Below are 115,343 nucleotides of genomic sequence, written 5' to 3' on the forward strand. Positions count from 1 at the left end.
GCTTCTTCATAATTGAGGTTTAAATTAATACAAATTTATTAACTAACCCTCTGGTCTGAATTTCGGGGAGTATTATATTTCATATCGAACATAACAAAAAACGTTCGGTCTTGTTTCCTAGCACCATATTTTTTTAAACTGGTCTCAATAGGAGTATAATTTCCCCCGATCATAGACGTAATATCAAAAACCTGGACCCTGAACTTGTTGTCCTTCACATTGATTTTTAATGTAAATTTCGAATTCGGCGAGTAAGTCATAATGGACTGCTTAAAGATAATATCAACATTACCTTTTGAAATAATTAGTCCCGCATCCTTATCACTTAACTCTATTGCATACTTCGCGTTTTCGAAGGTTTTAGATAGCCATTCCATCGATTTAACAAACAGAACATCTTTTTTAAATTCACTTGATGAATCGGTTTTTTCATAAACAACCAAACCATCTTTAAGGGGAATGTTGAAATCTTGTCCGAAGGAAAAAGTGATAATTAATGTGCTAAATGCCAGTAATATGAGTTTCATCGTCTGTTATTTAAATGTTACTATAATCATTGCTTCCAGTTAATTGACTGTTGAAAACCTAGTGTTTCGTCGGGTTATGTTAAGATCTCTTCTCGAAACTTCAAAAGTCGAAAATCACCTCTACGACTTTGTAAGGGAAAGAAGATAAATTTACGTTATCAAAAACGCCAGCGTCACATGTTAATTTCATTATACCTGATTTATGCCCGGGATGAATCTCCTTATCCCTTAAGGAAGTGAAAATTCTTTACAATGTTGTTTTACCTGAATAGTTCCACCCATAGAGGATATTCTTTTCTTTAAATTCTTCAATATTAGGAATAGCCCCCCAGTTGAAGTTTTTAAGATGCCAAAATTTTTTAAGTGGTCAATGCGTTTAATCATTAGCGCAGAATTGATAGGAGTTAATCGTACAAATACTTTACATATCTATTAATATAACTATTCAGGCCACTACCACTTTTAGCTAATCGCTTCATATTGTCAACATGTGAGCTTCCTGCTTTTCGGTGGCTATAAGTATATGTTCTGGGATTTCCTGCAAATTTTACCTTAATGTAATCGGTGCCGATTTCATAGGCAGACACTCCTGAATCGCCGCCTCTATTTCTATATCCTTCCATCGTTAAATAATTTAAAGTTCTGAATAAATATGTATCATACCTTTATCTCCACGTTTATATCCTTCCTTGGGGCCGTCAAAAGTTTGATCAGTAATAGTAATATTATCAGCTTTTCGCAAGTCATACATTTTCCATCCGAATTTACCAGTTGAACTGTAGCCGCCAATCTGATATGCGCGCAAGCCTTCATTGCCCGCAGTAGTTTCACCATAGCAATGTGGTTCGACCACTCTTAACTCTCCTTTATAGGAGAATTCAACTATACTTAAATTCTGAATCGCTTTAATAATGCCTGTGTTCATTTATCGTTATTTTAAAAGTTAAAAATTTTGTTTCATTAACTATCTACCAATACCCATGAACAAGGATTATGATTGGCATGGCCTTTTCGTTTTTCAAATTTCTCGGCCTGGCGTTTCCCATTGCGAACAGCATCATCCACACCCCATGCCTTTTCATTAGTGTATACATTTTATCGTTATTCTTTTCACACCGGAATACCTCCCAGCAGGGACTTTAAATACTTCTCAGAAAATCACCGTTAAGTGCATTTCTTTACAAACGTGTCTTGAATAACAGAAACGTTTAAAATTGTGACTACTGTCTGCTCGGTTTTCATGTCAGATGGCACTGCCTCATTGTATCGAATATGCCGAAACTCGACCTTAAAAAAGTCCCAATACGACTCATTGATCATGGAAAACAATCTAATTCTACCACGTATTCCCACCCTCAAATTTATAAAACAAATAAACAATAACAAGCTTCAGCCACGTGTTTTTTGTGGATACGGGAAAATTCCCGTGAGGCGACCGTGAAAAATACCCCTCACCTCTCATTCGGAAACGACCAAGACTCTGGCTTAGGTGTTGGCTAGCCCCTGCGTCTCGTAAACAAGCAATTGGTGACGGCAAGCATCAATCTCACGCTCAAAAAGCTTTATAATTGAGATCGACGAATGAGAATTTCCATTTGCGAACCATAAAATCAAGCGAAGAAATCAGGCAAGTTTACCGTAAGGATAAAAGGTATCATTCCAAGTACATTTGGAAAAGTTCAGTAAAACTAACAGTAAGGGTTAATATGCCTAACTGAAAGCCCACATCAAATTCGGGTCGCATGATCAGGGATTGTATATTTTGATGGCCACGACTAATACGACTCTTCGAGCCATCTCTCTAATACCAGCGTCGGCATGGACTTGCAAAACCTGGTTTATTTTTTTCATCGAGGTGAGCTTTTCTGCCGTACTCCAAAACTTTAAAGAGCAAATGACCTACAAAAAGCACTCACAGGTGCAGTTACAGGTGGATCAAAATGCCAGAATGGCATCATCAGCCGTCTTTCGAAGAAATAGATCAAGGTGGATCAACAAACCTGCTGGCGGTCAAGCTCGCCAAATCGACGCCTGGAAAAAACTGCAATCGATCATTGTATACCGGCTAATTGCTTATCAGTGCCGGTGGGTCAACATGAATCAACTCTGTTTCATAAATTCATATATCTGAGACCAATTAACGGTCAAATAGGCAACCATAGGCCCAAATAAAGTTGACTTATTTAAAATAATATTGCCTTCTCCGGCCGACTGTTCTGTACATCAACTTAGGCTTTCCTGGTGCCCTTCGAACCAATTGGAGACGCGCAATTGTAACCGAAACCGAGGGTGAATGCGTTTCGATTTTATATTTCTTGTCCAGGTATTTGACGATATCGCCAACGAACCTTGGTGTTTCGAAAAAATCAGTTTCTATTAGCTCGCTAATCCGCTGAGTGAGCCGGCTTTTTTCCTTTCTCCTGGCGGATAAAGCATACCTGGGTTTTATGTCAAGGTCTATATCAAGAACGTCCTTTGGATGAACACCAATCGCAAATGCAATTTCGATAAAATAACTGATACTACACTCTCTGCCATCTTCAATTTTCCGAATTGTATTTGCAGTAAACCCGGTCATTTCAGCAACATCTTCTGCTTCCAGTTTCCGTTCTTCCCGCAACTTGGCAAGTCGTGCTCCTAATTGTTTAGTGATCTTTATGTTATGATAAGCACCCACCTAACAAAAGGAGCTTATTTTTAAACAACAAAATATACCTTACAAAATTATTTTGTTGTTTAGATTGTATTCTATATATTTGACAATTGATTCTTCGAAAGCTGAAGTGTTAGAGATTTTGCCATTGAAAACAACGCTTGTTAAATATAGAAATTCTAAACACGCATTTCTGATTATTTATCAGAAAAGGTCTTCATACTCCTTCAGACCAGGACAATCTTTTGCGTGCCCTATCTGCTTTTCCTTTACAGTAAGTTATAATCTACTGTACGCTCGTAAACCCCGCCAGCCGGAGTGACCCTCGGCCGGGGTAACGGATTTGTTTCGCTAACCTACATACCCGCTATTCCGGCACCTTCCAGGGCAAAGTGTAACCCTCTAAACCAAATGGGATACCTCTGCCCTATTCTTAGCTAAATCACATTACAAAACGAATCAATTCTTTAAGTATGAAAAAATTCACGCTGTTGGGCGTAATGGCAATCTTATGCCTATATCTCAACACGGTTGTCGCACAAAACAATACTCCAATAAGCGGCACTGTCCATAATGCAGCGGGGGAGCCACTTTCCGGTGCGACAGTAACAAACACTCGCACCGGGAAAGGAACGGTAACAAGAGCATCAGGCGCCTTTATACTGCATGGCGTTCAAGAGAAAGACAAACTGCGCATAAGCTACATTGGTTATGCAACTCAGGTTAAAGCATTATTATTAAATGCGCCGATGAATATCGCGCTAAGCGAAGCTACAAACGAGCTTGACAAGGTGGTGGTACAAGCTTATGGCATCACTAGCGACCGGCTTCGGACTGGTAATATTGGTAAATTGACAGCCACAGACATTCAAAAACAACCCGTAATGAACGTATTGGATGCATTGCAAGGACAAATTCCCGGGGTTGCCGTTGCTCGAAATAATGGATATGCCAGTGGTGCTATCAAAGTAGAGATACGGGGTAGGAACACAATTAATCCGAGTATTCCATCAGACCCCCTTTACATAGTGGATGGTGTTCCTCTAACAATACAAGATCTCAAAGGTGCTGATAATTATGCAACTGGTTCCAGAGGGGTTATACAAACTGGTATTAATAGTCCGGCTCTCGGTCAAAGTCCGTTGTTTAGCCTCAACCCTAATGATATTGAAAGCATTGAAATATTAAAGGATGCTGATGCCACTTCAATCTACGGTTCGCGTGCTGCCAATGGTGTGATACTAATCACTACGAAAAGAGGTGAAACCGGGAAAATCAAGACAGAAGGCACTTTCAGCTCAGGTATTACTCAGGTTAGCCGCTTTTATCCAGTGCTAAACACCCCGCAATATGTAGAAATGCGGCTTGAAGCCTTGTCTAATGATAATTTACCCGTAAACGCACAAAACGCACCCGACTTGGTGATATGGGACAGCACGAGTTTTAGGGACTGGCAGAGACTTCTGTGGGACAGATTGGGCCATACAAATGACGCCAACGTTGGAGTTTCTGCTGGTAACTCCTCTGGGAATTACCGAATTAGTGCCGGGTATCATGCACAATCGGATATATTGGCAGTAAAAGGCTTCAATAGACGAGGGGGTGTTTCCTTTAACATTAATCACCACACTCCGGAAAACAAATTCTCTATCGGGTTGTCAGGTATGTACAATACTACCGACGTTAATACAACAGTCAATCCGCAGGCCGTTTCGCTTCCACCAACAGCCCCTCCAATTTACGATATCAATGGCAACCTCAACTATGCGGGCTGGACTCCCAGGAGTTATATGTTTGTTTTTGGTTATTTATTGCAGTCATACAACGCTAAAACGAATTTTCTGAACAGCAACCTTTCCCTCAGTTACACCCTGTTAAAAGGACTAAAGGCAAAGGCGAATTTTGGCTATGGTAATATTCAAACAGTTCAAAATAGTAGGATACCCATTGCCAGTCTGGATCCGAGTTTTAATCCGATGGGGTCTGCAGTGTTGGGTTATACTGTGGTTAAAAACATGATCGTCGAACCTCAAATTGATTATACTACATTCATTTCAAAAGGCAAATTAAGTTTGTTGTTGGGCAGCTCTTATCAGGATAATTACACTGGTGGGGCCTCCCTGACGGGAAATAACATTGCGAACGACGCATTGCTCAGCAATTTGTCTAGCGCTCAGCGGCAAAGTATTTCAAATATTAGTGCCGATTATAAGTATTTCGCAACGTTTGGCAGGATCAACTACTTATGGGACGGCAGGTATATTCTCAATTTGAATATGAGACACGATGGCTCTAGTAAATTCGGCCCGGGACGACAATTTGGGACCTTTGCTTCTGCTGGTGGGGCATGGATCTTTTCAGAAACTCGCCTTATAAAAGAACTTTTTCCCTTTGTTGATTTTGGGAAGTTAAGAGGCAGTTACGGAAGTACAGGCGGCGACCAGATTCCCAACTACCAATATCAGTCTTCCTGGTCATTTGGCGCCTTTTCCTATGATGGATCCCAAATTCTTTTTCCTGAAAGGCATTATGATTCCACCATTCACTGGCAGTCAAACAAGAAACTAGAATTAGCTCTGGCAATAAGTCTTCTGAAAGAGCGTATTTCACTAGAAGCAAGCTGGTATAGGAATCAGTGCAACAATCAACTCGTGGCCTTTCCAACGCCCACTATAACAGGATTTGCTAGCGTTTATTCCAATAGCCCAGCTAATGTTCAAAACACCGGCTTCGAGTTCAATTTAAAAGGTTTCCCTATAAAAAGCCTGAGTTTTACTTGGGCCTCTAATTTGACGCTATTTTTCAACAGGAGTAAATTACTTAGTTACCCAAACCTTTCCCAATCGCCATATGCCGGAATATTTGTAGTCGGGCGTCCCTTACTGATTACAAAAGTCCTGCATAATACAGGAGTAGATCCAGAAACAGGAAAGTACACTTTTGCCGACTTGAACGAGAACGGCAAGACTGACATTGATTTTTCTAACAAGAACCCGGACGACCGATATGTTTACGACAGAACACCAAGGTATGAGGGTGGCGTTTCGAATACGATAAGTGTCGGAAATTGGACGCTGGATTTTCTCTTTTATTTCAAAAAACAAACAGGAAATAAACCGTTTGCCAATATTGGAGGTATTCCCGGAGATATTGTTAATCAACCTGCTGAAGTAATGAACAGATGGCAAAAGCCCGGCGACATAGCTAGCATTGCTAAGTTTACTACAAGGCCTGATAATTCCTATTTCTATTTTAAAAATTATTCAGATGGAGTTTTTACAGATGCATCATTTGTACGTCTACAAAACGCAGCAGTAACATATACAATTCGAAAGTCAGCACTAAAACGTGCTGGCTTTGGAAGCTGCGGTATATATTTTAAAGGGCAGAACCTAATATTGCTAACCCGGTATAAAGGTGCCGATCCGGAGACTCAAAATGCTACCACTATTAGTATCCCCAGGATTTTGACAGCCGGAGTATCACTTAATTTTTAAGTTTTTATAATAAATAGCAATTGTAATATCCTCTTTACAAAAATTTTCTGAATCATGAAAATAGTTTATATAATAATAGTTTCGCTACTCATAGTAATCCAGAGTGGTTGCCGTAAACTAATTAAAATAGAACCGCCTAGTAATTTACTTACTACCAAAGCCGTATTTGAGACGCCTGAGCAGGCTAAATCTGCCTTAGCTGCAATTTATTACAGGATGGTGAACGGTTCTTCGGCCTTTTCATCCGGCCAACTCACTTTATATGCGGGATTGAGTGCCGATGAATTCCTGTTATTTGATCCCAATAATCAAGTTTACGGGGAATTTTATAGAAATGACATTTTACCGAATAACAATTCATTGAGAAACATATTTTGGGCTTACACTTACCAGTTAATTTTCCAAACTAATGCAGTGCTGGAAAATGTTCCCAAAGCAAATTTCTCAGACTCGATCAAAAATGAAATGCTGGGAGAGTCTTCTTTTCTTCGAGCTTTCTGCTATTTCTATTTAGTTAATATGTTTGGACCAGTACCAATCATCTCAACTACTAATTGGCAAAAGACGAATCTGCTGAGCCGAAACAGCGAAATGGAAGTGTATAATTTTATAGAAGCCGATCTTGCAAATGCTCGGGAACGGCTGTCTAAGCGCTTTTCAGCATTGGGAGGAGAACGGACTATACCGAATTACTATGCGGCTGCGGCGCTGCTAGCTAGGGTTTATATGTTCCAGAAGAAATGGGAAGAGGCAGGGAGACTTTCAAGTGAGGTCATTTCTGCAACCAACTCGTTTTCTCTTGTTACAGTTGATAAAATATACAGCCCAAATAACAATGAGGCTATCTGGCAACTAAAACAACAAAACACACAATCAAATTTGTTTTCTTCGCCAGAAGGCAGAATTTTTATACCAAGATTAAAAAACTCAGCTATTATTCCAGTTGTCTATCTCTATTCAGAGTTTCTCGATTCTTTCGAAATGGGGGATCGACGTAAAGTGGCCTGGGTCGATTCGACTAGACTTACGACAAACAAATTGACCTACTATTATCCCTATAAGTATAAAATTGGGAATGGACAGACCGGAAGTAACTATGCTGAATATCACACGGTACTGAGGCTTTCTGAACAGTTTTTAATTCGGGCAGAATCAAGAATGAACCAGGGGAAACTTCGTGAAGCCATTGATGATCTAAATGTAGTTAGATTGAGAGCAGGCCTGACAAATTTGGATTATTCATCGGATATGGAGAACGTCAAAGCCAAACTAATAAAAGAAAGATCAATAGAAATGTTTGCAGAATGGGGGTGTCGTTGGTTTGATCTAAAGCGTTGGGGGCTGACAGATAAGGCGTTGTCAAGGATACAAAATAAAAACTGGAAGGAAACCGATGGCCTATATCCAATTCCCGTAAGTGAAATAGCAACAAATCCAAATCTAACTCAAAATCCTGGTTACGAGTGAAGAGAGGAAAATTAAGTAGGGGCGACATGTCGCCCCCTTGTCCTCGTTTACCACGTACCGTCCGAAATAACGCTCTGGTTGGTGGAACCATTGTTGAAATATACGTTTCGAGGGGAACCGCCAGGGGTTGTTAGTTGCATAGTACTACCTGTCGTCGTTTGCAGATTAAGCCCGCTGATGGAAGAAGTGTTTGAGATTTGTTTAAAACCTCCTGCTCCATCTTCGACTACCAACCCCTGGTTTATGAACTTTTGGCTAGTAGCAAAAACCACAGCGGTTATTAATGAAAGGCAAACCAGTAATAGAAACAATGGGAACTTTTTCATAATTGTAAATTTTTATTTTGATGCCTACTTTTTAAAGGGTTTCGGCAATGCCCTGGTGTTGACTCATATGTTGCATTTATTTCGAAATAGTCTCTTATGTTTTTAATTATGTGGCACATATGTGATTATTTGAGTTATTAGTCTTTCGATCCAAGATCAATAACAGCATCGCTATCCAACTTACCCCAAGCGCCTCTAAAAGCTTCAGAAACCAGTTGGACTGGGACCAAAATGCCCGCCACGGCCAGAACAAATACGGCGTGGTATAAAAGACATAAATTACCCAGACAATAAAAGTTAATTGTGAGAGTATAATAACTGAAAGTATCAATGGCCTCATTTTTTTGAAAATTATTAAAACTGCAAGCAGTAACTGAAGCGCTGGTACAGCATAAGCCAATGTATTCGCCCAGGGCTTAATGATTGGTGTATGTTGCAACCAGACATGGTAACTGCTAAAGGCAAGGACCTTTTGCAGGCCCAAAAAATAATAGTATAGCAATAATAGTCCAATAAGGACCATTCGCAGACTGTCTGTTCTGTGATTGGTCAAGTTATATTTCACTGTGGCGTTCATTAGCTCTTATTTAAAATCGACTTTTAACTCTGTTCGAGCTGTTTTTCCCCGAAGAAAGAAAAGCGCACTGCGTATGCCGGTGCAATGCGCTTTATGCCTCTAATTGCACCCAATCTCGTTTGGGTTATACGTCCTTTTTCCCGCCGATACCGCAACGATTCGTTACCAGCACCCCACAGTGTTCGGATATTCCGGCAGTAAAATATTCCCAAGTAGGAACAGGGGGCGGCCGGATATCCCATCGGCGGGCCTTAAACATCCCGAATAGGATGTCGTCATTTCGGGGTGCTCCCCTTTCAATAAATTAAAAGCCTCATTAGCCGGACAAATTCACTTATCGAGCCACTACATTCAATCGTAGGTCCAGGCGGCCCGGTTACTTTACGTTCGAGGCCTTGTCGACAATAAGCTTTATAAAATTTCATATTATAATTTTTATTTTTGTGTTTAGTTAATGTGATACAAAAAGGCACTTCTCTCCCCCATCGCTTCCAGTGATTATTTTTTTCACCTGTGCGCGTCTGTGATTTAATGGAATAAAGGCGCCGGCTGCCTTTACTTTTGGGGTCTGTAAATTCCGGTTCTTTGAGTGATTAAAGGGCCCCTCACCCTGCTCTTCTTAATCGCTAATAACTTTTCCGGTCGTGGCTTATTTTCTTTTTTCGTTTTGCTAATGATGAAGTAAAGATACGTTGCCAAAAAGCCAAAGTCAATCAAAAAAAGGTCGATTTTGAGTCATTTTTACCAAAACCATTCCTTTTTTTTAACAAAACGGCCTACGCGAGACTGGGTTCAGCCTTTTTGAGCCCCAAGAAATTTGTTATAAGCATACCAAAATGTATGTCGGTTCTTATACCCAACGGCGAAAAATACCCGCTTCACTGGTAGCTTCTCCTGGGAGATTAGTCGGTGTGCATGCTTCATCCTTAGCCCGGTGGCAAATTCAGAAGGCGTACACCCAAATGCGGCTTTAAATCTTTGGAACAAAGTTTTCTTACTTATAAAAAGCTGACTGGTTAACAAAACGTGTGAAAGATCCTGTGAGGTATACTGTTCCTGTATGCTTTCAAGGGCTTTAAACGCGAGGGCATGTTGCCGGGCGAGAGCGTTTTCATAAACGTGGAGGAGATGGGCTAAGAACTGCCGGATGAATACTTCTAAAGTCGCTGAATTTGGCGGCTGGAGCTTTCTGTGTTTGTCAAGCCAGCGATACAGGTCCCTGTTAATATATATCTGCGGAACCTGGTGGCGAGCCAGGTGATCGTTGTTCAGACTCACGACTAGTTTTTCCAATAGTGGGAAGTCTTCACGATGCTGAACCATCCAGTTGTCGGGAACCACGATAAAGAAACAAAGATGTCGTCCTTTTGGATAGAAAGCTGTGTAACCACCGGGCGTGCACCGCGCCAGGTAATGAAAACGTTCTTTGGTCTGCATAAAGGACGCAACTCCTCCTGCGTCCTTTATTTCCACTTGGCCCTGAAGCATATAAAAAAGGACGGTGGCATTTTCCAGAATTTCATAATTTATGATAACAGGTTTGGCTGAATCCAGCCAGAACAGTTCCAAGTATAGGGTTTCATGGGAAAGTTGCTGCTGCACAAGTATTCCGTTTTCGAGATTGTAAAGCTTTGTTTCTTGCGCGGAATCCAGCTTGGGACATCCGCTGGGTAGAATCGCCTGCCGGTAGGCGTGGCCTGCCTGACGGTAGTCAGGGCCCGTCTGAAGATCCTCACGACCTGCTTGCTTTCCGGCAGGCCCTCCGGCGGAAAAGACCTTTTTTTCCCCGGGATGGGTAAGTTTTAGTGTATAAAAAGACTTCATACGCAAGGTAATTTGGCAGAGGCATATATATATTACACAAATCCAGAAGATTTGTTGAGGCTTTCTACGAATTATGCGTTTTTTGCATAAGAAAAGGCGGGTTTCATTGAATAAACTACATGGGGATGTTTAATGAAAGGCCGGAGCCAGGAATGTATCATTCAGGGTCCCCCCACTACACAGAACGGTACGGTTAGCAATTCACTACCCAAAAAGGCTACTTTCCCGAAATTGCCGAATAGTTGGTAAAGTACATTGGCCCATGAAAGGATCCCTATTGAATTCAATTTTCAACTGGAATAAAATTCAAGTTACCATTTATGTCCATCATCCAAGTCCAAACCTTTCCCTTTTTCGGTTGGCATATTTCTAAAGGAACACCGGTAAAATGAGAAAGTATGGATGCATATTCGTCATTATCCCAATCGTCGAAAATTGGTTTGTCACTTATGCCCTGAAGGGGTATCAACCAAGATTCGGCCATCTCGCCATTGTCTTTAATTATAAATTTCGGCGTCCGGTTCATTAATAACCTTTTATACAAAATTCTAGTGGTCATTTCTTTAAACTGAAGCGGATGCAGTTCAATATCTATGTGATGGTCAAATAAATCAACATACTGTTTTGTTGCTTCACAATCTTGTAGTGTGCTTATAATTCCAATCTCTCCCATCCTAACAGAAATAAACGGCGTATTCTGACTGTCCATAAGGTCCCATTGCTCTTCAATTCGCTTTGGCTTTTGGGTCTTGTAAAAATAAATTGATGCGGGAAAAAAATTGTTGAAGGTGTGCCGCTTTCTAATTCCCTGCAAGAATAGGAAATGAGAATAAAACGATCCTAAATAGTCAGGACCCGTAATTGTTCCTCTGTCAGGGTCCGCCCTATCTGCACTTAGAAATAACTCCCGGTACATAATTCCAAAATAAATTTTCCCTAGCCATAGAAAAAGAGTTTCTTTATCTATCTTAAGAAACTCTTCATAACCGCCTTCAAAGGCAGCTCGAATTTTATTTTCAAAAGGACTAAGGTGAAGATTATTGTACTCAAAACAACAAGGAATAGTAAGAAATCTGTAGGGCAAAAACGTCCCATTCAAAAGAGTGATTTGTTCGTCCCAAAGATTAAATTGATGCAGTACCCATTTGGGAATAACATGTTCCACCGTTTTGTTCTCTTCTGTCAGTTTACAATCACATAAAAAGCAATTGTCGGAGGTATACTTATGATGTGTAATTTGTTCGAAAATGCCTTTTTGTTCGGTCATAGTTTTGTTACGTCTAACGTTCATGTTTATTGCGCGTAGCCGATTTTGGAGCGCTCACATCACCAAGCCAAATTCCTACTCCTGGCTTTCACCACCAAATTTATGTACTAACCCATACAAATCTAGTTTTAAAGATGCTTTTTTGAAATAGGGGAAAACTCCCGTACCGCTACCGGGGAAAACACCCGGATAATTAGCAATAATGTTATGATAACTTTCGTCGGTCTATTTTGATTGTCTGTATTTGGGAATCTATTTTGATGTTTGTCCATGTCATTAAAAAATCACAGCTAGATGAGCATGGGTAAACTCTATTCGGGTTATCATTCGATAGGCCAAAAACTGAAGCTGTAGCGATGCCGCCTGATTGTAAACTACCCCGAAATATTCAAAACACATTAACTCAAAAATGTTCATATTGTCATTTCTAAACTCTTGTCACTGACTCTCTAAAAGCTTATTGCAATGAAATACTCCTTGGTTATCACATTATCCATTTTTTTGTTATCATGTACCGACAAGAAATATACCTACCGTGAAGACGGAAAAGAGCAAATAATTACGGCTCCAAATAATTCGGCGGCCTATACTGAGGCCGTGAAATTGTTTGAAATAAGCAAAATTGCTCACGAAAGTGTAGAAGCGGCGTTTGGCAACTACCATTCAACTGGACCGATTGATTTCGAATTAGTTGACCAAAATGGTAAAGAAGTGATAGAAGTGGTTAATCGCGATTCAATAAGGAAAAGAGTCGCCGAATTGGGCCAGGGGCAAAAAGAACGACTCAAAGAAGTTGTTAATGCAACCATGTTTAAGGACACGATTGGATCCAATAGTTTTCCCGTGAAGATTTTGAAGGCTGTTTTTTCCCATGAAGAATATTCCAATTATAAAAATGTCTCCCTTTCGTACAAAAATAGGTCCGGAAAGAAAATCAATGCCATTAGGTTTAAATGGTACGGGGAAAATTCGTTTGGAGAACCTGCTGATATGACTGGGCTTATTGAAGGCTGGGGAGGTGGTTTTGATGATTCAGGCTTAGGTGTCGGTAAAACGGGCTATGGAACCTGGAATGTTTATAGCAAAGATGGAAAAAAAATAATTGTTGCCTACCCAACCGAAGTCGCATTTGGCGATGGAACAAAGTGGCAGAATCCAAATTAAGTTACCGACTTTACGAAACTGTGTCGAAAAACTTAAAACCAATTCTAAATGAATAGTGTCATTAAAAGCACAGTGATATCGGCGTTTCTATTTCTATTCTTAAATGGCAACGCCCAAATAGTCTACAGAACTCCTACTGGAGAAAAGTATCATTTAGCAAGTTGTAGATATGCTAAAACCGCTTCTCAGGCGATGACCGTTTCCGAAGCTGTCGAAGCTGGATTAACCCCCTGCAAGATCTGTAAACCTCAGCACGGCTCAAATTCTTATTCCTTAGGTATTAATAATAGTGTTAATAAGAAAAATCCACCAGGTCAAAGTCAGCAATGTCACGGTATCACAAAAAAGGGGGCCAGGTGTAGAAATCTTACGAGGTATACAAACGGATATTGTTACCTTCATCAGCCATAGCCTGTAATAGGCGCAAACCATAGATGGGCACGTTTGCGCATGAGATTCGGACAACCTTGATGCGGCTTGGCCAGGTTAAGAAAAAGAACGGTGAACTGTAACGTGCCGAGTAATTATCAGATGATTTTTTGCAGATTGAATCTCGATTACTCAAAGTGCTATGAATATCTTCAGAATGATTACGATTTTATTTTACAAAGTGATGATTCCGATCGAAATTAGAAACGATCCTATTATTTACATAGGATAGACTTACAGATAGCAATAAAAAGCAGGCTCAAAACCTGGTCAACAAAACGCACAAGATGATCCGGTTTCGGTGACTGTTTATTTTTAGGTACGCCTAATTGAAAAAGATGAAATAACAGTGCTCACCTTAAATAGTCATAACTTTTGATAGATCGGCTCCCATACCTTCGAGTTCAGCAAAAGTTAGTTTATCCATTGTAGCACCATCAAAGCGGATAGTTTTAATAGCCCTATAGTATTTATTGGTTAGGGCGTATGAGGGTCGAAATGATACATTTCTGAGGATTGAGCCGTTGAAGGTAGCTTCGTTCAACGCGGCTTTATCGAACTTAACATCAATAAAGGTCTGCCCGTCAAGGTTTACCTCTCTCAGGTCAGCAAACGTAAAATCTACGCCATTGAAAGTACAGTTCTCAAAAACAGTCTTTTTAAGATCGGTTTTTGTCAGCTTTGCACTTATCAATTCTGCATTAATAAATCTTGCTCCTGCAAGTCCTGATGCGTCAAACACAGTACGCAAAAGAATGGTTTTTTTGAAACTTGCATCTGTAAGGTCATTTGCTGAGAAAGTACAATCTGTCAGGTTCGCACCGTCGAAATTGACTTCTCGCATATCACTGCCCGTAAATGAACTCCCGGATAAGTCGGCATCGGCAAAGTTGGCACCGCGTAATGCACTTCCGTTAAAATTCAGCTTATGAGCGTTAACACCTGCAAAATCAACTTTCGAGAGGTTACTTCCGCTAAAATTCGTCAATAATTGTCGCTCCTCTGTATCGTTGGCGTTCTGCATCGTTCGTTCAGCATCGTCGTCATTATTGTCGGCTTTTACGATCGCTGACTGTGCGTTACTAATTGATTGGTAGTTTTCTGAAAAGTAATTAAGATCGTGACCCAGTATTTCCGCAAGGCGGTTAATGGTAACGATATCCGGAATCGATTCGCCACGCTCCCATTTTCCAACTGCCTGAGGGCTGATAAACAGACATTGGGCAAGTTGCGCCTGAGACATCTTTTTATCTTTTCGTGCTTTGGCAATTTTGCTGCCGATTGATTTTGAATTAGTCATATAAGTATATTTTAAATCCAATTCTACAATTTTGTTCTTCTACCCTACTGCATCAATCTTTTGGTGATAGATATTAGTTAGTTCCCGAATCGCTTTTGCTACCTCAAAGAAATCCCTTTTTAGAATGGAGCCGTGGGTACTGGGTACTTTGGCACTAATCTTAATGTTGGGATTTCGTTCGACTACCGCGTTGACACCCGTTCGGATTAATTCTTGTTCATTCCCCCTACTCCCAAAGGATGTGCCAGATGCAAGTACATATCTTGTCGGCTTGGTAATTTTATCCAGCACCGGCCCCAATTCACTTTCGCTCCCCAGCCAGCCCAATTCGATATTGCTTTCAGCCATCTGTGAGGGACTCAATCGCGGTGTTAATCCTGTTGGGCGCAACACCCACAGCAATGGATTTAAACGTTTAAAAAGCTTCCTTATCCGCTTTGCCATAGTTTCTGTCATCCAGTCGTAAGGCATTGCTCCGTCAACCAAAACTGCCCCTATACACCTGTCAGGATTACGAGTTGCCCAGTGAGCCGCTAAATACGCCCCGTACGACCAACCTACCACTAAAGCTCTTTTTACGTTTCTTGCACCAAGAACTGCATCTACATCACGGAGACAAGCTTCAAAAGAATAGTCAGATGATTTTAGTGAATTTCTGCCTCTTGCCCTTTCGTCATAGGTAATATGTCTGAAGTCAGCGCCAAGCTCCGTAATTACCCTTTTCCAGTAACCTTGCGTGGCAAATTGCCCATTCAGGTAGATAATTGGGATGCCGGGGCCTCCTGTGTCTTTAGCAGCCAATGCAGTATCGTCAATTGGTATCATTCCAGTCCAGGTGGCTGGGACACCTACAATGTTGTCGACATTTTTACTTGAGCTTGAGAGCATCTTTTATTTATTTAATTGAAATCACAAAGGTACTCTCACCTCTACTCGTTTTGCTAATAAATTCACCTCCTTGTAGTTGTAAGGACGCTACTTAAGGTTGTTGTTAGCAACTCGTAGTAGTATGTCGAGCGTCATTTGAAAAGTTGAAGTGTATAATACCGGTTCTTCGGGTTAATACTCTGGTGCCGTAATTTTTCAGGTTTAACCAGATTCACCAGCGGACAGATTTCCGGACTTGCCCTTTCTTCGATCTATGGAAATTCAGGTGACCTTTAGCTACCATGGCAAAGCTTATTCAGGTGAGTTGTCCGAGATTTTCGGAGCAGGGGGACTCTCCTACCACTTGCGGATGTTTAAAAACAAGCCTGAGCCCGGAAAATATTACATCGGATCCTTACGAATAATGAAGGACGAATTTGGAATGTGTAAACTGGGTTTTAGGGAGAGCGTATTGTCACAAATAATTGAAAGATTTGTGATGGAAATTTGTAACAAATATTTTCTGTTTTTGTTATAAAATAACGTTTGCTGTAACAAAAATTTACTAAATTTGTTACAAATCGAAGGGCAATGAGTATTGAAGAATCCATATTGAAGCACATAGAAGCTCTTCCCATGGGCGAATTGTTGCTGCCTGCTGATTTCAGCGATCTGGGATCGTCAGAAGCGGTGCGGTTGTCTCTTTTCAGGTTAGAGAAACAGGGCTTAATCAGCCGGGTGGCACAGGGCATCTATGTTCGCCCTAAAGAGAGCAGTCGAATAGGAAAATTGCTACCCACAGCCGAAGAAGTGGCCGAAGCCATTGCCAAGCGGGACCGGATACGCACCGTGCCTACCGGCAGTTATGCCTTAAACGCTCTTGGGCTGAGTACCCAGGTGCCCATGAATATTGTATTGCTCACCGATGGTTCCCCCCGGGAAATACGGGTGGGCAAGCGAAAGATCAAGTTCAAGAAGACTACGCCGAAAAACTTGCTGGCCAAAGGGAGAATAAGCGGCTTGGTTATACAGGCTTTAAAAGAAATAGGCAATGGCAAGGTAACCGAAGCGGAAGAGAAAAAGGTGGTGGACCTGCTTCGCAAAGAAGACGAAAAAGACCTGCGGCACGACATTGCCCTGGCACCAGTATGGATTCAGAAAATCATGAAAAAAGCACTGCAGGATGGCTAAGCTTGATTTTTATACCATAGACAAGGGAGCTCTATGAAACCATTGTGGCTCACCGGTACAAGTTTTCGAGAGTGGGTGATGTGGACTACAACCTGCATCATCCTATGACGCTGAATCCCACCCCAATCGAAGAAAAAATGGCAGAATGGAAAGATGATTATGCGAAAATGATGGAAGAAATGATCTATGAAGAGAACAAGCCCTCTTTTGATGATCTGATAAATAACCTGAGTGAACTCAAAACACAATTGCAGTCAGTAACCTGGCCGTTTGATCTTGAGTTTGCTGTTCCTATTCGAAATTGATAATTCGTAATCATTGCTGTCCGGGGAAAGATGCAATTTTTTCCCCAGACAGCAATGAAACAGAAACGTACCTTTCCACTTTATAACTTTTTATATGAAAATGAACTTGCCTGTAGTTTTATTTTTACTAGGGGCTCCTTTATATCTCATCGCACAAAAAGGAGTAGATCAAGACATAGCAAAGTGCGTTGTTTCTATTCACACTCAAGACGAAAACTTGAGGATGGAAATTAACTATACAGATGGATTGTATATTAGTAAGTTATATATAAAAGGAACAAACCGATTATCGCCATCCGGTGTCTATACGGATTTTTTAACCGACACATCCGTCTACACATCTAAGAAATTGCTAGTCACTCCAAAAATCTCCATACACAATAATGTGGTGAGAATAACCAATATTTTATATGGGGATGGAAACAATAATGTAGAAGAATCATGGTTGTTTTTACAAAATGATACATCGATTGAGTGGAAATTAACGCGGAAGTACCTAAGGGACGCAATACTCCAGGATATGGCTTTTCCAAAATGGAATTTCTCAAATTTATCAGTTTGGAAAGGAGGTATTATCGATAATGGCGGCGTAGTATGGTGCAAATATCTGAATACCGTTAATGATACATATGGCGTTCATACGGGCGGCGCCACTTATTGGAATGATAAAACCGGTGACGCGTTATCTGTACAGGCAAAAGCATCAAAGGGGAATCATATTGCTACCAAATATTCTCATAGTCCCAATGGCGAATTTACCAGTACACAAATTGTTACTTCGCAGCCGGTAAAACAGCGGCATGATCTAAGTCGGTTTGTGCATGCTAAGCAGGGCGTTTTTGCGCCAATTGCCGTAAAAAAAGGAACAATTTCCGCAGATCTTGTCATTCGTTATGTGGATTATAATAAATCATATGACAGAGGAGATTTAAAAAATATAAATGCTGCCGCAGTGAGAGAATTGTTAAATACCACTGCAAGATATGGAGTAGTGGATAATAATATAGTTGGGGGCAATGGCTGGATCACCAACTGGAAATGCCTGCACGAGCCCTTTTTTGCCCAGGTGGCGCTTGCTGTGGCAGATAGTAACTACACCAAAAATCTTGCAGCAACTTTAGACCAGGAACGGAATTTAGCGATACTGCCCGATGGTCGAGTCCTCTCCCGTTGGCATAACGCCCGGGGAGATGAGATTCCGGGAACTTTTAACGACACTACGGGCTATTACGAAGCGATGTGGGGCTACACCATTGATTCACAAACAGGATACGTGATCAATGTAAGTGATCTATTTAATATTAACGGAAATATTGCCTGGCTGAGAGGTCACCAAAACAGTTGCCGCAAAGCATTGGACTGGCTCATCCGTCGCGACAGTAATAATAATGGCATTTTCGAAATGATGAATAATAATATTAGCGAAGCAAAATGCAGCGACTGGCTGGATATTGTCTGGGCTTCTTTTGAAAATGCTTTTGTGAATGCACAAATGTACGACGCCCTAATAAAATGGGCAGTCTGCGAACGTATTTTAAAAAATGAAAATGTTGCTGTAAAATACGAAACAATAGCGAAGCGACTAAAAGAATCCTTTAACAAACCTATTGAAGACGGTGGATTTTGGTCTGCAACAAAAAAGCAGTTTGTTTATTGGAGAGATAATGATGGATCGGTACATGGAGATAATTTGGTGACGCCCGTTCAGTTTATGGCTATTGCTTCTGGATTATGTGATGACAATGAAAGAATCCAGGCGATTATCCATCAAATCGAAGAACGTACTGCAGCCGAGCATCTCTTTCATTGGCCCTTGTGTTTTGATTCTTTTAAGCAGGAAGAAGTACAAGGAGGGAACTGGCCTTTTCCGAAATATGAGAATGGCGACATCTTTCCTACCTGGGGTTATCTTGGTGTAAAATCGTATGTTCATTATAGTAAAGAGCTAGCTCTAAAGTACATCAGGAATCTTTTAGACCAATACCAAAAGGATGGGCTATCCTCGCAACGTTACGGTAGAACTACACAACAAGGATTAGGGGGAGATATCCTGTCAGGGATATGTACGGGCGTCACAGCGCTGTTTTCGGATATTTATGGTATCCGGCCCCGTTGGAATCGTCTGATGATCGCACCGAATTTAGTGCCGTCGCTTTGCGGAACAAATTTTAATTATAATTTACGAGGTTGCGATTATAAAATTAAACTGGACAAAAGTAATTACCAGGTTTCAACTCCTTTTTATTTGGTTAGTTGCGATACTTCTTTTGGGGTAGCAGGCGGTAAAGGTGTAGTGCTTTTTTTTCCGAAAGATCGGGATGATATATTTTTGTCGTTAAGCAATTCCTCACGAAAACCTATTTCGCTTACAGTTGGCTGCTTTAACGAGCAGGAAATCAGATTTGCTGTAAAAGAATCCGGTAGGTATAGTATGACGTTAAGCGGGCTCGCCCGAAACGCAACGTACGAATTATCCGCCAGTGGCTCCCGGAAGAAAATTAAATCGTCAAAAGAAGGTAGTCTCGTTATCGCACTGAATACCAAATCGAACGACCAAATCAGTTTAACGCGTTCTTAAATTCTATTTGGTATCAGTGAAGGTGCAACTACTTTGCCTGGTAACAGCTAATGGGCAACCTGCTGAAATAAAAAAGCCGACAAGTTTTTTATCCTGAGATAATATGAAATAGTTTTGAGTTAATCTGACAGTTGGGTTAAACCCGTGCCAGGAGAGGCTATCCCTTATAAAAGGAATGTGCGGGCCTACCTATTTTCTCTCCAGTCTAAAGAAATGCCCAGGCCAGGAATGCATTATTCAAGATTCCTTCACTACACCGAACGTTACGGTTAGCAGTACACTACACAAAACGGCTATTTTCCCGAAATCGCCAAACAGTTGGTTAAGTTAATGCTTACAACACCTCAATACTACCGGATTTCTTGATACAGTTTCTGATGTAATTCATTCAAAACTGCTTCAGGGATCTTGGCTACTTTCCTGTCATACGAAAGCAATCCGTTCGTTTCTATTTCCACATCGGTTATTTGTGTATATATTGCGGCCGAAAGCCCAAGAGGTATCAGCTTTCCCAGCTTTTGCATCAACTCTTTGTAGCGGGCGGTCAGTTCCTCGCTGTTTTTAAAACTCTGGCATCCCCAGTTCCCCTTTTCAATCCAGGTATGATTCTCAACAGGCAGTCCAAGACCGCCAAATTCACCCAACACTAATGCCTGCCTGCTGCCAAAAACCAATGGCGCCGGCATCGCAGGATCAGGATAATTATGCAGATCAGCGATATGACCAACTGGAAAATAATTACCACCGCTGGCACTGTTCACCAGTCGTGTGGAATCATTGTTCATGGTCCAGCGTGTGATATCCTCTGTTTTAAATTGTCCCCATGACTCATTAAAGGGGACCCATACCACAATACTTGGAAAGGGGCGCAACGCGTTCATAATATTTCGCCATTCGTCTCTAAAGGTTTGCTCCGAAAAAGCAGACCGTTCCTTATCGAGCCGCATTCCCGAAGTTTCTCCCAGCCGCTGTTCCCATTCAAAAGGGTAAATATCCCCGCTAGGCATGTCCTGCCATACCAACATCCCCAACCGGTCGCAATGATAGTACCAACGGGCCGGTTCCACTTTTACATGTTTGCGGATCATATTAAAGCCCATCTCCTTTGTTTTCTTAATATCAAACGCCAGCGCTTCATCTGAGGGCGCTGTGTACAAACCGTCTGGCCACCAGCCCTGATCCAGTGTGCCATACTGAAACAGGAACTTATTGTTCAGCATGATTCGTTGTATACCCTTGTTATCTGCTGCTATACTTATTTTACGCATAGCAAAATAAGAGCGCACCTGGTCCACCACTTTTCCGTTTCTGACGAGTGCTACTTCCACATCATAAAGAAACGGACTGTACGGGCTCCAATATTTGGGATCCGGTACCTGCAATGCTGCAATTGATGCAATGGCCGCACTTGTCTCCGCGATGGCCTTGCCCTCACGTAATACGCTTACCCGGAACCGGTCGCCTGGTTGCACTTCATTAACTGCTGCACTCATTCTCACAAGGCCATTATCAATATCCGGTGTGATGGTAAGCCCGGCAAAATACGTTTGGGGAACGGCTTCCAGCCAAACCGTTTGCCAGATACCAGTGACAGGAGTATACCAAATGCCCTCCGGTTTCTTTTTTTGTTTACCAATAGGCTGGGGTCCTTCATCCGTGGGATCATACACGCCAATGTCCAGCATAACCTTTTTGCTTTTACCCACATAGCTGCTGATATCTATTGTAAACGGATCATACCCGCCCCGATGGCTGCCTGCCTTTTGACCATTAATATACACCTCACACTCCCAATCTACCGCACCAAAATGCAGCAGCAGTCGTTTACCCGAAAATCCGTTGGGTACAACAATGCTGCGGTGGTACCAAAGGCGCTTTTCTTTACCCAATGTTTCTCCTACACCAGACAATGCAGATTCTATAGGGAAAGGCACCAGTATTTTCTTCCTGGTTGCAACAGGTATTGTTTGCACTTCCCTAGCGGTAACCGTATAATCCCAAAGCCCGTTCAGGTTAATCCAGTTATTATCGCGCACCAATTGCGGCCGCGGATATTCCTGAAGCACAGATCCCGGGTTTACCTGCTGCCCCCATTCACTTACCAGATGACCTTTAACTGGTTGCCAACCTGGCTGGGCAGCCAGGTAATTCACGAAATGAAAGCAGACCAGCAATAAGCAAAAATGATATTTCATAAATATGCTATTCTAATTTTCCAGTGCTTCTAAAAGATCACGACGCGCGCTACGAAAATCTTTTAGATCCTGATTATAATTATTAAATCCTGCTACCATTCTCGACGCTATTGAAAATGCCTGCCATGGGTTCTTGCGCTCCAGCATTTTAAGCAATTCATAATCGTAGATGCCATCACGCATGGTTTGCAGTCGAATAGATGGATAAAGTTTATTCAGTGCCGGATAGGCGATCCAGGCATCCCCAGCAGGAAGATAAGAGGCGGAAGTCTCATCCAACAAGGATTCTGGCGTTCCTTTTTTTGAGATATGATCCCAGGCAGCCAGCCCCCAATGTAAAAAGCCCGGCATAACATATTTAAAATTCAACCAATGCGTTAGGCGCGTCAATATTAACTGTTGCTCAATATACCGGTTGGCATAAGGCCCTACCGGATCATTACAGGTATAAAACCACAACTCCTTTTGCGGACCGGAAGCCTGTTGTAACAAGTACGGATAATTCTTTTGTAAATTATCCAATTTGGGCACCCACACATCAACATAGCCCGCAATATCATTGTCCATAACAGCTTCGATAATCTTCATGTCTGGCACAAACTTCCGTACCAGTGCCGCAATCTGCCTGTATGAGTCTACGTTCTCCGGAATCGGTTCATCGGCCACGTGGAGCATAAACCGGTCGCTCCAACCCTTGCTCTTCAAATGTTTCCAGAATTCAGGGAGGAATTGCCGGAGAAAATCAGTTGCTTTCGGATCGCCGGCCGGCAACAGTTCTTTACGCATGCCATCAACGGAACTATTACCAATGGGTACATAGATGCCAAACTCGCTTTTCCAGTCGCCTTTACTCCTGGTGGCGATCGGGTTACCTTCTATCCGCTTACTAACACCTGCTTGCTGATAAATTTCAACCATACGGTCAAACCTGCTGAAATCAAATCGATACTTGCCATTTCTTTTTTCAAATTGCAAAAGATCGATCGGCGAAATCAAAGCCACATTTTGATTATACGCAGCCACAAAAGAAGCCACCACCTTCATCAATTCCCAATAGCGTGCTGAAAATGCCTGGGGGGTAATGCCATTATTCAAAAAACGCAATTGCCCAGGTGCCGCCCAAAACCAGTTAGAAATCAACAGGCTCGTTTTTTCCACTTTTGATCGGTACACTTTTATATAGAATGGGTGACGGATCCGCTGGGTGCGGCCATTCATATTCAATAACAACTCTACAGATCCTGTGTATAAACCCGCATCGGCTGTTAGCGGAATATGAACTGACAAACGAACCATCTCTGGAATCCTGGGGTGCAACTGGAAGGAAGATACAGGAAAAACCGGGTCGGGATACCGGTTTGCGACCGACCGGATACCTTCCGGCTGCAGCCTGGAAGCAACCGGATGACCAATTGAAACATAACCTACCTTTCCAACAGACACCTCAGTCAGGGCCGTGGCACCCTTTACCGGCGCCTGCACTTTTATGGCCGTTACATCCGCTGCTTCTTTTGTATAAATCAAAAACTGCACCGTTGCATACTCCCCTCTTGCTACCAGTGCGGTATCACAAGCAGCGTAAACGGGAGCTTCGGAGTGCGGATCTCCCACTACCTTAACTAGCGGATCTATCGTTTTAAACAAAACCTCTGAGTTGGTTTGTGCATTTCCAACATTTGGGAATAATGAGGTAATGAATACACCGAGGCCGATAACAATTTCTGATAATTTCATTAGCAATAAATATTAATAATTGGGATCTTGTTTTAATAATCCACCACTCCGATCTATTTGATCCTGGGGAATTGGATAATATCTCTTTTTGGGGTTAAAGGAGATTCCGGCATATAAAGGATTAATTCTGCCCTCAAATGCAGAGTAGCTGGCGATCACGTCCTGTGCGATCCCCCATCGTACCAGATCGAAAAACCGGTGTCCTTCCATCGCAAGTTCAAGCCGCCTTTCAAACCTCAATGCATTCAGTGCTTGCTCTTTACTAGAAAAACTTTTATACAGGCCTACCTGGTAGTTTGCTGCGGGCTGCCCATTGACTGACCCGTCGATTGTCTTTGGCTGTAGCTTGGCAGCCCGCTGGCGGATCAGATTGATCAGCCGCAATCCTTCAGCCAAATTACCCCCTTCAATTTCACACTCTGCCGCCATCAGGTACACATCTGCCAAGCGTATCAGGCTTACATTCTGGGCAGTCAAAAAGGGTTGCCCCGGAACTGTTTCCACGCCGAATTTGCTTTTTGGCACCATTGTTTTCATTGCGGTAAAAGGGCCGCCAAAAACAGGATCCAGTATCCAGGCATCGCCTGGCATTACGCCATAATCCAGGAAAGACACCCCTCTTCTGCCTACAGTATAATCGAGGCGGGGATCAAAATGCAGGGAAGTATTTAAGGTATATTTTGTCTTTTCCGTTGTAGAAAGTCCGAAATCAGATTTATACGGATCATTACGGTACCCATTATCCAGGTACGGCAACCCGTCTGCATCAGTTTTAAAGGCATTCACCAAATCAAAAGTAGGTTGGAAAAAACCGCAGCAGATAGTGGGGGCATTGCCCGACATCCCGCTGAGCATATCTCCTACATTTGCATTATCCCCAGTGCCATCCGGATTTACTGAATGCTGCACGACAAATACAGACTCCGGTCCATTCTTTTTGGTTACATCAAAATTATCTGCATAATTAAGTTCCGTAATAACGGGGCGTGCCGCTATTACTTTAGTAAAGAGTGGAAGCGCTTCCGTATACTTTTTTTGATAGAGTAACAATTTTCCCAGGTAGGCAGTAGCCGCCATTTTATCAACCCTTCCCGGTTCATTGTTATATTTTGCATCGGGCAGGTTTGCCATGGCAAAACGAAAATCGCTTTCAATTTTCGGGAACACATCGCCATCGTTGGTTTGTGCCGCCGCGTCGATTACCGTCATCGTTTCATCCACGTAAGGAATCTTCTCAAACAATCTTCTCAGGAAAAAATAATAATGCCCTCTCAGCATTTTCGCCTCCGCTTCAATTTGCAGCGCACGCTCCTGTTTAAAAGCCTGCGCACCCGCCTGCACTGCCTTCAACGTGGCCAATGTATTATTGCATCTTAATATTCCCTCATAATAAGATCGCCACATAATGGCGAGATTATCATTGGCGCTGTTGGATTTGTGCTGCTCAATTAAATTCATATTGGGTTGATCTGAAGCAACGCTGCCCTTGTGGGCGTTATCAGAAGCTACTTCACCAAAAAGCCATTGACTGGGAGCTGCCGAATAGCTACCCCAGGTACCTCTAACATTTCCGTTAAGCAAACCGTAGGCTCCCGTAAGCAAAGCCTCCACTCCTGTTTGATTCTGTATCTGATCCGGCGATAACGATCCTTGCGGCTGCTTTTCCAAAAACTCCCTTTTACAACTATACAAACAGATAAAAAGTAGCACGCCGATTAAATATTTTTTCATTTTTATCAAATTGATGATTTTTTAATTTAAGGGGATTGTTAATACAACAGTACAATACCCTCCTGGTATTCATTTTTTAGAAACGGGCACTGAAACCCAACAAAAACTGGCGGCCGTTAGGATAAGATCCGTAATCTACTCCCACTGCCTGAAAGCTGCTGTTCACCTGGCTTACTTCCGGATCCGGGCCGGAATATTTGGTTATGGTAAACACATTCGTTGCCGTAGCATATAAACGAAGGCTATTAAGCCCGGTTCGTTTTTGCGTCTTTTCTCCAAGCCGAAGATCATAATCGAGTCTCACATTTTTTAGCTTCAGATAGCTCCCGTTTTGTATATAATAAGAGGAGGATGCATATTCATAATCCGAAGGGTTCCTGGTTGGGGCAGGTATGAGACTGGACTTATTTTGCAGGCTCCATGCGTTTAACATCCGCTTGCTTACTGCCCCGCCAAAAACTCCAAAGTCCGTCATGATGCGCGTGGCATCGTATATTTCATTTCCATAGCTTCCATTAAAAAACAAGGATAATGAAACGCGTTTATACGAACTGTTCGTGCCGAACGAATATATAAAATCCGGGTGCGGGGATCCAATGATCGTGCGGTCTTTCGGGTCAATGACGCCATCCCCGTTTACATCTGCATATCTAAGACCACCTACTCTGGCACCTGCATACGCCGGCCCTTTAGCGATCTCTTCTGCACTCTGATAAATTCCTGTCACCTGGTATCCATAAAACGATGAAAAAGGATATCCGGGTTTTAATATGGAGGTTGTAAGGCTTCTAAGGTCACCATAAGTTTGTTGCGTAACTGATGGGGCAAGACTAATTATCTTGTTCCGGTTGCGGCTGAAATTTATAAACACTTCTGAATTAATACCATTTTCAGACGGGTCGTTCAGGCGGTATGTAAGCCCCAGTTCGATTCCTTTATTTTCCATGTTCCCTACATTCATATAAGGTGAAGCTCCCCCGCCCACGACATGATCCGGCAACGGCATAAGGTAAAGCATATCCTTTGTCTTCCGCGTATACCAGTCCGCAATAAGAGATAATCTATTGTCCAGTAAAGTTATGTCGGCGCCAATATTCAGTGAGGAGAGCTGCTCCCACCTTACTTTGGGATTACTGTAAGCATTTTTCCAAACTCCTGTTTTCACATTGTTCCCTCCACCCAAAGCATAAGAGGAAGCACCGAGGCTGGCTTCATAAATATTCAGGTATTGAAAAGGAGGTATACGCTGATTACCCGTAATCCCATAACCCGCTCTTATTTTAAGATCGTTCAGCCAGGTATAATTTTGCATAAACGGCTCTTTCGACACCCTCCAGCCGACACCTGCAGCGGGGAAATTTCCAAACTGGTACTCATGGCCAAAGTTTGAAGAACCGTCTCTTCGCATCGTGACCGACACCAGGTATTTATCCAGGTAAGCGTAATCTGCTTTACCAAACCATGAAAAAAGTGATGCCACCGAGCCCCAGCTTCCGTTAATGATACGTGCCGTTCCTCTGTCGAGATAATAGTAGTCCGGGTTAGGTAGCAGGAAAAAGTTGAGCCTTCCACCGGTTAATATCCTGTTCCGAGAGCTGATGGCTTCGGATCCCGCTAACACAGAAAGACTATGCCCGTTGTCCGATTTGAGTTGGTATTGCAGGGTATTGGTCCATGTCCAGTTAGTATTGAATCCCTGGTTCTCATACAACGCCGTGGTACTGGCTCCGTCACTTGCTTCAAGATTTGGTGTCCACATATCCACTCCCCAGTAATTTTCGTATTCTACTCCCAGACTCGAACGTGCCATCAACCCTTTCAGTACATCCACTTCGCCATAAATGTTTCCAAAGAACCGACCACTCTTTTGAAAATTATCTTTGCTCCGGTATGCTCCAGCCATCGGGTTCTGTCCCTGCCCTACCAGTCCACCGCGAGTACCGGCAAAATTGCCCATAATATCATATACTGGCCGGATAGTCTGCGCCCGGTATGCAAACGCCATCATGGACCCCTCTCCCTGGTAGCTGCCCGGCACGTTTGCGTTAGAACCCATACCTGCATTTTCAGAGAATGCATAATAGGCGTTCTCTCCAAACCGGATATTGCCTTTTGCTGATTTGATGAGGGAATTAGCCCGGATGTTATACCGCTTAAAATAGGTATACGCCAGTATACCATTTTGTTCCAGGTAGCCGGCAGATGTCGCATAGCTGGAGTTTTCACCGCCGCCCGACGCCGTAACCTGGTAGTTTTGCATGCGTGCTTTCCGCGTTATGGCGTCAAACCAGTTCGTACCTTCTTTATTCGCCTTCGTGATCTGGTAAAACGTGGTATTATCCCTTGAATAATTATATTTTGCAGGATCTGCATCCGCAGCAGTTACATTATGCCCAACAGCCGAACCGGCAATCAGGTAGTCAGGCAACACCGGCTTCGCCCCTCCACCATATAAAACAGAGGTAGCTACTGCCGGGTCCATTCCGGCATTTCGGTAGGACTGATATACATACTCGGCGGTTTCCATGGGTGTCATCATCTTGGGAAATGCAGATTTAATTGGCGCCTGCATTCCATAATATCCGTCCAGTGCAATGACTGAGGACTGTTTCTTTCCTTTCTTTGTTGTTATAACAATTACACCATTGTTAGCCCTGGACCCATATATGGAAGCCGCAGAAGCATCTTTTAAAACCTGCATCGACTCAATATCATTAGAGTTCAGCCAGCTCAACTTACCTTCTACGGGTACCCCATCAACGACATATAACGGTTCGTTGCTGTTGATGGTGCTGTAACCCCGGATACGAATCAGCGGTGAGGCGGCCGGACTTCCGTCCACAACCACCTGCACACCCGTCACTCTTCCCTGCAGCGCTTCAATTACGCTGGCAACGGGTTGCTTGTTCAATTCCGCCATATTAGCAACTGCAACTGCACCGGTTATGGCAGACCTTCTCTGGGCAGTATATCCCGTAACCACTACCTGATCTAGTTTATTTTCAGCAGGTATCATCATTATTCCCGCAGCCGTAATATTCGCAGCCGTTACCTCCAAAGTCAAGTAGCCAACCCGGGAAAATACCAAAACAGCGTTAGGGTCTTTAACGTTAATGGAAAACGCTCCATCCTCTTTTGTTGTGGTGCCATTCGTGGTACCTTTTTCCACCACACTTACACCAGCCAGAGGCTTATTTTCTTCGTCTACCACGCGGCTGGCCACCGGCATGTTCATCTCATCCGTTTCATGACCTATGACCACGTAGAGCCCTTTATTGATTTTTTTATAGGAAAAGGAAGTATTCTGAAGCAGTTTCATCATTACATAGTCTATTGAAGCTTCCTTTGCATAAATATCTATTTTGCTTCGGTAATGTGTAACTTCGTTATCGTAAACAAAGCGGTAATCATACCGTAACTCAATATTTTTCAGTACATCAGTTATTGATGTATTCTTGAGATCAAGGCTGATACTTTTTTGCGATACCCCGTTTAATGCGATGGCATTAAAAGAATTAAAAAGAATAAAGACCGCCACAAGCTTCATAGTGAGTATAAATTTTAGCACCAAGCGTCCTGGAATTATCTTGGCAGTACAATCATATTTTTTCATATATTGCAAATGATTTAAGTTGATGGAAAATTTGCCGCACCGGCAATGGAACTGTCAATGATTACAGCGGAGAATGTTACGAGCATTTTCCGCTTTTTATTTGGTTAGTTTCGTATCATGTCACTTTCATAATTTTTTAGTTTATAGTGAGTAATTAGGTTAATAGATCGTAACAATTTGGCCTGTTATTTTATACCTGAAGTTGCCTTTTAGCTGTAATGCCGTTAACACATCTGTCAACGAATCACCCTGGAAAGTCCCGGTAAGCCTTTTCGTCGGATCAGTTTTAATGGTACAATTGATTTTGACATTATACCAGCGCTCCAGCATTGAAAAAATGGCTTCCAGGGGTTGCTGGTCAAAGACCAGTTTGTTATGCAGCCACTGCGTCTCCGGCATCTCCTCTGCAACAGGGAGCGCAGCCATCTTTCTTAAAACCACGGTTGCGCTCGCTGCCGTATCCTTGTCATTAGAGGATATGGGCATTTTTAATTTATCCTGTACCAATAGCTTGTCTCCAGGCTTCAGCAACACCCTTTCCCCGCGAGCGCCCTTATTTTTGACCCATGCTTCTACAGCTCCTGTAAGTAAAGTAGTTTCGGTCTGCCGTTCTCCATCATAAGCCCTTACATTGAAAGTGGTGCCTAATACCCTGATGTCCACCCGCTGGGTATGAACAATAAAAGGCTTGGCTGGGTTCTTCACGACCTCAAAATAACCTTCGCCCTTGAGCCAGATTTCTCTATTTCCTTTGGAAAAATTTTGCGGGTATCTCAAGCTGCTGCCAGAATTCAGCCATACATGCGTACCGTCCGGAAGGAGAATGTCCGTTTTGGCACCTTTTTCGGCTACCACCATTTTATGTGAATCTCCTGAACTGCGCATATTCAAATAAAGTGCACTGACCCCTACTGCAAGCATCATTGCTGCCGCTATTGACCACCATACCCGTTTCGAAGAGCGTCGATGCCTTTGCCTGCCTAGATGTTGTTTAAAGTGGCTGAAATAGGCTGAAGTTATTTCTCTTGTTTTCGGATCCTTTTCCTGCCATAATTGCTGTTCATTGCCGGGAACTTCCAACCGATCGTACCATTCGTTCAGCTCCTCCAGCTCTGCAGCCGTACATGTTCCCCTCCCGAACTTTTGCAATAAGTTTATCAATCTTTTTTTATCAGCCATTTTTGACGGGATCTGTTCCCTTATTGAAAACGCACCAATAATCGTTTACCCTTAGTGATTTAAAAAAAAAAATTTGAAAAAGTTTTGACAGCGTCTATATCCTCTTTTACTATTATCTTTGATTGAAACGATCGCCTTATCAGGCCACTTGAGCTATATACCGATGAACAACTGCTTAGGTTGTTTTATGCAGGCAGTGACCGTGCTTTTGAGCAGCTCTATCACCGCTACTTTCCGTTGTTGCGCAATACTGCGCTACAGAAAACCGGGAATGCGGAGGTTGCCGCTGATCTGTGCCAGGAAACCTTCCTGAGCTTTTATCATAAGCCTGGCGTTGAAACCGGCAAGTTAAAGGCGTACCTTTTGACCATTCTTAAGAATAAAGTGTTTGACCACTATCGCCGTACAATGGTGCGCGATAATTATGTGAACGTTTTACAAAGAGAAATCCGGGAACTCGAAACATCTGCCGTATCTCAGAAAGTGGAAGCAAAAGAATTAGAGCACCAAATTTATGCAGCTATCAATCAATTACCGGATCAATGCAGAAGGGTATTTAGGCTGAGCCGCGAAGTGGGGCTTTCCAACCGTCAAATTGCTCTCGAATTAAACATATCGCTAAAAACCGTAGAAGCCCATATGACCAAAGCGCTTGGGTTGCTGAAAAGTAAACTGGATCTATATATCTATCTTGGATTGTTGGTAGGCATCCTGACCCGAATAAATTAGCAGTTAGGCTCCCGGAGTCGGCGTTTTATAATCCCAGGGCACGAGCCACCACCTTTTGTCCCCTCTGAATTTCAATACAATGGGACTTAATTTGATACCAATCCCCTTCTATAAATATTCTATAGAAATGAACTTAGAATCTTTTCAGCCTCTTCCCCCAAAATGATTTGGATACCAGGAAAATAACGTTATTTTGAATTTGGTTCAAGGGAATGGAAAGTGGCCGTTTCGAGAAAAAAAAAACGACTACTGAGTTTAACCAGGTTTATGCAAATCGACTATTTAACAAACACACTCACGACCCACCTGAGTATTATTAAGGGACGAAATATCCCAGAGGTCATCAGGCCAGAAACACTTCCACAGCTATTAGCCTCCTCGTTGCGGACTTTCAGCGAAAAAACAGCCTTTATATTCAAGGACAGATCGATCACTTACAAAGAACTGGATAACTGGAGCAATGCCATTGCTGCCGATCTTCAACGAAAAGGCATCGGCGCAGGAGATTTTGTGGGCCTCTGGTATCCCCGAAGCCTCGAACTGCCGGTTGCGGTTTTAGGCATTCTTAAGGCAGGGGCCGCATACGTTCCGCTCGACAGGGAAATGCCACTCGACAGAGTTCAAAAGGTATTCACAGATATCCATGTCAAGACTTATTTCTCAGACACCGACGCTGGCATCCACTGCCCGCCCATCACTATTCCTCCCCTACCCGAAACTGAAATCGCGCTGGTCGAATCGTTGGCAACCAACAAAAACAAAGCCTATGTCCTGTTTACTTCAGGCAGCACCGGCATACCCAAGGGCATTCCGATTTCACACGCCAATATCTGCCACCTGATCAGGGCTGAACAGGAAGTGCTGGGCATTAAGCCGTCCGACCGCGTTTACCAGGGCTTTTCCGTTTCGTTTGATATGTGGTGCGAAGAGATTTGGATCAGCCTATTCGCCGGCGCGACCGTTTGGATCGCCGATACTTTCACGGTCCGTGCCATCGACGAACTCAGCACCGTACTGACGGATAACGGGATCACCATCCTGCATGCGGTTCCTTCTGTACTGGCGATTATCGACGAAGTGCCTGGGCTTCGAATCGTGAATTCAGGTGGCGAGGCCTGCACCCCGCAGGTTCTTGAGAAATGGGGAACTCCCGACCGGACTTTCATCAACAGCTACGGGCCAACCGAAACAACGGTTACCTCACACATGGCATTCCTGAAAAAAGGAGATGAGATCACCATCGGGGATCCGCTACCCAACTATAACGTGGCCGTTGTGGATGAGCAAATGAAGATCCTGCCGCGCGGCGAACGTGGCGAAATGATCATTACCGGCCCTGGTGTAAGCGGAGAGTATTTTAACCTGCCCGAATTAACCGCAAAACAATTTCTGCCAAATCCTTTTCCGGAACTACCCGGGGATCTGCTTTATAGGACAGGCGACGCCGTACTGATCAGAGAAAATGGCTTCCTGGAATTTCACGGCAGATTTGATGATCAGATCAAACTCAGAGGTTACCGTATTGAACTGGGCGAGGTTGAAAACAGGCTCCTCCAGATAGATGGCGTACTATCCGCGGCAGTGGCCGTAAAAACAGACGCGAACAACCAGGAACAACTCGTAGGGTATGTAGTCGAAAAAACCGGCTTCAGGCTTAACGAAAATGAAATGCGCAGGCAATTAGCCGCATTCCTTGCCCCTTACATGGTGCCCGTGACGATCATGGCCGTTGAGCAGATGCCCAGGATGCCCAGTGGCAAGATCAACCGGAAACAATTACCAGTACCACCATCCTTTGTAAAGAACACCGAAGATCACGAAGTACGCTGGACGGTTGACGGAGATAGTATAGATGAAAAACTGGTTAATGCGCTGAACATCGTTTTCCCCGGGAAAAACATTCAGTTGCAGGACGATTTCTTCAACGACCTGGGAGGCCATTCCCTGCTGGCTGCCACTCTGGTATCAAATCTTCGGCAAAAGGCAGGTCTGAACCAGGCATCACTTAAAGATATTTATGAACATAGACCTCTTCAAAAATTCGCCGACAGGTTAAAAGAAAAACACGAACAAAAAACAGCAACCCGCCCCGCACCCTACAAGAGCGCCTCAACACTAAGCTATTACTTGTGTAACCTGGCACAGACAGTCAGTCTAATGATCATTTTCGGATTATTAGCGATTGAAATTATTTTTCCTTATATAAGTTATTATTACCTGCTGACGGAAGGTTATGGTCACATAACTGCCCTGCTGAGCGCCGCGGCCCTGTACCTGCTGATTCCGCCGGTCATGGGCATCTTGATACTTTCGCTAAAATGGCTTATTGTCGGCAAGCTACGTGAAGGCGACTACCCGCTTTGGGGATGGTATTATTTTCGCTGGTGGCTATGGACCACGCTCAAAAGACTTCTTCCCGCCCATTATCTCACAGACACGCCTTTGTACCCCAAATACCTGAATTCGCTGGGTGCTAAGATTCACCCTTCCGCTCAACTCAGTCTGCTGAATATTGGCGCCGAGGATCTGCTGGTGATCGACGAGAATGTGAGCACCAGCTCCGGCTGCTCCATCGATAACGCGACCGTGGAAAACGGCGTGCTGAAACTTAGACGTGTGCACCTGAAAGCCAACGCCTATATGGGTTCCTCTGCAGTAGCCTGCGGAAACACCGTCATTGAAAAAAACGGTGTACTGCAGGATCTGAGCTGCCTCCACGAGGGACTGACCATCGGGGCCGACGAAATCTGGGACGGCAGTCCTGCCCAAAAAACAGGAAAAAATAATTCAGCAGGCATTAGACTTACGTCACCGAAAAGAAGAAATAAATATGCCTTGTTTTATTTTGCATCGCTCTTTGTCTTCCCGCTGGTGGTAATCCTGCCCTTGTTCCCCACGTTGTATATCCTGTACGCGATGGATTACAATGCAGGAGATTACGATTTTTCTTACCTCTGGAAAACGCCATTCCTGGCTTTGTCCTATATCCTGCTGTTTATTCTCGTGATTGCCGGCATATCCAGGCTGCTCCAACGCAGCATGAACGCTGGCTCCTACTCTATCTTCAGTCCCACCTATTATAAAAAATGGATGAAGGATCAGTTTATGACTTTGTCTCTGAATGTACTGCACCCGTTATATGCATCTGTATATATTCCTTTTTTCTATAGGATGCTTGGTGCAAAAGTTGGCAGGAACGCGGAAATATCAACGGCCAGTGATGTTAGTCATCACCTGCTTGAGATTGGCGATGGCAGCTTTATTGCCGACACCGTTATCCTGGGGGAACATGAAGTCAAAAACGAAACGCTCTTCCTGGAGCGGACAAAAATTGGCAACAATAGTTTTGTCGGTAACAGCGGACTGATTCCACAAGGGTATCATTTGAATGATAACATGCTGATCGGGGTTCTGTCGAAAACGCCTACGGCGGAGCAATTAAAAAATTCAGGTAACCAGGACTGGTTTGGTTCTCCCGCAATTGGCCTGCCAGCCAGAGAAAGATTCTCCGGTTTCGCAGATTCTCTGACCTACCACCCGTCTGCAGGACGAAAAGCCGCGCGGGCGTTGGTTGAGGGACTCCGGATCATTATCCCTCAGACATTGATCATTATTTCCTGTGTGCTTCTAATTTCCTTTGCAGATAATCTGCTCCGCGAATCCTTTATTAAGTTAGTTCTTTTTCTTCCATTGTATTATCTGGCATTTATGGGTCTGCCTCTTTTCCTGATCACTGCGATTTTAAAGTGGCTGCTGGTGGGGAAATACAAACCTGCAGCGATGCCGATGTACACCCTGCGGGTTTGGATTAGTGAGGCCCTGACTACTTTTTACGAGGCGCTCTGCGTTCCGTTCCTGCTGGATCCGCTGCGCGGTACCCTTTGGCTGCCATTTTTCCTGCGGCTGCTGGGCGTTAAAATCGGAAAAAAAACCTGGTTAAATACGACCGACATGACAGAGTTTGATATGGTCCAAATCGGTGATGAAGCCATCCTGAATGAAGATTGCGGGCCTCAGACACATTTATTTGAAGATAGGATCATGAAGATCGGTCCGGTCGACATCGGACAACAGTGTACCATTGGTACACGTACGATCATCCTTTATAACAGCCGGATTGGTAAACATGTAAATATAGATTCACTCTCCCTGGTGATGAAAGGCGAGCAATTGCCGGATGATACCGTTTGGGGTGGCAGTCCCGTCAGACCCCTTTAAAAGTCTAGAGTATGGAACTTTTCAGTATCAGAAAGATCGATCTAAACCACGACCTACAAATTGTGGATGAACTGGTTGGCGAACTTCACGAGTCTGAGTTAGCATTGAACCCAAGAACAGCGCAATGGAAAGATATCCGGGAGAAATATCTGCAGCATATTGCAGAATGCCTCAACGAATATCGCGGAAGTTTTTTCATTGCAGAACTGGACCATCGGGCCATCGGATTTATATTTGGTTACGTGGATGATCGCGACAACAGTAATTTTGAAACCGGTGATGGCGAAGACCTCTATGTCTCAGAAGGATATGTAAAAAAAGAATACAGGAAGTCCGGTATCTATACCGCACTGAATCAGGCTTTCGAAGACCACTATAAAAATATCACTATACGGCGAATTTATAGGTTCACGCTGACGAACAATACAGTGATGCAAAACTGGCTGGCTAAACAGGGTTATTCCCCGGTGAGGATACTTTATGAAAAATGGATCGATCCTGTCAACGGAAAATAATTTCCTGCGTAATCAGTTCAACATCTGGTTGTAAGGTTGCCAGATTGATGGCATAATCCGGATATAACGGGATTTCAAAACAAAAAAAATGCTCATCCTCGAACAAGACCGGTCGCGTGGTCGTATCAATACTCCTCAGATTATCACCTATTCCGGTTCCCCGCGCTTTTAACACAGCCTCCTTCTTTGTCCACGCATTGTAAAAGGCCTGGAGCGGATGAGGACTGGCTTGAATTTCCTGCTTTTCGTTTGGATGCAACCATTCCAGTAGCAAATCAATTTTCAATGGTTTAACGAGTTCCGCGTCAATCCCAATGGACTCATCCCGCTCCCTGCAAACCGCAAGCACACAGAGACCTTCGCTTTGCGCGGAACTAAAAAAATAAGGTAAGCTTTTGAAAACCGGTTTGTTTGTACTGGTCCTGACGATATCAGCAAGAACATTGACCCGGCGCGGCTCCAGCTTGGAAAAAGCTTCTTTCAGTAACAACCTGGATAATATTCTCCTTCTTCTCTCGGGCTCATCACGAACATTTTCAACGGACAGGCGATCTTCCTCTGGAAAATCGTCGGGAATAACCTGAGTAATCGATTGATTATTTTTGCCGTTCAGGTTAAAAAAGATCCAGACTTTCATACTGCAAATTTCGACCTTTTTTTCACCCCTGCAAACTATTGAATCAAAGCCAGATCATTACGCTGGCAGGTACCTGCCTACGTCAATCCGGTTTCAAAATGCCGTTCAGGAATCATCACATCCGCGAAACCTTTTTTCAGCAGCCTGTTTTTGAATGCTTGCTGGACGTCGTACTCACCATGAACCAGAAATAGTTGTTTTATCTGCTTCGGATCCTGGCAGGCGAGCCATTGGCTCAGATCTTCGTAATCGCCGTGGGCGCTCATGCTCCGGATCTCTCCAATTTCAGCGTTTACCTGGTGTTCCACACCAAAAATCCCCACTTCCTTAACGCCTGAAAGCAACCGGGCTCCCAGCGAATGCGGCTCACAATAACCGGTCATAAGAATCGTATTCCTGGAGTTTTCTATATTGTTGCTGATATGATGTTTCACCCTTCCTGCATCCGCCATTCCACTTGCTGAGATAATGACCATCGGGCCGTTTTGAAAGTTCAGTGATTTCGACTCTGCAACTGTTTTCACGTATTTTAGTCCGGGAAACGCAAAGGGGTCATCATCGTTCTTCAGGACTTGTTGAATCCTTTTATTAAAATAAGACGGAAATTGTTTTGTCATTTCCGTAGCCTCTATACTCAAGGGGCTGTCAACAAAATAAGGTATCCGAGGAAGTCGTTTTTCAAGGTCAAGCTGGTTTAGGGTATACAAAATTTCCTGGGTCCGGCCCACGCTGAAAGCAGCCATGATCAGTTTTCCTTTTTTTTCAATACAGGTTTTGGTGATCCAGTTCAGCAATTGATCGGGTGTGTCGCTGACTGCTTCGTGCAGGCTGTTCCCGTAGGTAGATTCCATGACAATATAATCGGCCTGCGGAAAGTTTTCCGGGGAGCGCAGAATGATATCGCGGTACCTGCCCACATCACCGCTGAAAGTAAATCGTATTTCTTTACCGTCTTCTTTAATTTTCAGGTGCACACACTGACTCCCAATGATATGGCCGGCATCAGTAAACATCGCCTGTACGCCATCGGTTACATCAAACCATTCACCGTATTCCTTTCCTTCAAAATGTGACAAACTTTCCTGTGCATCTTCTGTGGTATAAAGGGGCTGGCTCATTTCCAGAGGCTGATTGAGCCTTTTCTTTTCCATAAATTTCGCATCGCTTTCCTGAATTTCAGCGCTATCGAGCAGCAGAATCCTCGTCAGATCTCGGGTCGCGGGTGTACAGAATATTTTTCCCTGGAACCCCTCTGCCACCAGCCTGGGAATTAAGCCGGAGTGGTCTATGTGCGCGTGCGAAAGCAACATCACATCTACTTCACCCGAATTAAATCCGAATTCCCGGTTCAATTTTTCTGTTTGATCGCCCAGGCCCTGGAACATCCCGCAATCAAGTAATATTTTCTTTCCATTTTTTAGGGTGATAAGATGTTTGGATCCTGTTACCGTGCGCGCCGCACCATGAAATGCAATTTTCATATAGATTTTTTACTGGTTTCTGCACTTAAATCCGTTAAACGGAGTCGGGAAAAATAACCGGCAGAAAGGCGCCGCCGCAGGAATAATTTAAACCTCCCTGACCTCCTGAGCCTTTCTGAAAATTCTTCGGACCGGTTTCCCGTCATTGAAATGTATTGTATCTTTCCGGATCGAGGGCGTTTTTAGTCCAGCCGTTCAAAAAATCCAGAATCTTCTCCCGGCTATACCCTTTATCCTGCTCAAGATACGCAGAATTTTGTGTATGCAATAATTTGCCGGTGCCATCCAGTATCAGAAATACAGGAAAACCAAAACGTTGCGGGTAAGAATACTTAGCCAGTATATCCTGATTTTTGTTTTCCTTGCTGTAATTTAAATGATATACTACATAGGAGGAACGGATCAGCGAGTCAATCTGACCGTCTTCCGTTGTAATCTTATGGAATCTTGCGCACCAACTGCACCAGTTGCCGCCAATTTCGATCAGGACGTGCTTATTGCTGCGGCCGGCCATTTCGATAGCCTGCCTGATACCCTGATCTGCATTTTCAGCAGCGTTATAAATATTGAAAGGTTTTTGAGTCTGGGCGTCTGAGAAATAATAAGTTAACAAAAAGGCCAGGATAAGAGAAACACGCATGTTTAATTTTTGATGTACGAAGATAGGATTTTGACCGAAATTCTTCAGGTGCTATAGAACGAATTTCAGTCACCTGCTCCCCCTTCACACACCGAAAACCCTTTTCCCTGCCGATTACAACTTATTTAAGTCGCCATTCAAAAGGAACCAAAAGTCTTAAATTGAAGCTCCTTCCCATGTTGAACACGCCTCTTCTCCCGGTAGCAGGGTTCTCCGGGAAATATTTAAACCGGCTCAGGTGGTCCTGATAAGCCACATCGGTCAGGTTGTTCATCGTTGCCACTAAAGTCGCGCGTCTGATACCATCCAGAAAAATATCAGTCCCTACCCCGGCATGAAACAGCGTATATCCTGCGGTTGCAGTTTCCGTGTTATAACCCGCAAAATAATTTCCCTGCCTGGTGATATTATCCATTTCCACTTTGAAATACAGGTTCCTGAGGGTTTTGCCATTGTTGGCAAATTCGGCTCTGAGCTCTGTGAGCAGCCGTGCGGGTGAAATCAGCGGCAGGTTGTCTGATCCATCTACGGGCTTGGTGAATTTTCCTCTGACAAAACTAAATGTGTTTTCAAAATGCAGCCAGTCCAGCGGGTGGGGATGCACATCCAGCCGGGCTTCCAGACCCGCCAGCCTTGCTGACTGCTGACTGAACCTGAAAGCTGGAACGCCTGCGATCAGTGAGTCGCCACCTGCTCCGTTGAGGATCCTTTCATAATAGATATAATTGTTAATATGATTATAATACGGAGAAAAATTAAAATCAACGTGTTCAGTAGTGAGTTCAAAACCTGCATCAGCCGAGAATGAGGTCTCGCTCTTCAGGTCCCGATTTCCAATCTCATAACGCCCCGTTCCTTCGTGCTCGCCGTTTGCGGCCAGTTCCGGAATATTTGGTGCTCTGAAGCCCCGGCTCAGGTTGGCTTTAACCGTCACGTCTTTTGAAAGGACCTGGCTCAGACCCAGACTCGCCGAAAAATTGGAAAACTGTTTATGAAAGGCTTCAAATTTCAGGCTTTGATCTTCCATGGTTGCCTTGCTGTTCAGATTGCGTATATCATAACGCAGACCTCCGCTGACGGTCGTGTTTTTAAAAGATTTAGAGCTTACGCCAAATCCTCCTATATCAAACAAACCGTAATCGGGAATAAGCGCCTCTTTAGCCCGGTTGGTATTAGTCTGGCTCATCCCATTGATTCCGAAACTGGTTTTCCAGCCTGCAACCGTAGGCAGGTGATAGGCCCCACTATAATTAAAGGTGTTCAGATCAAAATAAGTCCCTATTTCCTGCGGGTTTTCCGGATTGGCAAATTCCCTGCGTTTGTTGTTTTGCAGTGCCGCCAAAACGGTTATCCTGCCTCCTGAATTCAGCGAAAATGAATTATCGAGGGCTATCTTACGATGCAGCACCCGTTGTTTAGGCACCAACGGATCTCTGCTGTTCCGCAGTGCATCTGTCATTGTGTAGCCGTCCAGTATAAAATTTCCCCGGTCATCGCGCTCGCCTTCTACCATGCCGGGATGCTGGTCAAAACTGGAAAGAATCAGGTGGGAATATCCCCAACTTCTGTTCAGCCCCAGGTACCCGCCAAAATTCTGTTCTTTGAAACGGCTGTTCAGGACCTGTCCGTCATATTTGTTACGGTAGTCAGCCGCTGTTTTCAAACTCCCGTACGCGTTCCAGTTGAACCCATTTACATTACCCGCGAAATTTCCATATCCGCCATACATCTGGTTATTTGAATTCATAGATCCTGAAACGTTCGCGCGGAGGGTATTATTTGGGACTGATACGTTGGTCAGGATATTGATCACACCTCCGATGGCATCGCTCCCATACATCAGCGAAGCCGGACCGCGTAATACCTCCACTTTCTGAGCGCTGTACTCATCCACTTCTATTCCGTGCTCGTCTCCCCACTGCTGCCCTTCCTGGCGGACGCCATCATTAACGGTCACCACGCGGTTATAGCCAAGGCCGCGAATAAATGGTTTTGCAACAGCGGGCCCTGTTGTTACAACGGAAACGCCCGGTTGCCTTGCTACTACGTCCATCAGGTTCGTACCGGCCGAACGTACCAGATCTTTTTTTGACAAAACAGAAATCTGCAGGGGTGATTTTTTAACATCAATTGCGGAAGCCACGCCGGTCACGGTCACGTTTTCATTTTCAATGATCGATGGAGACATCAGGAAATCCCTGACCGTATTACCCCTGATTGTGACAGACTCTACTTTAGATTTATAGCCCGAATAGGACACCTGAATTGTAAAAGTCCCGTTAGGAAGATTGTCAAATACAAAATGTCCATTCGAATCTGAAACGGTGCCCGTTTTCAAATCAGGGATTGCGATATCGGCACCTTCCAGCGGATGTCCACTGGACGCATCACGAACGATTCCCTGCAGGCTGCCGGAGAATTCTGGTGGAATAGTGGCTGTTGCTGCAACAGAATAGATAATAAACGTTAATAATATGATAGAATAGCTGATAGATCTATTTATTAGCATAAAATAAATATTAATAAATGGACTTCACGAAGCCCGGTTGAGGAATATTTTGGGGGATGTTTTTCTAAAGGTCGGTTAAGTTATGCTGCCGGAGGGCCCCGCAAAGATTTTTGAAACACAGGATCGCAGGTAACCCGCTTAATCGCGTAAGACCTATGATCAGGATTCTCTGTTTCGTAACGTCCATTATAGCAGGCAAAGGCCGGTAAAAAAGGGACAACAATGAGGATATCCACAAACCCACAGGAAAACTGATAATTTCCCAGGTTACCTGTGGCGGCGTTTGACGGGGTAAACAGCACATCCTGGTGATGGGACAGGACATCATGAAAATATTTTTTTGGGGTGACGCTGATGGTGAAAACCAACAGCAAGACCCCAGCAACGATCTTCGATATGGATCGATTAAATTTCACAACTTTGAAACAATGTTGCAAATATAAATAATTTTACACTTTACCTGAAGTTTTAATAGTTAATTGGCAATAACAAGCAGATAAATTAACTGGGCCGGGTAGCAGCAGATCCGGAGAATTTTCATCACTCCACAGAAACCGTAAATACGCTTTCATCTTCGAGGATTCCCTCCAGTACGTCTCCGGTTACAACTTCCCCCACTCCTTCGGGGGTCCCTGTGAAGACAATATCCCCGATATTGAGCGTAAAATACTTCGAAATGGAGGCGAGGATCGTATCGAAATTGTAAATCATTTTCCCCGAATTACTATGCTGTACCTGTTCTCCGTTTTTATACAATCCAAAATTGATGGTACGGCGATTTACATAATCGGCGATTGGCTTCCAGTTTCCGACAACGGCTGAGTTATCCCAGGCCTTGGCCTTTTCCCAGGGAAGTCCCTTTTGCTGTAACTCCCGCTGAATATCCCTTGCTGTAAAATCAATACCCACGGTAATGGCATCATAGTACTGACTGGCGTAGCGTTTGTTGATATACCGGCCATTCTTGGACACCCGCAGAACCAATTCACCTTCGTAGTGTAGTTCATTGGTGAATTCCGGATAATAAAATGGAAGATGCGGCCTGAGCAGGGCGCTTTTTGGTTTCATGAAAATAACGGGTTCCTCGGGGATTTCATTTCCCAGTTCTTTCGCATGAGCAGCGTAATTTCGACCGATGCAAAAAATTTTCATGGGTAAACTTTTATGTTTTCAATGGTCCCATGGAATTTACCATAGAAAATTTTCATCGCGGCTAGTATAAATTTGCTCGAAAATTTTTATGGACATTTCATGTGTAAATTAATTATGTTCAATCCTGATACCTGAAAAACAAGTCGTTCATTTTGCCAAAAACCATATCACCACAAGGCTCTATGATATTTTGGGACACCACATATAAATTTTACAATGAATACTCTTTATTATTTATCTCATTCATGGCAGCGTTGATTCCCCGGAATGCAAACATCTCAATGGTTTCCACCGCTTTTTCAATTTTCAGTTTTACCAGATCTTCTTCTTCTTTCTGCCATTTTCCTAAAACGAAATCTGTCTGCATTCCTTTTGGAAAACGATCGCCGATGCCAAATCTCAAGCGTGGAAATGCAGTAGTGGACAAGGCTTCCTGAATGCTTTTCAAACCGTTATGCCCGCTGTCGCCTCCACCGGGGTTCAAACGCAATTTAGTTAAAGGTAATGAAATTTCATCCAAAATAACCAAACTTCTTTCTGGGGTAAGCTTTTCTTTGTCGAGCCAGTATTTTACGGCTTTCCCACTCAGGTTTACGTAGGTCGTGGGGCAGATACAAACAAAGATCCTGCCTCTCAGTTTTACTTCGGCAACATAGGCCAGCCGACCGGAACTAAACTGTCCGCCATGTTTATTCACGAAAGCAGCAACCACATCGAACCCGATGTTATGCCTGGTATGTTCATACTCGGCACCGATATTGCCAAGTCCGCAAATCAGATATTTCATCCGTAACGTTTTAGGTTCACCGCCTTCGGCGGTTAGTTATTTTTGCCGGATGCCTCTTCGCATATACATCCTGCAGAGTGAGAAAAATTTGTCATCCTTCGGTTCATGTTTCATTTCATGTATCGTCAAAAATAATATATTCCCCGTTAAGTTGTGGCCAGGATCTTACATGACCTTCCGTGAAGTTTTTCCTAAACTTCAAAAGCAAAAAAAAACCTGCAGTCGTCAGATTGCAGGCTCTAAGTATGTGAAATGCTTTTAGCTTTTTGTTGCAGCGGCTTCTTCCTGCTTCAACTGCCTTGTCATTGCAACTGACGCTACCGGAATCCGCGGCGAATTCAGAATTTCAATGTTTGGCGCCTTGATGTCTTCAACCCGGATATTACCGTTGATCTCCAGATCATCAACAGGTACTTCAATCACTTCCTTGAGATCCTTGGGATAAGCTTTAATTTTCACCGCCTTGATCTTTGAAACAAAACGACCGCCATCTTTTACACCTATAGCCGAACCCGTAAACTTCAGCGGGATGGAGGCGATCACCTTTTTATTTTCCACAAGTTCCAGAAAATCGATGTGAATGAGTTCATCAGACACTTTGTCGAATTGCAGGTCTTTGAGAATACATTGGTAAGTCTTCCCATCAACCTTGATTTCTGCCAACTGAAAATTTGGTGTGTACACCAGGTTTTTAAATGCTGCTGCCGGTGCACTGAAATTCACTTCACTGGCACCCCCGTAAATTACAGCAGGCACATGACCCTGAGAGCGAACCTGGCGGGTGGCTGATTTGCCAAATGCGGTCCTCAGTTGTCCTTCGATTGTAATTGTGTTCATATTCTATTTAAATTTAAAATTTATACTTCCCGATTCTCTCTGTTCCGCCTGTTGGAATGAATGAACAGGCTTGTAATACTCTTATTCTCGAACGCATGTTTGATAGTCGTAGCGAAAAGATCTGCCACTGATATCACCTTGATTTTTGGACTGGGTCTTTTAAGGGGAATAGTATCACATACTACTAACTCTTCCATCACACTATTCTCAATATTTTCGTAAGCGTTACCACTCAAAATCGGATGAGTGATCATTGCCCTTACGCTTCTGGCTCCTTTTTGCCGGATCAATTCAGCGCACTTAGCCAGCGTACCACCAGTATCACAGATATCATCTATGATAACCACATCCTGCCCTTCCACATCGCCAATCAGGGTCATACTTGCTATTTCATTTGCACGCTTGCGATGTTTGTCGCAGATCACCATTTCCACGTTGAAATAGCTGGCAATTTCCCTGATCCGGTTCGTAGCCCCTACGTCGGGGGCCGCAAAGGTAAGATTTTCCAGGTTTAAATCCTCAATGTATGGAATAAAAACTGCATGACTATCCAGATGATCCACGGGAATATCAAAATAACCCTGGATCTGGGGTGCGTGCAGGTCCATGGTCACTATACGATCGGCGCCCGCTGCCACCAGCATGTTGGCCACCAGTTTACTGCCGATAGCTACGCGGGGACGGTCCTTGCGGTCCTGTCTCGCATAACCATAATAGGGCAGCACGGCTATCACCTTGTAGGCGGAAGCGCGCTTGGCCGCGTCTATCATCAACAACAACTCCATAAGATTCTCGGTCGGCGAGTAAGTACTTTGAATGAGAAAAATATAATCGCCACGCACACTTTCTGGGAAGTTGGTAGAAATCTCCCCATCGCTAAAACGCTGAATATTAACCTTCCCCATACCACATCCAAACTTTTCGCAGATCTTCTCGGTTAATTCAATAGAAGCCGATCCTGAAAATATTTTGGCTGCATGCGGAGTGTTGGAACTCATTTCCATATTAATTAAGTATTAAGGTATTTGCCGGCGAAGATATTAATTACGACAGCAAATCGCAAAGCGAATTTTCTGTCTCGCCTGCTTTTTTGATCAGCAAACTCCCTTTGAAAGCTGAAATTCGTCGCCACATTATGAAACAATGCAGATTGAAAATGACCAGTAATGGGTCTGGTTTCGTCGACTATTTTTATTATCTTGTGCAGATGGAGCCTCGAAAACCAATCAAGAACTGGGCTGCAGACGATCAGCCCAGGGAAAAGCTGATTGCGCTGGGTCCCGACAAGCTAAGCCACTCGGAATTGCTCGCCATCCTGATCCGAAACGGTACCAAAAATGAATCAGCGCTTGAACTTGCGAAAAAGATCCTGGATCTGAGCCACAATAACTTACAGGAACTTGGAAGACTTTCCATTAATGAACTCCTGAATGTAAAAGGAATCGGTGCAGCTAAAGCTGTGATCCTTGCTGCTGCACTTGAACTTGGACGGAGGCGACAAGCCGGAGAGGCCCTTCAGAAAGCTACGGTATTGAATACCAAAGATATTGCCGCTTTTCTTAAAGAAAAATTGCAGGACTATCACCATGAAGTATTCTGTGTTGTTTTCCTGAATCAGGCCAACAAAGTATTGGGTTTTGAAGTGGTGAGTGAAGGGGGAATCACCGGAACATTAGTGGATGCAAGGATCATCCTGCGAAAGGCTCTGGAGAAAAGAGCCGTCAAGCTCATCCTTTGCCATAATCATCCTTCCGGCAACCTCCAGCCCAGCAACGCAGATGAGTTTCTGACTCAGAAAATTTCCAGGGCTGCAGAAACCATGGACATGAAAGTGCTGGACCATATTATTGTTAGTAATAGCGGCTATTTCAGTTTTGCAGATGAAGGATTACTGTAATTTTGAGCAACCAATATTGATGATGCTCATCGAAGACCACATATTTGAAAAAGCGGATTATACCGATGCTCCTCTAACTCCGGGTGACTACGAGTACTGTACATTCATCAACTGCGACTTCCTTAAATCAACCCTCGCCGGAGTCCGGTTCCTGGATTGTCAGTTTCAACACTGCGATCTCAGCCTGGCCAGGTTGGATGGTACGGTCTTCAGAGAAATTTTATTTGAAGACTGTAAAATGCTTGGACTCAGTTTCGACACCTGCAACCCGTTTGGATTGAAGGTAAAATTCGTGAATTGCATATTGGATCACAGCTCGTTCTATAAGCAATCATTCAGAAAAACGATTTTTGAAAATTGCAGGTTACGGGAAGCCGATTTTGTGGAAGCAGATCTCACGGAAGTCGTTTTCCAAAACTGCGACCTTACCGGAGCTAAATTTGAACGGACCATACTGAAAAAGACCGATTTCCGGACCTCAGCTAATTATTCCATTCACCCCGGTTTGAATGAATTAAAGGGCGCGAAATTCTCACTGACTGGCTTACCCGGCCTCCTTCAACATACGGGTATTGACATTAGCTGACCGCAGAGAGCCTGTTGACACATGCAGAAACAGAACCCAAGTTTCATGATTGCAATTAACTATAAATTACTGATTACAATGTTCACACACATCTTATATAATCAATTACTTTACTAAAGTATACCTGAAGCCGGATTATTTGAAACCAAAAAGCGTTGCGGTAAAACTACCTCGCTCCCTCGATTTTGTAATGATATGCCAGTTACCGTTATACCGGAGCGTGGTCGGCACCAGCAGGTTCCCGAATTTGCTGAGCTGCGCTTCAATTTGAACATCAAAGTCGTAGGCGCCGGTATTGTAACTCAGGTTATAAGTGCGACCAAGAATTTCAAAGGTTTTATCTGCAAACCAGGTGGTCATATTATTATAAACGATCCTGTTGCGTTCCGAGCTGGTAAGTCCCGGTTTGGCAACAATATCAAACCTGTAAGCACCGCGCCCGTTATATTCAACAAAATCTATATGGAAGTCGTACAAACCTGCCACAGCCGGATCAAAAATATTACTCTTCTCTCCCATCAGCGGAATTCCCGGGATTTTTTTACCGGGGTTGAAGAACAACATTTTTAGCTGATCTTTTCTTTTTTCAATCCCTGATTTCCCTTTAGGGTCAATCACTTCCAATTGCCTGCTTTCATTACAGATTTTTCCCTGGGTGAAAAACAGGCTGGCATATAATCCGGCCGTGTAATAATTGTAGTCTCCGTTCTTGTCAAGCATGTCCCCGGTGACTTTTTCATAGTCTTTTTTCATGGTCCTGCAGCCACCCTGATAGGTTTGTTCCGTTTTGCTGTTCAATGTTGCGGCGAGTCGGCCTTTCTTGTCTCTCATCTCAATATTATTGAGCGATGAGAAACTCAGAAACCTCAGGTTCTTAAATGCCTGATAGAACGTTTTATCTTTTTTAACGCGGTCTATAAAATCCGGCACGTTCAGATCATTGCGTACGACGACTTCAGAGAGTGTGATCATCTTCGCCAGCGCTTCGTTTTCGAGTGAGTCCTGGCTTACCTGAGCGCGGGTCTGCAACTGGATGAACACCAGCAAAAATAAGAAGATAAAATAGGTTTTCTGAGTCAAGGTGCCTGTACTGAAGTTGCATTAAAGTGAGGAGTACCGCTGTGCAGAACCGGTTTAGACAATACTACCCGTTGAAGGACATGCGGTAGTCAACCTTGACTTTCCCGTTGGTAATATCATTCAGTTTACCCCGCAACAATTTTTTCTTAAGGGGAGGCAGGTAATCTATAAATAGTTTTCCTTCGATATGGTCGTACTCATGGAGAATAACCCTGGCAGTTACCCCGCCAAATGTATCAGTATGCCATTCGAATTGCTCGTCCTGGTATTCAATGGTGACTTCCTCCTGGCGTTTTATATCTTCCCGGATCTTGGGAATACTCAGGCAACCCTCATTATAGATCCAGGGCTCGCCGTTCAGTTCCTTGATATACGCATTGATGAATACTTTTTTTATACCCTCATCTCCGGGGAACTCGGCCTTTTCTTCTTCATCCATTCCCTCAAACATCTGCAGCGTATCTACGATAAAAAGCCGGATGCTTTTGTTAACCTGTGGCGCAGCCAGACCAACTCCTTTACTGGAATACATCGACTCCCACATATTGATAATAAGTTGTTGCAGACCCGGATAGTCCGGATCTATTTCTTCGGCCATTTTTCTTAAAACAGGGCTGCCATATGCGACAATTGGAAGGATCATATTTTCTTTTTACAGGTTGCAAAGGTAAGATTTTTTTTACCCTAGCCGTTGCAGATACTCCTGCAGCATGATCGTGGCAGCAATTTCATCCACCAGTTTCTTATCGCGCCTCTGCGATTTTCGAAGGCCCATTTCAAGCATGGCGTCTTTGGCCATTTTGGAAGTAAAACGCTCATCGACGGTTTCAATGGGTATGGTAGCGAAATTTTTTTTAAGCACCTCCAGTGCTTTTCTAACCAATGGTGTGGCGTGAGTGTCGGTATCGTCCCAGTTTTTTGGCTCACCAATCAAAATCCTTTCTACCTGCTCGCGGGAAAAGTAATCTTTCAGAAACGGAATCAACTTGCCGGATTCAATCGTGGTCAGTCCGGTAGCGATGATCTGCAACGGGTCGGTCACGGCAATTCCAGTTCGTTTAAGTCCATAATCAATACATAAGATCCGGGCCATATTATTGAATACTATTGAATATTGTGATACCACCTATTAATTAACATGATATAGAAGTTTCATCAGATTTAGTCACCGCATGATGTAAAGATCGGCAATTACAAAGACAGCGAAAACGACGGATGCAATACCGTTTGCCGTCATAAATGCAATATTTACGCGACGCAGATCATCTGCTTTCACAATGCTGTGCTGATAGACGAGCATCCCAACGAAAATGGCTACCCCGGCCCAATAAATCCATCCAAATCCGCCAAGTATTCCAGCGGCGATAACAGTCAATGCGCTCAGCAGGTGTAACAATTCCGAAACCCGGAGCGCCTGTTTCTTTCCCAGCCATGCCGGTATGGAATAGAGTTGATTGGACTGATCAAATTCCTCATCCTGCAGGGAATAGATAATATCAAATCCACTGACCCAAAATAACACCGTAAAAGAAAAAAGAATGGGCAGCCAGTCAAAGCGACCGGTCACCGCCAGATAAGCGCCAATCGGTGCGAGTGACAAACCCAGCCCCAGCACAAGGTGGCAAAGAGGCGTGAATCGCTTGGTATAGCTGTATCCCAATACAACCGCCAGAGCAACAGGCGATAAATAAAAACAAATGGGGTTGATGAAATAAGTACACACAATAAACAACACGCAATTCAGCACAGTGAAAAGGAGCACTTCTTTGGCCTTTAAAATTCCCGCAGGAATTTCACGAATGGCCGTCCGCGGATTGCGGGCATCAAAACTACGGTCGAGATAACGATTGAAGGCCATTGCTGCGCTTCTGGCAAATACCATACACAGAATGACCAGGACAAAAACAAACCATTTATCAGAAAAAAAAGATCCGGGTGATACCCCGTTAGGAAACGAACCAATCAGAAGCGGACCTTTTTTAAGTTTCTCGAAAAAAAAGATCCCTAAGAACAATCCAATCATAGCGAAAGGCATCGCGAAGATGGTATGGGAAAATTTAATAAGTGAGAGATATTTTCGGGTAACGGACATTTTGCAAAGGTAAAACAGAAATCATTCATAACCCGCGTTCAGCGGACCAATCCTGAAGTTGTGAATAGATTGGCTTTCAAGTAACATGAATGAGATCGGGCAGACTGACCTCTAAAAACAGGCGATGGGCTGGCCTGCAAGCCAGTACAACACCCGGAGTCTTAAGTCGAGGCTACCAGGGTGCACCGCACGATTTCCCAGAGCACCACACCTACCGCTGTGGCTATATTCAAAGAATGTTTCATGCCTAACTGAGGAATTTCAACACAACCGTCGCAGGCGGAAATTGTTTCCTGTTCAACGCCGGTAACTTCATTCCCGAAGACGAGGGCAATCTTTGTGCCCGGTGTCCATTCCAGAAGTTGCAGCGGCACACTATTCTCTACTTGTTCCACAGCCAGTACGCGGTATCCATCGCTTTTTAGTGTCTCGATGGCATTCAGTGCGTTTGGAAAATGTTTCCAGCTTACGGTTTCGTCGGCTCCAAGCGCTGTTTTTTTGACTTCTTTGTGTGGCGGCCTTGCGGAGTAGCCGGTTATATAGATAGCTTCAGCCAGAAAGGCATCGCAGGTTCTGAAAACACTTCCCACATTATAGGCGCTACGTATATTTTCAAGCACCAGGACCACAGGTATTTTTTCCGATTGTCTGAACTCTTCCACCGTTTTCCGGCCTAATTCCTCCATGCTTAGTTTTCGCATGCCGCAAATGTACCGCCGCCTTTTTCATTAGCCAAATGGGGGGTTTAAAGCTGCGTTTCGTTTATGAGAATCCGGGTAGAAACCACGACGCTTTTTGATTACATTTGCTACCAATGGCTAAATCCAGGCAAAATCCCGACGACACTCCGTTGATGCAGCAACACCGGGCCATCAAACAAAAATACCCGGATGCCGTGCTGCTGTTTCGCGTTGGTGACTTTTATGAAACCTTTGGGCAGGATGCGATCATCGCCTCGCAGGTACTTGGCATCACACTGACCAAAAGAAACAATGGCGCCGCAGCATCCCTGGATCTGGCAGGTTTTCCCCATCATGCGTTGGATACCTATTTACACAAACTGGTAAAAGCAGGATACCGGGTAGCAATTTGCGACCAATTGGAAGATCCCAAACTGGCGAAGGGTATCGTAAAAAGAGGTGTTACCGAAATGATAACGCCGGGAACAACGATCAACGACAAGCTTCTTGATCACGATAGTAATAATTTCCTGGCGGGTATTCATTTCGCGGGGGATGATAAATTTGGACTTGCATTCCTGGATCTCTCCACCGGTGAATTTTTTATAGCAGAAGGAGATCGCGAATACACTGATAAAATGCTGCAGAGCTTCCGTCCTGCCGAAGTGATTTTTCAGCGGCATCAGCAAAAGAAATTCAAAGAATACTTTGGCGGGAAGATGTATATCTACACGCTTGATGAGTGGATCTTTGATCTAAAATACGCGCAGGAGCTGCTGCTCAAACAATTCCAGACTCATTCACTCAAAGGGTTTGGCATAGAATCTGAGAACCAGGGACTAGTTGCCGCAGGTGCGATTATTCACTATCTAAAAGACACGGAACATCCACACCTGCAGCATATCACTTCATTGCAGATCATCCATCGGAACGATTTTCTGTGGATGGACCGCTTTACAATCCGGAACCTGGAGTTGCTCAACAGCCAGACTGAAGGCAATCAAACGCTGTTGAATGTACTGGACAATACGGTTTCTCCAATGGGCGCGAGGCTTCTCCGACGCTGGCTTATTTTTCCTTTGGTAGATATCAAGAAAATCAATGAGCGCCTCGATGTTGTTGAAACCATGATCCGGGAGCCTGACCTCCGGCATAACCTGGTACAGAGCATCAAGCAATGCGGTGATATTGAAAGACTGGTCTCCAAGATTCCTTCCAAAAAAATTAATCCAAGAGAAGTCTTACAATTAGCGCGGGGCCTGAAGCAGGTAGAGCAGATCCGGCTTTTGTGCCTTGGTCATCAGAACCCCTACCTGCTGCAAATTGGCGATACGCTAAATCCTTGCCCGCTGATCGCCGAAAAAATTTTTAAAGAAATTTCAGAGAACCCGCCCGCCCTCGCGATCAAAGGGGGCGTTATTCAAAATGGCGTACATGGTGAGCTGGATGAACTGCGCCTGATTGCGCATAGCGGCAAGAGCTACCTCACCCAACTCAAGTCGCTGGAAGCCGAACGAACTGGTATATCTTCTTTGAAGATTGGATTCAACAATGTATTTGGCTATTATCTGGAAGTGACACACGCACACAAAAACAAAGTTCCTGAAACCTGGATCCGCAAACAGACCCTGACCAATGCTGAAAGATATATCACGCCCGAACTGAAAGAATATGAAGAAAAAATCACCGGTGCGGAAGAAAAGATATTGAATATAGAATTGGCTTTATATGATCAGTTGCTGAACGAGTTGTTTGATTACCTGCAGCCAATGCAGACAAATGGCGGACTATTGGCGGTACTGGACTGCCTCTGTTGTTTTGCGCAAAATGCTATTCAATACCAGTACAAGCGACCACAGTTGCACGAAGGTGACGACTGGGAGGTAAAAGAAGGAAGGCACCCTGTGATTGAACGGCATCTCCCTATTGGTGAAGCTTATATCAGCAACGATCTTGAACTGGACAGCAGCAGTCAGCAAATCATCATCCTTACCGGGCCCAATATGAGTGGGAAGTCTGCTTTACTCAGACAAACAGCCCTCATCACGCTAATGGCTCACACCGGAAGTTTTGTACCTGCCGCACAGGCACGCATTCCGCTGACCGATAAAATATTTACCCGTGTCGGCGCCTCGGATAATCTGAGCGGAGGCGAGAGTACTTTCATGGTAGAGATGAATGAGACAGCATCTATCATTAATAACTTCACGGGAAGAAGCATGATCCTTCTGGACGAGATAGGGCGCGGCACCAGTACTTACGATGGTATTTCTATAGCCTGGAGTATTGCTGAATATCTGCACAACAGTCCCCATCGGCCTAAAACGCTTTTTGCAACGCACTATCACGAGCTGAATGAACTGGAACAAAGACTGGCACGGGTTAAGAACTATCATATCACGATCAAAGAGGCGGGCAACAAGATTATTTTTTTACGAAAGCTCGCACCTGGTGGCAGCACCCACAGCTTTGGTATCCACGTGGCTAAAATGGCCGGTATGCCACCTTCCCTGATTCAGCGCTCAAACGAGATCCTTTCACAGTTGGAAAATCATCATGCCGATGGTGATCATCGCCTGGGATCAGAAACGCTGACCCCGGAACATAAAAAATCAATAAAAGAAAAAGTAAAACACCTGGATAGTCCGGGATTTCAACTATCTATTTTCGATGCCCACAGCGAGACCTTTGAAGAGATCCGGCAGCTCTTACAGGATATCGATATTAACAGGCTCACACCTGTCGAAGCCCTCCTCAAACTTCAGGAAATAAAAGGCATGGTAAAATAAAAAATATAACAGGCACAAAAAAACCTCCAGGCAGCAACCTGAAGGTTTAATACTTTAAAGGAATATGCATTAAGCAACTTCCACTTCAGCGCCCACTTCTTTCAGTTTAGCGGCTACATCTTCAGCTTCAGCCTTTGCTACACCTTCCTTAACGGGCTTGGGTGCACCGTCAACCAATTCTTTAGCTTCTTTCAGTCCAAGACCAGTGATATCTTTAACCACTTTCACTACGTTCAGTTTGTTGGGACCAGCAGCTTTCAGAATCACGTCAAATGCTGTTTTTTCTTCAGCAGCAGGAGCAGCAGCGCCAGCGGGACCTGCAGCCACAGCCACAGCCGCAGCAGCGGGTTCAATGCCGTACTCATCTTTCAGAATCTGAGCTAATTCGTTTACTTCTTTTACAGTCAGGTTTACCAACTGTTCTGCAAATGCTTTTAAATCTGCCATTTTTTACATTTTTAAAAAACCGCCTTCATCGTTTCCGGATCTTTTCCGGACCACTCCGGCGGATCGTATATAATTTTGCCTTCACTTATTCCCGAAGGCTTAGGAAACCCGGTTCTTTTTAAAAAGTGGCCGGGAGTATTTTTGTTGGATTGAAATCAGCAACCCGCTAATTTCGCATCCTTAATTTGCTCTCTCTTCGAGTGCCTTGATCAGGCCGGCCAGTTTGCTGCCTGCATTCAGGCCGCTGATAACATTCTTGGCCGGAGACTGCAGTAATCCGATGATCTCGCCGATAAGATCCTGTTTGCTTTTCAGTGTTGACAGGGTTTCCAGCTGATCATCGCCGGTGTAAACACTTCCGTCAATGAACGCAGCCTTCAGTACAGGTTTTTCCTGTTTGTTGTCTTTACGGAAAGAAGTGAGGATTACAGCCGGTTCTTTGGCGTTTTCTGAAAACATCAGGGCAGTCACCTGGTTCAGTGAACTGTACACTTCTGAATATCTTTCAGCATCCAGTGCTTCCAGTGCTTTTCTGATCAGTGTATTCTTTGCAACGCGCATCTCTACATTCTTATCGAAACAGGCGCGACGCAATTTCCCAATCTGCGCAACCGTCAGTGACTGCGTATCGGTCACATAGAAATTTGTATATTGTGAGAATTTGCCTTTCAGCACTTCTATCACTTCATTTTTTTGCTCTTTAGTCATTTTATTTTGGGTTTGACTGTTTTAAATTCGGTTGATACGTCGCGATTAATGCGTGAAGGATTTTGTATCCAGGGCAATACCAGGGCTCATGGAACTAGCCATGCTGATCCCTTTCAGGTACGTACCCTTAGCTGTTGATGGTTTAGCTTTCACGATCGCGTTGATAAATTCCTGCCCGTTGGCAGCAATTTTATCGGGCGTAAAACTTACCCTGCCGATGGAAGCATGGATAATACCGGCTTTATCGACTTTAAATGCAATCTTACCACCTTTTACCTCATTCACAGCAGCGGCCACATCATTTGTAACAGTACCGGTTTTGGGGTTGGGCATCAGGTTGCGCGGGCCAAGTATCTTACCCAGCTTACCGATCTTCGGCATCACCTGCGGCGTGGCGATGACTACGTCTATATCAGTCCAGCCACCTTCAATTTTCTGAATAAATTCGTCCAGTCCAACATGATCTGCACCTGCTTCAATTGCAGCAGCTTCTTTATCGGGTGTGCAAAGTACCAGCACACGTTTTGTTTTACCGGTTCCGTGAGGAAGCGTTACCGTTCCGCGGATAGCCTGGTCAGCTTTTTTGGGGTCAACACCCAGGCGCACGTGGAGGTCAACGGAAGCATCAAATTTTGCTACATTGATTTCTTTAACCAATGCGGATGCCTCCAGTAATGTATATGATTTAGTAGCGTCTACTCTAGTATTCGCAGCTTTTCTTTTTTTACCAATGAATGCCATCTTTAAATTCTTTTAAGTTTTTTGTAATTGCTTTCCGGGATTCAGTTGCCTGTTGACCGGAAATCAGAAAGCGAGGGCTAATTGTCCCAGGGAGCTTTACCTTCCACCGTGATGCCCATGCTGCGGGCGGTTCCTGCCACCATTTTCATGGCATTTTCAACGGTAAAACAGTTAAGGTCGGGCATCTTGTCCTTAGCGATAGCCTCTACCTGTTCCCAGGAAACCTTACCCACTTTGTCGCGGTTACTTTCTTTGGAACCTTTTTGAATTTTAGCGGCTTCCATCAGTTGAATAGCTGCGGGGGGAGTCTTGATAATAAATTCAAAACTCTTGTCGCTGTAAACAGTAATTAATACGGGAAGTACTTTTCCCATCTTGTCCTGTGTTCTCGCATTGAACTGCTTGCAGAATTCCATGATATTAATACCCTTGGAACCGAGCGCCGGACCGATGGGGGGTGCAGGATTTGCCTGGCCACCCTTGCATTGTAGCTTTACAAAGCCGGAGATTTCTTTTGCCATTTTTACTTGATTTATTGGTTCTGACGTCCCGGCACTTACCGGAACTCCCAAATTCCTCAACATCCCGCCGGGGCGGGACTACAAAACCCGGTGATCGGAAATCGCCGGATCTTACTGAAAAGAACTAATTGGGGCCGCAAAGTTACAGAAACTTTTACAGTATTCCATGGAAATGTTCGTAATTTTTTCGCCTGACTATTTTTTCGTATCTTCTACAGTTGGTATACCGCAAAAATAGCTGCAGCCTCTTAAGATCAGTAAATTACGAAAATTTCGGCACTCCCACCCTATTGTTCAATCAGAACCGGCCCTTTCAAGCCCGCGGGTAACAAAGGTTTTATTTCCCTGCGCTGACCTCGTCAACTACGTCCTTCGGTTTATGATACAAATCGCCATTGAGCCGGCATTCACCCATCGGCAGATTCACCTGTTTGTAATGGAGCGGGCTGTCAGTAAACATTGTAGGTGCAATGTTTTCGGCACCGAAACGACAACCTTTCTTATGAGCCGCCGTTTTGAGCGTGGTATAAAACACATCACGCATCAAATCCTGGATGGTTTCCCGCACATCGCGCAGAACCCGCTCCGACATCGCCGCACTCTCAACAGCCACGCCCGTCATCACCAGCAGATAAGGCTGCAGATCGTATCCTCTTTTCTTTTTGAACGCGGCTGTGAAATCCTTGCTCCAGTTCTGGCTGCCGCATTCCCAACTGTCTACATGAAATATTTTGAACAGCCCCCTCACGAGCCGATGGTCCGTATTTTCAAAGGCTTTCGCGAACCAGTTATTAAACTGGATCTTTACCGCGTGTGCATTAAATTTATCGCATTCCAATCCCCCGACCGCTCCGTCCGCTGTGTTGGCATGCCCCGTTGGAGTATGACCGATTCTCGCAATCACCCAGTTGCCTGCAGGTGGCGTCCAATCGAGGTTTCCCTCATGATCCATTTTTCCCGTCAGGTTAATGATTTCACGAAGCGGCACCGCATCATTGATTCCGATCATCGTCTCGTTGGTATTCGCGGCAACACGCCAAACGCTCCCGTTCTTTGCTTCGATCTGGTTGATCACCGGTTCATCGCTCATATAAATGCCAGCAACCTTCAGGGAGGGTTTTCGTTTTGCCGTATCCAGATCTTCGGATCCGGATTCGGAACTTTCCTTGTCGTAAACAAACCTGTAATACTGTGCAGAGACTTCCGGAATTGAATAAGTATAGTCTTGGTCTGTGTCCTGCCAGCCGTGGCGCGGGGGTTCCAGCCGGAAATGCCGCGTGAATGATACACCATCGTCGCTGACTTCAAGAATAAGCCGCAGCGCCTGATAATTATTGCCTGAAGTTTTTAGCCGGAGTGACCGGCATGTGAACGGCTTGGCATATTTATACTGAATCCAAACGCTCGAATCAGTTTTGAAACTTTGTGTATTACGCTCATCCTGGAAACAAAGAAACTGTGCACGGACCCCATTACTGGTGGTGACGGTCGGTATCATAACAATTTCCTCAAAAGCATTTTTGGATCGTGCGGGGTAGGCATAGACAGCTACATCCTGATAATAGTTCTCATTTGTTTCGGGTTGCTCCAGTTGCATTTTTCCTGAATGATCACTTTTAACATAGGTCTTCGTCCAGACCAACTTTTGCATCGACAATTCCGGGGTGATCCAGGGACCGTCGGCCAGGGCAAAACCATCACACAAATGCATGGCCAACTGAATGCCCAGTCTTTTACTTTCCTTCATTGCGTGATTGACCATCCCCCACCATTCGGGACTTAACGGGCTAGCGGGCCGGACGTAAGGAAGTCTCGAACTGGTATCCTGAATTGGCCTCAGGTAAACACTCCCAATTCCCACGGACTTCATCGCTTCCAGATCAGCGGTAATTCCTTCTTTTGAAACGGCAGCATGCGTCCAGTACCAGGATACACAGGGTTTTGCGTCGGTTGGCGAACTTTTAAAAATCGTTTCTACTGGAAGAGATTTCTGTCCGAAACTGGTCGAAACCACACTCATCGTTAATGCCAGGCAAACAAGGTATGTTAAAAAACGTGTCATTATCTACTTTTGATCTGATCCCGCGTTTCAGGCTATGAAGATTGTCTCACTAATTCAATTTTAAACCGTTTTTTACTGCTGGTTCGTTTCAATTCGTTGCCGTATTTATTCTTTTCGTAGCGGCGAATATACAGCAGAAAGTTATATATTGATTTTTCCGGTCTCTTTCGGATTTCAAGGTACAAATAATTTCATGCAATCGATTCCGTATCAGACCCCTCTTCAGGCATTTCGCGTAATATCTTTGGAAGCAAACCTTCCGGTGTTCTTCGTCTTTTCGGGCGTTTTTAACCGATTATTCCGAGAAACCGGCATTGAAGTAGTTGCCGTCCACAATCACATGGTGCACGAACAACCCCGTATCTTCTTCCTCCACTATTGGGGTGTTGGAAAAGCTGCAGGCCTGGCAGGAACCCTCAGAAAAGCATTGGATCTGGCGCCCGGTAGAACGACTGAAAAGATGAAAATGTAATTCAATAACTTCCGTTAACAGGGTTCAGGTGGCAGTCGGGTTCTCCGGAAAATTTAGTTAATCCGTTTATATTAAAGCTTTCTCACCATCCGATCCCGTAATCTTCCCCATAATTACTACTTCCGCCCCATAGCGTCTTATGGTTTCGGTCTAAGTAAATTGCATTCACCGGTCCACTCGTACGATCTTCAAACTTCATAATATAACCCATTTTCTTAAGCTGTTCTCGGACAGTAGCAGGCGTATCAGTTCTTAAAAGAATATGTCCCGGCCTTGGCGCCCGGTCCTGGGTTCTGGTTCCGCCGAGTGATAACCACAACTGGTTTGTATTAATATTTGGTGCCTCACTTGCTTGCTGGACATTCATTCCAAACTCAACAACGTTCAGAAAAAACTGCAGCAGGTTTTGATCCTGTGTATCGCCTCCCTGTACAGCAAACGAGAGAAATGGATTCCCGTCCTTCAGCGCTAAGGATGGCGTCAGGGTTACCCGGGGCCTTTTGCCTGGTGCAACCACATTGAAAGGATTGATCGCAGCATCGAGAACAAAACTTTGCATCCGCTGGCTCATACCGACACCGGTATTCCCCGCAATACAGGCTGGCACCCATCCTCCAGAGGGCGTAATAGACACGACCCAACCCTCTGCATCCGCTGCTTCCACTGAAGTTGTTCCCCGCCACAATCGATCCTGGTATGCTTCCTCGTCAGCTTTGGTAATGCGGGCATCATGAGCCGGAACAAACCCGGGCCCTCGTTCAGATGAATCCGGATTAAAATCCCGTCTCTTCAGCAGGTCTAAATAAGGATTGGTTCTGCCTTCAAACGGATATGGATCGCCGGGTCCAATGTCCGGATCGTTCCTGTTCCAATTTATCAGAGCCGCACGCTGGCGAGCGTAATCCTTGGAGAGTAAACCGGCGACTGGTTCTTCAGGCGGATAATAAGGATCGCCATAGTAGAAGTCGCGGTCTGCAAACGCAAGGTTCATCGTTTGGTATAATGTATGAATGTACTTCGGGCTGTTATAACCCATCGCCTTCAGATCAAAATTTTCAAGTATGTTCAGGCATTGAAGCATCACAGGTCCCTGTGTCCAGGCCTTCAGTTTATACACATCAATACCCCGGTAATTGGTATGGAGCGGTTGTTCCTCGATAGGCTTCCATTTTGCCAGATCTTCCATGGTGATCAATCCGCCCTGTTCACGACAACCCCTGACGAACTCGCGGGCTATATCACCTTTGTAAAACCGGTCGTTTGCCTGCTGAATGGCCTGCTTCCTGTTATTTCCTTTTTTTAGTGCCAGTTGTTCCGCTTCCACCATCTTTTCAAGGGTCCTCAATAAATCGCGTTGAACGAAAATCTCGCCCGCCACGGGCGTTTCGGTTTCCTGACCCGGGCGGGTGATAAACAATTTCTTTGAATAGGGCCATTCTTTCAGTCGCTGCTTATTCCTGGCAACACTGTTTGCGAGGTAAATATCTGCGGGAAAACCGGAGGCGAGGTCCATCGATGGCGCCAGGACCTCCTTCAAACTCATGGTACCATAGTTTGCGAGCATATAACATAGCCCTCCGACAGTGCCGGGGGTTACGGCCGCTAAGGGCCCGTACTCCGGCGGAAAGTTCAGTCCACGGCTCTTGAAAAATTCCGGAGTTGCGCCGGTTGGTGCTACGCCCAGTGCGTTGATGGCGATTACTTTTTTTAGTTTCGGATTGTAGATCAGCGACTGAGTCTCGCCTCCCCAACTTAAAACATCCCACATGGTGCAGGTTGCCGCCAACATCGCGCAGGCCGCATCCACAGCATTGCCGCCTTGCTGAAAGATCATGGAACCTGCAGTCACCGCAAGGCTTTTACCAGTTACTGCCATCCATTTTTTTCCATGCAGGACTGGCTTTTGCGTTCGCTGAGCCTGCGTAGTGCAGACCATGGCAACCAGAAAACCAGATATTAATAGTTTTCTCATCAAGCCAGATTCATATCCCTGATAATATGTTCAATTTTATCTTCAAGTTGTTTATCTACTACGTCAAACTGATCCGCCCTTTCCAGAGGTTCTTTAACACTGAAATAAAACTTGATCTTTGGCTCGGTGCCGCTCGGCCGTGCAGAAATGAGTGAACCATCCTCTGTTACAAATTGCAGTACATTGGATTTAGGAAGTTCAATTACCCACTCCTCTCCTGTGTGCAGATTAATGCCTTTACTGCTTTCATAATCGAGCAACTTCACAACCTTTGAGCCGTTGATCACTTTTGGCGGGTTCTTCCGGTATGCCTCCATCATGGCAGCAATCTGCTGTTGACCGTCCATTCCTTGCCGGGTGATAGATATAAGTTTTTCTTTATAAAATCCATATTGTATATAAAGCTCAACTAACTTCTCAAACAGCGTTTTGCCGTTTTCTTTTTCGTAAGCGGCCATTTCGCACAGGAGCGCTACGGCGCTTACCGCATCCTTATCCCGGATTTTGTCGCCGATCATCAATCCAAAACTTTCCTCTCCACCGATGATATAATTTTCTTTACCCTCTTTCAGTCTGATCAATTCAGCGATCCATTTAAATCCCGTCAGCACTCTGTAGCAGGCCACTTTATTTCCAGCGGCCAGTCCGTCGGCCATACCGGTCGTTACAATGGTTGTAATGATCATATCATTTGGCTGGGCAATTCCCTTGGTCCTCCTGGCTTCCAGGACGTAATTAAACGCAAGTACAGCAGTCTGGTTGCCATTCATGAGCACCCAGTTGCCATGATTGTCTTTAATGCCGATTCCTACCCGGTCCCCATCGGGGTCTGTTCCAAGTAATATATCTGCGTTGAGCTCTTCAGCGTACTCGAGCGCCAGACTCATGGTTTCTTTTTCTTCTGGATTGGGGTAGATCACGGTCGGGAAATTACCGTCGGGTTTTTCCTGTTCCTTAACGATATGTACATTTTTAAATCCGAACCTTTCCAGTACGGCAGGCACCAGTGTAATACCTGTCCCATGAATGGGCGTGTACACTATTTTCAGGTCTTTCTGTTTTTCGATGACTTCGGGGTAGACACTCAGCCCTTTTACCATTTCAATGTACTGCCGGTCCATTTCTTCACCGATCAGTGAAATATTTTCTTCGTTCCCTTTCCATTTGACATCGTCGACTGTTGCAATTTTTTCCACCTCGCTGATCACATTTTTGTCGTGTGGCGGGATCAGTTGGGCGCCATCGTCCCAATAAGCCTTATAGCCATTGTATTCTTTGGGATTGTGCGACGCCGTACATACGACGCCTCCCTTGCAAGCCAGCGTGCGAATGGCAAATGAAAGTTCAGGTGTAGGGCGCAGACTTTCAAACAAAAACACGCGTATACCGTTCGCTGCGAACACATTTGCCGTGGTCTCTGCAAAAAACCGGCTATTATTCCGGCTGTCATGTGCTATGGCTACTTTTATTTCTTCGCCAGGAAAACTCAATTTCAAATAATTAGCATATCCCTGTGTGGCTATTCCCACCGTGTACTTATTCATCCGGTTGGTACCCACCCCCATAATACCGCGCAGCCCGCCGGTTCCAAATTCCAGATTCTGGTAGAACGCATCCGCCAGTTGGGCGCTGTCTTCGCGCTGCAGGCGTAAAATCTCGTCTTTGGTTTCCTGGTCGTAATTTCCCTGGAGCCACTGATCTACTTTTTGTTGAATCGCATTTTCCATATACTATGTTTTGACATTGAGTTACAATAATAATTCCTGTTTGTCCTGGTTTTCTTCCTCCGGTAAGAGTCATTGCATTCCGAATCTTCGGAACGTCAGGCTGTTAATGCCTTATGCCCTTCCCAAAAATACGGTGATTCCTTTGAATTCTGGCAATGGGATCAGGCTAGAGAAAAAAAGAAACCACAACAAAAGATCTGATCTGCTGTTATATTGCATTTAGAACAATTAAAGTCATTTTCATGAATTTAGATTTCAAACATTTATTAGACCCCGGATTTTCACCCAATTCAAAAGTCTGGATTTATCAGGCAGCCAGATTGCTGACCATACCGGAAGCGATAGAAGCCGGCGAACAAATCAAAAAATTTACCAATGTCTGGCTCAGTCATGGCGACGCCGTTAAAGCAGAAGGACATTTGTTTTTCGGGAGATTTTTGGTGCTGATCGCAGACGAAAGCCAAACCCATGTCGGGGGATGCAGCACAGACAGTTCACAGAGATTCATCAGGGAGCTCGGACAGCAGTTGGGTGTGGACTTTTTTGACAGAAACGCCCTGGCATTCGTCGTGAAGGACGATTTACAGGTCATCCCTTACAGCCAGGTGTCCTATGCGCTGGAAAATAATTTCATCTCACCGGACACACTTTATTTCAATAACCTGGTGGACACCAAAACGAAACTGGAACAAGAATGGATCATTCCAGTCAAGCAAAGCTGGCTGGCCGGAAAACTGAGTCTTCAATAGCCGTTCCTGCACAAATTTCACTGAAAGTACTCCCAATTTGATTTTGTTGAACAATACCTATATTTGTACATCACCACTTAAAAAGCTAAAAAAATATGGCAGACGAAATAGAAGATTTCGCTGTGGATTTAAGCGGAGAACAAATGAGTGAAAACAATTCAAGTTGGTTCAGGCGAATTCAGAAGGGAATTCTGACCAAAACTTCAGATAAGAAAGAGACGCAGGAAGGATTGTGGAGTAAGTGCCCGAAATGCAACTATATTTCCACCATTTCGGAGTTAAAGGAGTTAAATTTCGTTTGCCCCAAATGCGGGCATCACCACCGGATAAACAGTCTTCAATACTTTGAGATCCTATTTGATAACAACGATTTTACGGAGCTTTTTGGTAATATCAGGAGTCAGGATTTCCTCGGTTTTACAGATTTGAAGCCCTACAAAAAAAGACTGGAAGATATCTGGAGCAAAACAAATCTATCAGATTCAATGCGGGTTGGCGTTGGTAAACTCGAAGGGGCCGGGATCGTGATCGGCTGTATGGACTTCGAATTTATTGGCGGGTCACTGGGCAGTGTGATGGGCGAAAAATTTGCCCGGGCTGTGGATTATTGTATTGAACACCGCCTCCCCTTTCTGGTGATTAGCAAAAGTGGGGGTGCCAGGATGATGGAAAGTGCTTTTTCCCTGATGCAACTGGCAAAAACGAGCGGAAAACTAGTACAGCTCAGTGAAGCCAGGTTGCCGTATATATCGTTGCTCACAGACCCATCTTTTGGGGGAATTTCCGCGTCTTTTGGCATGCTGGGCGATCTGAACATCGCAGAGCCGGGCGCCCTGATAGGATTTGCGGGGCCCAGGGTGATTCGGGAGACCATCAAAAAAGATCTTCCGGAGGGATTTCAACGCTCTGAATTTCTGCTGGAGCACGGTTTTCTCGATTTCATCGTTGACCGGAAAGAGCTTAAATCTAAACTGGCAACCGTATTAAGATTATTCAAAAACTAACTATCGATTCAGGGGCCTGGAACTTCCGCGGGATATTCCCATAGCGGGCAGATCTCCGGCTATCGTTTCCCTTATAATTTTTGACATGGCCGGCAACCAAATTTCCATAAAAAACAAGTCCGCATATCACGAGTACTTTATTGACGATAAGTACCAGACCGGATTAGTGCTGGCCGGCACTGAAGTGAAAGCTATCCGGCAGGGACGTGCCAGCTTCAACGATGCTTATTGCCTGGTTGACAAGGGCGAAATATGGGTGAGGAACCTCCATATTTCACCGTATTCACATGGAACCGTCAATAACCATGACCCAGACCGCGATAGAAAATTACTTCTCAGAAAACAGGAAATCAGAAAAATTCACGGCAAGCTCAAAGAGAAAGGCTATACACTTGTCCCGCTGGGCATCTATGAAAACGACAAAGGTCTTTTGAAAATGGAGATCGGTCTTGCCCGTGGGAAAAAACTTTACGACAAAAGGGAAACCCTGAAACGAAAAGATCAGGAACGGGAAATGAAACGGTTCGTGAAATAATCAGATCCCGCGCTGTACCTTGCCGAAACAGGGCTCCGATAGTTGTATCAAAGTTGTACGCAAAAAAAAGAGAGTGACCTTCATCACTCCCTTCCTATAATCAACTTTAATTAATTCTATTCTTCCTCGTCAAAGGACTGAACTTCCTTGGTGATTTGCAGCAGCTCATATTCCTCCTTGCTTCCCACGATCATGTTCTCGAACTCACGCAGCCCTGTGCCTGCAGGAATATGGTGTCCGGTGATCACGTTCTCTTTCAAACCGAGCATATCATCCGCTTTACCGTGAATGGCGGCTGAAGACAATACTTTCGTCGTCTCCTGGAACGACGCTGCGGAGATCCAGCTCTGAACACCCAACGAAGCTTTGGTGATCCCGAGAAGCGTTGGTGCTGAAGTTGCGGGTTGTGCATCCCTGGATTCAACAGGCTTTTTATCTGCTCTACGAAGTGCAGAGTTCTCTTCTCTTAGATCCCTCAGGCTCACGATCTGACCAGCGCGGAGTTTTTGTGAATCGCCCGGTTCGGTAACCACTTTCTTTTCATAAACTGAGTCGTTCTCATCTACGAATTCGAATTTATCAACCAGGTCATCTTCCAGGAACCTGGTATCGCCCGGATCTACGATGCTGACTTTACGCATCATTTGTCGCACGATCACTTCGATATGTTTATCGTTGATCCGCACGCCCTGTAAGCGGTACACTTCCTGGATTTCATTTACAACATATTGTTGTACGGCGAAAGGCCCCTGAATAGCGAGAATATCCTGCGGAGAAATCTGACCATCGCTCAATGCGGTACCTGCCTTAACGAAGTCGCCATCCTGAGCAAGGATCTGGCGGGTCAAAGGAACCAGGTATTTTCTGGTCACGCCGTCTTTGGCTTCAATGATAATCTCCCGGTTACCCCTCTTGATAGAACCCATCGTTACGACACCATCTATTTCGCTCACGACGGCCGGATTACTTGGATTTCTTGCTTCAAAAAGTTCCGTTACGCGCGGCAGACCACCCGTAATATCCTTCAGTTTACCCATGATCCTGGGTATCTTAACCAGAACGCTACCGGCTTTCACATCATCGCCTTCGTCCAGGATAATATGGCTACCCGTAGGCAAGTTATAAGATTTAGTGTCAACACCCTCTACAACAATGGAAGGGATCTTTGTTTTGTCGCGGGTCTCAATAACCACTTTTTCCCTGTGACCTGTTTGCTCATCTGCTTCCTCCCGGTAAGTAACACCCTCAATGACGTGTTCATACTTCATCACCCCATCGGTCTCAGCAACAATCACATTATTGTAAGGATCCCAGGAACAGATAGCCTCACCCTTAACGACCTTCTGTCCGTCTTTAACCAACAGCGTTGATCCATAAGGAATATTATTTGTACTGAGCAGCCGGTCATTCTTGGTATCGATAATACGAACCTCGCCGGTACGTCCAATCACGACCCTGATTTCGTCACCTTCGTTATTTGTGGTCACTACGGAGCGAACACCATCAAATTGCACATTCCCTTCAAACTTGGCAATAAGCGTTGAATCAACTGAGGCTGAACCTGCCACACCACCCACGTGGAATGTACGCAGGGTAAGCTGCGTACCCGGTTCACCAATGGACTGGGCAGCGATAATACCTACGGCGTCTCCTTGCTGCGCCAGTATTCCTGAGGCAAGGTTCTTTCCATAGCATTTCACGCAACAACCTCTTTTACTTTCGCAGGTCAACACAGATCTGATCTCAATCGATTCAATACCTGCTTCCTCAATTTTTTTGGCAATGTCCGCTGAGATCTCTGTACCTGCCTCAATGATCATTTCATCTGATTGCGGGTCGTACACATCGTGAAGCGAAGTACGGCCTTCAATCCTGTCAGCCAGGTTCTCGATAATGTCTTCGTTATCTTTCAGCGCTGAAATATTAATCCCGCGCAACGTTCCACAGTCTTCTTCCGTGATTACCACATCCTGTGCCACATCGACCAACCGGCGGGTCAGATAACCTGCATCAGCCGTTTTAAGTGCTGTATCTGCAAGACCCTTCCTGGCACCGTGCGTGGAGATAAAGTAATCCAACACGTTCAATCCGCCCTTGAAATTGGAAAGAATCGGGTTTTCAATAATTTCAGAACCCGTGGATCCTGATTTTCGCGGTTTGGCCATCAGACCCCTGATACCTGCCAACTGTTTGATCTGTTGTTTACTTCCTCTTGCACCTGAGTCAAGCATCATGTAAACGGAATTGAAACCTTGTTTATCGGCACTCAGCTCGCGGATCAGTGTTTCCGTCAGCCTGGTATCCACACGGCTCCAGATATCTACAATCTGGTTATAACGCTCGTTGTTGGTGATCAATCCCATGTTATAGTTGTCCCAAACCTCATCGACTTCGTTCTTAGCATTTTCCAACAACTCTTCTTTGATTGCGGGAATGATCAGATCATTGATACTGAACGAGAGTCCGCCCTGAAAAGCGGTACGGAATCCCAGTTGCTTGATATCATCCAGGAATTTCGCGGTTTTTGGAACATTAGTAATTTCAATAATATCACCAATGATCTCCCTGAGGTTCTTCTTAGTCAGCAGTGCATTCACAAATCCCACCTCTACCGGAACAAACTGATTGAAAATCACGCGCCCGACTGTTGTTTCTAATAACTTATAAACCATCTCTCCTTGATCAGTCCTCACGTGAGTCCGTACCTTAATCCAGGCATGTAAATCAATCTGCTTCTCATTGTAAGCGATGATCACTTCTTCGGCGGAATAGAAGGCCTTACCCTCCCCTTTCATCGTTTCTTCGGGCGTTGATTTTTTTCCTTTGGTAATATAGTAAAGTCCAAGCACCATGTCCTGAGAAGGCAGCGTGATGGGTGTACCGTTCTGCGGGTTGAGAATATTGTGCGAAGCCAGCATCAGTAACTGGGCCTCCAGGATAGCAGCGTTGCTCAGTGGTACGTGAACGGCCATTTGGTCACCGTCAAAGTCGGCGTTGAAAGCTGCAGTAACCAATGGGTGAAGCTGGATAGCTTTGCCTTCGATCAGCTTAGGTTGAAACGCCTGGATAGACAACCGGTGCAGTGTTGGGGCACGGTTGAGCATCACAGGGTGACCCTTCAGAATATTTTCGAGGATATCCCAAACCACGGCTTCTTTCTTATCCACCAGTTTCCTGGCAGATTTCACCGTTTTTACAATACCTCTTTCAATAAGTTTGCGAATAATAAATGGTTTGAATAATTCGGCTGCCATGTCTTTGGGCAATCCGCATTCGTGAAGCTTCAGCTCGGGACCAACCACAATTACAGAACGACCAGAATAGTCAACACGCTTACCTAATAAGTTCTGACGGAAACGTCCTTGTTTACCTTTCAGCACATCGCTCAGCGATTTGAGCGCGCGTCCGCCTTCAGCCTTCACTGCATTGGATTTCCTGGAATTATCAAACAGCGAATCAATGGCTTCCTGCAGCATCCTTTTTTCATTACGAAGGATGACTTCGGGAGCTTTGATCTCCATCAATCTTTTAAGACGATTGTTACGGATGATAACCCTGCGGTATAGGTCGTTAAGATCAGAAGAAGCAAAACGGCCGCCGTCCAGTGGAACAAGCGGGCGCAGTTCCGGCGGAATAACCGGGATATACTGCATCACCATCCATTCCGGACGATTCGTGATACGGGTATTGGCATCGCGGAATGCTTCTACCACACTAAGTCTTTTCAATGCATCTGCCTTCCGCTGTTGAGAAGTTTCGGTTGCGGCAGAATTTCGCAGGTCGGCAGACAACTGATCCAGGTCAATCCTGGCCAGCAGGTCATGAACCGCTTCTGCTCCCATCTTTGCGATAAACTTATTCGGATCGTCATCCGGCAGGTACTGGTTTTCTTTTGGAAGCGCATCCAGGATGTCCAGATACTCTTCTTCGGACAGCATATCGCCGTATTTCAGTCCTTTGTCTTCCCGCACACCAGCCTGTATTACGACATACTTTTCGTAATAAATAATGGTTTCGAGTTTCTTTGAACTCATTCCCAGCAGGTATCCAATTTTATTGGGAAGGGATTTGAAATACCAGATATGTACAACCGGAACAACCAGTTTAATATGTCCCATCCTTTCTCTCCGCACTTTCTTTTCGGTCACCTCTACCCCACAGCGGTCGCAGACAATACCTTTATAACGAATACGTTTGTACTTTCCGCAGGCACACTCATAATCCTTTACGGGGCCAAATATTCTTTCGCAGAATAAGCCATCGCGCTCAGGTTTATAAGTCCGGTAGTTAATGGTTTCGGGCTTCAGCACCTCACCGAAACTTTTTTCCAGGATGGAGTCGGGGGATGCCAGACCAATAGTTATCTTTGAAAATGCAGCTTTAGGACGATTATCTTTTTTAGTAGCCATAAACTAATTTGAGATTTATGATTTCTTTTTTGAGATTTTTTCCGGGCTCAGACCTCGTTTCTGAGACTGAGCTTTTCAGGAGTTCAGTTTCCTGCCGGGTTAATCAAAATTCAGGTCCAGACCCAGACCTCTTAACTCATGCACCAGCACATTGAATGATTCGGGAACACCGGCTCTTGGAATATTATCCCCCTTCACGATGCTTTCATAAGTTTTTGCACGACCTATGATATCATCGGATTTGATGGTCAATAATTCCTGAAGGATGTTGGATGCACCGTATGCTTCCAGTGCCCAAACTTCCATTTCACCAAAACGTTGTCCGCCGAACTGCGCTTTACCGCCAAGAGGCTGCTGGGTGATCAGACTGTACGGCCCGATGGAACGAGCGTGCATCTTATCATCTACCATGTGGTGAAGTTTGATCATATAGATCACGCCCACAGTTGCCTTTTGGTGGAACTGCTCGCCGGTCTCACCGTCATACAGGTGTGTATGTCCAAATCTTGGAATATCGGCATCTTCGCAGAACTTCTGAATTTCGAAAGGTTCCGCACCGTCGAAAATTGGCGTCGCAAAACTCACGCCGAGTTCTTTACCTGCCCAGCCTAGTACTGTTTCGTAGATCTGACCGAGGTTCATCCGGCTTGGTACACCAAGCGGATTGAGGACGATATCTACCGGTGACCCGTCTTCCAGGAAAGGCATATCTTCCTGACGCACGATCTTGGCAACGATGCCTTTGTTACCGTGCCGGCCTGCCATCTTATCACCCACTTTCAGTTTCCTTTTAACTGCCAGGTAAACTTTAGCAAGTTTCAGAACACCTGCGGGCAATTCATCTCCAATGGAAATATTAAATTTCTCGCGCTTGTACCTACCAAGTTCTTCGTTGAACTTGATATTATAGTTGTGCAGGAGTGTATTTATTTGTGCATTAATACCTTCATTCTGCGTCCAGTTCAGCGGATTGACATTGGCATAATCCAATTGCGACAGATTTCTGGAATTGAACTTGGCTCCTTTGCCAATCACCACTTCTTCAAAACTGTTCATCACTCCCGCAGAAACCTGATTCTCGAGAAGCGTTTCCAGTTTGCCCTGCAAAACAGCCAGCAGGTCCTGTTCGTTTTTCTCGTGGATCTTGTCCAGTTTTTCTATCGCTGTTTTCTCACGCACTTTGGCGTTTTTATCTTTCTTGGCACGCTGGAACAATTTTTTACCAATGACCACACCTTCCACGCCATTCGGCGCTTTCAGAGAGGCGTCTTTGGCATCACCTGCTTTATCTCCGAAGATCGCTCTCAGGAGCTTTTCTTCCGGAGTAGGATCACTTTCTCCCTTCGGAGTGATTTTTCCGATCAGGATATCGCCTTCCTTAATCTGTGCGCCGATACGGATGATACCGTTCTCGTCCAGGTCCTTGGTAGCCTCTTCAGATACGTTTGGAATATCGGAAGTGAGTTCTTCTTCTCCCAGTTTAGTATCTCTCACTTCCAGTTCATATTCTGAAATATGTATCGAAGTAAAGAGGTCTTCCTTCACAACCCTTTCGCTGATCACGATGGCATCCTCGAAATTGTATCCCTTCCAGGGCATAAATGCCACCTTCAGGTTTTTACCGAGTGAAAGCTCACCGCTCTTGGTTGCATATCCTTCTGTGAGAAAATCGCCCGTTTTTACTTTTTGTCCCTTTTTAACGGCTGGTTTCAGGTTGATGCAGGTTTCCTGGTTCGTTTTCATGAATTTAGTGAGCTTGTACACCCTCAGGTCTTCCTCAAAGCTTACGAGTTTTTCATTCACGTCACGGTCATAGCGAACATGAATTTCGTTTGCATCCACAAACTCAACCACGCCGTTTCCATCAGCATGGATCTGGATTCTGGCGTCTCTCGCTGCTTTACCTTCGAGGCCGGTACCAACAATAGGCACATCGGGTCTCAACAAAGGAACAGCCTGACGTTGCATGTTGGAACCCATCAGTGCGCGGTTGGCATCATCGTGTTCCAGGAACGGGATCAGTGAGGCGCTAAGTCCAACGATCTGGTTAGGCGCCACATCCATATACTCCACTTCTTCTTTATCGAGTATTGGGAAATCGCCGGTTTCGCGGCTCGCCACTTTATCATTTATAAATCTTCCTTCATCGTCCAGAGGCGCATTTGCCTGCGCGATCTTTGCATCGTCCTCTTCTTCTGCACTCAGTAATTCCAGTTGCTTCATGTTCACCTTTCCGTTTTCCACTTTGCGGTATGGAGTTTCTATGAAGCCCATCTCATTAATCTTGGCGTGTACGCAGAGGGTTGAAATCAGACCGATATTCGGTCCTTCAGGCGTTTCAATGGTACACAGCCTGCCATAGTGTGAATAGTGAACGTCACGCACTTCAAATCCAGCTCTTTCCCTGCTAAGACCACCTGGCCCGAGTGCTGAAATACGACGCTTGTGTGTGATCTCTGAAAGCGGGTTGGTCTGATCGAGGAATTGTGACAACTGGGAAGTTCCAAAGAACGAATTGATGACAGACGAGAGGGTCCTAGCGTTGATCAGATCAACCGGTGTGAACACTTCATTATCCCTCACGTTCATACGCTCGCGGATGGTACGTGCCATCCTGGCCAGACCGACACCGAACTGAGCGTACAATTGCTCACCCACGGTTCTTACTCGACGGTTGCTGAGGTGATCAATATCGTCAATCTCGGCCTTTCCGTTGGTGAGTCTCACCAGGTATTTAATAATTTCAATAATATCTTCCTTGCTCAGCGTTTTTTGTGTCAGGGGAGCTTCCATATTCAGTTTGCGGTTGATCTTGTATCGACCAACTTCCCCGAGATCATACCGTTTATCGCTGAAAAACAATTTGTCGATGATACCGCGGGCTGTTTCGTTATCCGGTGCGTCCGCTCCTCTCAGTTGTTTATAAATAAGCTGAACTGCTTCAAGCTCAGTGTTGGAGGTATCTTTATTCAGTGTGTTATAGATGATCGCGTAATCTCCGCCTACGTCCTCACGCTGCACAAATATACTTTTCACTTCCAGGTCGGCAATCTGCTCAATCGCCAGATCATCCAGCACGGTATCCCTTTCCAGCACGATCTCCGTTCTTTCGATGGACGAAACTTCACCTGTATCTTCATCTACAAAGTCTTCAACCCAGGTACGCAGAACGCGGGCTGCTAGTTTCTGACCGAGGTGCTGCTCCATAGATTTCTTGTCGGCAGGCACTTCATCGGCCATTCCAAAAAGTTCAAGGATATCTTTATCGGTTTCGTAGCCGATAGAGCGTAGCAATGTTGTCACCGGGAATTTTTTCTTCCGGTCGATGTATGCGTACATCACGTTGTTGATATCGGTAGCAAACTCCATCCAGGCGCCCTTGAAAGGAATAACGCGGGCTGAATAGATTTTTGTACCGTTCGGGTGAATCGACTGCCCGAAGAACACGCCGGGTGAGCGGTGTAACTGTGAAACCACCACCCGCTCGGCACCGTTGATTACGAATGTACCGCGCGGCGTCATGTAAGGTATGTTTCCAAGGAACACATCCTGAACGATCGTTTGGAAATCAACGTGCTCTTCGTCATTACAGCTCAGGCGCAGCTTTGCTTTCAGCGGAACTGCATAGGTCAGACCCCGTTCCATACACTCGTCAATGGAGTAACGTGGCGGATCAATAAAATAATCCAGAAATTCAAGAACAAAAATATTTCGGGTATCGGTGATGGGAAAATTATCCTTAAACACGCGGAAAAGCCCTTCAATATTTCGTTTATCAGGCGTCGTTTCGAGTTGGAAGAATTCTTTAAAGGATTGGATTTGTACTTCAAGAAGGTCAGGTGTTTCAGCTAAATGCTTGATCTTTCCGAAGTCAATTCTTGCGTTCACTTTTGTAGCAGACATATTTCTTATACCGTTTTAATGATTGACTATGCACAAAACAGGACTAGGGCTTCTTCTTATTTAAAAAAGAAACCCATTGAAATTCAATCACTTGAACATGTTCTGTAAAGTCAAAATTTTATTGGCCAAAATAAAAGGACTGCAAAGTTACGAAAAATAAGGCAAAAAAAATAAATTCACCACTATAATCTTGCCAAAAAATATTTTGTTGCCTAAATTCAATCCTAACCGATTGATTATCAGTGACAAACTTTCCCGAAAATATCCCAATAATCGGTTAGGAAAATGTTAAACTTTTCTTTATATTTATCCTTTGCCTCTGCCATGAATAAGCTCAGACATTTCCTGACCGATTACCTGTCATTCTCTAAAAAGGAACGGGTCGCGATGGTCCTGCTGACCCTGGTGATCCTGGTACTGACTCTTTTGCCTTTTCTGAACCGGCAACAAATCAGGGAAATCACGCCCGTCGAAAGCGGGCTTGCCAAAGCCGCCGACGACCTCAATAAAAGAAGAACAGAGCCGAATCCTGATGGTCAGGATGATAACGCCGATCAGTTCCGGTTCGACCGGACAGAAAATTCGTATACTCCCGACCGTCCTTCAGGTAAGTTATTCAAATTTGATCCTAATACCTTACCAGAATCCGGTTTCAGGGAACTCGGGCTGCGTGACCGGACTATCAGCACCCTGATCAATTACCGAAACAAGGGCGGAAAGTTTAGAAATCCTGAAGACCTTGAGAAAATATACGGATTACGCCGGGCTGAGTACCTGAGATTACTCCCCTACATAACTATTACAACCGTCAACCGAACAAAGTTCACAACCAGGAATAACGGAGGCTACGAACAAAACCATCAGCGTACAACTTATAAACCGAATCCAGCGCCCAAAGTCATCGACATAAACAGAGCAGACACCACTGAGTTCAAGACCTTGTACGGCATTGGCAGCCGGTTAGCAGCACGTATTGTTAATTTCCGGAATAAACTGGGGGGATTTTACGCAATTGAACAGGTTGGTGAGACTTATGGAGTCCCCGATTCAACTTTTCAGAATATCCGGAGATACCTGATCATCAATGACCCGGTACTTACGAAGTTGAATTTGAATACAGCGGGTTATGAACAATTGAATGCCCATCCCTACATTAGCGCAAAACTGGCCTATCTTATCATCAGGTATCGTCGCGAAAAAGGAAATTTTTCCACCATAGAGGAAATCAGCGCGCTGGTTGCACAGACCAATGATTCCTTTCATAAGCTGAAAAACTATCTTGAACTGTAATCTGCGTTCCCCTGTTACAAGTAAATCGGTTGATCAGCAGGTATTTTTAGGCGTACCGGGAATGTGGTGTAGTGCCCTTGCCAGTTGAAACAGCTATTTTACGCTTGTGACTTTCCTATGCGGTTGAGAACTTTCACCAGACTTTTCCTCCAGTCGGGTATATCGATCTGGTATACTTCCTGTATTTTTCGTTTGTCCAGCACGGACCAGGCAGGTCTTTTAGCTGGTGTCGGATAGTCTGCTGTTCCGATGGCAATGACTTCGCAGTCCGAATGCGTTATATCCCGGATAGCAACCGCAAAATCATACCAACTGATCTGACCTGCGTTAGTGAAATGATAAATACCCGGCACCCATCGTTCCCCGGATATGATGTTCATGATAACGGATGCCAGATCCGCGGCGCTTGTGGGCGAACCGTGCTGGTCGCCGACCACGCTGATCTGTTTTTTTTCTGACATCAGTTTCAACATGGTCTTCACAAAGTTTTTTCCATAGGAAGAGTAAACCCATGCGGTACGAATGACAACCGTGTTATCATACTGCATAGCAATTTTTTCACCAAGCAGTTTCGTTTTCCCATAAACAGAGACCGGTGCGGGCTGATCGTTTTCGTTGTAGGGTTTATTCCCTTGCCCGTCAAATACATAATCCGTTGAAATATGCACAAACCGCGTCCCGAATTCTCTGCATTGTTCTACCAGGTAACCAACGGCGTTAGCATTTAAATCTTCTGCCTTTGGTCTCTCAGCCGGGTCTTCCGCCTTGTCAACAGCGGTGTATGCGGCACAGTTGATACAATAATCCGGCCGATAGCCCTCAAAGAAATTCTTTACCGCTTCTCTGTCCGTAATAGAAAGTTCCTGATAATCGGTAAAAAGAAAATCAAATGCCGGATATTTCCCTGCCAGATCCCTGAGTTCAGATCCCAGTTGCCCGTTGGCCCCGGTAACCAGGATCTTGCGCATTTTTGTTTCCATCAGAAATTAAAATTATTGTTACAATCCCTGAACAAAGGAAGCAACCGATCCTTGTCGGAAACCAGCTCTTCGCCAGGGGGTATTTTCCAGTCTAAAGTTAGTTCCGGATCGTTATAAACGATTCCTGCTTCGCTTTCCTTAAAGTAAAACTCATCACATTTGTAGCAGACCATCGCTTCTTTGCTCAGCACAGAAAATCCGTGGGCAAATCCTTTCGGGATCAGCAATTGCTTTTTATTCTGTGCGGACAATTCCAGAGAAAAAGCCTGCCCATAACTTGGTGAACCCCGCCTGAGATCTACTGCTACATCCAATATAGTACCATCCACCACACGAACCAGCTTGCACTGCGCATGCGGATTAAGCTGGTAGTGCAGTCCGCGGATAACTCCATAATAGGAAAAGGATTGATTATCCTGCACGAAAGAGCAGTTTATACCGGCATCGGCAAACCACTTTTCAGAAAAAGTTTCAAAAAAATAACCCCTTTGATCCTCAAAAACAACGGGTTCGAAAATTAACAATCCTTCAATGGGCGTAGATGTAATGGTCATATTAACTGAATAAAAGTGAGGGTTACCGAATCATTTCAGCACCCATGAATTCGTTCATCAGCACTCTCTCACAAACTAAAATAGTGCCTGTTGTTGATTTTATCTCTATAAATTCCTTTCAGGTCGGCTATCAGAGCCCCATTTTTTGTTATTGAGCTAAAATAGCCATCATCCAGTTCCAGGTATTCCTTATGCGGAACGGCAATCACCACCGCATCATAATTGTCGGCGATTTTGTCAACCAGGTCAATGCCATACTCCTTTTTCATTTCCCTGGAATCCGCGTATGGATCCTCCACATCAACTTTCAGTGAATATTCCTGCAGCTCTTTTACCAGATCTGCTACTTTACTGTTGCGAATATCAGTCACATTTTCCTTAAAAGTAGCTCCTTTCACCAGCACTTTCGCTTCTGAGATCTGAGTGCCATTACTGAGGATGTGCCTGGCGACTTTTTCAGCAATATGGCGTCCCATACGGTCGTTGATATTTCTTCCCGCGAGGATCACTTCCGGGCGGTATCCCATCTTGGTGGATTTATGAGTGAGATAATAAGGGTCGACACCAGTACAATGTCCACCCACAAGGCCGGGCTGAAAATTCAGGAAATTCCATTTGGTACCGGCGGCTTCCAGCACTTCAAAGGTATTGATATCCATAATTGAAAAGATGAGCGATAATTCGTTCATGAGCGCGATATTCAGATCGCGCTGCGTGTTTTCAATAATTTTTGCTGCCTCAGCCACTTTAATGGATGAAGCCTTATGGATACCCGCGCTCACCACCAATTCGTAAACCCTGCTGATCTCCTCCAACGATTCAGTATCACATCCCGACACGACTTTCACAATCTTTGACAGGGTATGCGTTTTATCGCCGGGATTAATTCTCTCCGGCGAATATCCCAGCTTAAATTCTTCGACCGCTTTAAGACCCGAACCTTTTTCTATCACAGGCAGGCAGTCTTCTTCGGTGCAACCCGGATAAACGGTGGATTCAAATACGACGTAGTCGCCTTTCTTGAGTACCTTTCCGATGGTCTCTGAGGCTTTCAATACAAGGCGCAGGTCAGGTGTTTTCCGGTCATCTACAGGAGTTGGAACGGCCACTATGTAAAACTTCGCCTCCCTTAAATCATCCAGAGAGTCCGTAAATTTTATGTCACACCCTTCAAACTCCTCCCGCGAAAGTTCGTTACTCGGGTCTATTCCCTGCTTTAGCAAGCCGAGGCGCTGCGGATTAATATCAAACCCGATCACAGATATTTTTTTGGCAAAGGCTAGCGCTATTGGGAGTCCAACATAACCCAGTCCGAGTACTGCCAGTCTGGTTTCCTTCCTCACAAGTTCATCAAACAAATTCATTTTATTTATCTGTGTATTCCAGAACAGCCTGGGCAATATAATTCAATTGTTCTGCATCCATTTCTGTATGAATGGGCAATGAAACCACCCGTTCACATAGCCAGTCGGTTACCTGCAGATCTGGCAACTTAAGCAAGGAACCAGAAAACATTTTTTGTTTATGAGCGGGGACCGGATAGTAAATCATGGCAGGAATTTGTTTACCGGCAAGGTATCCGATCAATCCATCCCTGTCCACACCATTCAAGGCCACCGTGTACTGATGATATACGTGGCTCGAATAATCCGCTTTTGCCGGCGTCAGGATCTTGTCGCTCTCCGAAAAGGCTTTGTCGTAAAACATCCCAACTTCCTGTCTGGCCCGGCCATATTCATCAAGGTGTTTTAGCTTGATATTCAGTATGGCAGCCTGAATACTGTCGAGCCGGCTATTACAGCCAACCCGATCATGGTAGTAGCGTTTTGACTGCCCGTGATTCGCGATCATCCGGATTTTCAACGCCAGGTCATCATCATTGGTGCACAGTGCTCCGCCGTCGCCAAACGCTCCGAGGTTCTTACTGGGATAAAACGAAGTACAACCTATGTGTCCGATGGTGCCAGACTTTTTTACCGTACCGTTGCCAAAGCGGATTTCGCATCCGATCGCTTGTGCATTATCCTCAACTACGTAAAGATGATGCCGGTCCGCAATTTCCATGATCCTTTCCATATCGGCCGCCTGACCAAAAAGGTGTACAGGAACTATTGCCCTGGTCCTGGCCGTGATGGCTTTTTCAACCGCATCCGGGTCCAGGCAGAAAGTCTTTTTATCTACTTCCACAAATACCGGTACGAGGTTCAGCAGGGCAATTACTTCTGTGGTCGCGATATACGTGAAAGATGGCGTGATCACTTCGTCGCCGGGCTTCAGCCCAAGCGCCATCAGCGCAATTTGAAGTGCATCGGTACCATTGGCACAAGGGATGACGTGTCTTGCGCCCAGATAGTCAGCCAGATTTGTAGCAAACTCTCCGACAATTTTACCATTAATGAATGCCGTACTTTCCATTACCGATAAAACTGCAGCGTCAATTTCTTCTTTGATCTTGTGGTACTGTCGCCGAGTATCCACCATTTGAATTGGGATCATATAATGTGTTAGGATCGAACAAAATAATAGGCCGCAAAAGTAATAAATAAAGGCTAGTTTCCGGATTGCTTTTATATTTGTCCAAACTGACGACTTGAAAATATTATATTCGGTTTTTCTCAGGCTTTTTCAGTCCGGCGTATTTGTAGCTTCCTTATTCAATGAGAAGGCAAAAATGTGGCGAAACGGGAGAAAGGGGCAATTTGAAAAATTCGCGGAAGCATTCACAGGCTCGGGAAACGTAATATGGATGCACTGTGCATCGTTGGGCGAATTTGAACAGGGTCGGCCGGTGCTTGAAAAAATCAGGTCTGATTATCCCCATATCAAAATCCTGTTAACTTTTTTCTCGCCTTCGGGTTACGAAGTCCGCAAGCACTATGCCGGTGCCGATTGGGTGTTTTACCTGCCGTTGGACACAAAGGGTAATGTGTCCAGGTTTCTGAATATTGTGAAACCCCAACTTGCCATTTTTGTAAAATATGAATACTGGTACAACTACCTGGAACAACTCAGGGTACTGGATATTCCGGTAATTCTGATATCGGCTTTATTCCGGAAGCAATCCATATTCTTTAAATGGTATGGTGGCTTGCACCGTCGCATGCTGTCATTCTTCACACATATTTATGTACAGGACGAAGAAAGTCTGGATAATCTGAAACCCCTGCTTGACAACTCTAAAATCACCAAAGCGGGAGACACCAGGTTCGACAGGGTCATTGCGATCGCAGGAGATTTTCAACCGATTGAATTGATAGAGAAATTTGCGACAGGCCGGAAGCTCCTGGTTGCCGGAAGCACCTGGCCGGAGGATGAAAAAAATCTTCAGCTTATGTGGCAACAGAACAGGGAGCTTTCACTGATCATCGCCCCCCACGAAATCCACGGGGAACATATACGGTACCTGCTCGGACTTTTTCCGGACGCTGCCCTGTATTCGGCGCTGAAAGTAAATCAGGAGGCAGACCTTTCCAAAAAACATATTTTAATTATTGATAATATTGGTATGTTGTCCAGGCTGTACCGGTACGGGCACATGGCTTATATCGGGGGTGGCTTCAACCGGTCGGGTATCCATAACACGCTTGAGGCTGCTGTTTACGGCAAACCGGTTATTTTCGGTCCCAACTACCAAAAATTCAATGAAGCGAAGGGCCTTCTCAGTACCGGCGGGGCATTTACCTATAACGAACCGGCTGAACTCATTTCGCTGATCCATAGATTCCTGATCGATCCCCCTAATGCAGAAGCGGCTGGAAAAGCTGCCGGAAATTTTGTAAGGGAGAACCAGGGTGCTACCCAATGCATTATGACCGGTATCAGCCAAATCGTTTCCGGACGATCAGGTCAAACCGGATGACAGCCGGATCATCCACCGCCCAGCCAAGTTTGGTTTTAAGTTCCCGTCTGATCCAATATTCGGCTTCCGCATAAGCATGAAAATTATTGATGGTCCGGATACTCCTTTCATACATTGCCACATCTCCCATAAATAATTCACGTATAAACAATTCTTTTTCATCGTCATTAATACCTTTTTTCAAATCCTTCACCCTTGCGGAATCCGCTTCCTGCGCGGTGTCTGAATCCTGATCTGTTTTTCCCGGTTTCTGTTTTCCAGGCCGAAAGTATTGGGCAAGGGTCGGAATCTCCCTGAGACGATCTATATCAGCTTCTTCGTTACCGAATTTGATCGTTCCCCGCTCTGCCATTCCCTGCTGGGTGGGCTTTGCCTTACGCCTGTCTTTAAGCTCTGGCATCACTTTTTGCCATTCGTCGATTTTTGGAATATCAAGACCACCTGGGTGCGATTCATCCTCGTCAGGCTCCAAAGGTTCCGTGAAAGCTAATTCAAAATATTCCTTTTCCTCCGGATGTGCCGGTTCGGGTGCGGGCTCCACAAGGTGCGGCAATGAGGGTCCGTGTGGTATCCAGACAGAAATCCGGCTGGAACCTAATAACTCTACTTCTTTCAGGCTGCCCGTAAGCTCTTTCTCAAGCTGCTGAACAGTAAACAGCAGGTCGGCTTGTCCCGACTTAGCTGCGTATTGATGCTTTAATTTTTCAATAAGAACTTCAATTCGATCCATTATCCTACTTTTGATGACTGTGTACGGCTAAATTACTACCTGCTTTTCACAATTATCTGTAATTTTAGTAACATTTCAATAAGTTTAACCATGTTTATAGAACCGGATTTGCGGGGAGATGGACGGAGGGGTTGGATTGAAGTTATTTGCGGATCCATGTTCAGCGGTAAGACAGAAGAACTGATCAGGAGGCTGAAAAGAGTCAAAATAGCCAATCTTAAGGCCGAAATTTTCAAACCTGCGAAAGATACGCGGTATGACCAGTCAGACATCGTTTCCCATGACACCAATGCAATCCTGTCTACTCCGGTCGCCAATTCTCAGAACATCCTGTTGTTAGCCCAGGGCGCTGATGTGATAGGTATAGATGAGGCCCAGTTTTTTGATCCGGAACTTCCTGATGTTTGCGATCTCCTTGCACTCAAAGGGTTGCGGGTAATTGTAGCTGGTTTGGATATGGATTTTACCGGCAAACCCTTTGGCCCGATGCCTTTCATATTGGCAAAAGCAGATTATGTGACCAAACTCCATGCAATTTGCCAGAAATGTGGGAATATTGCCAATTATTCCTACCGGAAAATTCCGGATGATGATCAGGTAATGCTAGGGGCGCTGGACGTTTATGAGCCCAGATGCCGCAAGTGTTACGCTGAAAACAGGTAACGGCAATTGATATCATTAAAATCTTCGAGAATTAGAAACGGTTCCAAAATATTAACCCTCTTTAAAAAAGATCTCCTGCTTGAAGTACGCCAGCAGTATAGTTTTTACGGCATCCTGTTGTATATTTTCGCGACTATTTTCGTGCTTTTCCTGGCCATTGAAGAACCAGAGGCAGAAATCTGGAACGGCTTATTTTGGGTGATCCAGTTGTTTATTTGTATCAACGCTGTTGCGAAAAGTTTTCTGCAGGAAAGCAAGGGCAGGATGTTATATTTTTACTCCATTGCTTCACCTGTACATTTTGTCACCGCTAAGTTGATCTTCAGCGGTTTGCTGATGCTGGTGATGACCCTGATCAGCCTGGTTTTATTTTTTGCATTTATTGGCAATCCGGTACAAAGAGTGCTGCCTTTCACCGGCCTGGTGATGCTGGGAGGAATAAGCCTGAGCATGGTCTTCACCTTCCTGGCCGCTATTGCAGCCAGAGCCCACCAGAATGCCGCTATTATTGCCGTATTGGGTTTCCCGCTGATTGTGCCGCAGTTAATGCTGTTGATGAAACTCTCCGGGGCCGCGTTCGAAAAAGCCGCGAATTTCCCCTGGGTTGATATCCTGCTGCTGATCGCGTTGGATTTACTAGTGGGTCTGCTGGCGGTGATCCTTTTCCCTTTTTTATGGCGTGATTAATCATGAAGAAAAATGTATGGAGCGAATATTGATGAATAATTAATAATTTAAGCAGCACAATTTGAAAATTTCAAAAACCCAGGCTCAAAATGATGTGTAATTTCAAAATTTTTAATTTCAATCAACATTCACATTACATTTGTGTTTTAATATCGATTTGCCTGGAAGGCGTGCCTGAAACTTGATTATGAAACAAAGCATCAAAAATTATTCTCACACGGAGGGTGTGTTCGCGGAGTTCCCCGCCCCTCCCGAATCGTCCGCCGCGGCGGACGGGCGGGCGTACCGAAGGAGGGTAAACCGACAGGCAGGCCTGTCTGCCGAACAGGCAGGCATCCGGCAAAAGCACTAACCGCCAAATGCGGTGAACTAAAAAATATGTAGATGAAAAAATGGTGGTGGAAAATCCTGTGCGTTGTGTTACTGGTATATACTGTTGCGGGAGGTTTCCTTGTTAAGATTCCCGATTTACCGGTTTTGGGCGAAACAATCCGCAATCTTTTCTTTCATGTCGGAATGTGGGTGGCAATGATGGTCTTGTTTACCTGTTCGGTGGTAAACTCAGTTTTATATCTTAGGAAAATGGAACTGAAATATGATATCTATGCCAGACATTTCGCTACAACCGGAATCTTTTTTGGATTGCTGGGTTATGCAACGGGTGCGATGTGGATGAGTTATACCTGGGCCGATCCGAATAATCCTGCATTTAAGTCGTTCAGCGCCATTGCCCGTGAGCCAAAACTGATAGGTACGGCCATAGGTCTGTTGATCTATTTTGCCTATCTCATCCTTCGGGATTCCATACAGGACCTGGACAAACGAGCGAGGATCAGTGCAGTCTATAACATATTTGCATTCGCCATGTTATTCCCTACCCTGTTTATCATTCCAAGGCTACTACCGAGCCTTCATCCGGGAAGTGAGGGTAACCCCGCTTTGAATTTTAAAGATGTGGATGCCACTATGCGCCTGGTTGAGTATCCGGCTTTTATTGCGTGGGCATTGTTGGGCGTTTGGGTGGCTAGTTTGCGAATACGCGTTGGTTTATTAAAGGAAAAACAAATTTCAAATGAAAAATAGAATCCAGACTTTACTACTTGCGGTGATGCTTTCCGTTCCTTTTTTGTCGTCGGCACAGTCTGTCGACAATGTGTTGCGCAGTGAAGGCCGGATCTACGTTGTCGTTGCTGTTTTATTGATTATTTTACTGGGCCTGTTCCTCTATTTGTTCAGGCTTGAACGGAAGATCAGGAAATTGGAAAAAGATTGATCGATACTTATATATAATCAAGCTTATTTGTCATTTTGAAAAACAATGCTATGTCAGACAATCACTACAGTTTTTTTGGAGCCGTAGAAAAAAATTTTGATAAGGCGGCTCGGTACACCCATTGGGACAAAGGTCTCCTGGAACAAATTAAGGCCTGTAATGCCGTTTTCACCATGCGATTCCCTTTAAAAAGGGAGGATGGCTCTATCGAAGTTATCGATGCCTACCGGGTACAGCACTCCCATCACAAATCACCTTGCAAAGGCGGTATCAGGTTTTCGATGGAAGTTAACCAGGACGAAGTTATGGCCCTGGCAGCTTTGATGACCTATAAATGTGCTATTGTGGATGTTCCATTTGGCGGTGCCAAAGGGGGCATAAAAATTAACCGGAAAAAATACTCCTCGTACGAGCTGGAGAAAATTACACGACGGTACACCTCTGAACTGATCAGGAAGAGTTTTATTGGTCCGGCTACGGATGTGCCTGCGCCTGATTTTGGTACAGGAGAGCGCGAAATGGCCTGGATTGTGGATACTTTTACAGCCATGCACCCGGAAAATATTGATGCGGCAGGATGCGTAACCGGCAAACCCGTATCGCAGGGTGGCGTGAATGGAAGGAAGGAAGCTACCGGATTAGGCGTATTTTTTGGCCTTAGGGAAATCTGCAATAATCCTGAAATAATGGGGAAAATAGGACTTTCTACCGGCGTAGAAAACAAGGCCATTGTGGTACAAGGACTCGGTAATGTAGGCTACCACACCGCCAAGTTCTTTCAGGATGCGGGTTCCAGAGTTGTAGGACTGGTTGAATACGAAGGCTCCATTTCCAACCCGGATGGAATGGATGTGGAAGCAGTGCTGGCTCACAAGAAAGCAACCGGTTCCATTATGAATTTTCCCGGAGCAAAAAATCTGGCAGTCCGTGAAGAAGGACTGGAGCTCGAATGTGATATCCTGATACCCGCTGCGCTGGAAAGTGTCATTCACAAAGGAAATGCTGATAGGATCAAAGCAAAAATTATTGGTGAAGCAGCGAACGGGCCAATTACACCGGAAGGTGATGAAATCCTGGCTTCTAAAAATATATTCGTGGTTCCCGATATTTTTCTGAATGCAGGCGGCGTGACCGTTTCCTATTTTGAATGGCTCAAGAATCTTAGTCACGTGAGGTACGGAAGGATGGAAAAAAGATTTACGGAAAACCTGAACGGTCGCATTCTGAAAGAGCTGGAAGACCTGACGGGAAAAAGGGTTGATGAGAAGAGCCGGAAACTGATACGCCACGGAGCTGATGAAGTCGACCTGGTGTACAGCGGGCTTGAAGAAACCATGATCAGTGCTACCCGACAAATTCTCAGGGAGTGGAACAATAACCCAGGTATTCCTGATATGCGCACGGCTGCCTTTGTGGTGGCCATTAACAAGGTCGCGAATACATACAATGAACTTGGCATATTCCCCTAAGACAAAAATATTATCTAAAGGCTGCCTGCAGGCAGCCTTTTTTAGTTTTTGGCCTACCTTTAAACCTTACACGTTCAGATGCTGAAATCGATTAGCCGAAATGTATGGATACTATCGCTGGTAAGTCTGTTCACAGATGCGGCCAGTGAGATGCTTTATCCTATCATGCCTATTTATCTCAAAACCATTGGTTTTTCAGTCATCCTGATCGGGTTACTTGAAGGCCTGGCAGAAGCCACGGCAGGTTTGAGCAAAGGTTATTTTGGAAACCTTTCGGATGCGTCTTCAAAACGGCTGCCGTTTGTGCAGCTCGGATATGCTTTCAGCGCAATTTCCAAGCCAATGCTCGCCATCTTCACCTACCCCTGGTGGGTCTTCCTGGCCAGGACGACGGATCGCCTGGGAAAAGGAATCCGGACGGGCGCCCGGGATGCCTTGCTTAGCGAAGAATCCACGCCGGGAACAAAAGGAAAGATCTTTGGTTTTCACCGATCAATGGATACCCTGGGAGCTGTGATTGGGCCGGCTTTTGCGCTGTTTTTTCTATATAAGTTCCCGGGAAACTACAAAATGCTTTTTCTAATTGCCTTTCTCCCGGGGTTGATGGCCATCTTCGCCACTCTTTTATTAAGGGAAAAACGGCAAACCAAAGAAAAGACCCGCGAGAAAGTTTCCTTCTTTACTTTTTTAAGATACTGGAACAAAAGCCCTGGCAATTACAGGAGACTGGTCGCGGGCCTGCTCATTTTTGCCTTATTCAACAGTTCGGATGTTTTTATCCTGCTAAAAGCCAAGGCTTCGGGGTTAAATGACACCCAAATAATCGGTACCTATATTTTCTATAACCTGATCTTCGCCCTGGCTGCTTTTCCACTTGGTAGCCTTGCTGATAAAATTGGACTAAAAAAAATGTTCCTGACCGGTTTGGTATTATTCAGCCTGGTTTATTTTGGCATGGGCTTCAACGTCAGTGAGGGATGGTTTATCGTTTTACTTTTTTTATATGGGATGTATGCCGCAGCTACGGAAGGAATATCCAAAGCCTGGATCACCAACATCTGCAGGCGAGAAGATGTTGCCACAGCTATCGGTACTTATTCTGCTTTCCAAAGTATTTGCGCCTTAATTGCCAGCAGTTTTGCGGGATTGATCTGGTATAATTTTGGCGCTGCCGTAACCTTTTGGATAACTTCAGGGTTTACGGTCCTCATTGTTATATATTTTTTCTTATATACATCTAATCCAAATCCCGAGCCGGTCGCCCAGACAAGTCAACCCCAAAACTGATTTCTTTATGAGCCAAAAAAACCGCACTTTTCAGGGTGCGGTCTTAAAACAGTGTTGCTGGTTCTATTTTACTGAAAATTTATAAACAGAAACCGTGTGGTAAGTCTGGCCGGGCTTCAAAACGGTTGATGGAAAGGCCGGCTGATTAGGTGAATCTGGAAAATGCTGGGTTTCCAGGCAGAATGCCGTGCGGTAATCATCTTTTGCCCCGCTTTTCAGGATATTTTTTCCGGCCATGAAATTACCGCTGTAGAACTGTACACCAGGCTCCCGGGTGTACACATCCAGCACAATACCTGATTTATCTCCCGTGGCAGTAGCTGCATGAACGAGTCCGTTGATACCTTTTGTACCGTTCAGTACATAATTATGATCATAACCTCTCCCAAATTTCAGTTGTTCGTTTTGTTCATTGATCCTGGCGCCAATGGTCGTGGGTTTTGTAAAATCAAAAGGTGTTCCGGCCACAGCTTCAATCTTACCGGTTGGAATTAATGTCGAATCAACCGGTGTGTATTTATCTGCGTAAACCTGGAGGGTGTGACCAAGAATTTCGCCACTTCCCTCACCGTTGAGGTTGAAGAACGCATGGTTCGTTAGATTCAAAACGGTAGGCTTATTTGTTGTTGCTGTGTAATCCATATAGATTTCATTATTAGCGTTGAGGCTATAAACCACTTTTACTTTCAATTCGCCCGGATAACCTTCTTCCATATCAGGACTCACATAGCTCAGTTCCAGCGTGGAATCATTGGGCTGAACCGCATCCCAAACCACCGCCTGAAAACCCTTCTTCCCGCCATGCAGGGTGTTCGGATAATTATTGATGGCCAGTTTATAAGTCTTACCATCCAGACTGAATGCCCCCTTAGCGATCCTGTTGCCATAACGACCGATGGTTGCACCAAAATAGGCTTCTGTCGCATTCTTGAATCCGGCTGCACTGTTCATGCCGATGACAACATCTGTCAGCTTCCCGGACTTGTCTGGCACAAATAACCCCGCGAATCTTCCTCCGTAATTAGTAATGAACAACTCTACGCCGTTCTTGTTCTTCAGGGTATAAAGGGCCACTTTCTTCCCATCGATAGAATCATTAAATAAAGCCGGATCTACCTGAGCAGCCAGGTCTTTGGACACTGCGGTTGAATCACCTGTCGCGTCATCGGTTTTCTTACTGCTCCCGTCGTTGCAGGCAATAATCGTTATAGCCAGCGTGGCAAGCATAGTAATCTTGAATACTTTCATTGTGATATTTTTAAGTTTAAAATTAAGTCAGATTGACCAATTGATGACCAAAAACAACCCAAATTTAATGGCGTGCAGCAGATTTAAAAGCGAACGATCTGAGTATCCGGTTCACTTATCTACCCGCAACCGGAAATTGTGAGATCCGCAAGCGGGTCTATTCACAAGGGACACGCCCGATATTGTTTCCCGCAGCCAGCTAAATTAGTCAGTTATTTCCTGATTCTCTTTTCTGAGGGTAGCTTCGATCTCCGACCGGAGCAGACTCTTTTCATATTAGTCGGTTATTTCCTGGCTAGTTCCTTGATAAAATCGACTTCCCGCTGCAGGTATGGCGTACCATTTGTCCGGAAAATGTCGTGAAACCATAATGGTGGCTCGGACGTGTATGTTTTTGTCCAGCTATCCCATGGATAGATGGTCTGTGATTTTCCCTGGACAAATCCCCAATTGATGGCTGCCACTTTTTCCTTTTTAGCGATTGGCAAAAAGCCTTCAAAGGTACTGCCGTTGGGTCTTGCCATATACTCTGTGCAGAAGATGGGTTTGTGGTAACGTTTGAGGCCATCGATCTTTCGCTCAAAATCTGCAGGTTTATCATAACAATGAAATGAAATGATATCAGACTCCTCTAATTGAATCCGTTCGATGGGCTTCAGCAAGCTGTCGGCCGACCATTCTCCGGCCCATACGCCTGAGGTGAGCGGCTGTGAAGGGTTTGCGCTGCGAGCCCATTCAAAAGTTTTTATTAACAAGGGCTGTACCAGGTCTACTTTATTAGGAATCTCAACTTTTTCATAGGACGCGCCGGTCATATTATCCGGCTCATTCCAAACGTCCCAGACTGCAACCCGTTTATCATTAGCGTACCTGCCGATGACTGCCTTTACATAATTCTCCATCATGGGATACTTCGTTGAATCCTTCAGCACCAATTGGCCCGGGCTCTGTACCCACCCTGAATTATGAACATGCGGCTTCGGATCACGTTGTTTACCTGCCTTTGGAAAAGGATCCCAGACTGAATCGAACAAAACAAACATGATTTTAATCTTATGCCGGGCGGCTATATCTAAAAAGGTATCTATCCGGTGAAAAAAGCCAGCATCATCCTGCTGCCAGGGCAGGTCGTGGAGATACACGCGCATCATATTCATGCCCAATGAAGATGCCCAACCCATCTCCCTGGCAATCGTTGTCGTATCAAAAGTATCGGCCTGCCACATTTCCAACTGATTGATGGCCGTGCTGGGCAGGAAATTTGACCCAAGGTACCAGGACTTCCCTGAATACCAGGTCATGGCCTGTTCCGGGCTCCAGATCTCCCTGACCGTATTGGAGCTATCAGAAAGCTGATTGCCCTGCTCTCTTTTTTTGCCAATTCCGGAGCATGACAGCATCGGCAGCGTCATGGATAAAAAAACTCCGGCAATGAATAAATTTTTCAACACAAGCTATTTTCTTAGTTTAACAAATTATACAATAATACTCTTTCTATGCAAGTTCGTATTCATCCTGTAAAGAACAAGGTACTCTCTCCCTGCGCGGGACAGAGTACCCTCTCCTGAATCGCAATTATTTTACCGGGACCTGGTATAAAGACTCGTGCAGGGATTTGAGCGTTGTTTCCGGGATTTTTATCACTTTCCGGTCGTAGGTAAGTATCCCGTTAGTCTCAATTTCCACATCGGTTGTTTGTGTATAAACACCGGCAGAAAGGCCGAGTGGTATCAGATTCCTGAGATCAGTCATTAACCGTGTGTATCTCTGCAGGAGTTCGTCTTTGTCTTTAAAGCTTTGGTATCCCCAGTTATTCTTGTCCTGCCAGGTATGTCCTTCTACCGGCAATCCCAGTCCGCCAAATTCTCCCAGGACCAGGGCCTGTCCCTTATTTCCAAAAATTTGCGGATCAGGCATGGCAGGGTCAGGATAATTATGAATATCCAGTATGTGACCCGTGAAACTGAAGTTTCCACCACTAGCGCTATTCACCAGCCTCGACGGATCATACTTCATCGTCCAGTCAGTGATTTCTTTGGTCTTGAACTGCCCCCATGCTTCATTGAAGGGTATCCATACTACAATCGAGGGGAAATTATAGAGCGCGTCCATAATGGTTTTCCATTCTTTTTTGTAGTACCCCTCTGACTCTGCAGACCTTTCTTTGTCGTGATTTAAACCAGAAATCTTCCCTGGCTGCATATCCCAATGGTTTCCTCCCAAATCTCCGCTTGGCATATCCTGCCAAACCAAAACACCCACGCTGTCACAGAACCTGTACCAGCGGGCCGGCTCAACTTTAATATGTTTTCTGATCATATTAAACCCCATTTCTTTTGTTTTCACGACGTCAAACAATAAAGCGTCGTCAGTAGGTGCAGTATACAGACCATCAGGCCACCAACCCTGGTCAAGCGGACCGTACTGAAAAAAGATTTTATCATTCAGCGCCAGCCGCTCTATACCCTTCGCGTCTTTTTTCAGGGAAATCTTCCGCATAGCAAAATAGCTCTCTGCATAGTCGATCTGTTTACCGTTTCTCAGCAGGGCAATTTTCAGGTCATATAATTTCGGGGAGTGCGGCGACCAGAGTCCGGCGTTCTTCATTTCTATACTACCCTCGGTTCCGGCGGGAAGAGTGGCTTCGGACAACTTGTTTTTCCCGTCAAACACTACAAATCGCACAAGGTCGCCGGCCCTTGCATTTTCAACTGCTGCGGAAACTTTTAACTCGCCTTCATCAACCTGGGGCGTGTGACGCGTTGATGCAATGTATGTGGCGCCAACGGTTTCTGTCCAAACGGTTTGCCAAATACCGGTTACCGGTGTGTACCATATCCCATGGGGATTGTTGATTTGTTTCCCTCTGGGCTGAGGTCCGTCATCGGTGGGATCCCATACCCTCACGATTAGCTCCTGGCTTTTACCTTTTTTCAATTGCGGGGTGATATCAAAACTGAAAGGTTCGTAGCCGCCTTCATGCCGTCCTACCCTGGTACCATTTACAAATACGTCACACTGCCAATCCACCGCGCCAAAATGCAGCAACACGCGCTGATCGCCTGAAGGCTTTAACAGAGAAATACTCTTCTTATACCAGAGAAGTTTGTCTTTGCCAACACGTTTTCCAACACTCGAAAGTGCCGACTCAACGGGGTATGGCACTAAGATCTGGCCATCGAATGAAGCAGGAGCGCTCTCCTGGGTTTTAGGAGTGATGGCATATTGCCAGCTTCCGTTCAGGTTCTGCCAGTTGCCCCTTACGAGTTGCGGCCGCGGATATTCCGGAAGCGGTTTGGCAGGATTGACCTTCTCGGCCCAGGGAGTGAGTATCTTACCACCAACGGGCTCCCAGCGTTGGGCACTTAGCACTCCAGTCAATAGCACAAATAACGCAAGGGCGTAGGATCGTCGAATCATGATTAACGGTTTTAATTTTTATTTTAGTTTTTAGTATGTTTCAATTATAAATTCACTCAGTAGTGATTATTCATATTTTTCTGCTGAACGGAATCTGACCCTGGATTTGGTCAAAGTGAAAGAAATTAATCCTTCATCGAAAACTTAGCGTATGAGGCTCTAAGTTGACAGTGATAATTGGCAAATGTTCGATAAATCCCCATAAAGTTATCTATCAACAAAGATAATGTATTAAAATTCAGGTTTGTCATTGCTTTTTGACGAAGGATAGCCATCATTAATCAACGGCCATCCGTCGGTACTCCAGTTGACTTTATCCAGCATCAACGCACGCTGATTAACTGACCCAATCTTTGCATTGTTGACATCCATTGCATGGTAAAGTATCCAATCGGTGCCCTTTTTATCTGTAATCAACCGCGAGGTGTGCCCGGGTCCCGCAAATACTGAATTTCGCTGCAGGACCAACGTCCCGCTACCGGGATTTTTCAGATCATTTCCATTCTTATCAAGATAAGGACCCCGAAGGCTCGTGGCGCGTCCTACCCTAACCTGATAAATACTAGCCGCGCCATCGCAACAATTGTTCTTGGATCCCATAAAATAGTAATAGTTATTCCGCTTAAAAACAACCGTCCCTTCGAAATCTCCCGCAGCGATCTTAAACTTCCGGCTGGCGTCGGGGACGCTTTTGCCATCTGAAGAAAGTTCCAGTCCATATATCCCCGCGTTTGGCTGAGAACTGTAACTGCCGGCGAATAAATATTTCACCCCATCCTCCTCAAAATAAAAAGGATCGATTGCATTAGGCATATTGACTTCAGACGAAAAAAACAACTTACCCTGATCCTGAAAAGGGCCGGCGGGGTTATCGGCTATTGCCAGCCCTACGCCGGGATTTGGATCTGCCCAGATAGAATACGAATAATACAAATAATACTTCCCATTTATATGGACAACTTCGGGGGCCCAGATCCCACCGTTATTTTTCCATGACGGCTTTACAGAAAACGCGTCTCCCACATAGGTCCAGTTTACCAGGTCCTTTGATCTGACTATTGCTACCAAATGATTCTTATTATCGGTATTCCAATAATCTTCCGTTCCGTAGGCATAAAAATCACCCGATGCACTATCCCTTACCACGGTTGGATCAGCCAAAATAGGCTTGAATACCGGATTACGGAACGATGTAAGATCCGGCGGAGGAGGAGGCGGCGGCTGCCCGGGATACGATTTATTACCACAGGATATCAACCCTGCAAGGCACATCAACATTAAAAATACTCTCATCATTGCTGTTTTAGTTTTCCTCTGATCATCCAAATAGCTGAATAATTGTTAAAAGCATTTGTGCTGGTCAATGCGGCGATGGTATTCTCATCCAGCACACATAAAGCATTCCATAAAGCCGACTTGTCCCGGGGGATATCGAACGGCCTTGTGGTCAAACGGAGTTTGCCGGGTTCTGAGCCGATGGCGACATCCATCGTAGAAAGTCGCCAGTCGCTTCCCCGGTTCAATGTACTTTGAAACGACAGTACTAAGGTTCCGTTCATAAATTCCTTAATATATGGAGCCCCGGCATACACCCTGTTCGAAATCTCCTGATTCAGCAAACGGGTCCTCGCGATGCTGTTTGCATCAGCAACTCGGCCATCTCTCTGAAGAGGAAGTGTTATTATTGATGGATTAAACTCGCCCTCTGCACTGTTATCCTCAATGGCCAATAGTATTTTATGTTGCTGCTTGTCGTAAACCGGCACCGGCATACCATCCCTGAATCCCCTGGCGAAACTCACGATTTCGGGCTCTTTGGTCCAGGTAACCCCGTTATCAACCGAACTCAACATGGAAATATTCTGCTCATCTGACTGCAGGTAAATCCCCTCATTAGCAAAGTACGACCGTATCTCCCCCGATGGTAATTGCAGCATTGAAGGTTCCCAGCACCCATTTTTAAAATCGGAGCCGGCTTCATAGAGCAACTGCTCATCTTGCCAGGTATTACCCTTGTCCCTGCTCCTTTTTATACAAATAGAGAACTTTTTTGACGGGTCATAGAAGCCGTCCGCGCCTGGTCTTGGCCTTAAGTTATAAGCCAGGATGAGACTACCATCTGCCAGTTCAAGTATTTCAGGATTGGCGATATTTATGTTATTGTGCGAGGTGGTGATCAGCTTTTCATCCGACCAGGATATTCCATCGTCAATACTTGTAATCATAGCGACGCTCCCATTGTGCTCATAAACAAGGAAATATTCGCCACTGGTCAGTTTAATCATACGGGGATATGAAAAATGGTGCGTACCGTTATTTGAGGCAGGCTTCGCAAGTTGTATTAAAGAAGTTCTGTCCCATTCGACGTCCAGACGCTTTAGGGGATTAGGCAGTGTGCCCTGGGTGCCCGGAACCCTGCAGCTTTGAACTGCGAGGACGAACAAAAATCCAATTACAAAATATTGAAGCTTTTTTTTCAATATCCTTGATTTTGCTTAAGATTTGGATTATTAAGCACTTCACTTTGCGGTATAGGAAGTCTTATACTCTTGCCAACCACAAAATTCTTGAAATCCGGATCACGCTGTGCAACGACATCCACCTTTGCCTGTGACTCCAGGTCGCCCCAGCGTTTCAGGTCTGCCCAACGAACACTCTCCCCACAAAGTTCCAAAGCTCTTTCAACTTTGAGCCGCTCTCTGAAAAGGTCTTTATTATTACCTATTCCAGGATATGCAGTTGCCAGCGGCGCCAGCTTGGAGCGTTCTCTAACCCGGTTTACGTATTGATAGGCATCTGCTGTCTGGCCGATTTCATTCAGCGATTCAGCATAGAGCAATAGTATGTCTGCATAGCGTATTAACCGATTGTTCACTTCGGAATAGTAATCTTCATTTGTTCTGTAATAATCTCTGGAGTACTTTTTGAACCAGGCTTCATTCTGGTTCCATTGCCAGCTCCTTCCGTAAATCTTATCACCAAAATCCGCTTCCAGTCCGGGATAGAACAATGAATATCTTAAGCGCGGGTCAATTCCATTATCAACAGTCTTCTCTTTTTTAAACTCGTCTACCAACCAATAGCGGGCCTGTCCGTCGGACCAGCCAATGCCTCTTGGTGCAAAAAACTGAGGTCGGTTGCAACCCATGTTATTATTGACGAAATCCCCATCGCCTCCAGTGTTTGCATTCGAAAATTGGATTTCAAAAATGGATTCTTTGTTGTTCTCCTGCGTCGCCCTAAAGTTTTCTTTAAAATCAACCAAATCGTATAAGTCTTTTCCTGATCCGGAAAAGAAATAATCTAACGCAGTTTTTGCTTCAGCCCATTTATGTTGTTGCATAAGTGTTCTCGCAAGCATGGCATAAGCGGCACCTTTTGTGGGCCTTCCCACGTTGGCATTATCCCACTGAACCGGCAGGTCCGTTACAGACTCTTTTAAATCTTTCTCAACCTGCGCCCATACTTCTGCGAGCGTATTCTGTTTGGGTTGAACTCCCGGATCTACCGGAGGTTCCAGCACGATTGGAATATTTTCCCAAAGCAAAGCTCCGTAATAATAGTAAAAAGCTCTGAAAAATTTGGCCTGAGCCAGCATCTGACTCTTTTTTGTCGCATCGGAAAAATTAATATCAGGAACATGTTTGAGGACCTGGTTACATCTGAAAATTGCTTTATAGGTATCTCTCCAGGTCCAGCTATTCCCTTCCCAGAAATTATAGTTGACGTAATTGAATCTTGTCCAGTCTGCAAGTTCCACCCACGGACTGATGCTGTAGCCCTCGTCTGACGTAAGGTCCAGCCGAAAATAGATCCATCGGCTCCAGGTTCCATCCTGGTAAAACATAGCGTATATGGCGTTTGTGCCTTTCTGGGCATCGGTTTCACTCTTCCAAAACTCCTGCACTGTCAGGGTATTTGGGTTGGTTTGGTCGAGCAGAGCCTTTTTGCAAGAGGCAAAAAGGACCAGAACTGTCATCAAAAGATATATATATTTTTTCATTTTATCGAATTTTAAAGTCCTAATTGAATTCCCAGAGAGATTACTTTAACATTGGGATAAGCACCATAATCGTATCCTTTTTCAAAAATGCTTCCATTACTGAATTCAGGGTCCAGGCCAGTATACCTGGTAAACGTCACGATATTTTGTCCCGTGAGTGAAATCTGGGCATTTGAGAACCCAACATGTTTCAGTAAATTCTGAGGAAGATTATAGGCCAGGCTAAGGAGCTTCAATCTGAAAAAGCTGCCATTCTCCAGCCATCTTTCGGTATCACCCCTTGAGTTCAGTGTGGATGCGTAGTATGCCCTGGGCACGTCTGTATTTGGATTTTCCGGGGTCCAGGGCCTTATGCCCTTCCTGTAATTTGAGTTATCGTCGAAACGATCCATTACACTCTTAGGACCGTTGAATACAGTTGCGCCAAACGAACCGAACCAATCCATGGTGAATTCAAAGTTTTTGTAGGTGGCACCCGTGTTCAGACCAGTTTCAAATTTGGGCCATGGGCTTGCAACCACCACTTTGTCAGCATTGGTAATCTGTCCATCACCATTATTGTCTACAAACCTAATATCTCCGGGCTTGGCATTCGGTTGAATGACTTTACCATTGGCATTCTTGTAATTGTTCACTTCATCCTGCGTCTGGAACAGACCTTTTGTTTGCAGTACGTACCACATTCCAATAGGCTCGCCCAGTTTCGTTACCGTGTTTCCAACATATAGCTCATTTCTTCCATACCCAAGTTCCAGGACTTTGTTTCTAAGTGTGGTGAAATTAAGGGTTGCGAAATAGTCAACCAGGTTTTCATTATTCCTGTAAGTAGCAGTGAATTCAAATCCGCTATTGTGCAATGTAAGCGCGTTTGCTCTCGGGGCCGATCCATCATGTCCGGTCGTCATCAGGATAGGCGATTGATACAAAACGTCCACGGTCTTTGCATCAAAATAGTCACCAGAAAGAGATAATTTGTTATCTAACACAGCCAGGTCAAATCCGTAGTTTTGTTGCCTTAGGGTCTCCCAGCTTAATCCGGGGTTTGCAAGCTGAACCTGGGTCGCTGCCGGTTCCGCATGTTGGTCCCTGCCCAGCGTGATTGTGGTCAGCGTATTGATAAATGCCATCGATTCATAATATCCGATATTTGAACTACCCAATGTACCGAAGCTGGCACGCAATTTCAGGTCATTGACCCAAGGTACATTGAAAAACGACTCCCGACTCAGGCGCCATGCAGCTGAAACTGAGGGGAAATTTCCCCATTTCAATCCAGCGCCCAACCTGGAGGAACCATCCCTGCGGATGACAGCATTGAACAAATACTTGTCATCAAAAGAATATTCCGCCCGACCGAAATAAGAAAGCAGTACGGCTCTTTGCCTAAATCCACCTAATTGGGCATCCGTTCCCTGATCTAAGACATCATAGTAATTACCCGTGGAATTACTGAGCACATTACGTTTTTGACCCCAAATCTGAGCGTAGTCGTCCTGTTGAAAAGATTGTCCGCCGATCAGGGTAAAATCATGCTTTGAAAATTTCTTTTTGAATGTTAGAGTATTTTCTAGAAGTCTGCTTACAAACTCAGCCCGGTTCTCGTTGGCTATAGCCGGTTCATATGCCTGGTTTAAGGTCCAGTTACCTGGCTTTCTGAAAAATTTATAATGATCCCGGCTGGTTTCGTATCCAAGGTTCAGACGATATTTCAGAAAATCAAAGAATTTTAATTCTGACCAAAGATTTCCCCGCAGCCGGAGATTTTCATTTGTCTGACTGATTAAATTGGCTATAGCAACGGGGTTGGTTCCAAAAGTCCTGGCCTTGCGTTCATCGCCATAACCAAAGCCGCCGGGATGGGTTGAGTCATAAACCGGGATGGTTGGGAGCAATCGGATTACATCGATGATCGGGTTGCCTTTCATTTCATCAGTTTTTGAATTGCTGATGGCGAGGTTTTCCCCTATACTGAAAATTCCTTTGGATCCCTGGGAGTTTACCCTGAAGCTGTATCTGTCAAAAGCGGTGCCGATGACCGTTCCCTGGTTGCCCAAATATCCTAAGGAGGTCAAAAAAGAACTATTCTTTCCTCCACCAGAAAATGACAGGTTGAGATCGTTCATCTTTCCAGTTCTGAAAGCCTCCTTCTGCCAGTCGGTGTTCACCGTGGTATCCAGTTTTTGGCGGGCCGCGCCTGCATTATCGTAGGCCATGTAGTTCAGGCGCGTGAACTCTTTGGTATCGGCAACTGAATACCGGGGCATGATTTGAAGCCCCGACTTAGCGGAAAAGTCAATTTTCATAGGACCGTCCTTACCTTTTCGCGTGGTGATAATGATGACCCCATTTGCCGCTCGGGAACCATAAATCGCCGCCGCGGATGCATCCTTTAGAATTTGTATCGATTCGATATCAGCCGGATTGAAATCCCGGTTTGCGCTGGTAATCAATCCATCGATAACGTATAATGGATTGGTCCCCGAAACATTTTTCAAACCGCGAATCTGGATCTGAGCCTCCGAACCAGGCCGCCCCCCACTTCTTACTTTAATACCTGTAGAAAGGCCCTGCAAAGCTTCCGCCACAGTTGTAGCCTGCCGTTTTTTGATGTCGCTTGGCTTAACCACTGATATCGCTCCGGTCAAGTCCTTGCGCTGTTGCGTACCGTAACCTACTACCACCACCTCGCTGAGATTGGAGGCTGCCTGTTGTAGAACTACGTCTATGACCGTCCTGTTATTTACAGGAACCTGGAGTTCACTATAACCGACGGAAGTAAAGACGAGCGTGGCATTGGCGGGAGCTACAATGGAATAAGCCCCACTGGTAGTGGTGGCAACGGCAGTGACGGCGCCCCTGACAGTTACGCTCGCTCCAATAACCGGCTCTCCCTTTTCATCGGTGACCCGCCCGGTGATGGTGCTCTGTGCCCAGGCACCTGTAATGGAAATCAGCAGCAATACCAGCATGAACATCATTCTGGCACTTTTGCTGTGCTTGATTTTTTTTGATTGCATGGCAAATTTGTTTAATTTATTTATAATCGCCTGAAAATCATACGACAATAAACCTTGTTTTGATTTACAGCTTATAGGGTGCAAATTACTTGCTGGCGGAATCTTACACACGCCGTTATGATTCAATTTTTCATCGATATGTCTCAAACTTTGTCTTTGCCGGACAGATCTGCTTCGTTTGGTGGGGATCAAAACCCGCTGTTTGTTTATATTTGAACAAAAAACTGCTTGAAGCTTATCATTGTCATCATATGCCTCAGCATCAGCCTTGAGTTTCTTGGCCAGGAATACTATTTCAAAAATTACCAGGTTGAACAGGGATTGTCCAATAACATGGTTCTTTGTACAACGCAGGATCGCAAAGGGTTTCTTTGGTTTGGAACAAGGGATGGCCTGAACCGTTTCGATGGATACAGTTTTAAGGTCTTCCGGAACAATCCGAATGATAGCAACAGCCTACCAACGAATTCTATCCGGTCGCTTTTCGAGGATCGGCAAGGCCGACTTTGGGTTGGAACTGAAAAAGGCCTTAGACGCTATAATGAAAGACTCGAGTTATTTGAACCAGTCCCGGGAGCGCTTGCAAAAGAAATCCGGTGCATTGATATGGATCTATCTGGGGAGCTCTGGTTCGTGTCGGATTTTCATTTATTCAGGTTTCGCCCCGGCTCATCCGCAGTCACCATCGTTCCATCTATTAATGATGTAACGGCGCTGTATATCGACAAGGGTTACCAAATATGGATCGGGACCATTCGCGGCACAATCGCGAAATTTGACCCGGTACACAAAACTTTTCAGGAATTTAATCTGTTCCAGCATTCCAGGCCCGTTGCTTCATTTGAAATCAATTGTATAACGCGCACCGCCGACGGCGCACTGCTAATTGGAACAAGCGGACAAGGTGTGAAGAGGTTTTACCCCACCACCGGCACATATGAAGATATTCTTACCTACCAGGAAAACGGCACGGAAATTTTTGCCAGAAACTTCCTGACCCGCTCACCCCGGGAGATATGGATCGCCACTGAAAGCGGTATCTATATTTATGATATCGTGGACGGGAAATTCAAAAACCTGAAAAAGAATTATTATGACCCCTATTCTATTACAGACAATGCGATTTACACCCTTTGCCAGGATATGGAAGGAGGAATATGGGTTGGTTCCTATTTTGGCGGAGTAAGTTACTTCGCAGACCGTCACTTTATTTTCAGGAAGTATTTTCCTCAACAAGCCGGACATTCCGTAAACGGAAATGCCATTCGGGAAATGGTTGAGGATCGGGATGGAAATCTGTGGATCGGCTCGGAAGACGCAGGTCTGAACAAGTTCGACCCCAGAAGCGGGATTTTTACGAGCTTCAAACCCGGCGATTCAAAGAACGGAATCTCGCATACCAATATTCACGGACTATTGATAGATAACGACAGGTTGTGGATCGGTACATTTGAACACGGTTTGGACGTAATGGATCTGAAATCCGAAAAGTTCATTAAACATTACGGCGCCGGAGACTTACCCGGGCAACTAAAAAGCAACTTCATTTACACGTTTTACAAAACCAGGGATGGAACAATCTTTGTCTGCACCTCTAACGGACTTTACCAATACGACCGCACACACGATAGTTTCCATTTGATACAATCTTTACCGTTTAACACTTTTTATTCTGCAATAACTGAAGATCATACGGGTACAATCTGGGTGGGCACCTTTACTTCGGGTGTCTATTTCTTTAACCGCAGGCAAGGAGTCGTTGGAAAATTAAACATTCATTCATCTCACTATGACCGGCTGGAGCAAAACAGGATCCTTTACATTAAAGAGGACTCAAGACAGAATATCTGGATAGCTACTGAGGCGGGATTGTTTGCGCTCTCACCAGACAGAAAAAAATGCACAACCTACACAGAAGCGAATGGGTTTCCCAGCAACCTCATTTACACTATCATTGAAGATAATGACCGGAACTTGTGGTTCAGCACCTCTAAAGGTCTGGTAAGACTTGATCATCAAAACAAAAATATTCAGATTTTTTCCAAGTCCGACGGACTCCTGAATGAGCAATTCAATTACAATTCAGCGTTCAAGTACTCAAATGGTGATTTGTATTTTGGATCGGTCAAAGGAATGATCAGTTTTACTCCGGGCAATTTCATTCGCAGTCATTATCATCCGCCCCTGTATATAACGGGATTTCAAATGTTCAATAATGAAGTGAATTTCCGGGAAAAGGGATCACCTTTTGGCCAGTCGATACTATTGACCAATGAAATCAGGCTCCGGCATACTCAATCTACCTTCAGCATCGACTTTGCCGCGCTCACTTTTACGGCTCCCGAGAATGTGAAATATGCGTACAAGCTAAAAGGCCTGGATACGGGATGGAATTCAATCAGGGCGAACCGTCGCATCTACTTTACAGACCTCGCTCCGGGAAATTATACGCTCAATGTCAAATCTACAAACAGCAGCGGAATCTGGATGGACAATGAACGAACGCTCAGGCTTACAATACTTCCACCCTGGTGGAAAACCAAGTGGGCTTATGCTATCTATGTTGTGATATTCGCCGGGTTGACCTATCTCATTATTGCATTTATTAACCGTCGACACGCTGAAAAGCAACAACGTCAGATGGAATTGTTTGAGATGAATAAGGAGAAAGAATTTCACAAAGCCAGGATCAATTTTTTTACAAGGGTGGCGCATGAAATCAGAACACCACTAACCCTGATCAAAGCGCCAATGGAAAAAATAATCAGGCAGATCGACCAGACACCCCACCTGGAAAAGTACCTGGTACTGATGAATAAAAGTACCGACAGGCTGCTGGAACTGACTGATCAACTGTTGGATTTCAGAAAAGTAGAATCAGAGAATTATGCGCTTAACCTGACCAGTACGCTCATGAGTGAAGTCATTGAAGAGACAGTCTCTAATTTCAGGCAGATGGCAGAAAATCAGGGATTCAAAATGAGACTTCTGATTACAGGACGGACAGCTTCTGCGTTGGTAGATCGGGACGCAATCACCAAACTAATTGGTAACCTGATTCAAAATGCTATAAAATACGGAAAATCGTTCATCCTGATCGAACTAATATCGCCAGATCATGAAGGCGGCAATATCATTGTAAAAGTCAGTAACGACGGTGAATTGATTCCCCCCGAACTATCTGAGAAAATATTTGATCCGTTCTACCGCGCTAAAAACACGGGTAAAATCCGGGGCACGGGAATTGGCCTCACCTTAGCGCGTTCGCTTGCCGAACTGCATAAGGGAAGCCTTTACCTGGACACTTCAGGAAAAATGAATACATTTGTACTCTTACTCCCATCGGAGCAGCAAAAAGAGATTGTGGAACCATCAACTCAAGCCCAGTTTTGAACAACGTTGACATAGTCAAGCCCGCGATCCTGATTGTAGATGACAATGAGGATATTCTAGCGTTTTTATCAGACGATCTGAGCGAGAAGTACTCAGTATTTACAGCCAGGAACGGCAACGAAGCGTTGGAACTGCTGCAGGACCAGCCGGTTCAATTGATTATCAGCGACGTGATGATGCCGGGTATGGATGGATTCGAACTCTGTGAGAGACTCAGGTCAGACTTTAATTTCAGTCACATACCTATCATTCTCCTGACCGTTAAGAATACGGTGCAGTCGAAAATTGCCGGTTTGAATTCAGGAGCCGATGTTTACGTGGAAAAACCATTTTCCCCCGAATACCTGGGCGCCCAGGTATCCAGTCTGCTTAACAACCGCAACAGGTTAAAAGATTATTTCGCAAAATCGCCCTTGGTGCACGTCAAGAGTATCGCGCATACCCGGGTAGATGAGGAGTTCCTGGAAAAGCTCAATGCGCTGATACAGGGGAACCTGGAGGACGCAACCCTCGATGTGGAAAAACTGGCGATTATGATGAATATGAGCCGGCCGACACTTTACAGAAAAATCAAATCGATTTCAAATTTATCTCCGAGCGAAATGATCAATATTACCCGGCTGAACAAAGCTGTGGAATGGATCAGCAACGGGGAAACCCATCTCAATGAAATTGTCTTCCGGGCGGGCTTTAGTTCCCTGACCCAACTGGGTAGGAGTTTCCAGCGACAGTTCAATATGTCGCCCTCTGAATATGCAAAGAAAGTCAGGTTACAAACGATGTCCAAAGTGTAAGCCAGCACCCTTGCCCCTATCCAGTTTACATAAACATTATCACTATATAGTGATAATATCCGATCGCTTTAAACTGCATAAAGCCCTGCATTAGCTTTATTTTTTGATACAGGTTCTTTTAAATGAGATCAGCGAATGGCCGTGGACACAGAAAATGGCTTATCCGCTTTCTGAATGCCCCGTCTGACTGCAGGTTGGCGATCCATCTCAAACGACAGTTTGCCACCGTTCACTATTTCGCCGTAAGTGAGATAATTCCTCGTGAAAGATTTGCCATTTAGCATTCCGGATTTGATATATATATTGGAGGCTGAATTATTTTTCCCTTCAATTACAAATTTTTTTCCATTTTCCAGCGTGATTGTCGTCTTTTTAAAGAGTGGGCTCCCGATAACGTATTGATCCGTACCGGGGCACACACTATAAAAACCCAGTGCGCTCAATACATACCAGGAAGAGGTCTGTCCCTGATCTTCATCCCCCGGGTAGCCGTTTTCTGTTGCACTATACAAGTGCTTCATCGCCTGTCTTGCCCAGTACTGCGATTTCCACGGCTGTCCTGCATAATTATACAAATACACCATATGTTGTATGGGCTGGTTTCCATGTGCATACTGCCCCATATTTGCCATCACCATCTCTGTCATCTCATGGATCATGCGTCCGTAAGTGCCAACTTTAACCGTGTTCGGAACTGAAAAGACCGAATCGAGTTTTATACAGAATTTTTCTTTCCCTCCCAGCAAATCTATCAGACCATTTACATCATGAAATACAGACCATAGATAGTGCCAGGCATTACCTTCTGTAAACGGACCTCCCCACTCTACCGGATCAAAATTCGCTTTCCATTTACCCATCGAATCTTTACCGTTCATAAATCCAACTGAAGCATCGAAAACATTCTTATAGTTGTACATTTTTGCACCAAAGTCTTTTTCATAATGCTGATTGCCGGTCATCTTTGCCAGGTTATATCCGCAAAAATCATCATAGGCATATTCCAGTGTCTTTGCAGTTGCTTCGCGATATTTCGGATATGGCACGTACCCTAATTGATTATACTCCCGGAATCCATCCCTTCCGTTTGCCGGCCCCCAGGGACCTTTGTTGTTTGCTTCATGATGATAAGCATCGAGTGCCCTTTTCGGATCAAAGGTGCGTATTCCTTTTGCCCAGGCGTCTGCCAGCAAAGAAATAGCATGATTGCCTATCATACTTCCATGTTCATTTGGAAAAGACCATGAGGGCAGCCAGCCGCATTGGTCCTTAGCGTCCAGCAGCGCCTGCATATACCTTCCGTGTTGTGTAGGACACAACAACGCATTTAACGGAAACTGCGCCCGGAATGTATCCCAAAAGCCTGTGTCGGTGAACATGTACCCGTAATGGACTTTACCATCGTAAGGACTAAAATAGTAAGCCCGCCCCGCTTTGTCCACTTCGTAAAATTTCCTGGAGAACAGGCTCGCCCTGAAAAAGCAGGAGTAAAAGGTGGCTTTCTCATCTTCGTTGTCACCTTCCACCAGAATCTTTGCCAGGTGTTCGTTCCATATTTTCCAGGCTTTTCTTTTGGTATCTTCAAGATTTTTATCACCACCCAGTTCCCGCGTTAGATTAAGCATGGCCTGCTCTGCGCTGATATAGGATGAAGCCACTTTTGCCTGCACTTTCGCACCATCAGCAAACTGAATATATGCCCCTATTCCATTTCCATCTCCTTCTGTGCTGTTTGGCTGAATAGTATTATTCCGGTTTTCCCAGGTTCCGTACGCAGCAAAAGGGCGATCGAAAACAACGACAAAATAATTTTTCCAGCCAGCCTGGAAACCCCGGCCATTGTTTACATACCCGGTGATCATTTTCCGGTCAGGATAAATTTTTACACCGCTCAACCTGGTGTAGCCATCGAGCACCAAATAGCTTTTGTGCCCTTGTGGGAAACTAAAACGCAGATGAGCTCCGCGCTCAGTGGGACTCATCTCTGTGGAAATTCCATTATTAAATTGAACTTTGTAGTAGTGCGGCTTCCCTATCTCATTTTCATGTTTGAACTCCAGCGCCCTCTCGTCTTCATTTACTTTAAGATTATCGATGGAAGGCATAAACGAAAACACAGCGTAATCGTTGGTCCATGAACTACACTGATGTGCCTGCTGAAATCCTCTGATGGAAGTTTTGGTGTACTGATACTTCCATCCATCCCCGTTTTTGCCAGTTTGAGGAGTCCAGGTATGCATGGCAAAGGGCAAAGCAGTCGTGGGATAAGTATTACCCCTTGTCAGTTCAAAGGACGAGTTGGTCCCCTGCAGCGTGTTTACATACCGGACCAGGTCCGGAGTCTGAGCCATGCTGAAAAAAGGAACAAGCAGGTTCAAAGTAATTAGTAACGTTCTCATATTATGTGTCTTGAAATATCAAAATCTTCCCGGCTTAGGCATTCGTTTTTTTTACTTTCGATTAAGACCCTGAAATTAAGAATAATTATTTCACAACTGGAAACTGACTGATTCGCAGGCGGGCAGCACCCATGGGTATCAGGGTAATTTCCTTCAATGGCTGGCTAGTTGTCACAGGGCTTTGCATCAATCTACCTGCAAGCCCGTTAGCGTCAATGGTCCATTCGGGTATTTGCTTTCCTTTTGCAACAATGTAAATGGGCGCAGCATCCGGTGTAAACGGAAAATTATCCTTGGGCCATGATTTTTTAATCACTTTAAACCCGGATAAATAGGAATGCGGTGCCAGATACAATCCGTAATTCCAAGGTGAGGCTGCCTGAATTTCATATGAGGGCCATTCCTCTTTATTCACACCTTTTTGCCATTTGGAATCACCGATCGCGGTCTTATCACTTTCCGCTTTAATATACTTTTCATCAATCTTGAGTGAAAACGTAAGCGGGCCGTAGTTTACACTCGCACTGTTCTTATTTTGTTTCCACGTAGTCAGCGCTACTTTCATCGGTAACACCAGGCGAATCTCATCGTTGTTCTTCCAAAGCCTGTTGATCTTTACAAATTTTGATGGTTCGATTTTTACTGGCTGCTTCTTTCCATTGATCCACAAGGCTGCGTTTTCGGCCCATTCAGGGATCCTTAAGTAAAGAGGAAACTGCACCTGTTCTTTAGCATTGAACTTTATGCGGATAGCTTCGTCAAACGGATAGTTTGTAATTTCTGTCAACCTAACCTGTTTGCCATTCGCCACTTTCAGATTCACTTCACTGGCAGCGTAGAGCGCCGCAGCAACACCATTATCTGGCGTGGCCATCCACAGATTTTCAGTATAATAAGGCCAGCCCTGAGAATGATTGTGCTGACAGCACCGGGAACTAAACGGGTTCATCATCAAAAAGGGCCCGGAGTTATCAATGCCTGGATGATGATTTTTCGAATCGTTCAATACCATATTGGGCGAGGTGATGTAACGAAGGGATTTGAAGTCAGGCATCACAGCCGCCGGATATGAATTAAAGGCGACATTCTCCGCATGATCAGCCCACATAATATCACCTGTCATTCGAAACATCTGTTCATCTGAATTCATCTGTTCTACGAATCCACAGGTTTCTGTTCCGTTCTGGGGATCATCATGACCGGGTCGTGCATTCTCATCTGCGCCAAACATGCCGCCCGGTACCTGCCCGAAATATTGCCTGGCGATCTCCTGAACTTCATAACTCGCCCGAAGATCTTTTTTGTCGCCTGATAATAAATAATACGTAGCAGGTTCTCTGAAACCCTGCGCGATGTTTACATTATGCCAGTTCGGCAACAACCCAAACCATCCGGGGAGGTTCTTATCATTTCGGACAGTGTTCCTGTTTTCCCAACTTGTTGAATTCCTGTGTATTTTTCTGGCAAGATCCAGCAGCCACGAGTCACCGGTGATATTGTACAGCCACAATACACTGTGCAGGTTATCCCCGGTCCGCCAGCCCTGCCAATAGTGATAGTGTTTGATAAATTTATCTTCAGGATAATTCAACTGATATCTGAAAAAGTTCTGCATAAATGGAATTACCCTGGTATCCCCGCTGTACTCGTAATAGGACTGCAGGCAGTATAGCATGATCATCTTCGGCCAAAAATCTTCCGCACCATTCTTATCTACGTAGGTTGGACCAAAATTGCCGTCGGATCGCTGACTGCTTAAAACGGCATTCAACCAAATCTTTGCTTCGGCGATCATCCCCGGATCTTTAAGAATGTAACCAATATTGGCATATCCCTTCAACCAATAAGGTACTTCTTCCCAGCCGTACTCTCCTTTTCCATCTTTGCTCAGCCAGGCGTTATTCTCCTTTTGGAGCCAGGCACTTATTTCCCCCAACTGTCCCGTTAGTCCGTTTCTTTGGCGAACCAGATACTCATGTAGCCAACCCATCGGTTTTACACTTCCCACTGGAAGTTTGATAAAAGCATTCTGCAGCAACGGAGACTTATTGTTCAGATAATTTGTATTAACTGCGGGCAGTTCCGGCATAGAAACAACCGACACCTGAGCGTTACCTTTTTCAACTTTAAAAAGGCTGCAAACCGAAAGGACAACCACGAGGATCCATGTGGATAGTTTTTCCCGAAAATGGCAATGATTCATTTTTTTATTGATGTATTTTCTTCATCGGAACTTACCAACAGATCGCTGGCTATTCCGTTCAAGTTATTCTGTGCAAATATACTCAAACTCAGATCTATCGCGATAACTGTCATCCCCAGGTTCAAATCCGTTCAATAATTTTATCCTGGATGTCTGACTTTTATTTGTTCAATTTCGCATCCAAAACTTTCATCCAATAACCGCCCAAAACGCTCCTTGCCTGAAAACCCTCTTTGTGCCCATTGGTCGTTTCATGCCAGTCACCGAACGGCCGGCGATCTGGTGTTTCCGTTGCAAATTTATAAACCGGTTTAACGAGCGCGTGGAAGTCATCTAAATTGCCGGTCAGGCATGCTGTCCACAGGATCCAGTCGCTTTTTGTATAGGTCCTGCGGCTATCCAGCGGTAACCCAAATGCATTTTGTTTGGTTCGATAATACTTCAATTCTGTTAGTGCAATTGATTTTGGGAACAGGTTAAACTTCAGCACGCGGTCCCAGACCATATTGTATTTTTGGCTCCAGGTGCCCGGCTTTCCGAACGCGAGTGAATAGTGATCGCCATCATTTGCGAGCTTCATCCATTTTGGGACCATAGCTGCGGCGGCATGGTGATATTTTTTGTAGACATCTTCCTTACCCAGCATTTTTGCCAGCGTAGCATAACTCTCTACACCCATGATTGCTTTCAGTGATAGGTTAGCATTGCGTGCCAGGTGCCCTGCAAAATCATCTGTGCATAATTGATTTGCGGGATCGAAGCCTTCCCTCGCCAGATAATCAGTCCACGTGGTCAGGGTCTGCCAGTGTCTTTCGGCGTATTTCGCATTACCTTCTCGTACCGCGATAGCTCCGGCCAGTATCACCATATTTCCAGATTCTTCAACCGGCATGTCTTCTCCATAAACCTGACCGTTTGCTAGAGGATAGGTTCCTATATCATGTGCAGCGAAGGGTTTTTTCCATCTCCCGCTCTCGCTATAATAAAAGATCCCGTTCATCATGCCTTTCGCGAGTTCGGGGTTATACACCAGAAAGAGCGGCGACGAAGGATAGGTCAGGTCGACCGTGTTTATACATCCATTACTAAAATTTTCTTTGGAAAGCCAGAGCAGTTCGCCCTGTGGACTCCGTACCAATTTATGCGCAGCCATCACCTGCCGGTAGACCATATCGCAAAGCCTGGCATACTCTTCTCCACCGGCCTTCAGGGCATCACTGTGAATGGTACGGTCTAAGGCCACGCATTTGTTTATGGTAGCATCATAGTCATTATAGGCGTTCGTCAGTTGCTTTTCGATCGTGGAATTATTGTCTTTGTTCCACCAGGGTCGCAGATTGGTACCAAAAAATTGAATGGACCAGATTTCGTCATATCCCAGCAATATCTTTGATACGTTTGAGACGGTATTTCCAAGATCAATGATGGTCCCCAATGTTAGTTGCCGGCCTTTTTGAGTACTGGTGTTCTTCTTTTGACCGCCGTTCCAGATTTCTATCGCCGAAGCTTCAGAGCCGGTGATAAACTGTGAGGCGTTCCTGCTGGCCGCAGCCACGTGAAGGTATCCCCAATCTATTCGAAGGTCATCCCCCTTTTTTCCAAGTACTGGTTGAGCAGTAGTACCTACTTTCAATACGGAAAGATTGTTCAGTTTATAAATTCCGGCCTGAACCTCCTGCGAAGGTTGATCTACAGCCAGCGCTGATGAGGCATTGAATAGTATTTCAACTTTGTGTGGCTTACCATCATTAGATTTGGTACTGAAACTAACATACGACACAGGCCTGGAAATCAAATTAAGGTCGCTGATAATAAGTGGTGAAGTAAAATTCACTTTCAGGTTAACGGGTCCGCAGGTGAAATCATACGCAGTTTGCGTTGCCTTAAGATCAAGATTATTCTGTTTTGCCATTTGCACAGATGTCAGTTCAGGAGATTTCCTCTCTTTAACCAATCCAAAATCGAGATGCTGGCCGCCGGCTGTATTTTTAATGTGTAGTGCTAGCACGTTCTTTCCTTTCTTCAGCAAATCAGGGGCGTTTTCAATGGGAACATAAATATACTTGTGGTACCACCCCTGATGTGCGTAAATCCTGGTTCCATTCAGGTATACGTCGATGTTGTCGTCATGGGAAATTTTCAGGTTCAGCCCTTGAATATTGTTGTCCGTTACATTAAATTCTCTTCTAACCCAAAGATTCCCGGAAGTCCATAAGGTCTTAGGTTTGCTTGCAGCATCACCGAAAGGTGCAAGTCCGGATTTCCAGCCTTTCGTTTTAAAATCAGGATTCATCCAGTTTTGCGACGGCTGTGTCTCGGTAAACAGGGTTGCATAACCCCCTTCATCACCCGTTGACAGAACCCTGTCGTACGCCTTACCTTCAGCTCCCAGGAAACGATAAATTTTGCCATCCACTTTTGCGTAGCCGGTCAGGGGTTGCTCCGAACCGGTCCAGTGCCGGGTAGAAGAAGCGTTCAGTTCATCTGTAACCGACCAGATGCTAAAATAAGGGTCATGCGTAATCAGGGGGTAAGCCGGAGCTTTCTGCGTCTGCGCGCCCGCATGAAACGTCATTCCAATCAACATCGAAGCTGAAAAGGCTATCGATAATTTCGTCGCTCGTCCAAATAGATTCATGGTTATCTCTTGTTATAAATAATTTACTAATATGATACTCGCCATGCGACGACAATATTTCGACTCTTGAATTTTCGAAATTCTTTTCTAATATGTATCACTGTCTATCACCACCTGCTGATCTTCGTCGGGAATCTGCGTATTTCTTTTTCGATCCAAAACCATCGACCCCGAAAATCTGTACCTCAGTGGAAAGGCCGGATTTGTAATGTCATTGTATTCATAAACTAAATTCATCGTTGTGATCGTTCTCTCAAGGTACGGCTGTACTTCATCCATTTTCTTTTCTACCGTGTAAGTACCATTACTCTGTGAAAAGTTTATTGCCGGATCTGATGAAGTAAGTGAAACACTACCATCCTCGTTGAACCGCGCAAAAATTTTATATTTTATCCTGTCGTAGGCTTCTTCTTCCACGACACCGGCATAAAAGAAAATCGTATTTTCATTCACCACCCAAGCTGTTCGTGTGGGCGTTGAAAGCGCCGGATCACCGCTATTTAGCCTCTTTACTTGTCCAGGTGACGAATATACGCCGGAATAATTATTAAAAGGTATGATCTGCATCAGGGACTTTTTGTACCATCTTCTCGGTGACACCCCGTATTTTGATGTAGAGACTACCTTAAGTGGCAAAATGTACTTGTAGTACATGTCGAGACCCTCCATTTTCAGGTTAAGATTGAAGTATCCGATGTTGGAACCTTTGGGTATTGTCGTAGTCATGGATTCGAAAGAATAATTATTTTGTGGTGACTCCACAAAATACAAATCCTGCCTGAAACGGAAACGGTCAAAATTCAAATTACTCAGGGTATCTTTATCTAATTCAATAGTGACCTGTACATCTTCTTTATTTTCAGTTGAACCGCTTAATTCAACAGGCACTTTCAACATCACAGAACCGCCAGCTGATTTATACTTTGCGTAAACAGGAACGACACCGTTCTTCACAAAAGAAACGTCTTTTACAAATAGTTCTTCTGTCCATTCCTTGTTACACGATATACTTATACAGCCTATCAGAAAAATCAAAAAATATACGTTTTTCATTTCTTTAATTTATTCATTTTAGTAAGGAGTTGTCCAACCAGGGTTTTGTGTCAGGCGTTTATTCCTTCTCAATTCCGCGTGGGATATCGGCCACAAATACATTTTCTTCACAAATACTGTAGGCAGGGAAGGAATAATTATAGGAGTATGGAATAAATCTCTTTGCGACGAAGTCATGTCCATATTGCATCCCATGACCGGGGTAGCTTCTTCCACCGGAGCGTCCTTCCACCTCCTGAGATCGAAATACCTGTGATTTTCGCCCATTAATTCAATCTGCCTCTCTCTTTTCAGTTTCTTTCTGAAAAGTTCTTTGGAAGCATAGGTAGCGTCATCGTAATCAGGAACTCCTCCCCTTATACGTAATTGACTTATGGCTTTACTCATTTCTGAGATGTTTCTGCCCACGCTTAAATTGCCTGTACCGGTATAAGCCGGAATATTGTAGGAATTACTAAGTTCATTGAGCGCTTCAGCATAGATCAACAATATCTCTGCATAACGAATGGCTGGCTCTGTTTTCGGAACAGTAAATGATCCCGCCAATGTACTCCAAGAATCAATCGGGTTCACGAATTTCTTGATCCCAATTCCTGTTCGGATATAAAACTGTGGAGCAGCTGGTTGCTTTCCATCAGGTTCGCCTCTATAATAGAATACTTGTTTGCTGCGCAGGTTCGGATCGGTGACACTGGTACGATACCAGATGCTTCCGTTGTAAGCTACCGAAGCGTAAAACCTGGGCTCCCTGTCGGCATACTGAAGTGACACACCTGACGGAAGTGGTTTATTTGAAGTATTACTCATTGTATAACCTTGAACCCTGGGATTGACTGGCACATCGCTCCCGTCGTTCATACTGTAGGCATCGCACTGCTTCTGCGTGATACCGTGAGCATTCCATCCTCCCATTGACGAAGGAGTCTGGTGAAGTGGCAGGTCGTTCACACCCCTTCCGCCAATTTCAGTTACGCGCGAGAAAATAATCTCAGGATTAGCCGTAAATGATACATCACCGTTGAAAATCTGCCGGTAGGACTCGAAAGGATCAATATCCTTCCAACCAGAAGGAAAATTTTTATCCGAATACCGCGCATCAAAAGGTGGAGTTAAGGTCGGTGGATGATCCGGACCCTGATCTTCCGGGTGTGAAGGATAAGTATAAAGTTTGTAAGTACCTAACTCAATAACTTCTTTCGCCGCCGCCGCCGCTCTGGCCCATTTCTCTTCAGTATACTGCTTCGATATTAACTGCTTACCTCTGTCATCCGTCAGTTCAGCCATCTCTGCATTGCCGTTGAAGAGCGGGCTTGCTGCATATAGGTACACTTTTGCTCTGGCTGCGAGTGCCGCACCCTTTGTACACCTGACTACATTACGATTGTCGCGGCTCAACGGGAGATCCTGAGCTGCCAGCGCGAATTCCTTTGTAATAAAATCCACACATTCATCATATGTATTTCTTGGGAGTGATAAATCATCATAGCTTAAAATGTAGTCCAACCCATGAACCGGCACAAGCGGAACCGGCCCGTATTTGCGTAGCAACAACCAGTAGTAATATGCCCTTAAGAACCTGGCTTGTGCTTTTGAATCTGTGATCTCTCCTTTGGTCATTTGCCGGTTCTTGTCGATATTATCAATAAATATAGAGGCCTTTCTGATTCCCTGGTAACACGATGTCCAGGATCCCTGCCACCAACCCTCATCATATTCACCATTTTTATATTTCCTATACGTCCGGGCGTCAAATTCGTCACCTCTGTCTCCGAAAAACATATCGTCTGAGATCAGGTTGCTGGGTGCATAGTCTTTACTGCCAACATCCATATTATCGTCCCGGAGATGGGTATACACATCAGCCAGCCACTGGTCAGAATAATCCTTTTTTGAGAAAACAGAATCAATATTCTGTCTGTCTTTGAAAAAGAACTCCATATTCATGTACTTCCTACATGATCCCAAAACGAAAAGCAGGAAAACTGAACTTACTATAATTGATAGACTTTTTTTCATTGTCAAAAGATTTATAAAGTTATATTTAAACCTGCCGTAATTGTCTTCGTAAGTGGATACACCATGCCGTTACCACTTCCTAATTCGGGGTCCCAAATCTTTAATTTATCCCATACCAGAAGGTTTTGGCCAACAATAAAGAACCTGGTTGTAGAAATATGATGTTTCAGCAAAAAACTTTTGGGAAGCGAATAACCGATCTCGAGCGTCTTCAGACGTAAATATTTTCCGTCTCGCAGCCAGAACGTAGACGCTCTGTAATTGTTGGCATTCCCCCCGTAACTAAGTCTTGGATAAATCGCGTTTGTATTCTCTGTTGTCGGATCCCCCGAAATGTCCCGGGATATCCAACGATTTTTGGGATCTGCAACTGAGCTCAGGATATTACCCCAGGCGCCTTGTACAAATGGATAGACGCTGGGGCCGTTTATGAAATAGGAAGACCGGCCCGCACCCTGGAAATGTATATTGAAATCAACACCCTTCCACATGGCCGACATACCCAGGCCGTATTCCAGTGCAGGTCTGAAGCTTGCCCCGATTGGCACTTCATCGTCACTGTTGATTACGCCATCACCGTTAACATCCTTGTACTTGATATCGCCGGGCATATAGGTACCAAAAGTCTGCTTTGGACTATTTCTGATTTCTTCATAGTCTTTGAACAAGCCTTCAGCAATCAGCCCTCTGGACTGTTCCACCCTGAATCCCTCTCTTGATAAATATGGGTAATAATTAATTTGTTCGTCTTGCGCGAGGATCTTGTTTTTATGATAAGTAATATTTCCGCGGCTGGTGAAATCGACCTCACCGATTTTCTTGTGAAAGGAAAATGTCCCGTCAAATCCTTTGTTCTCAGTTCTGCCCACATTTGCCCAGGGGCTGCTGCTAATGCCCACCATGGCTGGTAAATAAAAACGCTGGACATATATATCGTCTCTAAGCTCATGATATACATCAAAAATGAGCGAGAACATGTTCCGTAATACGTTAACCTCCAGACCAAGGTCCTTTTTCGTCGCCGTTTCCCAGGTCAATTGTTCGGATGAAACTTCTGTATAGCCAATCGAAGGATAGGTATTAGGGCTGATAGATTCACCAAAATTAAAATTACTGATACCAGAAATAGTACTGATATAGGCAAAACGGGTTCCGCCAATATCGTTGCCTACTTTACCCCATGAACCCCTAAGCTTAAACAGGTCTAACCAGCCCAGCTTATTTTTTACAAACTTCTCTTCCGAAATATTCCATGCGGCTGATACAGCGGGAAAGAAACCAAACTGATGACCTACCTTAAAATTTTCCGAGCCAGTATATCCGAAATCTAACGCGGCCAGATAGCGGTTCTTGTAACCATAACCTGTGTGCCCCGACACAGACATCCATCTGTGCGGAATTCCGTTCTTGATATCGGAACCTACATTCGCTGAACTCCGTTCTTCACGCTGAAAGGACCTCACCATGGCATCTACGTTATGTCCCGAAAAATTCCTGTTGTAAAATATTTCACCAACCAGTTCGTAGATGCGACGGCCACTGGCATCGCTGTTCTGAAACATTAGGGCTTCGGTGGATTGCCGGTGAAATATCAGATTCCCATTCCGGTCTCTTCTCCTTTCCACAATGTATTGTTCGGGCCATTTTTGCCTGTTAATATTGTTCCAGTTATCACCGTCAAATGCAAGTCGTCCAACAGCTCGTAGTCCTTTCGTAATAAAATCAAGTTTTTGCTCTAAACTCACATTTGATGTTATTGAATTTTGCCAAAACTCCCTGTAACCCGTTTGTGTGGTAAGCACCCATGGATTTGTGCGAGCTCCGGTACCGAAAGCTGGGATAAGTCCGTTAGAATAAACTACAGGTGTGGCAATCGGATTTGTTCCTACCACGGACTCCCATATAAAATACCCAAGACCGGGATAGTTTTTCTTTTCCAGGAAACCGCCAACACCAAGTCGCATAACTGTCGATTTTGTGATATCAAAATCAAAATTTGTCCGGTAGTTCCATCGTATTCTGTTGGCGTTGGTTTTATAATCTTTTAAAGAGGCATCCGTTTTGTACAAACCTCCTTCATTGAAATACGAACCCGATGCATAATATCTGGCTGTTGACCCACCTCCCGTAAAATTCATGGATGCGATGACATTATTTGTTGAAGGTCTTAACATCAGATCCATCCAGTTCACATTCGGATAAAGGTCGGGATCCAGGTTATACTTTATGACGTCGAGCTCATTGGCGGTGTATAATGGTTCAAAATTCCTGGTAACCCTCGCTTCGTTAACCATCTGCGCGTACTGGAATCCGTCTGTGAATTCCGGAGTCCTGGTTCTTGTCACATAGCCTGTCTGTACTTTTCCGTCAATGGCTATTTTTCCCGCCTTTCCTTTTTTGGTCGTGATAAGGATAACACCGTTTGCCCCCTTTGAACCGTATAACGCAGTAGCGGAGGCATCTTTCAAAACAGAAAACGATTCAATGTCTTCGATGTTAATCTCGTTCAGCGATCTTTCAAAACCATCGACCATCACGAGCGCTCCTTTATTTGCGCCGAAAGTTGACATGCCCCTTATCCAGAATTCAGACAGGTTACTGCCTGGTTCTCCTGAACGTTGCATGGCAATAATTCCCGCGACATTACCCGCGAGTGCATTGGTAAGATTAGCTGTGGGCACCTTTAATGTATTCACACTCACCGTAGTGATTGCCCCGGTTACCGTTGCTTTTTTCTGAGGCCCCATGGCTGTAACAACCACCTGATCCAGAACACTGGAATCAACTGGCTGCATAATCACATTCACGAGAGCCCGCTGACCAACTTTAATTTCCTGAGACTTATATCCAACATAAGAAAAAACAAGAATACTATAGGGATCGGTCTTGATTTTGAATTGTCCAAGTTCGTTGGATGCTGTACCAAAACCGGGATTATCCTTGATGGTTACGCTCACCCCAATCAAAGGATTACTGGTGGGATCGGTAATAGAACCCGTGACTTCTACCTCCTGGGCATTCAGTTTTCCGGCAATCAATATTAGGAAGAAAATAAATAGATTTCTCATACAATTACGTTTATTTTACTGTTGACTATATCTGACGTACCAATATCAAATACTCATTCGGGATCGTACTCAAATGGATATTTGTACCAGACGTATCAATACAGTTTTTTCGTTATTCAGTAGTTATTGTTCTGATTCGGGCGTTGTCATGATCTGCAACATAAAAAGTGCCCGCAGATCTATCGTAAACGATGCCCATTGGCCAGTTGAACTGCGCATCTCGTAGGGCGCCGTCAGTGTAACCGGCCTGATTGGGGCGGCCGGCGAATGTGGTCACAACGCCATCCGGCGTTATTTTCCTGATACAATGATTGCCCCGGTCACATATATAGAAATTATCATTTTCATCAAATGCACCCTGATGTGGCTCTCTGAACAAAGCGCTGGTTCCTACACCATCCCGATATCCCGCGGTGCTTCGCTGACCAACAAAGTGAACCGGCGACTCAAGAGTCCGTGTTTGCCTGTTATAAGTAGCTTTGAGTAAATAATGGCGGTTAACCACGCAGATGTAGGCAAAATCACCACTTGGTGCAAACTGAATATTGAATTCCCAGTCATTATCGCCAATTCTGAACAACTCCCTGGATGTTCTGGTAGCGCGATCCCACTGAAATATTTGTCCCTGTTTATAACGGTTATAGAAATAGTCACCTGTCTGCGGCTGGGCATCACCTCCGTTTGTGGTGCTATTATATATTAAGGCGTTCCACCTCGTAAATCCGCTCGCGGGCGTTAACACCACTGTACTAATACCTGTTTCGTCCCACTGATCATTGGTGAGATATAGGGTATCCCAGGTAGGATTAAAGGCCAGCGTTCTTGGTCTGCCTACTCCGTTCCCGGTTCGGAACAGCGTCTTTACATAGGTCCTTGCCGAATCAATAAACCTGAGCGCCCGGTATTCTTCGAGCAGGTAAATATTTTTATGTTGATCCAACAATAACCAGTAGGGTTGTTCAAACTGTGCAACGTTAATGGCTCCATCAATAATGG

At 44.8% G+C, this 115,343-nt stretch carries 82 protein-coding genes (1 of these 82 running past the window's edge); 26 read left to right on the forward strand and 56 right to left on the reverse strand.

Annotation, left to right across the window (positions count from 1 at the left end; translation table 11 throughout):
• Positions 1-38: 38 nt before the first annotated feature.
• The 4 genes from AC3WS5_RS06575 to AC3WS5_RS06590 all read right to left on the reverse strand — a co-directional run bounded on the left by AC3WS5_RS06575 (position 39) and on the right by AC3WS5_RS06590 (position 3,204).
• Positions 39-527, reverse strand: a complete 489-nt coding sequence (locus tag AC3WS5_RS06575; protein ID WP_492466472.1) for a DUF4468 domain-containing protein — start codon at positions 525-527, stop codon at positions 39-41.
• Between the two features lie 404 nt (positions 528-931).
• Positions 932-1,150 carry a hypothetical protein gene (locus AC3WS5_RS06580; RefSeq protein WP_492466473.1) on the reverse strand — a complete coding sequence of 73 codons (219 nt, stop codon included), beginning with the start codon at positions 1,148-1,150 and terminating at the stop codon, positions 932-934.
• 11 nt (positions 1,151-1,161) lie between these two features.
• Positions 1,162-1,452 (reverse strand): hypothetical protein, encoded by a 291-nt coding sequence (locus tag AC3WS5_RS06585; RefSeq protein ID WP_492466474.1) that lies wholly within the window; start codon positions 1,450-1,452, stop codon positions 1,162-1,164.
• A 1,254-nt stretch (positions 1,453-2,706) separates the two neighbouring features.
• Positions 2,707-3,204: a helix-turn-helix domain-containing protein gene (locus AC3WS5_RS06590; protein ID WP_492466475.1), complete on the reverse strand. Its 498-nt coding sequence runs from the start codon at positions 3,202-3,204 to the stop codon at positions 2,707-2,709.
• Between the two features lie 449 nt (positions 3,205-3,653).
• Between AC3WS5_RS06590 and AC3WS5_RS06595 the strand changes: the two genes are divergently transcribed.
• Both AC3WS5_RS06595 and AC3WS5_RS06600 read left to right on the forward strand, forming a co-directional pair.
• The gene (locus tag AC3WS5_RS06595; protein ID WP_492466476.1) at positions 3,654-6,677 is read left to right on the forward strand and encodes a SusC/RagA family TonB-linked outer membrane protein; all 3,024 of its coding nucleotides are present in this window, start codon (positions 3,654-3,656) and stop codon (positions 6,675-6,677) included.
• 54 nt (positions 6,678-6,731) lie between these two features.
• The gene (locus AC3WS5_RS06600) at positions 6,732-8,144 is read left to right on the forward strand and encodes a RagB/SusD family nutrient uptake outer membrane protein (protein ID WP_492466477.1); all 1,413 of its coding nucleotides are present in this window, start codon (positions 6,732-6,734) and stop codon (positions 8,142-8,144) included.
• Positions 8,145-8,576: 432 nt separating this feature from the next.
• Here the strand turns inward: AC3WS5_RS06600 and AC3WS5_RS06605 are convergent, their stop codons facing one another.
• The 3 genes from AC3WS5_RS06605 to AC3WS5_RS06615 form a co-directional block, all read right to left on the reverse strand.
• Entirely contained in the window at positions 8,577-9,047 is a 471-nt protein-coding gene (locus AC3WS5_RS06605) for a MauE/DoxX family redox-associated membrane protein (RefSeq protein WP_492466478.1), read from the reverse strand.
• A 792-nt stretch (positions 9,048-9,839) separates the two neighbouring features.
• Positions 9,840-10,871: a helix-turn-helix domain-containing protein gene (locus AC3WS5_RS06610; protein ID WP_492466479.1), complete on the reverse strand. Its 1,032-nt coding sequence runs from the start codon at positions 10,869-10,871 to the stop codon at positions 9,840-9,842.
• A 283-nt stretch (positions 10,872-11,154) separates the two neighbouring features.
• The gene (locus AC3WS5_RS06615; RefSeq protein ID WP_492466480.1) at positions 11,155-12,138 is read right to left on the reverse strand and encodes a hypothetical protein; all 984 of its coding nucleotides are present in this window, start codon (positions 12,136-12,138) and stop codon (positions 11,155-11,157) included.
• Positions 12,139-12,735: 597 nt separating this feature from the next.
• On the opposite strand from AC3WS5_RS06615, the gene AC3WS5_RS06620 reads away from it, so the two are divergent.
• Positions 12,736-13,302, forward strand: coding sequence for a hypothetical protein (locus AC3WS5_RS06620; protein ID WP_492466481.1), 567 nt, complete (start codon positions 12,736-12,738; stop codon positions 13,300-13,302).
• Positions 13,303-14,089: 787 nt separating this feature from the next.
• Here AC3WS5_RS06620 and AC3WS5_RS06625 read toward each other — a convergent pair.
• Positions 14,090-15,052, reverse strand: coding sequence for a pentapeptide repeat-containing protein (locus tag AC3WS5_RS06625; RefSeq protein WP_492466482.1), 963 nt, complete (start codon positions 15,050-15,052; stop codon positions 14,090-14,092).
• Positions 15,053-15,070: 18 nt separating this feature from the next.
• The gene (locus AC3WS5_RS06630) at positions 15,071-15,919 is read right to left on the reverse strand and encodes an alpha/beta fold hydrolase (protein WP_492466483.1); all 849 of its coding nucleotides are present in this window, start codon (positions 15,917-15,919) and stop codon (positions 15,071-15,073) included.
• Positions 15,920-16,489: 570 nt separating this feature from the next.
• Here AC3WS5_RS06630 and AC3WS5_RS06635 point away from each other — a divergent pair.
• From AC3WS5_RS06635 to AC3WS5_RS06645, 3 genes are all read left to right on the forward strand, one after another.
• Positions 16,490-17,089: a DUF6088 family protein gene (locus tag AC3WS5_RS06635; RefSeq protein ID WP_492466484.1), complete on the forward strand. Its 600-nt coding sequence runs from the start codon at positions 16,490-16,492 to the stop codon at positions 17,087-17,089.
• A 44-nt stretch (positions 17,090-17,133) separates the two neighbouring features.
• The gene (locus tag AC3WS5_RS06640) at positions 17,134-17,394 is read left to right on the forward strand and encodes a hypothetical protein (RefSeq protein WP_492466485.1); all 261 of its coding nucleotides are present in this window, start codon (positions 17,134-17,136) and stop codon (positions 17,392-17,394) included.
• Positions 17,395-17,488: 94 nt separating this feature from the next.
• The gene (locus tag AC3WS5_RS06645; RefSeq protein ID WP_492466486.1) at positions 17,489-19,972 is read left to right on the forward strand and encodes a glucosidase family protein; all 2,484 of its coding nucleotides are present in this window, start codon (positions 17,489-17,491) and stop codon (positions 19,970-19,972) included.
• Between the two features lie 350 nt (positions 19,973-20,322).
• Here AC3WS5_RS06645 and AC3WS5_RS06650 read toward each other — a convergent pair whose 3' ends face one another.
• From AC3WS5_RS06650 to AC3WS5_RS06670, 5 genes are all read right to left on the reverse strand, one after another.
• Complete coding sequence (locus AC3WS5_RS06650; RefSeq protein ID WP_492466487.1) at positions 20,323-22,167, reverse strand: glycoside hydrolase family 2 protein; 1,845 nt, start codon at positions 22,165-22,167, stop codon at positions 20,323-20,325.
• Between the two features lie 12 nt (positions 22,168-22,179).
• Positions 22,180-23,901 carry a DUF4091 domain-containing protein gene (locus AC3WS5_RS06655; protein ID WP_492466488.1) on the reverse strand — a complete coding sequence of 574 codons (1,722 nt, stop codon included), beginning with the start codon at positions 23,899-23,901 and terminating at the stop codon, positions 22,180-22,182.
• Positions 23,902-23,913: 12 nt separating this feature from the next.
• Entirely contained in the window at positions 23,914-25,632 is a 1,719-nt protein-coding gene (locus tag AC3WS5_RS06660; RefSeq protein ID WP_492466489.1) for a RagB/SusD family nutrient uptake outer membrane protein, read from the reverse strand.
• A gap of 76 nt (positions 25,633-25,708) precedes the next feature.
• Positions 25,709-29,179 (reverse strand): SusC/RagA family TonB-linked outer membrane protein, encoded by a 3,471-nt coding sequence (locus AC3WS5_RS06665; protein WP_492466490.1) that lies wholly within the window; start codon positions 29,177-29,179, stop codon positions 25,709-25,711.
• A 225-nt stretch (positions 29,180-29,404) separates the two neighbouring features.
• Positions 29,405-30,424, reverse strand: a complete 1,020-nt coding sequence (locus tag AC3WS5_RS06670; RefSeq protein WP_492466491.1) for a FecR family protein — start codon at positions 30,422-30,424, stop codon at positions 29,405-29,407.
• Positions 30,425-30,604: 180 nt separating this feature from the next.
• Between AC3WS5_RS06670 and AC3WS5_RS06675 the strand changes: the two genes are divergently transcribed.
• The 3 genes from AC3WS5_RS06675 (at position 30,605) to AC3WS5_RS06685 (ending at position 35,886) form a co-directional block, all read left to right on the forward strand.
• Positions 30,605-31,153 carry an RNA polymerase sigma-70 factor gene (locus AC3WS5_RS06675; protein WP_492466492.1) on the forward strand — a complete coding sequence of 183 codons (549 nt, stop codon included), beginning with the start codon at positions 30,605-30,607 and terminating at the stop codon, positions 31,151-31,153.
• A 267-nt stretch (positions 31,154-31,420) separates the two neighbouring features.
• A complete protein-coding gene (locus AC3WS5_RS06680) occupies positions 31,421-35,371 on the forward strand; it encodes a Pls/PosA family non-ribosomal peptide synthetase (RefSeq protein WP_492466493.1) in 3,951 nt (1,316 codons plus the stop codon).
• 11 nt (positions 35,372-35,382) lie between these two features.
• The gene (locus AC3WS5_RS06685; protein WP_492466494.1) at positions 35,383-35,886 is read left to right on the forward strand and encodes a GNAT family N-acetyltransferase; all 504 of its coding nucleotides are present in this window, start codon (positions 35,383-35,385) and stop codon (positions 35,884-35,886) included.
• Here the strand turns inward: AC3WS5_RS06685 and AC3WS5_RS06690 are convergent.
• The 9 genes from AC3WS5_RS06690 to AC3WS5_RS06730 all read right to left on the reverse strand — a co-directional run bounded on the left by AC3WS5_RS06690 (position 35,873) and on the right by AC3WS5_RS06730 (position 44,927).
• The gene (locus AC3WS5_RS06690) at positions 35,873-36,523 is read right to left on the reverse strand and encodes a 4'-phosphopantetheinyl transferase family protein (protein ID WP_492466495.1); all 651 of its coding nucleotides are present in this window, start codon (positions 36,521-36,523) and stop codon (positions 35,873-35,875) included. The two genes, AC3WS5_RS06685 and AC3WS5_RS06690, sit on opposite strands and share 14 nt — an antisense overlap.
• Positions 36,524-36,600: 77 nt before the next feature.
• Complete coding sequence (locus AC3WS5_RS06695) at positions 36,601-38,004, reverse strand: MBL fold metallo-hydrolase RNA specificity domain-containing protein (protein ID WP_492466496.1); 1,404 nt, start codon at positions 38,002-38,004, stop codon at positions 36,601-36,603.
• 142 nt (positions 38,005-38,146) lie between these two features.
• Positions 38,147-38,644, reverse strand: a complete 498-nt coding sequence (locus AC3WS5_RS06700) for a thioredoxin family protein (RefSeq protein WP_492466497.1) — start codon at positions 38,642-38,644, stop codon at positions 38,147-38,149.
• 121 nt (positions 38,645-38,765) lie between these two features.
• Positions 38,766-41,153, reverse strand: a complete 2,388-nt coding sequence (locus AC3WS5_RS06705; RefSeq protein WP_492466498.1) for a TonB-dependent receptor — start codon at positions 41,151-41,153, stop codon at positions 38,766-38,768.
• A gap of 80 nt (positions 41,154-41,233) precedes the next feature.
• Positions 41,234-41,569 (reverse strand): hypothetical protein, encoded by a 336-nt coding sequence (locus tag AC3WS5_RS06710; protein WP_492466499.1) that lies wholly within the window; start codon positions 41,567-41,569, stop codon positions 41,234-41,236.
• Positions 41,570-41,693: 124 nt separating this feature from the next.
• Positions 41,694-42,305, reverse strand: a complete 612-nt coding sequence (locus AC3WS5_RS06715; protein WP_492466500.1) for a fumarylacetoacetate hydrolase family protein — start codon at positions 42,303-42,305, stop codon at positions 41,694-41,696.
• A 211-nt stretch (positions 42,306-42,516) separates the two neighbouring features.
• Positions 42,517-43,092: an aminoacyl-tRNA hydrolase gene (pth, locus tag AC3WS5_RS06720; RefSeq protein ID WP_492466501.1), complete on the reverse strand. Its 576-nt coding sequence runs from the start codon at positions 43,090-43,092 to the stop codon at positions 42,517-42,519.
• A 258-nt stretch (positions 43,093-43,350) separates the two neighbouring features.
• Positions 43,351-43,929: a 50S ribosomal protein L25 gene (locus AC3WS5_RS06725; protein WP_492466502.1), complete on the reverse strand. Its 579-nt coding sequence runs from the start codon at positions 43,927-43,929 to the stop codon at positions 43,351-43,353.
• 20 nt (positions 43,930-43,949) lie between these two features.
• Positions 43,950-44,927: a ribose-phosphate diphosphokinase gene (locus tag AC3WS5_RS06730; protein ID WP_492466503.1), complete on the reverse strand. Its 978-nt coding sequence runs from the start codon at positions 44,925-44,927 to the stop codon at positions 43,950-43,952.
• A 137-nt stretch (positions 44,928-45,064) separates the two neighbouring features.
• On the opposite strand from AC3WS5_RS06730, the gene radC reads away from it, so the two are divergent.
• Together radC and AC3WS5_RS06740 are read left to right on the forward strand one after the other, a co-directional pair.
• Positions 45,065-45,826 (forward strand): RadC family protein, encoded by a 762-nt coding sequence (gene radC / locus AC3WS5_RS06735; protein WP_492466504.1) that lies wholly within the window; start codon positions 45,065-45,067, stop codon positions 45,824-45,826.
• A complete protein-coding gene (locus AC3WS5_RS06740; RefSeq protein WP_492466505.1) occupies positions 45,810-46,412 on the forward strand; it encodes a pentapeptide repeat-containing protein in 603 nt (200 codons plus the stop codon). The genes radC and AC3WS5_RS06740 overlap by 17 nt, the downstream gene beginning before the upstream one ends.
• A 135-nt stretch (positions 46,413-46,547) precedes the next feature.
• Here the strand turns inward: AC3WS5_RS06740 and AC3WS5_RS06745 are convergent, their stop codons facing one another.
• From AC3WS5_RS06745 to AC3WS5_RS06765, 5 genes are all read right to left on the reverse strand, one after another.
• Entirely contained in the window at positions 46,548-47,492 is a 945-nt protein-coding gene (locus AC3WS5_RS06745; protein WP_492466506.1) for a hypothetical protein, read from the reverse strand.
• 64 nt (positions 47,493-47,556) lie between these two features.
• Complete coding sequence (def, locus tag AC3WS5_RS06750) at positions 47,557-48,135, reverse strand: peptide deformylase (RefSeq protein WP_492466507.1); 579 nt, start codon at positions 48,133-48,135, stop codon at positions 47,557-47,559.
• Positions 48,136-48,171: 36 nt separating this feature from the next.
• Positions 48,172-48,585: a Holliday junction resolvase RuvX gene (ruvX, locus tag AC3WS5_RS06755; protein WP_492466508.1), complete on the reverse strand. Its 414-nt coding sequence runs from the start codon at positions 48,583-48,585 to the stop codon at positions 48,172-48,174.
• A 72-nt stretch (positions 48,586-48,657) separates the two neighbouring features.
• Positions 48,658-49,584, reverse strand: a complete 927-nt coding sequence (locus AC3WS5_RS06760) for a UbiA-like polyprenyltransferase (RefSeq protein ID WP_492466509.1) — start codon at positions 49,582-49,584, stop codon at positions 48,658-48,660.
• Between the two features lie 161 nt (positions 49,585-49,745).
• Positions 49,746-50,285: an RNA methyltransferase gene (locus tag AC3WS5_RS06765; protein WP_492466510.1), complete on the reverse strand. Its 540-nt coding sequence runs from the start codon at positions 50,283-50,285 to the stop codon at positions 49,746-49,748.
• Positions 50,286-50,398: 113 nt separating this feature from the next.
• Here AC3WS5_RS06765 and mutS point away from each other — a divergent pair, with 113 nt between their 5' ends.
• Positions 50,399-53,053 (forward strand): DNA mismatch repair protein MutS, encoded by a 2,655-nt coding sequence (gene mutS, locus AC3WS5_RS06770; RefSeq protein ID WP_492466511.1) that lies wholly within the window; start codon positions 50,399-50,401, stop codon positions 53,051-53,053.
• Between the two features lie 69 nt (positions 53,054-53,122).
• Here mutS and rplL read toward each other — a convergent pair whose 3' ends face one another.
• The 5 genes from rplL to AC3WS5_RS06795 form a co-directional block, all read right to left on the reverse strand.
• Positions 53,123-53,500, reverse strand: a complete 378-nt coding sequence (gene rplL, locus AC3WS5_RS06775; RefSeq protein WP_492466512.1) for a 50S ribosomal protein L7/L12 — start codon at positions 53,498-53,500, stop codon at positions 53,123-53,125.
• A gap of 180 nt (positions 53,501-53,680) precedes the next feature.
• Positions 53,681-54,208, reverse strand: a complete 528-nt coding sequence (gene rplJ, locus AC3WS5_RS06780; RefSeq protein ID WP_492466513.1) for a 50S ribosomal protein L10 — start codon at positions 54,206-54,208, stop codon at positions 53,681-53,683.
• Positions 54,209-54,253: 45 nt separating this feature from the next.
• Positions 54,254-54,949, reverse strand: coding sequence for a 50S ribosomal protein L1 (gene rplA / locus AC3WS5_RS06785; RefSeq protein WP_492466514.1), 696 nt, complete (start codon positions 54,947-54,949; stop codon positions 54,254-54,256).
• A gap of 77 nt (positions 54,950-55,026) precedes the next feature.
• On the reverse strand, positions 55,027-55,470 hold the full coding sequence (gene rplK / locus AC3WS5_RS06790; RefSeq protein ID WP_492466515.1) for a 50S ribosomal protein L11: 444 nt from the start codon (positions 55,468-55,470) through the stop codon (positions 55,027-55,029).
• A 337-nt stretch (positions 55,471-55,807) separates the two neighbouring features.
• Positions 55,808-57,532 (reverse strand): glycosyl hydrolase, encoded by a 1,725-nt coding sequence (locus AC3WS5_RS06795; RefSeq protein WP_492466516.1) that lies wholly within the window; start codon positions 57,530-57,532, stop codon positions 55,808-55,810.
• A gap of 193 nt (positions 57,533-57,725) precedes the next feature.
• Here AC3WS5_RS06795 and AC3WS5_RS06800 point away from each other — a divergent pair, with 193 nt between their 5' ends.
• Complete coding sequence (locus AC3WS5_RS06800; protein WP_492466517.1) at positions 57,726-58,004, forward strand: DUF1259 domain-containing protein; 279 nt, start codon at positions 57,726-57,728, stop codon at positions 58,002-58,004.
• 82 nt (positions 58,005-58,086) lie between these two features.
• Here the strand turns inward: AC3WS5_RS06800 and AC3WS5_RS06805 are convergent, their stop codons facing one another.
• Both AC3WS5_RS06805 and AC3WS5_RS06810 read right to left on the reverse strand, forming a co-directional pair.
• Positions 58,087-59,976, reverse strand: coding sequence for a gamma-glutamyltransferase family protein (locus AC3WS5_RS06805; RefSeq protein ID WP_492466518.1), 1,890 nt, complete (start codon positions 59,974-59,976; stop codon positions 58,087-58,089).
• Complete coding sequence (locus AC3WS5_RS06810) at positions 59,976-61,703, reverse strand: phospho-sugar mutase (RefSeq protein WP_492466519.1); 1,728 nt, start codon at positions 61,701-61,703, stop codon at positions 59,976-59,978. The genes AC3WS5_RS06805 and AC3WS5_RS06810 overlap by 1 nt, the downstream gene beginning before the upstream one ends.
• A gap of 242 nt (positions 61,704-61,945) precedes the next feature.
• Here AC3WS5_RS06810 and AC3WS5_RS06815 point away from each other — a divergent pair, with 242 nt between their 5' ends.
• From AC3WS5_RS06815 to smpB, 3 genes are all read left to right on the forward strand, one after another.
• Positions 61,946-62,452, forward strand: a complete 507-nt coding sequence (locus AC3WS5_RS06815; RefSeq protein ID WP_492466520.1) for a hypothetical protein — start codon at positions 61,946-61,948, stop codon at positions 62,450-62,452.
• A gap of 95 nt (positions 62,453-62,547) precedes the next feature.
• Entirely contained in the window at positions 62,548-63,456 is a 909-nt protein-coding gene (gene accD / locus AC3WS5_RS06820) for an acetyl-CoA carboxylase, carboxyltransferase subunit beta (protein WP_492466521.1), read from the forward strand.
• An 85-nt stretch (positions 63,457-63,541) separates the two neighbouring features.
• Positions 63,542-63,991 (forward strand): SsrA-binding protein SmpB, encoded by a 450-nt coding sequence (smpB, locus tag AC3WS5_RS06825; RefSeq protein ID WP_492466522.1) that lies wholly within the window; start codon positions 63,542-63,544, stop codon positions 63,989-63,991.
• 116 nt (positions 63,992-64,107) lie between these two features.
• Here smpB and rpoC read toward each other — a convergent pair whose 3' ends face one another.
• Together rpoC and rpoB are read right to left on the reverse strand one after the other, a co-directional pair.
• Positions 64,108-68,400: a DNA-directed RNA polymerase subunit beta' gene (gene rpoC, locus AC3WS5_RS06830; protein WP_492466523.1), complete on the reverse strand. Its 4,293-nt coding sequence runs from the start codon at positions 68,398-68,400 to the stop codon at positions 64,108-64,110.
• 99 nt (positions 68,401-68,499) lie between these two features.
• Positions 68,500-72,303, reverse strand: coding sequence for a DNA-directed RNA polymerase subunit beta (rpoB, locus tag AC3WS5_RS06835; protein WP_492466524.1), 3,804 nt, complete (start codon positions 72,301-72,303; stop codon positions 68,500-68,502).
• Between the two features lie 285 nt (positions 72,304-72,588).
• On the opposite strand from rpoB, the gene AC3WS5_RS06840 reads away from it, so the two are divergent.
• Positions 72,589-73,593 (forward strand): ComEA family DNA-binding protein, encoded by a 1,005-nt coding sequence (locus AC3WS5_RS06840; protein WP_492466525.1) that lies wholly within the window; start codon positions 72,589-72,591, stop codon positions 73,591-73,593.
• Positions 73,594-73,691: 98 nt separating this feature from the next.
• Here the strand turns inward: AC3WS5_RS06840 and rfbD are convergent, their stop codons facing one another.
• The 4 genes from rfbD to AC3WS5_RS06860 all read right to left on the reverse strand — a co-directional run bounded on the left by rfbD (position 73,692) and on the right by AC3WS5_RS06860 (position 77,623).
• The gene (gene rfbD, locus AC3WS5_RS06845) at positions 73,692-74,573 is read right to left on the reverse strand and encodes a dTDP-4-dehydrorhamnose reductase (RefSeq protein WP_492466526.1); all 882 of its coding nucleotides are present in this window, start codon (positions 74,571-74,573) and stop codon (positions 73,692-73,694) included.
• Positions 74,573-75,127: a dTDP-4-dehydrorhamnose 3,5-epimerase gene (gene rfbC, locus AC3WS5_RS06850; protein ID WP_492466527.1), complete on the reverse strand. Its 555-nt coding sequence runs from the start codon at positions 75,125-75,127 to the stop codon at positions 74,573-74,575. Before rfbC ends, rfbD begins: the two co-directional genes overlap by 1 nt.
• A 68-nt stretch (positions 75,128-75,195) precedes the next feature.
• The gene (locus tag AC3WS5_RS06855; RefSeq protein WP_492466528.1) at positions 75,196-76,491 is read right to left on the reverse strand and encodes a nucleotide sugar dehydrogenase; all 1,296 of its coding nucleotides are present in this window, start codon (positions 76,489-76,491) and stop codon (positions 75,196-75,198) included.
• Between the two features lies 1 nt (position 76,492).
• Entirely contained in the window at positions 76,493-77,623 is a 1,131-nt protein-coding gene (locus AC3WS5_RS06860) for a DegT/DnrJ/EryC1/StrS family aminotransferase (RefSeq protein WP_492466529.1), read from the reverse strand.
• A gap of 94 nt (positions 77,624-77,717) precedes the next feature.
• Here AC3WS5_RS06860 and AC3WS5_RS06865 point away from each other — a divergent pair, with 94 nt between their 5' ends.
• Positions 77,718-78,986 (forward strand): 3-deoxy-D-manno-octulosonic acid transferase, encoded by a 1,269-nt coding sequence (locus tag AC3WS5_RS06865; protein ID WP_492466530.1) that lies wholly within the window; start codon positions 77,718-77,720, stop codon positions 78,984-78,986.
• On the opposite strand, the gene AC3WS5_RS06870 is transcribed toward AC3WS5_RS06865, so the two are convergent.
• Entirely contained in the window at positions 78,946-79,716 is a 771-nt protein-coding gene (locus tag AC3WS5_RS06870) for a DUF8457 domain-containing protein (protein WP_492466531.1), read from the reverse strand. The genes AC3WS5_RS06865 and AC3WS5_RS06870 overlap by 41 nt on opposite strands.
• A gap of 90 nt (positions 79,717-79,806) precedes the next feature.
• Between AC3WS5_RS06870 and AC3WS5_RS06875 the strand changes: the two genes are divergently transcribed.
• From AC3WS5_RS06875 to AC3WS5_RS06900, 6 genes are all read left to right on the forward strand, one after another.
• On the forward strand, positions 79,807-80,379 hold the full coding sequence (locus AC3WS5_RS06875; RefSeq protein WP_492466532.1) for a thymidine kinase: 573 nt from the start codon (positions 79,807-79,809) through the stop codon (positions 80,377-80,379).
• Between the two features lie 6 nt (positions 80,380-80,385).
• Positions 80,386-81,066 carry a heme exporter protein CcmB gene (locus AC3WS5_RS06880; protein WP_492466533.1) on the forward strand — a complete coding sequence of 227 codons (681 nt, stop codon included), beginning with the start codon at positions 80,386-80,388 and terminating at the stop codon, positions 81,064-81,066.
• A gap of 384 nt (positions 81,067-81,450) precedes the next feature.
• Entirely contained in the window at positions 81,451-82,149 is a 699-nt protein-coding gene (locus AC3WS5_RS06885) for an ABC transporter permease (RefSeq protein WP_492466534.1), read from the forward strand.
• Complete coding sequence (locus AC3WS5_RS06890) at positions 82,139-82,339, forward strand: CcmD family protein (RefSeq protein WP_492466535.1); 201 nt, start codon at positions 82,139-82,141, stop codon at positions 82,337-82,339. The genes AC3WS5_RS06885 and AC3WS5_RS06890 overlap by 11 nt, the downstream gene beginning before the upstream one ends.
• Positions 82,340-82,389: 50 nt before the next feature.
• Positions 82,390-83,808 carry a Glu/Leu/Phe/Val family dehydrogenase gene (locus tag AC3WS5_RS06895; protein ID WP_492466536.1) on the forward strand — a complete coding sequence of 473 codons (1,419 nt, stop codon included), beginning with the start codon at positions 82,390-82,392 and terminating at the stop codon, positions 83,806-83,808.
• A 78-nt stretch (positions 83,809-83,886) separates the two neighbouring features.
• Positions 83,887-85,095: an MFS transporter gene (locus tag AC3WS5_RS06900; protein WP_492466537.1), complete on the forward strand. Its 1,209-nt coding sequence runs from the start codon at positions 83,887-83,889 to the stop codon at positions 85,093-85,095.
• 63 nt (positions 85,096-85,158) lie between these two features.
• Here the strand turns inward: AC3WS5_RS06900 and AC3WS5_RS06905 are convergent, their stop codons facing one another.
• The 7 genes from AC3WS5_RS06905 to AC3WS5_RS06935 all read right to left on the reverse strand — a co-directional run bounded on the left by AC3WS5_RS06905 (position 85,159) and on the right by AC3WS5_RS06935 (position 96,783).
• Positions 85,159-86,343, reverse strand: coding sequence for an aldose epimerase family protein (locus AC3WS5_RS06905; protein WP_492466538.1), 1,185 nt, complete (start codon positions 86,341-86,343; stop codon positions 85,159-85,161).
• A 284-nt stretch (positions 86,344-86,627) separates the two neighbouring features.
• Entirely contained in the window at positions 86,628-87,791 is a 1,164-nt protein-coding gene (locus AC3WS5_RS06910; protein WP_492466539.1) for an endo-1,4-beta-xylanase, read from the reverse strand.
• Positions 87,792-87,918: 127 nt separating this feature from the next.
• The gene (locus tag AC3WS5_RS06915; RefSeq protein ID WP_492466540.1) at positions 87,919-89,763 is read right to left on the reverse strand and encodes a glycoside hydrolase family 2 protein; all 1,845 of its coding nucleotides are present in this window, start codon (positions 89,761-89,763) and stop codon (positions 87,919-87,921) included.
• A gap of 231 nt (positions 89,764-89,994) precedes the next feature.
• Entirely contained in the window at positions 89,995-91,059 is a 1,065-nt protein-coding gene (locus AC3WS5_RS06920) for a family 43 glycosylhydrolase (protein WP_492466541.1), read from the reverse strand.
• Positions 91,056-92,243, reverse strand: a complete 1,188-nt coding sequence (locus tag AC3WS5_RS06925; RefSeq protein WP_492466542.1) for a sialidase family protein — start codon at positions 92,241-92,243, stop codon at positions 91,056-91,058. Before AC3WS5_RS06925 ends, AC3WS5_RS06920 begins: the two co-directional genes overlap by 4 nt.
• Positions 92,240-93,766, reverse strand: coding sequence for a RagB/SusD family nutrient uptake outer membrane protein (locus tag AC3WS5_RS06930; protein WP_492466543.1), 1,527 nt, complete (start codon positions 93,764-93,766; stop codon positions 92,240-92,242). Before AC3WS5_RS06930 ends, AC3WS5_RS06925 begins: the two co-directional genes overlap by 4 nt.
• 11 nt (positions 93,767-93,777) lie before the next feature.
• Positions 93,778-96,783 carry a SusC/RagA family TonB-linked outer membrane protein gene (locus tag AC3WS5_RS06935; RefSeq protein WP_492466544.1) on the reverse strand — a complete coding sequence of 1,002 codons (3,006 nt, stop codon included), beginning with the start codon at positions 96,781-96,783 and terminating at the stop codon, positions 93,778-93,780.
• A gap of 228 nt (positions 96,784-97,011) precedes the next feature.
• Here AC3WS5_RS06935 and AC3WS5_RS06940 point away from each other — a divergent pair, with 228 nt between their 5' ends.
• Positions 97,012-100,176, forward strand: coding sequence for a ligand-binding sensor domain-containing protein (locus tag AC3WS5_RS06940; RefSeq protein ID WP_492466545.1), 3,165 nt, complete (start codon positions 97,012-97,014; stop codon positions 100,174-100,176).
• Positions 100,173-100,970, forward strand: coding sequence for a response regulator transcription factor (locus AC3WS5_RS06945; protein ID WP_492466546.1), 798 nt, complete (start codon positions 100,173-100,175; stop codon positions 100,968-100,970). Before AC3WS5_RS06940 ends, AC3WS5_RS06945 begins: the two co-directional genes overlap by 4 nt.
• A gap of 128 nt (positions 100,971-101,098) precedes the next feature.
• Here the strand turns inward: AC3WS5_RS06945 and AC3WS5_RS06950 are convergent, their stop codons facing one another.
• From AC3WS5_RS06950 to AC3WS5_RS06980, 7 genes are all read right to left on the reverse strand, one after another.
• Positions 101,099-103,369, reverse strand: coding sequence for a GH92 family glycosyl hydrolase (locus AC3WS5_RS06950; RefSeq protein WP_492466547.1), 2,271 nt, complete (start codon positions 103,367-103,369; stop codon positions 101,099-101,101).
• A gap of 85 nt (positions 103,370-103,454) precedes the next feature.
• The gene (locus AC3WS5_RS06955; protein WP_492466548.1) at positions 103,455-105,572 is read right to left on the reverse strand and encodes a beta-L-arabinofuranosidase domain-containing protein; all 2,118 of its coding nucleotides are present in this window, start codon (positions 105,570-105,572) and stop codon (positions 103,455-103,457) included.
• 160 nt (positions 105,573-105,732) lie between these two features.
• Positions 105,733-108,210, reverse strand: coding sequence for a glutaminase family protein (locus AC3WS5_RS06960; protein ID WP_492466549.1), 2,478 nt, complete (start codon positions 108,208-108,210; stop codon positions 105,733-105,735).
• A gap of 87 nt (positions 108,211-108,297) precedes the next feature.
• Positions 108,298-109,263: a DUF4973 domain-containing protein gene (locus AC3WS5_RS06965; protein WP_492466550.1), complete on the reverse strand. Its 966-nt coding sequence runs from the start codon at positions 109,261-109,263 to the stop codon at positions 108,298-108,300.
• An 18-nt stretch (positions 109,264-109,281) separates the two neighbouring features.
• Complete coding sequence (locus AC3WS5_RS06970; protein WP_492466551.1) at positions 109,282-111,279, reverse strand: RagB/SusD family nutrient uptake outer membrane protein; 1,998 nt, start codon at positions 111,277-111,279, stop codon at positions 109,282-109,284.
• Positions 111,280-111,290: 11 nt separating this feature from the next.
• Complete coding sequence (locus tag AC3WS5_RS06975; protein WP_492466552.1) at positions 111,291-114,347, reverse strand: SusC/RagA family TonB-linked outer membrane protein; 3,057 nt, start codon at positions 114,345-114,347, stop codon at positions 111,291-111,293.
• A gap of 112 nt (positions 114,348-114,459) precedes the next feature.
• A protein-coding gene (locus tag AC3WS5_RS06980) for an IPT/TIG domain-containing protein (protein WP_492466553.1) crosses the window boundary here: on the reverse strand, positions 114,460-115,343 show its 3' portion. 454 nt of this gene lie beyond the right edge of the window; 884 of the gene's 1,338 nt are visible here — the last part of the coding sequence; its start codon lies beyond the right edge, outside the window — the gene reads right to left on this strand; the stop codon is at positions 114,460-114,462.

The sequence above is a fragment of the Niabella sp. CPT15-335-S11 genome (assembly GCF_058792415.1).

Bases quoted from the DNA above. Each gene is read 5' to 3' on its own strand.
- AC3WS5_RS06950 (WP_492466547.1), bottom strand. From the start codon at position 103,369: ATGAGAACGTTACTAATTACTTTGAACCTGCTTGTTCCTTTTTTCAGC.
- accD (WP_492466521.1), top strand. From the start codon at position 62,548: ATGGCAGACGAAATAGAAGATTTCGCTGTGGATTTAAGCGGAGAACAA.
- AC3WS5_RS06700 (WP_492466497.1), bottom strand. From the start codon at position 38,644: ATGCGTGTTTCTCTTATCCTGGCCTTTTTGTTAACTTATTATTTCTCA.
- AC3WS5_RS06740 (WP_492466505.1), top strand. From the start codon at position 45,810: ATGAAGGATTACTGTAATTTTGAGCAACCAATATTGATGATGCTCATC.
- AC3WS5_RS06895 (WP_492466536.1), top strand. From the start codon at position 82,390: ATGTCAGACAATCACTACAGTTTTTTTGGAGCCGTAGAAAAAAATTTT.
- AC3WS5_RS06705 (WP_492466498.1), bottom strand. From the start codon at position 41,153: ATGCTAATAAATAGATCTATCAGCTATTCTATCATATTATTAACGTTT.
- AC3WS5_RS06580 (WP_492466473.1), bottom strand. From the start codon at position 1,150: ATGGAAGGATATAGAAATAGAGGCGGCGATTCAGGAGTGTCTGCCTAT.
- smpB (WP_492466522.1), top strand. From the start codon at position 63,542: ATGGCCGGCAACCAAATTTCCATAAAAAACAAGTCCGCATATCACGAG.
- rpoB (WP_492466524.1), bottom strand. From the start codon at position 72,303: ATGTCTGCTACAAAAGTGAACGCAAGAATTGACTTCGGAAAGATCAAG.
- AC3WS5_RS06915 (WP_492466540.1), bottom strand. From the start codon at position 89,763: ATGATTCGACGATCCTACGCCCTTGCGTTATTTGTGCTATTGACTGGA.
- AC3WS5_RS06810 (WP_492466519.1), bottom strand. From the start codon at position 61,703: ATGGAAAATGCGATTCAACAAAAAGTAGATCAGTGGCTCCAGGGAAAT.
- AC3WS5_RS06920 (WP_492466541.1), bottom strand. From the start codon at position 91,059: ATGATGAGAGTATTTTTAATGTTGATGTGCCTTGCAGGGTTGATATCC.
- rfbC (WP_492466527.1), bottom strand. From the start codon at position 75,127: ATGACCATTACATCTACGCCCATTGAAGGATTGTTAATTTTCGAACCC.
- rplJ (WP_492466513.1), bottom strand. From the start codon at position 54,208: ATGACTAAAGAGCAAAAAAATGAAGTGATAGAAGTGCTGAAAGGCAAA.
- AC3WS5_RS06730 (WP_492466503.1), bottom strand. From the start codon at position 44,927: ATGAGTTCCAACACTCCGCATGCAGCCAAAATATTTTCAGGATCGGCT.
- AC3WS5_RS06860 (WP_492466529.1), bottom strand. From the start codon at position 77,623: ATGATCCCAATTCAAATGGTGGATACTCGGCGACAGTACCACAAGATC.
- AC3WS5_RS06600 (WP_492466477.1), top strand. From the start codon at position 6,732: ATGAAAATAGTTTATATAATAATAGTTTCGCTACTCATAGTAATCCAG.
- AC3WS5_RS06855 (WP_492466528.1), bottom strand. From the start codon at position 76,491: ATGAATTTGTTTGATGAACTTGTGAGGAAGGAAACCAGACTGGCAGTA.
- AC3WS5_RS06685 (WP_492466494.1), top strand. From the start codon at position 35,383: ATGGAACTTTTCAGTATCAGAAAGATCGATCTAAACCACGACCTACAA.
- pth (WP_492466501.1), bottom strand. From the start codon at position 43,092: ATGAAATATCTGATTTGCGGACTTGGCAATATCGGTGCCGAGTATGAA.
- AC3WS5_RS06870 (WP_492466531.1), bottom strand. From the start codon at position 79,716: ATGGATCGAATTGAAGTTCTTATTGAAAAATTAAAGCATCAATACGCA.
- AC3WS5_RS06815 (WP_492466520.1), top strand. From the start codon at position 61,946: ATGAATTTAGATTTCAAACATTTATTAGACCCCGGATTTTCACCCAAT.
- ruvX (WP_492466508.1), bottom strand. From the start codon at position 48,585: ATGGCCCGGATCTTATGTATTGATTATGGACTTAAACGAACTGGAATT.
- AC3WS5_RS06955 (WP_492466548.1), bottom strand. From the start codon at position 105,572: ATGAATCATTGCCATTTTCGGGAAAAACTATCCACATGGATCCTCGTG.
- radC (WP_492466504.1), top strand. From the start codon at position 45,065: ATGAAACAATGCAGATTGAAAATGACCAGTAATGGGTCTGGTTTCGTC.
- AC3WS5_RS06655 (WP_492466488.1), bottom strand. From the start codon at position 23,901: ATGAAATTATCAGAAATTGTTATCGGCCTCGGTGTATTCATTACCTCA.
- AC3WS5_RS06670 (WP_492466491.1), bottom strand. From the start codon at position 30,424: ATGGCTGATAAAAAAAGATTGATAAACTTATTGCAAAAGTTCGGGAGG.
- AC3WS5_RS06585 (WP_492466474.1), bottom strand. From the start codon at position 1,452: ATGAACACAGGCATTATTAAAGCGATTCAGAATTTAAGTATAGTTGAA.
- AC3WS5_RS06605 (WP_492466478.1), bottom strand. From the start codon at position 9,047: ATGAACGCCACAGTGAAATATAACTTGACCAATCACAGAACAGACAGT.
- AC3WS5_RS06715 (WP_492466500.1), bottom strand. From the start codon at position 42,305: ATGAAAATTTTTTGCATCGGTCGAAATTACGCTGCTCATGCGAAAGAA.
- AC3WS5_RS06805 (WP_492466518.1), bottom strand. From the start codon at position 59,976: ATGAGAAAACTATTAATATCTGGTTTTCTGGTTGCCATGGTCTGCACT.
- AC3WS5_RS06695 (WP_492466496.1), bottom strand. From the start codon at position 38,004: ATGAAAATTGCATTTCATGGTGCGGCGCGCACGGTAACAGGATCCAAA.
- AC3WS5_RS06885 (WP_492466534.1), top strand. From the start codon at position 81,451: ATGAAAAAATGGTGGTGGAAAATCCTGTGCGTTGTGTTACTGGTATAT.
- AC3WS5_RS06960 (WP_492466549.1), bottom strand. From the start codon at position 108,210: ATGAATCTATTTGGACGAGCGACGAAATTATCGATAGCCTTTTCAGCT.
- rfbD (WP_492466526.1), bottom strand. From the start codon at position 74,573: ATGGAAACAAAAATGCGCAAGATCCTGGTTACCGGGGCCAACGGGCAA.
- AC3WS5_RS06660 (WP_492466489.1), bottom strand. From the start codon at position 25,632: ATGAAAAAATATTTAATCGGCGTGCTACTTTTTATCTGTTTGTATAGT.
- AC3WS5_RS06610 (WP_492466479.1), bottom strand. From the start codon at position 10,871: ATGAAGTCTTTTTATACACTAAAACTTACCCATCCCGGGGAAAAAAAG.
- AC3WS5_RS06795 (WP_492466516.1), bottom strand. From the start codon at position 57,532: ATGACACGTTTTTTAACATACCTTGTTTGCCTGGCATTAACGATGAGT.
- AC3WS5_RS06800 (WP_492466517.1), top strand. From the start codon at position 57,726: ATGCAATCGATTCCGTATCAGACCCCTCTTCAGGCATTTCGCGTAATA.
- AC3WS5_RS06680 (WP_492466493.1), top strand. From the start codon at position 31,421: ATGCAAATCGACTATTTAACAAACACACTCACGACCCACCTGAGTATT.
- AC3WS5_RS06765 (WP_492466510.1), bottom strand. From the start codon at position 50,285: ATGCGAAAACTAAGCATGGAGGAATTAGGCCGGAAAACGGTGGAAGAG.
- AC3WS5_RS06840 (WP_492466525.1), top strand. From the start codon at position 72,589: ATGTTAAACTTTTCTTTATATTTATCCTTTGCCTCTGCCATGAATAAG.
- rplK (WP_492466515.1), bottom strand. From the start codon at position 55,470: ATGGCAAAAGAAATCTCCGGCTTTGTAAAGCTACAATGCAAGGGTGGC.
- AC3WS5_RS06645 (WP_492466486.1), top strand. From the start codon at position 17,489: ATGAAAATGAACTTGCCTGTAGTTTTATTTTTACTAGGGGCTCCTTTA.
- AC3WS5_RS06595 (WP_492466476.1), top strand. From the start codon at position 3,654: ATGAAAAAATTCACGCTGTTGGGCGTAATGGCAATCTTATGCCTATAT.
- AC3WS5_RS06665 (WP_492466490.1), bottom strand. From the start codon at position 29,179: ATGAAGCTTGTGGCGGTCTTTATTCTTTTTAATTCTTTTAATGCCATC.
- AC3WS5_RS06575 (WP_492466472.1), bottom strand. From the start codon at position 527: ATGAAACTCATATTACTGGCATTTAGCACATTAATTATCACTTTTTCC.
- AC3WS5_RS06935 (WP_492466544.1), bottom strand. From the start codon at position 96,783: ATGCAATCAAAAAAAATCAAGCACAGCAAAAGTGCCAGAATGATGTTC.
- rpoC (WP_492466523.1), bottom strand. From the start codon at position 68,400: ATGGCTACTAAAAAAGATAATCGTCCTAAAGCTGCATTTTCAAAGATA.
- AC3WS5_RS06975 (WP_492466552.1), bottom strand. From the start codon at position 114,347: ATGAGAAATCTATTTATTTTCTTCCTAATATTGATTGCCGGAAAACTG.
- mutS (WP_492466511.1), top strand. From the start codon at position 50,399: ATGGCTAAATCCAGGCAAAATCCCGACGACACTCCGTTGATGCAGCAA.
- AC3WS5_RS06900 (WP_492466537.1), top strand. From the start codon at position 83,887: ATGCTGAAATCGATTAGCCGAAATGTATGGATACTATCGCTGGTAAGT.
- AC3WS5_RS06965 (WP_492466550.1), bottom strand. From the start codon at position 109,263: ATGAAAAACGTATATTTTTTGATTTTTCTGATAGGCTGTATAAGTATA.
- AC3WS5_RS06875 (WP_492466532.1), top strand. From the start codon at position 79,807: ATGTTTATAGAACCGGATTTGCGGGGAGATGGACGGAGGGGTTGGATT.
- AC3WS5_RS06890 (WP_492466535.1), top strand. From the start codon at position 82,139: ATGAAAAATAGAATCCAGACTTTACTACTTGCGGTGATGCTTTCCGTT.
- AC3WS5_RS06970 (WP_492466551.1), bottom strand. From the start codon at position 111,279: ATGAAAAAAAGTCTATCAATTATAGTAAGTTCAGTTTTCCTGCTTTTC.
- AC3WS5_RS06690 (WP_492466495.1), bottom strand. From the start codon at position 36,523: ATGAAAGTCTGGATCTTTTTTAACCTGAACGGCAAAAATAATCAATCG.
- AC3WS5_RS06630 (WP_492466483.1), bottom strand. From the start codon at position 15,919: ATGCTCTCAAGCTCAAGTAAAAATGTCGACAACATTGTAGGTGTCCCA.
- AC3WS5_RS06760 (WP_492466509.1), bottom strand. From the start codon at position 49,584: ATGTCCGTTACCCGAAAATATCTCTCACTTATTAAATTTTCCCATACC.
- AC3WS5_RS06930 (WP_492466543.1), bottom strand. From the start codon at position 93,766: ATGAAAAAATATATATATCTTTTGATGACAGTTCTGGTCCTTTTTGCC.
- rplL (WP_492466512.1), bottom strand. From the start codon at position 53,500: ATGGCAGATTTAAAAGCATTTGCAGAACAGTTGGTAAACCTGACTGTA.
- AC3WS5_RS06905 (WP_492466538.1), bottom strand. From the start codon at position 86,343: ATGAAAGTATTCAAGATTACTATGCTTGCCACGCTGGCTATAACGATT.
- AC3WS5_RS06635 (WP_492466484.1), top strand. From the start codon at position 16,490: ATGAGTATTGAAGAATCCATATTGAAGCACATAGAAGCTCTTCCCATG.
- rplA (WP_492466514.1), bottom strand. From the start codon at position 54,949: ATGGCATTCATTGGTAAAAAAAGAAAAGCTGCGAATACTAGAGTAGAC.
- AC3WS5_RS06725 (WP_492466502.1), bottom strand. From the start codon at position 43,929: ATGAACACAATTACAATCGAAGGACAACTGAGGACCGCATTTGGCAAA.
- AC3WS5_RS06615 (WP_492466480.1), bottom strand. From the start codon at position 12,138: ATGACCGAACAAAAAGGCATTTTCGAACAAATTACACATCATAAGTAT.
- def (WP_492466507.1), bottom strand. From the start codon at position 48,135: ATGATCCTTCCAATTGTCGCATATGGCAGCCCTGTTTTAAGAAAAATG.
- AC3WS5_RS06650 (WP_492466487.1), bottom strand. From the start codon at position 22,167: ATGAAATATCATTTTTGCTTATTGCTGGTCTGCTTTCATTTCGTGAAT.